Annotated in this window: 100 protein-coding genes and 5 pseudogenes (1 of these 105 cut by a window edge); 61 read left to right on the forward strand and 44 right to left on the reverse strand. The window is 73.5% G+C overall.

The window, feature by feature from the left end:
• From ACIOJE_RS19620 to ACIOJE_RS19630, 3 genes and pseudogenes are all read left to right on the forward strand, one after another.
• Positions 1-300, forward strand: a pseudogene (locus ACIOJE_RS19620) (hypothetical protein); the annotation flags it as partial.
• A gap of 1066 nt (positions 301-1366) precedes the next feature.
• A pseudogene (locus ACIOJE_RS19625) lies at positions 1367-2440 on the forward strand (DUF2332 domain-containing protein).
• 106 nt (positions 2441-2546) lie between these two features.
• Entirely contained in the window at positions 2547-3314 is a 768-nt protein-coding gene (locus ACIOJE_RS19630) for a MerR family transcriptional regulator (RefSeq protein WP_400777534.1), read from the forward strand.
• Between the two features lie 271 nt (positions 3315-3585).
• Here the strand turns inward: ACIOJE_RS19630 and ACIOJE_RS19635 are convergent, their stop codons facing one another.
• Both ACIOJE_RS19635 and ACIOJE_RS19640 read right to left on the reverse strand, forming a co-directional pair.
• Positions 3586-5979 (reverse strand): FtsX-like permease family protein, encoded by a 2394-nt coding sequence (locus tag ACIOJE_RS19635; RefSeq protein WP_280674179.1) that lies wholly within the window; start codon positions 5977-5979, stop codon positions 3586-3588.
• A 121-nt stretch (positions 5980-6100) separates the two neighbouring features.
• Positions 6101-6814 (reverse strand): ABC transporter ATP-binding protein, encoded by a 714-nt coding sequence (locus tag ACIOJE_RS19640; RefSeq protein ID WP_400777536.1) that lies wholly within the window; start codon positions 6812-6814, stop codon positions 6101-6103.
• A 237-nt stretch (positions 6815-7051) separates the two neighbouring features.
• Here ACIOJE_RS19640 and ACIOJE_RS19645 point away from each other — a divergent pair, with 237 nt between their 5' ends.
• The 4 genes from ACIOJE_RS19645 to ACIOJE_RS19660 all read left to right on the forward strand — a co-directional run bounded on the left by ACIOJE_RS19645 (position 7052) and on the right by ACIOJE_RS19660 (position 11476).
• A complete protein-coding gene (locus ACIOJE_RS19645) occupies positions 7052-8503 on the forward strand; it encodes a histidine kinase (protein ID WP_400777537.1) in 1452 nt (483 codons plus the stop codon).
• Entirely contained in the window at positions 8455-9102 is a 648-nt protein-coding gene (locus tag ACIOJE_RS19650) for a response regulator transcription factor (protein ID WP_280674182.1), read from the forward strand. Before ACIOJE_RS19645 ends, ACIOJE_RS19650 begins: the two co-directional genes overlap by 49 nt.
• Before the next feature lie 356 nt (positions 9103-9458).
• Positions 9459-10490: an isopenicillin N synthase family dioxygenase gene (locus ACIOJE_RS19655; RefSeq protein WP_400777540.1), complete on the forward strand. Its 1032-nt coding sequence runs from the start codon at positions 9459-9461 to the stop codon at positions 10488-10490.
• 227 nt (positions 10491-10717) lie between these two features.
• Positions 10718-11476 carry a MerR family transcriptional regulator gene (locus tag ACIOJE_RS19660; RefSeq protein ID WP_280674184.1) on the forward strand — a complete coding sequence of 253 codons (759 nt, stop codon included), beginning with the start codon at positions 10718-10720 and terminating at the stop codon, positions 11474-11476.
• A gap of 3 nt (positions 11477-11479) precedes the next feature.
• Here ACIOJE_RS19660 and ACIOJE_RS19665 read toward each other — a convergent pair whose 3' ends face one another.
• From ACIOJE_RS19665 to ACIOJE_RS19680, 4 genes are read right to left on the reverse strand one after another with little or no spacing between them, the layout of a single operon-like run.
• On the reverse strand, positions 11480-13732 hold the full coding sequence (locus tag ACIOJE_RS19665) for a 3-hydroxyacyl-CoA dehydrogenase NAD-binding domain-containing protein (protein WP_400777542.1): 2253 nt from the start codon (positions 13730-13732) through the stop codon (positions 11480-11482).
• A 39-nt stretch (positions 13733-13771) separates the two neighbouring features.
• Positions 13772-14986 (reverse strand): acetyl-CoA C-acetyltransferase, encoded by a 1215-nt coding sequence (locus tag ACIOJE_RS19670; RefSeq protein WP_280674186.1) that lies wholly within the window; start codon positions 14984-14986, stop codon positions 13772-13774.
• 41 nt (positions 14987-15027) lie between these two features.
• Positions 15028-16170: an acyl-CoA dehydrogenase family protein gene (locus tag ACIOJE_RS19675; RefSeq protein WP_400777545.1), complete on the reverse strand. Its 1143-nt coding sequence runs from the start codon at positions 16168-16170 to the stop codon at positions 15028-15030.
• Positions 16171-16172: 2 nt separating this feature from the next.
• The gene (locus tag ACIOJE_RS19680) at positions 16173-17456 is read right to left on the reverse strand and encodes a CaiB/BaiF CoA transferase family protein (protein ID WP_400777547.1); all 1284 of its coding nucleotides are present in this window, start codon (positions 17454-17456) and stop codon (positions 16173-16175) included.
• Between the two features lie 185 nt (positions 17457-17641).
• Between ACIOJE_RS19680 and ACIOJE_RS19685 the strand changes: the two genes are divergently transcribed.
• Entirely contained in the window at positions 17642-18175 is a 534-nt protein-coding gene (locus tag ACIOJE_RS19685; protein WP_280674189.1) for a GNAT family N-acetyltransferase, read from the forward strand.
• Between the two features lie 31 nt (positions 18176-18206).
• Here ACIOJE_RS19685 and ACIOJE_RS19690 read toward each other — a convergent pair whose 3' ends face one another.
• Positions 18207-18650 carry a hypothetical protein gene (locus ACIOJE_RS19690; protein ID WP_400777549.1) on the reverse strand — a complete coding sequence of 148 codons (444 nt, stop codon included), beginning with the start codon at positions 18648-18650 and terminating at the stop codon, positions 18207-18209.
• Between the two features lie 21 nt (positions 18651-18671).
• Positions 18672-20435, reverse strand: coding sequence for a hypothetical protein (locus ACIOJE_RS19695; protein ID WP_400777551.1), 1764 nt, complete (start codon positions 20433-20435; stop codon positions 18672-18674).
• 247 nt (positions 20436-20682) lie between these two features.
• Between ACIOJE_RS19695 and ACIOJE_RS19700 the strand changes: the two genes are divergently transcribed.
• The 4 genes from ACIOJE_RS19700 (at position 20683) to ACIOJE_RS19715 (ending at position 24477) form a co-directional block, all read left to right on the forward strand.
• Complete coding sequence (locus ACIOJE_RS19700) at positions 20683-21711, forward strand: hypothetical protein (protein WP_400777552.1); 1029 nt, start codon at positions 20683-20685, stop codon at positions 21709-21711.
• Positions 21711-22979, forward strand: coding sequence for a sensor histidine kinase (locus ACIOJE_RS19705; protein ID WP_280674193.1), 1269 nt, complete (start codon positions 21711-21713; stop codon positions 22977-22979). The genes ACIOJE_RS19700 and ACIOJE_RS19705 overlap by 1 nt, the downstream gene beginning before the upstream one ends.
• On the forward strand, positions 22976-23704 hold the full coding sequence (locus ACIOJE_RS19710) for a response regulator (RefSeq protein WP_400777554.1): 729 nt from the start codon (positions 22976-22978) through the stop codon (positions 23702-23704). The genes ACIOJE_RS19705 and ACIOJE_RS19710 overlap by 4 nt, the downstream gene beginning before the upstream one ends.
• 125 nt (positions 23705-23829) lie before the next feature.
• The gene (locus ACIOJE_RS19715; RefSeq protein ID WP_400777556.1) at positions 23830-24477 is read left to right on the forward strand and encodes a Pr6Pr family membrane protein; all 648 of its coding nucleotides are present in this window, start codon (positions 23830-23832) and stop codon (positions 24475-24477) included.
• Between the two features lie 69 nt (positions 24478-24546).
• Here the strand turns inward: ACIOJE_RS19715 and ACIOJE_RS19720 are convergent, their stop codons facing one another.
• A complete protein-coding gene (locus ACIOJE_RS19720; RefSeq protein ID WP_280674196.1) occupies positions 24547-24918 on the reverse strand; it encodes a toxin Doc in 372 nt (123 codons plus the stop codon).
• Between the two features lie 25 nt (positions 24919-24943).
• Positions 24944-25156: a hypothetical protein gene (locus ACIOJE_RS19725; RefSeq protein WP_280674197.1), complete on the reverse strand. Its 213-nt coding sequence runs from the start codon at positions 25154-25156 to the stop codon at positions 24944-24946.
• 229 nt (positions 25157-25385) lie between these two features.
• Here ACIOJE_RS19725 and ACIOJE_RS19730 point away from each other — a divergent pair, with 229 nt between their 5' ends.
• A complete protein-coding gene (locus tag ACIOJE_RS19730) occupies positions 25386-25550 on the forward strand; it encodes a hypothetical protein (protein ID WP_400777558.1) in 165 nt (54 codons plus the stop codon).
• A gap of 110 nt (positions 25551-25660) precedes the next feature.
• On the opposite strand, the gene ACIOJE_RS19735 is transcribed toward ACIOJE_RS19730, so the two are convergent.
• Positions 25661-27271: an ABC-F family ATP-binding cassette domain-containing protein gene (locus tag ACIOJE_RS19735; protein WP_280674198.1), complete on the reverse strand. Its 1611-nt coding sequence runs from the start codon at positions 27269-27271 to the stop codon at positions 25661-25663.
• Between the two features lie 469 nt (positions 27272-27740).
• Here ACIOJE_RS19735 and ACIOJE_RS19740 point away from each other — a divergent pair, with 469 nt between their 5' ends.
• The 4 genes from ACIOJE_RS19740 to ACIOJE_RS19755 all read left to right on the forward strand — a co-directional run bounded on the left by ACIOJE_RS19740 (position 27741) and on the right by ACIOJE_RS19755 (position 32276).
• Positions 27741-28976 (forward strand): trypsin-like serine peptidase, encoded by a 1236-nt coding sequence (locus tag ACIOJE_RS19740; protein WP_400777561.1) that lies wholly within the window; start codon positions 27741-27743, stop codon positions 28974-28976.
• 105 nt (positions 28977-29081) lie between these two features.
• Positions 29082-30719 carry an ABC-F family ATP-binding cassette domain-containing protein gene (locus ACIOJE_RS19745; RefSeq protein WP_400777562.1) on the forward strand — a complete coding sequence of 546 codons (1638 nt, stop codon included), beginning with the start codon at positions 29082-29084 and terminating at the stop codon, positions 30717-30719.
• A gap of 50 nt (positions 30720-30769) precedes the next feature.
• Positions 30770-31459, forward strand: a complete 690-nt coding sequence (locus ACIOJE_RS19750; protein WP_280674201.1) for a nitroreductase family protein — start codon at positions 30770-30772, stop codon at positions 31457-31459.
• Between the two features lie 130 nt (positions 31460-31589).
• Positions 31590-32276 carry a GNAT family N-acetyltransferase gene (locus ACIOJE_RS19755; protein WP_400777565.1) on the forward strand — a complete coding sequence of 229 codons (687 nt, stop codon included), beginning with the start codon at positions 31590-31592 and terminating at the stop codon, positions 32274-32276.
• A 70-nt stretch (positions 32277-32346) separates the two neighbouring features.
• Here the strand turns inward: ACIOJE_RS19755 and ACIOJE_RS19760 are convergent, their stop codons facing one another.
• Positions 32347-33303 (reverse strand): aldo/keto reductase, encoded by a 957-nt coding sequence (locus ACIOJE_RS19760; protein ID WP_280674203.1) that lies wholly within the window; start codon positions 33301-33303, stop codon positions 32347-32349.
• A gap of 135 nt (positions 33304-33438) precedes the next feature.
• On the reverse strand, positions 33439-34164 hold the full coding sequence (locus ACIOJE_RS19765; RefSeq protein ID WP_400777567.1) for a GDSL-type esterase/lipase family protein: 726 nt from the start codon (positions 34162-34164) through the stop codon (positions 33439-33441).
• 291 nt (positions 34165-34455) lie between these two features.
• Between ACIOJE_RS19765 and ACIOJE_RS19770 the strand changes: the two genes are divergently transcribed.
• The 3 genes from ACIOJE_RS19770 (at position 34456) to ACIOJE_RS19780 (ending at position 38560) form a co-directional block, all read left to right on the forward strand.
• Positions 34456-35052, forward strand: coding sequence for a choice-of-anchor C family protein (locus ACIOJE_RS19770; RefSeq protein ID WP_280674205.1), 597 nt, complete (start codon positions 34456-34458; stop codon positions 35050-35052).
• A gap of 380 nt (positions 35053-35432) precedes the next feature.
• Complete coding sequence (locus tag ACIOJE_RS19775; RefSeq protein WP_400777570.1) at positions 35433-36935, forward strand: carbohydrate binding domain-containing protein; 1503 nt, start codon at positions 35433-35435, stop codon at positions 36933-36935.
• 176 nt (positions 36936-37111) lie between these two features.
• Positions 37112-38560, forward strand: a complete 1449-nt coding sequence (locus ACIOJE_RS19780; RefSeq protein WP_400777571.1) for an SDR family oxidoreductase — start codon at positions 37112-37114, stop codon at positions 38558-38560.
• Positions 38561-38579: 19 nt separating this feature from the next.
• Here the strand turns inward: ACIOJE_RS19780 and ACIOJE_RS19785 are convergent, their stop codons facing one another.
• Together ACIOJE_RS19785 and ACIOJE_RS19790 are read right to left on the reverse strand one after the other, a co-directional pair.
• Positions 38580-38729: a hypothetical protein gene (locus ACIOJE_RS19785; RefSeq protein WP_400777573.1), complete on the reverse strand. Its 150-nt coding sequence runs from the start codon at positions 38727-38729 to the stop codon at positions 38580-38582.
• 131 nt (positions 38730-38860) lie between these two features.
• On the reverse strand, positions 38861-39604 hold the full coding sequence (locus ACIOJE_RS19790; protein WP_280674208.1) for an SDR family oxidoreductase: 744 nt from the start codon (positions 39602-39604) through the stop codon (positions 38861-38863).
• A 109-nt stretch (positions 39605-39713) separates the two neighbouring features.
• On the opposite strand from ACIOJE_RS19790, the gene ACIOJE_RS19795 reads away from it, so the two are divergent.
• Together ACIOJE_RS19795 and ACIOJE_RS19800 are read left to right on the forward strand one after the other, a co-directional pair.
• A complete protein-coding gene (locus ACIOJE_RS19795; RefSeq protein WP_400777574.1) occupies positions 39714-40328 on the forward strand; it encodes a TetR/AcrR family transcriptional regulator in 615 nt (204 codons plus the stop codon).
• Positions 40329-40519: 191 nt separating this feature from the next.
• Entirely contained in the window at positions 40520-41173 is a 654-nt protein-coding gene (locus ACIOJE_RS19800) for a DUF1707 domain-containing protein (RefSeq protein WP_400777575.1), read from the forward strand.
• 189 nt (positions 41174-41362) lie between these two features.
• Here ACIOJE_RS19800 and ACIOJE_RS19805 read toward each other — a convergent pair whose 3' ends face one another.
• Positions 41363-41968 (reverse strand): TetR/AcrR family transcriptional regulator, encoded by a 606-nt coding sequence (locus tag ACIOJE_RS19805; protein ID WP_400777576.1) that lies wholly within the window; start codon positions 41966-41968, stop codon positions 41363-41365.
• 131 nt (positions 41969-42099) lie between these two features.
• On the opposite strand from ACIOJE_RS19805, the gene ACIOJE_RS19810 reads away from it, so the two are divergent.
• Positions 42100-43122, forward strand: a complete 1023-nt coding sequence (locus ACIOJE_RS19810; protein WP_400777578.1) for a hypothetical protein — start codon at positions 42100-42102, stop codon at positions 43120-43122.
• 503 nt (positions 43123-43625) lie between these two features.
• Positions 43626-44498, forward strand: a complete 873-nt coding sequence (locus ACIOJE_RS19815) for an aminoglycoside phosphotransferase family protein (RefSeq protein ID WP_400777580.1) — start codon at positions 43626-43628, stop codon at positions 44496-44498.
• Positions 44499-44522: 24 nt separating this feature from the next.
• On the opposite strand, the gene ACIOJE_RS19820 is transcribed toward ACIOJE_RS19815, so the two are convergent.
• The 4 genes from ACIOJE_RS19820 to def form a co-directional block, all read right to left on the reverse strand.
• Entirely contained in the window at positions 44523-46928 is a 2406-nt protein-coding gene (locus ACIOJE_RS19820) for an SAM-dependent methyltransferase (protein ID WP_400777581.1), read from the reverse strand.
• 25 nt (positions 46929-46953) lie between these two features.
• Positions 46954-47187, reverse strand: a complete 234-nt coding sequence (locus ACIOJE_RS19825; RefSeq protein ID WP_400777583.1) for a hypothetical protein — start codon at positions 47185-47187, stop codon at positions 46954-46956.
• Between the two features lie 85 nt (positions 47188-47272).
• Positions 47273-47959 (reverse strand): class I SAM-dependent methyltransferase, encoded by a 687-nt coding sequence (locus tag ACIOJE_RS19830; RefSeq protein WP_400777585.1) that lies wholly within the window; start codon positions 47957-47959, stop codon positions 47273-47275.
• Positions 47960-47986: 27 nt separating this feature from the next.
• Complete coding sequence (def, locus tag ACIOJE_RS19835; protein ID WP_400777587.1) at positions 47987-48574, reverse strand: peptide deformylase; 588 nt, start codon at positions 48572-48574, stop codon at positions 47987-47989.
• Between the two features lie 76 nt (positions 48575-48650).
• Between def and ACIOJE_RS19840 the strand changes: the two genes are divergently transcribed.
• The 3 genes from ACIOJE_RS19840 (at position 48651) to ACIOJE_RS19850 (ending at position 51524) form a co-directional block, all read left to right on the forward strand.
• On the forward strand, positions 48651-49211 hold the full coding sequence (locus ACIOJE_RS19840) for a winged helix-turn-helix domain-containing protein (RefSeq protein ID WP_400777589.1): 561 nt from the start codon (positions 48651-48653) through the stop codon (positions 49209-49211).
• Between the two features lie 176 nt (positions 49212-49387).
• A complete protein-coding gene (locus tag ACIOJE_RS19845; RefSeq protein WP_400777590.1) occupies positions 49388-50197 on the forward strand; it encodes an aminoglycoside N(3)-acetyltransferase in 810 nt (269 codons plus the stop codon).
• 463 nt (positions 50198-50660) lie between these two features.
• Positions 50661-51524, forward strand: coding sequence for an LLM class flavin-dependent oxidoreductase (locus ACIOJE_RS19850; RefSeq protein ID WP_400777591.1), 864 nt, complete (start codon positions 50661-50663; stop codon positions 51522-51524).
• A 29-nt stretch (positions 51525-51553) separates the two neighbouring features.
• Here ACIOJE_RS19850 and hemC read toward each other — a convergent pair whose 3' ends face one another.
• From hemC to ACIOJE_RS19865, 3 genes are all read right to left on the reverse strand, one after another.
• The gene (hemC, locus tag ACIOJE_RS19855; protein ID WP_400777592.1) at positions 51554-52489 is read right to left on the reverse strand and encodes a hydroxymethylbilane synthase; all 936 of its coding nucleotides are present in this window, start codon (positions 52487-52489) and stop codon (positions 51554-51556) included.
• A gap of 103 nt (positions 52490-52592) precedes the next feature.
• Positions 52593-54902, reverse strand: coding sequence for an ABC transporter permease (locus tag ACIOJE_RS19860; protein WP_400777594.1), 2310 nt, complete (start codon positions 54900-54902; stop codon positions 52593-52595).
• A complete protein-coding gene (locus ACIOJE_RS19865) occupies positions 54899-55624 on the reverse strand; it encodes an ABC transporter ATP-binding protein (protein WP_280674220.1) in 726 nt (241 codons plus the stop codon). The genes ACIOJE_RS19860 and ACIOJE_RS19865 overlap by 4 nt, the downstream gene beginning before the upstream one ends.
• 154 nt (positions 55625-55778) lie before the next feature.
• Here ACIOJE_RS19865 and ACIOJE_RS19870 point away from each other — a divergent pair, with 154 nt between their 5' ends.
• The 6 genes from ACIOJE_RS19870 to ACIOJE_RS19895 all read left to right on the forward strand — a co-directional run bounded on the left by ACIOJE_RS19870 (position 55779) and on the right by ACIOJE_RS19895 (position 61115).
• On the forward strand, positions 55779-56594 hold the full coding sequence (locus ACIOJE_RS19870) for a sensor histidine kinase (protein ID WP_400777595.1): 816 nt from the start codon (positions 55779-55781) through the stop codon (positions 56592-56594).
• A gap of 11 nt (positions 56595-56605) precedes the next feature.
• Positions 56606-57322 (forward strand): response regulator, encoded by a 717-nt coding sequence (locus tag ACIOJE_RS19875; RefSeq protein WP_400777597.1) that lies wholly within the window; start codon positions 56606-56608, stop codon positions 57320-57322.
• Between the two features lie 192 nt (positions 57323-57514).
• On the forward strand, positions 57515-58720 hold the full coding sequence (locus ACIOJE_RS19880; protein ID WP_400777599.1) for a cytochrome P450: 1206 nt from the start codon (positions 57515-57517) through the stop codon (positions 58718-58720).
• A gap of 109 nt (positions 58721-58829) precedes the next feature.
• Complete coding sequence (locus ACIOJE_RS19885) at positions 58830-59987, forward strand: type III polyketide synthase (protein WP_400777601.1); 1158 nt, start codon at positions 58830-58832, stop codon at positions 59985-59987.
• Complete coding sequence (locus ACIOJE_RS19890; protein ID WP_280674225.1) at positions 59984-60595, forward strand: NUDIX hydrolase; 612 nt, start codon at positions 59984-59986, stop codon at positions 60593-60595. Before ACIOJE_RS19885 ends, ACIOJE_RS19890 begins: the two co-directional genes overlap by 4 nt.
• A gap of 97 nt (positions 60596-60692) precedes the next feature.
• On the forward strand, positions 60693-61115 hold the full coding sequence (locus ACIOJE_RS19895; RefSeq protein WP_280674226.1) for an SHOCT domain-containing protein: 423 nt from the start codon (positions 60693-60695) through the stop codon (positions 61113-61115).
• Positions 61116-61215: 100 nt separating this feature from the next.
• Here the strand turns inward: ACIOJE_RS19895 and ACIOJE_RS19900 are convergent, their stop codons facing one another.
• Positions 61216-63690 carry a Tex family protein gene (locus ACIOJE_RS19900; protein ID WP_280674227.1) on the reverse strand — a complete coding sequence of 825 codons (2475 nt, stop codon included), beginning with the start codon at positions 63688-63690 and terminating at the stop codon, positions 61216-61218.
• 167 nt (positions 63691-63857) lie between these two features.
• Between ACIOJE_RS19900 and ACIOJE_RS19905 the strand changes: the two genes are divergently transcribed.
• Both ACIOJE_RS19905 and ACIOJE_RS19910 read left to right on the forward strand, forming a co-directional pair.
• A complete protein-coding gene (locus ACIOJE_RS19905; protein WP_280674228.1) occupies positions 63858-64295 on the forward strand; it encodes a PPOX class F420-dependent oxidoreductase in 438 nt (145 codons plus the stop codon).
• Positions 64296-64455: 160 nt separating this feature from the next.
• Complete coding sequence (locus ACIOJE_RS19910) at positions 64456-65355, forward strand: aminoglycoside phosphotransferase family protein (RefSeq protein ID WP_400777603.1); 900 nt, start codon at positions 64456-64458, stop codon at positions 65353-65355.
• 51 nt (positions 65356-65406) lie between these two features.
• Here the strand turns inward: ACIOJE_RS19910 and ACIOJE_RS19915 are convergent, their stop codons facing one another.
• A complete protein-coding gene (locus ACIOJE_RS19915) occupies positions 65407-66120 on the reverse strand; it encodes a TetR/AcrR family transcriptional regulator (RefSeq protein ID WP_400777605.1) in 714 nt (237 codons plus the stop codon).
• Between the two features lie 114 nt (positions 66121-66234).
• Between ACIOJE_RS19915 and ACIOJE_RS19920 the strand changes: the two genes are divergently transcribed.
• From ACIOJE_RS19920 to ACIOJE_RS19940, 5 genes are all read left to right on the forward strand, one after another.
• Entirely contained in the window at positions 66235-66936 is a 702-nt protein-coding gene (locus ACIOJE_RS19920) for an NAD(P)-dependent oxidoreductase (protein ID WP_280674231.1), read from the forward strand.
• 126 nt (positions 66937-67062) lie between these two features.
• A complete protein-coding gene (locus ACIOJE_RS19925; RefSeq protein WP_280674232.1) occupies positions 67063-67563 on the forward strand; it encodes a DUF6232 family protein in 501 nt (166 codons plus the stop codon).
• Positions 67560-67883, forward strand: coding sequence for a hypothetical protein (locus ACIOJE_RS19930; RefSeq protein WP_400777607.1), 324 nt, complete (start codon positions 67560-67562; stop codon positions 67881-67883). The genes ACIOJE_RS19925 and ACIOJE_RS19930 overlap by 4 nt, the downstream gene beginning before the upstream one ends.
• 85 nt (positions 67884-67968) lie before the next feature.
• Complete coding sequence (locus ACIOJE_RS19935) at positions 67969-68622, forward strand: TetR family transcriptional regulator (protein WP_400777608.1); 654 nt, start codon at positions 67969-67971, stop codon at positions 68620-68622.
• Between the two features lie 10 nt (positions 68623-68632).
• Entirely contained in the window at positions 68633-69367 is a 735-nt protein-coding gene (locus ACIOJE_RS19940) for a tyrosine-protein phosphatase (RefSeq protein ID WP_400777609.1), read from the forward strand.
• Positions 69368-69400: 33 nt separating this feature from the next.
• Here ACIOJE_RS19940 and ACIOJE_RS19945 read toward each other — a convergent pair whose 3' ends face one another.
• Both ACIOJE_RS19945 and ACIOJE_RS19950 read right to left on the reverse strand, forming a co-directional pair.
• Positions 69401-69868, reverse strand: a complete 468-nt coding sequence (locus ACIOJE_RS19945) for a nuclear transport factor 2 family protein (protein ID WP_400777611.1) — start codon at positions 69866-69868, stop codon at positions 69401-69403.
• A gap of 65 nt (positions 69869-69933) precedes the next feature.
• Positions 69934-70893, reverse strand: a complete 960-nt coding sequence (locus tag ACIOJE_RS19950) for a pentapeptide repeat-containing protein (protein WP_400777613.1) — start codon at positions 70891-70893, stop codon at positions 69934-69936.
• 142 nt (positions 70894-71035) lie between these two features.
• Here ACIOJE_RS19950 and ACIOJE_RS19955 point away from each other — a divergent pair, with 142 nt between their 5' ends.
• A complete protein-coding gene (locus ACIOJE_RS19955; RefSeq protein ID WP_400777615.1) occupies positions 71036-71764 on the forward strand; it encodes a GNAT family N-acetyltransferase in 729 nt (242 codons plus the stop codon).
• On the opposite strand, the gene ACIOJE_RS19960 is transcribed toward ACIOJE_RS19955, so the two are convergent.
• Both ACIOJE_RS19960 and ACIOJE_RS19965 read right to left on the reverse strand, forming a co-directional pair.
• A complete protein-coding gene (locus ACIOJE_RS19960; protein WP_400777617.1) occupies positions 71755-72552 on the reverse strand; it encodes an SGNH/GDSL hydrolase family protein in 798 nt (265 codons plus the stop codon). The genes ACIOJE_RS19955 and ACIOJE_RS19960 overlap by 10 nt on opposite strands.
• 127 nt (positions 72553-72679) lie before the next feature.
• Positions 72680-73033: pseudogene (locus tag ACIOJE_RS19965) on the reverse strand (winged helix-turn-helix transcriptional regulator); the annotation flags it as partial.
• Between the two features lie 98 nt (positions 73034-73131).
• On the opposite strand from ACIOJE_RS19965, the gene ACIOJE_RS19970 reads away from it, so the two are divergent.
• Positions 73132-74346, forward strand: coding sequence for a pyridoxal phosphate-dependent aminotransferase (locus tag ACIOJE_RS19970; protein ID WP_280674240.1), 1215 nt, complete (start codon positions 73132-73134; stop codon positions 74344-74346).
• Positions 74347-74398: 52 nt separating this feature from the next.
• Complete coding sequence (locus tag ACIOJE_RS19975; protein WP_400663052.1) at positions 74399-74731, forward strand: YnfA family protein; 333 nt, start codon at positions 74399-74401, stop codon at positions 74729-74731.
• A 66-nt stretch (positions 74732-74797) separates the two neighbouring features.
• Here ACIOJE_RS19975 and ACIOJE_RS19980 read toward each other — a convergent pair whose 3' ends face one another.
• The 3 genes from ACIOJE_RS19980 to ACIOJE_RS19990 all read right to left on the reverse strand — a co-directional run bounded on the left by ACIOJE_RS19980 (position 74798) and on the right by ACIOJE_RS19990 (position 77523).
• Positions 74798-76465 (reverse strand): purple acid phosphatase family protein, encoded by a 1668-nt coding sequence (locus tag ACIOJE_RS19980; protein ID WP_400777620.1) that lies wholly within the window; start codon positions 76463-76465, stop codon positions 74798-74800.
• 193 nt (positions 76466-76658) lie between these two features.
• A complete protein-coding gene (locus ACIOJE_RS19985) occupies positions 76659-76913 on the reverse strand; it encodes a hypothetical protein (protein ID WP_280674243.1) in 255 nt (84 codons plus the stop codon).
• Positions 76914-77118: 205 nt separating this feature from the next.
• Positions 77119-77523, reverse strand: coding sequence for a (2Fe-2S) ferredoxin domain-containing protein (locus ACIOJE_RS19990; RefSeq protein WP_280674244.1), 405 nt, complete (start codon positions 77521-77523; stop codon positions 77119-77121).
• A gap of 112 nt (positions 77524-77635) precedes the next feature.
• On the opposite strand from ACIOJE_RS19990, the gene ACIOJE_RS19995 reads away from it, so the two are divergent.
• A complete protein-coding gene (locus tag ACIOJE_RS19995) occupies positions 77636-77986 on the forward strand; it encodes a metalloregulator ArsR/SmtB family transcription factor (protein ID WP_280674245.1) in 351 nt (116 codons plus the stop codon).
• 43 nt (positions 77987-78029) lie between these two features.
• Here ACIOJE_RS19995 and ACIOJE_RS20000 read toward each other — a convergent pair whose 3' ends face one another.
• A complete protein-coding gene (locus ACIOJE_RS20000; protein ID WP_280674246.1) occupies positions 78030-79685 on the reverse strand; it encodes an FAD-binding dehydrogenase in 1656 nt (551 codons plus the stop codon).
• A gap of 341 nt (positions 79686-80026) precedes the next feature.
• Here ACIOJE_RS20000 and ACIOJE_RS20005 point away from each other — a divergent pair, with 341 nt between their 5' ends.
• Complete coding sequence (locus tag ACIOJE_RS20005) at positions 80027-80935, forward strand: SGNH/GDSL hydrolase family protein (RefSeq protein ID WP_400777622.1); 909 nt, start codon at positions 80027-80029, stop codon at positions 80933-80935.
• A gap of 71 nt (positions 80936-81006) precedes the next feature.
• Here ACIOJE_RS20005 and ACIOJE_RS20010 read toward each other — a convergent pair whose 3' ends face one another.
• Entirely contained in the window at positions 81007-82140 is a 1134-nt protein-coding gene (locus tag ACIOJE_RS20010) for a HoxN/HupN/NixA family nickel/cobalt transporter (RefSeq protein ID WP_280674248.1), read from the reverse strand.
• 367 nt (positions 82141-82507) lie between these two features.
• Here ACIOJE_RS20010 and ACIOJE_RS20015 point away from each other — a divergent pair, with 367 nt between their 5' ends.
• The 4 genes from ACIOJE_RS20015 to ACIOJE_RS20030 all read left to right on the forward strand — a co-directional run bounded on the left by ACIOJE_RS20015 (position 82508) and on the right by ACIOJE_RS20030 (position 87047).
• The gene (locus tag ACIOJE_RS20015) at positions 82508-83452 is read left to right on the forward strand and encodes a hydrolase (RefSeq protein WP_400777625.1); all 945 of its coding nucleotides are present in this window, start codon (positions 82508-82510) and stop codon (positions 83450-83452) included.
• A 196-nt stretch (positions 83453-83648) separates the two neighbouring features.
• On the forward strand, positions 83649-85499 hold the full coding sequence (locus ACIOJE_RS20020; protein ID WP_400777627.1) for a CocE/NonD family hydrolase: 1851 nt from the start codon (positions 83649-83651) through the stop codon (positions 85497-85499).
• Between the two features lie 64 nt (positions 85500-85563).
• Positions 85564-86256: an aspartate/glutamate racemase family protein gene (locus tag ACIOJE_RS20025; protein ID WP_280674250.1), complete on the forward strand. Its 693-nt coding sequence runs from the start codon at positions 85564-85566 to the stop codon at positions 86254-86256.
• A 173-nt stretch (positions 86257-86429) separates the two neighbouring features.
• Complete coding sequence (locus ACIOJE_RS20030) at positions 86430-87047, forward strand: hypothetical protein (RefSeq protein WP_280674251.1); 618 nt, start codon at positions 86430-86432, stop codon at positions 87045-87047.
• A gap of 295 nt (positions 87048-87342) precedes the next feature.
• Here ACIOJE_RS20030 and ACIOJE_RS20035 read toward each other — a convergent pair whose 3' ends face one another.
• Both ACIOJE_RS20035 and ACIOJE_RS20040 read right to left on the reverse strand, forming a co-directional pair.
• Positions 87343-88233 carry an aminoglycoside phosphotransferase family protein gene (locus ACIOJE_RS20035; RefSeq protein WP_400777629.1) on the reverse strand — a complete coding sequence of 297 codons (891 nt, stop codon included), beginning with the start codon at positions 88231-88233 and terminating at the stop codon, positions 87343-87345.
• Between the two features lie 136 nt (positions 88234-88369).
• Positions 88370-89224: a helix-turn-helix transcriptional regulator gene (locus ACIOJE_RS20040; RefSeq protein WP_400777631.1), complete on the reverse strand. Its 855-nt coding sequence runs from the start codon at positions 89222-89224 to the stop codon at positions 88370-88372.
• A gap of 102 nt (positions 89225-89326) precedes the next feature.
• Between ACIOJE_RS20040 and ACIOJE_RS20045 the strand changes: the two genes are divergently transcribed.
• Entirely contained in the window at positions 89327-90073 is a 747-nt protein-coding gene (locus ACIOJE_RS20045; RefSeq protein WP_400777633.1) for an SDR family oxidoreductase, read from the forward strand.
• A 162-nt stretch (positions 90074-90235) separates the two neighbouring features.
• Here ACIOJE_RS20045 and ACIOJE_RS20050 read toward each other — a convergent pair.
• The 3 genes and pseudogenes from ACIOJE_RS20050 to ACIOJE_RS20060 form a co-directional block, all read right to left on the reverse strand.
• Positions 90236-90967 (reverse strand): annotated as a pseudogene (locus ACIOJE_RS20050) (putative Ig domain-containing protein); the annotation flags it as partial.
• Between the two features lie 213 nt (positions 90968-91180).
• Positions 91181-91867: pseudogene (locus tag ACIOJE_RS20055) on the reverse strand (serine protease); the annotation flags it as partial.
• A 156-nt stretch (positions 91868-92023) separates the two neighbouring features.
• The gene (locus ACIOJE_RS20060) at positions 92024-92974 is read right to left on the reverse strand and encodes a hypothetical protein (protein WP_280674255.1); all 951 of its coding nucleotides are present in this window, start codon (positions 92972-92974) and stop codon (positions 92024-92026) included.
• Between the two features lie 167 nt (positions 92975-93141).
• Between ACIOJE_RS20060 and ACIOJE_RS20065 the strand changes: the two genes are divergently transcribed.
• Together ACIOJE_RS20065 and ACIOJE_RS20070 are read left to right on the forward strand one after the other, a co-directional pair.
• On the forward strand, positions 93142-94260 hold the full coding sequence (locus tag ACIOJE_RS20065) for an esterase family protein (protein ID WP_280674256.1): 1119 nt from the start codon (positions 93142-93144) through the stop codon (positions 94258-94260).
• Between the two features lie 70 nt (positions 94261-94330).
• A complete protein-coding gene (locus ACIOJE_RS20070; RefSeq protein ID WP_400777636.1) occupies positions 94331-96799 on the forward strand; it encodes an ArnT family glycosyltransferase in 2469 nt (822 codons plus the stop codon).
• A gap of 89 nt (positions 96800-96888) precedes the next feature.
• On the opposite strand, the gene ACIOJE_RS20075 is transcribed toward ACIOJE_RS20070, so the two are convergent.
• The 3 genes from ACIOJE_RS20075 to moaA all read right to left on the reverse strand — a co-directional run bounded on the left by ACIOJE_RS20075 (position 96889) and on the right by moaA (position 100427).
• Complete coding sequence (locus ACIOJE_RS20075; RefSeq protein WP_400777638.1) at positions 96889-98457, reverse strand: alpha/beta hydrolase; 1569 nt, start codon at positions 98455-98457, stop codon at positions 96889-96891.
• 84 nt (positions 98458-98541) lie between these two features.
• Positions 98542-99300, reverse strand: coding sequence for an HNH endonuclease family protein (locus ACIOJE_RS20080; protein ID WP_400777640.1), 759 nt, complete (start codon positions 99298-99300; stop codon positions 98542-98544).
• 131 nt (positions 99301-99431) lie between these two features.
• Positions 99432-100427, reverse strand: coding sequence for a GTP 3',8-cyclase MoaA (moaA, locus tag ACIOJE_RS20085; protein ID WP_280674259.1), 996 nt, complete (start codon positions 100425-100427; stop codon positions 99432-99434).
• 146 nt (positions 100428-100573) lie between these two features.
• On the opposite strand from moaA, the gene ACIOJE_RS20090 reads away from it, so the two are divergent.
• From ACIOJE_RS20090 to ACIOJE_RS20110, 5 genes are all read left to right on the forward strand, one after another.
• Positions 100574-101185 (forward strand): NTP transferase domain-containing protein, encoded by a 612-nt coding sequence (locus ACIOJE_RS20090; protein WP_400777643.1) that lies wholly within the window; start codon positions 100574-100576, stop codon positions 101183-101185.
• Positions 101186-101349: 164 nt separating this feature from the next.
• A complete protein-coding gene (locus tag ACIOJE_RS20095) occupies positions 101350-102201 on the forward strand; it encodes a hypothetical protein (RefSeq protein WP_280674261.1) in 852 nt (283 codons plus the stop codon).
• 205 nt (positions 102202-102406) lie between these two features.
• Positions 102407-103249 (forward strand): hypothetical protein, encoded by an 843-nt coding sequence (locus ACIOJE_RS20100; protein ID WP_400777645.1) that lies wholly within the window; start codon positions 102407-102409, stop codon positions 103247-103249.
• Positions 103250-103416: 167 nt separating this feature from the next.
• A complete protein-coding gene (locus ACIOJE_RS20105) occupies positions 103417-104352 on the forward strand; it encodes a (2Fe-2S)-binding protein (RefSeq protein WP_400777647.1) in 936 nt (311 codons plus the stop codon).
• Between the two features lie 214 nt (positions 104353-104566).
• Positions 104567-105604 (forward strand): DUF2637 domain-containing protein, encoded by a 1038-nt coding sequence (locus ACIOJE_RS20110; RefSeq protein ID WP_280674263.1) that lies wholly within the window; start codon positions 104567-104569, stop codon positions 105602-105604.
• Between the two features lie 133 nt (positions 105605-105737).
• Here ACIOJE_RS20110 and ACIOJE_RS20115 read toward each other — a convergent pair whose 3' ends face one another.
• Positions 105738-108137 (reverse strand): SpoIIE family protein phosphatase, encoded by a 2400-nt coding sequence (locus ACIOJE_RS20115; RefSeq protein WP_400777649.1) that lies wholly within the window; start codon positions 108135-108137, stop codon positions 105738-105740.
• A 334-nt stretch (positions 108138-108471) separates the two neighbouring features.
• Positions 108472-108888, reverse strand: coding sequence for an ATP-binding protein (locus ACIOJE_RS20120; protein ID WP_280674265.1), 417 nt, complete (start codon positions 108886-108888; stop codon positions 108472-108474).
• Positions 108889-109595: 707 nt separating this feature from the next.
• Here ACIOJE_RS20120 and ACIOJE_RS20125 point away from each other — a divergent pair.
• From ACIOJE_RS20125 to ACIOJE_RS20140, 4 genes are all read left to right on the forward strand, one after another.
• A complete protein-coding gene (locus ACIOJE_RS20125) occupies positions 109596-110306 on the forward strand; it encodes an urease subunit gamma (RefSeq protein WP_400777652.1) in 711 nt (236 codons plus the stop codon).
• Entirely contained in the window at positions 110303-112018 is a 1716-nt protein-coding gene (locus tag ACIOJE_RS20130; protein ID WP_400777654.1) for an urease subunit alpha, read from the forward strand. The genes ACIOJE_RS20125 and ACIOJE_RS20130 overlap by 4 nt, the downstream gene beginning before the upstream one ends.
• Positions 112019-112060: 42 nt before the next feature.
• Complete coding sequence (locus ACIOJE_RS20135; RefSeq protein ID WP_400777656.1) at positions 112061-113107, forward strand: agmatine/peptidylarginine deiminase; 1047 nt, start codon at positions 112061-112063, stop codon at positions 113105-113107.
• A 76-nt stretch (positions 113108-113183) separates the two neighbouring features.
• On the forward strand, positions 113184-113532 hold the 5' portion of the coding sequence (locus ACIOJE_RS20140; RefSeq protein WP_280674269.1) for a TetR/AcrR family transcriptional regulator. It continues 251 nt past the right edge of the window; the window shows 349 of its 600 coding nt (coding positions 1-349); it begins with the start codon at positions 113184-113186; its stop codon lies off the right edge, out of view.

The raw sequence follows: 113532 nt of genomic DNA on the forward strand, positions 1-113532 counted from the left end.
GACGGCTCGGAAGGCGCGATCGACGGTGCCGACGGCCCAGAGGGCGTGGTCGACGGCGTCGACGGCTCGGAAGGCGCGATCGACGGTGCCGACGGCCCAGAGGGCGTGGTCGACGGCGTCGACGGCTCGGAAGGCGCGATCGACGGTGCCGACGGCCCGGAAGGCGTGGTCGACGGCGTCGACGGCTCGGAAGGCATCCTGGCGTGCGTGGACGGCACCGAAGTGGTGCCCTGCGAAGGCTCCGCCGAATTCTGGCATTCAGCTATCGAGGCGGTCCATCCTTTACCGAAGTTCACCTGATAATCTTTCGCCCTATTATTTGCATCTTGCCGCTCCTGGCTATTGGGCGGCGCCTTATTTATCGCATCAGCGAGATCGGATGGGAGCCCTGATTCGCTGGCAGGCGGCGGCCCTGACGTGAGCTTTTCGCCCGATGCGCAGAAACGTGAGCCGGCAGCATACCCTGCCGTATAGCCGTAGCCGCCCTGATCACTACCTTGTGACGGGGCTGCTGCGACTACAGAATTCGGCAGGGAAAGAGCGGGCCTCGCCAGGGCTGTACTGGCGCCACCGAGGAGCGTACTGATCGCCATTATGGCGGCCGCCGTGAGCCCACTGGCTCGCTTTACTCGCTTGACCCTATACCCTTCAATAGACATTTCAACGTTCGCTCTCACTAATATTTTTCGCCCTATTCCCTTTTTGATCACACTACATCGCGGCGCGTGATGACGAAAGGGTCGGGCAGTCTGCCACCTGCCGCACGCCGCACGCCGACCGAAGGGAAGGCGACCACCCATCCGCTGAACCGTGGACTCCTGGCCGGTTGGCACATGGTCGGCCGTCACATCACTGCGCGCGGGGCCACCTTCCACCGACGTCCGACCGCGCGGCGCCGACAGCGGTCGTGCTCACGACGGGGCCCAGCAGGACGGCAAGGAGGGAGAACGAATATGAACAAATCAGAATGAATTGGCCACCCATCGGGTGTGTGAACTATTTCCGCGACCACGGGTATCGCGACGCCAATTCGCGGCAGAGATGCGCGGGTCACTCAAAGGGCCTGGTCGCAGGCTTGCTCGGCACCGGTCGGCGCTGCGTTCCGGGGCCGCCATGGCACGCGGGAAGTCCACTCTAGCGGTGGTTTGTCAAACCCGTGATGAGAGATTGAGCACCCGCCCGCCGGCCGATGAAGCAGCCCTCGCCCTCGCGGCCGACATCGCCTCGTCCGCCACCTCGCCGAGCACCTGTGGAATCCCGATCAAATACAAGAATCGGGTTGGCTGGGCTAGGGTCCGTACAGCTGATGGCAAAGGGCACGGCCGAGGCTGCGACAAAATCGGTTGGGAGAAAGGAAGTACGGGACGTGAACAGCACCACGGGGGGCCTCTACCAAGCGTTCGCGGAGCGGGAGGCTCGCGGGAACTCGGCGAGCTACCAGGAGCTGGCCGAACGCGTCGCCGAGGATGCCGGGTTGCGCGCGCTGCTGGACGGGTTGCCGGCCGCGAAGCGGCAGCCGAACCTGCTGTTCAGCGCGGTCCGTCACCTCGGTGGGCCGGTGAAGGACGGCTATCCGGCCTTCCGCGACTGGACGGTGGCGCACTGGGACGAAGTCGCGGCGACGACGCTGGAGCGGCGGACGCAGACCAACGAGGCCGGCCGGTGCGCCACCCTGCTGCCGCTGCTGGCGGCGCTGCCGCAGCCGCTCGCGCTGATCGAGGTGGGGGCCTCGGCGGGGCTCTGCCTGTACCCGGACCGGTATCGGTACCAGTATGTGGGTGAAGTGGAAGGCTCCGCAGAGGAGTTCGGCGCCGAGGGGAGCCCGGTGACGCTGGAGTGCGCGGTGCGCGGGCCGGTGCCGCTGTGGGATCGACTACCCGAGGTGGTCTGACGCGCCGGGATCGACCTCAACCCGCTGGACGTCCGGGACGAGGAGGACATGCGCTGGCTGGAGTCGCTGGTCTGGCCCGAGCAGACCCACCGGCTGGAGCGGCTGCGCGGCGCCGTCCGGGTTGCCCGGGCCGAGCCGCCGTACCTGGTGCGCGGCGACCTCAACACGACGGTACGGGAGTTGGTGGCGCAGGTGCCCGCGGGGGCGACGCCGGTGGTGTTCCACAGTGCGGTGCTCGCCTACCTGTCCCCGGAGGCCCGGGAGGAGTTCGCGGCGACCATGCGCGGTCTGCCCGGGCACTGGATCTCCAACGAGGCGCTCTCCGTGCTGCCGGTCGTCGAGCGGCGTCTCCCCCGCCCGGCGCCCGCCGGCTCCGGGTTGTTCGCGCTCGCCCTGGACGAACGGCCGGTGGCCTTCACCGGACCGCACGGGCAGTCCCTGGACTGGTTCGAGCCCCTGGACGAGTTCAGGCCGCACGACGGGTTCGAGCCCCTGGACGGGTTCGGGCCGCGCGACGGATTCGGGCCGCTGGAGCGGTCCGGCGCATAGGGCCCGTCCAGGACTTGAAACTGCCGCAGCGGCAGCTTCTACCGTCGTGACCAGGGCCGGAGGAACCGGCCCTGGTCCACGCGAACGTGAGCGAGGGAGACGACACATGGCATCGGCCTGGCCCATCGCGGAGGTTGCCCGGATGTCGGGCGTGACCGCCCGAACCTTGCGGCACTACGACGAGATCGGGCTGCTGCCTCCGGCCCGGATCGGCTCCAACGGCCACCGCTACTACGAGGAGCGGCAGTTGCTGCAGCTGCAACAGGTCCTCGTGCTGCGGGCGCTCGGAGTCGGTCTGACCGAGATCGCCCGGATCCTGGGCGATCAGGTGGACGAGCTGGAGGCCCTGCGGGACCACCAGCACCGGCTGCTCGCCGAGCGCGACCGGCTGGACACCCTGGCCGCCACCGTCTCCCGCACGATCGCCGACCTGGAACGCTCCCGGAAGGACGGCACCCCCATGACCAGCATCAACCGCCCGGAGAACCTGTTCGAGGGCATCCAGCCCGCCGACGTCGAGGAGAGCCTGCGCGACTTCCCCGAGCACGCCGAAGCGGCCCGGCGCGCGACCGCCGCGATGAGCCAGGCCGAGATCGAGGCCGGGCAACGCGAACGGACCGCGCGGATGGTCCGCCTGGCGGAGCTGATGGCGGCCGGCCACCCGGCGGACGCCGAGCCCGTGCAGAGCCACATCGACGCCGAGTACCAGGCGCTCACCGCGCTCCGCACGGTCTCGGTCGAGGAGTACCGCGCGATCGCCCGCTCCTGCACGGAGAACCCGCAGTGGAGCGCCGCGTACGAGGCCATCGCCCCGGGCCTGGCCGCGTACCAGCGGGCCGCCATGGAGGCGTACGCGGCGGCGCGGCCGGCCTGAGCCAGGCGGGCCGCTGGCTGAGGCCCGTGAGCGGGACCTGAGCCGGCGGGCCGCAGGCGGGGCCCGTCAGCGGGCGGCCGGGCCGGCGGCGGCCGTTCGGGGGACGGACGCCGCCGGGCCCTGGTCGTCCTCGGACCGGGCCGCTTCCGTAGGGGGACGGGCCCCACGGAAGCGGCCCTTCACGCCGTCCGGAACCCCTGACCGCCCTACCGAACTTGCCCCGGCCTACCGGGGTCGGCCTGCCCGACTCGCCCAATCCGCCCGGCCGCCGCTACTCGGTGCGCAGCGCCGTGGCCGTCCGGGTGCGGGCCGCCCAGGTGGCCGGGGGGAGGGCGCCGAGCAGCGCCAGCACCAGGCCGCCGAGTATCAGCGGCCCCACCACCGACGGGTCGAACACGGTGAGGTCCGCCTCGGGCACCCCGACCCCGGCGGCGCGAGCCATCGCCGGCATCACCTGGTGGTGCAGCACGATCCCGATCGGGACCCCGATCAGCCCGGCCACCAGCCCGCTGCCGCAGACCGAGGTGACCACCATGCCGACCGTCTGCCGGGGCGACATCCCCAGCGCCTTGAGCACCCCGAGGTCGTGCACCCGCTCCCGGGTGTCCAGCAGCACCGTGTTGAGCACGCCCAGGCCGGCCACCACGGCCAGCAGCAGGGTGAGCGTCCCGGCCAGGGTGTTCATGGCGAGCATCACGATGTTGATCTGCTGCCCGCCCGTTTCGGCGCTCAGGCCCAGCGGCCGGACCGCGTCGTCGAGTCCGTCCGCGTACGCCTTCGCGTCCGTCCCCGGGGTCAGGTCGATGTGGAAGCCGACCGCATCGGTCTGGACGGCGGTGCCGAGTGGGGCCAGCGTGGCCCGGTCGACGAACACCAGGTCGTTGGTGGTCAGGACCTCGCCGCTGATCCGCACCGGGATGCTGCGCCCGTTGTCGGTGAGGGTGACGGTGTCGCCGACGCGCACCTGGTTGGTCCGCAGGAAGGAGGTCGCGACGACCGCCTCGCCGGGGCCCTGGAACCATCGGCCGGAGATCATCTGGTAGCCGCTCCAGGAGGCGTCCCCGGTGAAGGCGATCACCGCCGAACGCCCGGTGTTCCCGGCCACGGCGACCGGTGTCGGCGCGCTGCTGTACCAGGCCCGGGTGCCGGGGCGGGTGGTGATCGCCTTGGCCACCGCGGCCTCGTCCACGTGGTCGACGGCCTTCGTGGAGCTCTCGATCGGGATCTGGACGACGACCTTGCTCGAACGCTCGGCCTGCAGGCCGTCCTGGAAGGCGCCGAGCGAGAGTGTCAGGCCCACGCAGAGGGCGACCCCGGCCGTGCCGAGCACCACTGCGGCGGCCGTGGTCGCCGAACGGGCCGGGCGGGTGAGCGGGGTCGCCAGCCCGAGGCTCAGTGCGCGCGGCACCGGCAGCCGGCCGATCAGGTGCTGGAGCCTGACGATCGGGCCCGGCGCCCCGGCCCGGACCGGACCGCCGCGGGCGGCCGCTCGCCGGGCGCCCGGTGCCGTCCGGCCGACCGCGAGCGCCTCCACCGTGCGCAGCCGGCCGGCCCGCAGCGCGGGCACCAGCGCGGTGCCCGTCACGGCGGCCAGGGCCACGGCCGGGACGACGACGTCCACCCAGAGCGGGATACCGAGCAGGCCGCCGCGCAGGGCCTTGTGCGCCACCCCGAGGACGGGCACGGAGAGCAGGTTGCCCCCGAGCACGCCGAGCGCCGTACCGACCCCGGCGGGGATCAGCGCCTGGCCGACGTAGGCGCGCGCCACCTGGGCCGGGGTGAAGCCGAGCGATTTGAGGATGCCGATCCGCCGGGTGGCGGCGCTGACGGCGCCGCTGACCACGACGCCGATGATCAGCACCGACATGGCCAGGCCGAGCACCCCGAAGGCCGTCACGAACGGGACGAAGGTCGCGGCCGTCCGGTTGGCCTCCGCCTGGGCCGGCCGGTGCGAGGTGGCCTTGGCGAGGGCGCCGCCCGGCACCGCGGCGGCGAGCGCGGCGCGGTCGGCCTCCACCTCGGTGTCGTTGTCGGCGTGGGCGAAGCGGTAGAGGTACTGGGCGGCGGGCTTCGTACCGGGCGCGGTGAGCGCGGCGACCTGCTCGGGGGCGATCCAGCCGTCCGCGCTCCAGGAGACGGAGGTGGCGAGGCCGACGACCTTGAGGGTCGGATGCCCGGGGAGGTCCGGGAACTGCAGGCTGTCGCCGACGGCCAGCGGCGAGTGGCCGTCCAGGAACACCACCTCGCCGGGGCCGGCGACCCAGCGGCCCATGGTGATCCGCAGGCCGTCCATCGGGCCGTCCTTGGCCCGACCGACCAGTGTCATCGGCGGGAGCGGGCTGCCGGGCGGCGGGATCCGGACGTCGGCACCGGCGCGCGGCTGGACGGAGAGCGCCGGGTAGGGGCCGGCCGAAGCCGTCACGCCGGGGGTGTGCGCGGTCGCGGCGAGCTGGGCGGGGCTCGCCTTGGTCGGGTCGTACAGCACGTTGAGGTGCGCGCCGTGCTGGTCGGCGAAGGAACGCTGGTAGGGGCCCTGGGAGGCGACCAGCAGGCCCGTCGCGAGGATGCACGCCGTCACGGCCGCCATCGTGGTGAGCACCATGACCAGGGTCTGCACCCGCTTGCGGCCGACCCCCGCCCGGACCACCTTGCCGAGCGCGCTCATGCGCCCACCCCGCTTCGCCCGGCCGGGGCACCCGCCCACGCGCGCCGTCCCGTCGTCCGCCCGGCGTGCCTCGCCCGAGCAGGGCACCCGCCCACGCACGTCCTTTCCACGGCTCGCCCGGTCATCGCACACCGCCGGAGGTCGGCACGGCCGCGGTGTCCCGGACCAGCCGGCCGTCGAGCAGCTCGATGGTCCGGTCGGCGCAGGCCTCGGCGAGCGCGGTGTCGTGGGTGACCAGCAGAATCGTCTGGCCCTCCGCGTTGAGCCCCCGCAGCAGGTCGCGGACGTCGGCGGCCGAGGCGGTGTCCAGCGCCCCGGTCGGCTCGTCGGCGAGCAGCAGCGGCGGGCGGTTCATCAACGCCCGGGCCACCGCGACGCGTTGACGCTCGCCACCGGAGAGCCGGCCGGGGAAGTCCTGGGCGTGCCGGGCCACCCCGAGCCGCTCCAGCAGCTCGCCGGCCCGGGCTCGGGCCTGCTCCCGCCGCATCCCGGCGAGCTGGGCCGGGAGCAGCACGTTGTCCTCGACGTTCAGGTCCTCCAACAGGTTGAAGAACTGGAACACCATGCCGATCCGCTTCCGCCGGTACTCGGCCAGGGCGGCCTCGCCGAGCTCGTGGACGGCCACGCCGTCCACCTCGACGGCGCCCTCGCTGGGGCGGTCGAGGCCGGCGATCAGGTTCAGCAGGGTGGACTTGCCGCTGCCCGAGCGGCCGAGCACGGCCAGCGCCTCGCCGGCCCGGACCTCCAGGTCGAGCCCGGCCAGCGCGGGGCGGGCGGCGTCGGATCGGTCGTACGTCTTGCTGACGCCGCGGATCCGGATGATCGGCGCGTTCACGGGCCCTCCACGGTTCGAGGTCCGGCACCGGAAACCCGGGCCGGCTGACGGGACATGACGCTACGAATCCGGGGCGGGGTCCGGACAGCCGTCTGGACGGCCTCTCCGAGGTGTATCCAGATACACCTCGGATTGGGGGCGCAGGCCTAGAGCGCTGGACCGGTTCGGCGGGGCAGACTGACCGCCGAATGATCAACCCGGGGCCCGTGTGGCCACCGACCGGAGAGGAGGCGCGCAATGACGACGACCGTGCTGTCCAGGGCAACCGCGCAGGTGGAGGGCGCCCTCGCGGCCTGCGTGCGGGCGCTCTACATGGTGACGCTGGCCGTCACGGGGCTGCTGGCGCTGCTGGCCGGGCCGGTCCTGCTGACCGCCGCCCTGCTCGGCCCCGACGACGCCGAGCCGTTCGAACATGGTCTGGGCGGGCCACTGATGCTGCTGGTGCCACTGGCACCGGTCGCCCTCTGGGCGCTCTGCTGGGCCACCGGAGGCGCCGGCCGGGCGGTCGGGGCCGCCCTGTTCGCGCCGGGCACGCTCGCGCTGATGGCCGCCGACCTCTACGGCGGCGCCCCGCCCGGCGGCCGGTCCGGCTCGCTGTGGTTGGCCCCGGCGATGCTGGTGCTCGGCCTGCTCGGGACGCGCTGGATCGCGACGGAGAACCGGCGGGTCGTCGGCCGGTGGAGCGGGCGGCCGATCCCGGTGCCGTACCGCCGTGCCGACACCGGGCCGTGGCGGCGGCTGCGCTCCGGTGGCTGGCTGGGCGACCTGGCGACCTGGCGGGACGTCCTGTGGGTGTTCCTCTCCGGCTGCGCCGTCCTGCTCGCCGCCGCGATCGTCGCGCTGACCCCGATCGCCCTCCAGGTGCTCGGCCGGAACGGCCCCTTCCTCCCGCTGGGCCCCGTCTACGGAATGGGGGTCGTGATCGCCCCGCTGGCTACCCTGTGGGCCGCACCGCCTGTCCTGCGGATGCACGAACGGGCCGCCCGCGCCCTGCTCGGCCCGTCCCGACAGACCGAACTCGCCCGCCAGGTGAGCCATCTGGCCCGGACCAGGGCGGACACCATCGACGCCGGGGCGGCCGAGCTGCGCCGGATCGAGCGGGACCTGCACGACGGGGCGCAGGCCCGGCTGGTGGCCCTGGGCATGCTGCTGACCGTCGCCGAGCAGTTGAAGGACGACCCGGAGGCCCTGCAGCCCCTGTTGGCCGAGGCCCGGATGTCCTCGGTGAGGGCCCTGGGCGAGTTGCGCGACCTGGTCCGGGGCATCCACCCGCCGGTGCTCGCCGACCGCGGCCTGGCCGACGCGATCGAGGCGACGGCGCTGGACCTCCCGCTGCCGGTCACCTTCGCCGGCGGGCTGCCCGGGCGGGCACCCGCCCCGGTGGAGTCCGCCGCCTACTTCGCGGTGAGCGAGCTGCTGGCCAACGTGGTGAAACACGCCGGTGCCTCGCACGTGTGGATCGAGATAGGGCACAGTGACGGGCTGCTGCGGATATCGGTCACCGACGACGGGCGCGGCAACGCCGACCCGTCCCGGGGAACCGGCCTCAGCGGAACCGAACGACGACTGGCCGCCTTCGACGGGGTGCTCGCGATCAGCAGCCCACCCGGTGGCCCGACCATTGTGAACCTGGAGATCCCGTGCGCGTTGTCATCGCCGAAGACCTCTTCCTTCTCCGGGACGGCCTGACCCGGCTGCTGGAGGCCAACGGCATGAAGGTCACCGCGGCGGTCGAGACCGGCGACGAACTGCTCTCCGCGGTGGCCGCCGACCGGCCGGACATCGCCGTGGTCGACGTCCGGCTGCCGCCCAGCTTCACCGACGAGGGGCTGCGGGCGGCGCTGGCGGCCCGTCAGGCGCACCCCGGCCTGCCCGTCCTGGTGCTGTCGCAGTTCGTGGAGCAGCTGTACGCGCGCGAGCTGCTGGCCGGCAGCACCGGCGGGATCGGCTACCTACTGAAGGACCGGGTGCTGGACGGCACCCAGTTCATCGACGCGGTGCAACGGGTCGCCCAGGGCGGCACCGCGATGGACCCGGAGGTGATCACCCGCCTGCTCACCCACAACTCCTCGGCCGGCCCGGTGTCGACCCTCTCCCCGCGCGAGCGGCAGGTGCTGGGGCTGATGGCCGAGGGCCGTTCCAACGCGGCGATCGCCCAGCAGCTGGTGATCACCGAACGGGCCGTCGCCAAGCACACCGCGTCGATCTTCGTCAGGCTCGACCTCCAGCCCTCCGACGACGACAACCGCCGCGTCCTGGCCGTGCTCGCCTACCTCAACAACGGCTGAAAGGAGCCGCACACGAAGGGTTCCCCATCCGAGGGTCCGGGGATTCCCAACCTGAGGATCCACCGACAACTGAGAGATATCCCTCCACCGCAGGGGGCTCGCCCGCCACGGAGAAGGTCATCTAGGCTGGTGACGTGCTCATCCTTGTTCGCCGCCGCCACGTGGACCTGCTCCGCGTGACGAGCATGTCCTGTCGACGCTCCAGCTGAACCTCGCGCCCCCTCAACCAGGCGGCCCCCACCCGGCCGCCTCCACCTCCCGGCTCCCGGAGCACCCGCCGCACCAGGCGATTGCTCCGGCCGCCTCCCCGGTCGATCACCGGGGTCGGCCGGGACGAGACCCAGCGGATGTCACACATGTCGCAGCAGCACACCCCTATACCCGGCTCCCTCCCGGTGATCGACCTCTCGCTCGCCGTCGGCGGCCCGGACGACCGCCGCCGACTGCACGACGAGCTTCGCGCCGCAGCCACCGACGTCGGGTTCTTCCAGCTCGTCGGCCACGGCGTCACGCCGCAGGAGACGGCCGCGCTCACCGACGCGATGCGCGCCTTCTTCGCCCTCCCCGAGGCCGACCGGCTCGCCGTGAGCAACCTCAACTCCCCGCACTACCGCGGCTACACCCGCACCGGCGACGAGCGCACCGGCGGCAGCCAGGACTGGCGCGACCAGCTGGACATCGGCGCCGAGCTGCCCCCGCACGTCCCCGGTGGCGACGAGCCCCCGTACTGGTGGCTGGAGGGCCCCAACCAGTGGCCCGCGGCGCTCCCGGAGCTGCGCACCGCCGCGCTCGGCTGGATCGACCACCTCAGCGAGATCGCCCGCCGACTGCTGCACGAGCTCCTCACCGCGATCGGCGCCCGCCCCGACTTCTACGACGAGGCCTTCGCCGGCCACCCCCACCTGCGGCTCAAGCTGGTCCGCTACCCCGGCACCGCCCCGGACGGCGCCGGCCAGGGCGTCGGCGCCCACAAGGACTACGGCTTCATCACGCTGCTGCTCCAGGACACCGTCGGCGGACTCCAGGTCGAGCGTCCGGACGGCACCTTCCTGGAGGTCCCGCCGATGCCGGGCGCCTTCGTGGTCAACCTCGGCGAACTGCTGGAGGTGGCAACGGACGGCTACCTCAAGGCCACCAACCACCGCGTGGTCAGCCCGGTCGGCGCCCGCGAGCGCTTCTCCGTCCCGTTCTTCTACAACCCCCGCCTCGACGCCCACATCGAGCCACTGGACTTCCCGCTCGCCCACCACGCCCCCGGCGCCACCGAGGACCCGGCCAATCCGCTGTTCGCCGAGTTCGGCCTCAACGAGTGGAAGGGCTACACCAGGGCCCACCCCGAGGTCACCCGCCGCCACCACGCCGACCTCACCGAGGCCGCCTCCCGCTAGGGCCTGGGACCGCAGGTCACAAGCACCGCCGCCCGAGTCCGCCCCCGCCGCCACCCGCGCGGCGGGGGCGGACTCGCGTCTGCGGCGGCCCCGGCCCGTACGGCGGACCTGCCCCGTGTGCTCCGACCGGCCGACGGGGCACGGCGCCGCACGCGGTGGACCAGCGGGGCGGGCACTGTCACACTGCTGCTGTCACAGTGGAAGTGTGCCAGCGCGGGAGGCGACGGATGGGGGAGCACGGGGCCGTGGAGGACGGGGTGGTCCGGCTCACGGTGGACGAGTTGGCGGCGCGGGCCGGGGTGACGGTGCGGACGGTGCGGTTCTACGGGACGAAGGGGCTGCTGCCGCCGCCGGAGCTGGGGCCGCGCCGGGTCGGGCGGTACGGGGCGGCGCACCTGGACCGGCTGGAGCTGATCGAGGAGTTGCAGCGCCAGGGCCTGACCCTGGCGGCGATCGAGCGCTATCTGGCCCGGCTGCCGGAGGACAGCACACCGCTGGACCTGGCGATCCACCGGGCGCTGGTGGCGTCCTGGACGCCCGGGGCGGCGGAGGAGCTGGGCCGGGCGCAGTTGGAGCGGCGGGCCGGGCGGGGGCTGTCGGAGGAGCAGGTGGAACGCCTGGTCGCGATGGGGGCGTTGGAGCGGACGGCCGATCCGGAGCTGTTCCGGGTGGATCCGGGCCTGCTGCCGCTCGGGGTGCGGATCCTGGACGTGCCGATCCCGTTGGAGACGCTGCTGGCCGCGCGGGCGGTGCTGCTGGAGCACAGCCGGGCGACGGCCCGGGAGTTGCAGCGGCTGTTCCGGGAGACGGTGTGGAAGCCGTACCGGGAGAGCGAGCCCGCGCCGGACGAGGTGGCCCGGATGAAGGCCCTGACCGACCACATCCAGCCGATGGTGGCGCAGGCCCTGGTCACGGCGTTCCAGCGCTCCCTGCGGGAGGAGCTGGGTGAGGCCGTACGGGGCACGGCCTCACCCGCCCAGGATTGACGGTCAGTCAGTGAAGGTGCGCCCCTCCGCCGCGATCCGCTCCAGCAGCGCGGGCGGCGCGAACCGTTCGCCGTAGGCGGCGGCGAGTTCGCGGGCGCGGGCCGCGAAGCCGGCCGGGCCGCCCTCGTACCCGTTGATGTACTGGAAGACGCCGCCCGTCCAGGCCGGGAAGCCGATGCCGAGGATGGAGCCCACGTTGGCGTCGGCGACCGAGGTCAGCACGCCCTCCTCCAGGCAGCGCACCGAGTCCAGCGCCTCGCTGAACAGCATCCGCTCCTTGAGATCCGCCAGCGGGATCGCGACGCCCTCGGACCCAGAGCCCTCAGGCCCAGCGCCCTCGCGCCCAGAACCCTCGCGCCCAGAACCCTCAGGCCCAGAGCCCTCCCCTCCGAAGTGCTCGCGCAGCCCCGGCCAGAGCCGCCCGCGCCGGCCGTCCTCGCCGTACTCGTAGAAGCCCGCGCCGCCGCTGCGCCCGGGGCGGCCGAACTCGTCGACCATCCGGTCGACCACCGCGTCCGCCGGGTGGGGCGTCCAGGTGCCGCCCGCGGCCTCGACCGCGCGCCGGTACTCGTCGCGGATCTTGCGCGGCAGGGTGAGGGTGAGCTCGTCCATCAGCGACAGCACCTTGGCGGGGTAGCCGGCCTGGGCGGCGGCCTGCTCGATGCTGGCCGGGTGGACGCCCTCGCCGACCATGGCGACGCCCTCGTTGAGGAACTGGCCGATGACCCGCGAGGTGAAGAAGCCGCGCGAGTCGTTGACCACGATCGGGGTCCTGTCGATCTGCCGGACCAGGTCGAAGGCGCGGGCGAGCGCCTCGTCGCCGGTCTGCGGACCGCGGATGATCTCGACCAGGCGCATCTTGTCGACCGGGGAGAAGAAGTGCAGGCCGATGAAGTCGGCGGTGCGCTCGACGCCTTCGGCGAGCAGCCCGATCGGCAGGGTGGAGGTGTTGGAGCAGAGCAGCGCGTCGGGGGCGAGGACGCCCTCGACCTCCTGGAACACCTTGTGCTTGAGCTCGGTGTTCTCGAAGACGGCCTCGATCACCGCGTCGCAGCCGGCCAGGTCGGCGGGTTCGGCGGTGGGGGTGATCAGGGCGAGCAGCGCGTCCCGCTCGGCCTCGGTGGAGCGGCCGCGGGCGATCGCCTTGTCCAGCAGTCCGGCGGAGTAGGCCTTGCCGCGCTCGGCGGCCTCGACACTCACGTCCTTGAGCACGACCTCGATGCCGGCCTTGGCGCAGGCGTAGGCGATGCCCGCGCCCATCATCCCGGCGCCGAGCACGGCGACCTTGCGGACCGGCCGCTTCTCGATGCCCTTGGGGCGTCCGGCGCCGGAGTTGACCGCCTGCATGTCGAAGAACAGCGACTGGATCATGTTCTTGCTGGTCTGCCCGCAGGCGAGCTCGGTGAAGTAGCGGGCCTCGATCGCCATCGCGGTGTCGACGTCGACCTGGGCGCCCTCCACGGCGGCGGCCAGGATGTTGCGCGGCGCCGGGTAGGGCGCGCCGTTCAGCTGCTTGCGCAGGTTGGCCGGGAAGGCGGGCAGGTTGGCGGCGAACGCCGGGGTCGAGGGGGTGCCGCCGGGGATCTTGTAGCCCTTGACGTCCCAGGGCTGGACGGCGGTCGGGTTGGCCTCGATCCAGGACCGCGCCCGGACGGTCAGCTCCTCGGGGGCGGTGACGAGTTCGTGCACCAGCCCGTGCTCCAGCGCTTGCGCCGGGCGGTACTGGCGGCCCTGCAGGAGGAACTTCAGCAGCGCGTCGGTGATGCCGAACAGCCGGACCGTACGGACCACTCCGCCGCCGCCCGGCAGCAGGCCGAGGGTGACCTCGGGCAGGCCGATCCGGCTGGCGGGGGTGTCCAGGGCGATCCGGTGGTGGCAGGCGAGGGCGATCTCCAGACCGCCGCCGAGCGCGCTGCCGTTGACCGCGGCGACGACCGGCTTGCCGAGGGTCTCCAGCTTGCGCAGCGCCCGCTTGATCCGCAGGGACTTCTCGAAGACGGCGGCGGCGTCCTCGGGGCGGGCGGCGGAGAGCATCCGGAGGTCTCCCCCGGCGAAGAAGGTCTTCTTCCCGGAGGTGACGATCACGCCGCGCAGCTCGTCGGAGGCGGCGAGGCCGGCCAGCCGGTCGACGACGGCGTCGAAGTCGGCGGTGAAGGCCTCGTTCATGGTGTTGACGGACTGGGTGGGGTCGTCGAGGACGAGGGTGACCACGCCGTCCTGGTCCTGCTGCCAGCGGATGGTGGTGGTGTCGCTCATGAGTTCAGGGTCTCCAGGTCTACCAGGTCTACCAGCGGGTCAGACGCGCTCGACGATGGTGGCGACGCCCATACCGCCGCCCACGCAGAGGGTGATCAGGCCGTAGCGCAGGTCGCGCCGCTCCAACTCGTCGATCACGGTGCCGAGCAGCATCGCGCCGGTGGCGCCGAGCGGGTGGCCGAGGGCGATCGCACCGCCGTTGACGTTCACCTGGTCGTGCCGGAAGCCCAGTTCGCGGATGAAGCGCAGCGCGACCGCCGCGAAGGCCTCGTTGATCTCGACCAGGTCGATGTCGGCGGCGGTGAGCCCGGCCTTGGCGAGCGCCTTGCGGGTGGCCGGGGCGGGGCCGGTGAGCATGATGGTGGGCTCAGAGCCGGAGACGGCGGCGGAGACGATCCGGGCGCGCGGGCGCAGCCCGTACCGCTCGCCGACCTCGCGGCTGCCGATGGCGACGAGCGCGGCGCCGTCGACGATGCCGGAGGAGTTGCCGGCGTGGTGGACGTGGTCGATGGCCTCCACCCAGTGGTACTTCTGCAGGGCGACGGCGTCGAAGCCGCCGGCCTCGCCGATGCCGGCGAAGGAGGGCTTGAGGCCGGCCAGGGTCTCGACGGTGGTGCCGGGGCGGATGAACTCGTCGCGTTCCAGCACGACCAGGCCGTTGCGGTCGCGGACCGGGACCACCGAGCGGTCGAACAGGCCGTCCGCCTGGGCCTTGGCGGCGCGGGCCTGGGACTCGGCGGCGAAGGCGTCCACGTCGGTGCGGGAGAGGCCCTCGATGGTGGCGATCAGGTCGGCGCCGACGCCCTGCGGGACGAAGTTGGTCTCGTACGAGGTCATCGGGTCCATCGCCCAGGCGCCGCCGTCGGAGCCCATCTTGACGCGGGACATCGACTCCACGCCGCCGGCCAGGACGAGGTCCTCCCAGCCCGAACGGACCTTGGCGGCGGCCAGGTTGACGGCCTCCAGGCCGGAGGCGCAGAAGCGGTTCTCCTGGACGCCGGCCACGGTGTCGGGCAGGCCGGCCGCGATGGCCGCGATCCGGGCGATGTCGGAGCCCTGGTCGCCGATCGGGCTGACCACGCCGAGCACGATGTCGTCGATCGCGGCGGGGTCCAAGTCCGGGAACCGGCGGCGCAGTTCGTGGATCAGACCGACGACGAGATCGATCGGCTTGGTGCCGTGCAAGGAGCCGGTGGCCTTGCCCCGGCCGCGCGGGGTGCGGATCGCGTCGTAGACGTACGCTTCGGTGGTCACGGTGGAAACGCCTTTCGGGGCAGGGGGTTTCGCAGGAGGTCTCAGCCGAGGATGGAGCGGCCGACGATCTCCTTCATGATCTCGGTGGTGCCGCCGTAGATGGTCTGGATGCGGCCGTCGGTGAACGCCCGGGCGACCGGGAACTCGCTCATGTATCCGTACCCGCCGTGCAGTTGGAGGCAGCGGTCGGCGGTGCGCTTCTGCAGCTCGGTGGCCCACCACTTGGCCATCGAGGCGTCCGCCGGGGTGAGCGCGTAGCGGTTGTGCTCGGTGATGCAGCGGTCGACGAAGGCCCGGGTGACGGCGCACTCGGTGGCGAGTTCGGCGATCTCGAAGCGCACGTGCTGGAGCTTGGCCAGCGGGCGGCCGAAGGCCTCGCGCTGCTTGACGTAGGCGGTGGTGATCTCGACCAGGTACTCGGCGCCGGCGATCGCCGCGGCCGCGATGGTCAGCCGCTCCTGGGCGAGGTTCTGCATCAGGTGGACGAAGCCGCCGTGGAGCTCGCCGAGCAGGTTCTCCTTCGGCACCCGGACGTCCTCGAAGAACAACTCGGCCGTGTCCTGGGCCTTCTGGCCGATCTTGTCGAGGTTGCGGCCGCGCTCGAAGCCGGGCATGCCGCGCTCGACCACCAGCAGGCTCAGCCCGTGCGCGCCGCCCTCGGGGGTGGTGCGGGCGACCACGATCACCAGGTCGGCGAGGATGCCGTTGGAGATGAAGGTCTTGGCGCCGTTGAGCAGGTAGTGGTCACCCTGGTCGACCGCCTGGGTACGGATGCCCTGCAGGTCGGATCCGGTGCCGGGCTCGGTCATCGCGATCGCGGTGATCAGCTCGCCACTGCAGAAGCCGGGCAGCCAGCGGCACTTCTGCTCCTCGGTGGCGAGCGCGGTGAGGTAGGGGCCGATGATGTCGTTGTGCAGGCCGATCGCCAGGCCGGCGGCCCCGGCCCGGGCGAACTCCTCGGCCAGCACGGCGGCGTAGCGGAAGTCCGGGGCGCCGCCACCGCCGTGCTCCTCGGGGACGGCCATCCCGAGCAGGCCCTGGCGTCCGGCCGCCAGCCAGGCGGAGCGGTCGACGATGCCGGCCTTCTCCCAGCGGTCGTAGTGCGGCAGCACCTCCTTGGCGAGGAAGGCCCGCACGGTGGCCCGGAAGTCCTCGTGCTGCTCGGTGAAGATCTCGCGCTGCAACGCTACGCTCCTTGTCCTGCTTCGGATTGTCCCGCTTCGGATCGCCCTGCATCGGTCTGTCCTGCATCGAGCCGCCCTGCGTCGGATCGCCCTGCGTCGGTCCGTCCTGCTTGGGGCAGCCCCGCTTCGACGGGCCCCGCATCGGAGCCGAGGGACGGGACGGCCCAGTCGCGGGCCACCTCGGCGGTGTCCGCACCGGGCCGGGCCGGCGGCCGGCGCAGCGTCCCGGGGGTGGCGGAGAAGCGCGGGGCAGGGGCCGGCTGGGTGACACCGTCCGCCTCGACGTAGGTGCCGCGCGCCACCAGGTGTACGTCGGCAGCGGCCTGACGCATCGTCAACACCGGCTCCACGCAGGCGTCCGAGCCCGCGAAGACGGCCTCCCACTCGGCCCTGGTCCGGGTGGCGAAGCGCTCGGCGATCAGGGACCGCAGTTCGGCCCAGCGGGCCAGGTCGTACTGTCCGGGCGCGTCGGGGCCGAGGCCCAGCAGCCGGACGAACTCGGCGTAGAACTGCGGCTCCAGCGTACCGACGGCCAGGTGCCCGCCGTCGGCCGCCCGGTAGATCGCGTAGAACGGCGCGCCGCCGTCCAGCAGGTTGGCACCCCGGCGGTCCTGCCAGTGGCCGGCCGCGAGCAATCCCCACAGCATGCTGGACAGGTGCGCCGCGCCGTCCACGATCGCGGCGTCGACGACCTGGCCGGTGCCGGTGCTCCTGGCGTGGTGCAGCCCGGCGAGCAGGCCGACGACCAGGTAGAGCGAGCCGCCCGCGTAGTCGCCCAGCAGGTTGGCCGGGATGCCGGGCGCCTCCTCGGGCCCGCCGGGGCCGGCGACCATGCCGAGCACCCCCGCCACCGCCGCGTACCCGAGGTCGTGCCCGGCACTGGCGGCGCGCGGCCCCTGCTGGCCCCACCCGGTCATCCGCCCGTAGACCAGCGCCGGGTTGCGGGCCAGGCAGTCCTGCGGCCCGACCCCGAGCCGCTCGGCGACACCGGGCCGGTAGCCCTCGATCAGCAGGTCCGCCCGCTCGACCAGGTCCAGCACCCGGGCGGGCCCCTGCGGGGACTTGAGGTCGATCAGCACCGACCGCTTGTTGCGGTTGGTGACGTCGTACGCCGGGTCGACGCCCAGCGGCGACGGGTCGGGCCGGTCCACCCGCACCACGTCGGCGCCCAGGTCGGCCAGCACCATCGCCGCGAACGGCCCCGGCCCGATCCCCGCGAGTTCGACCACCCGGACCCCCGCCAGCGGCCCGGAGGCGGCGGCCGGCGAACTGCCTTCGTCACGCACTGGCTGCGGAACCCTTCTGGGTTTGACAGTAAAGCTGTAACACTCGCGATGATAGAGAAGCGACCCGCCGGTAACAAGACCCCCGGACCACACCCGCCGGGCGGCCCCGACAACTCCCGGGCAGTTGTCGGAGTAATGGTCTATGGTGCATAGCAGCCATTACGAGAGCACGGGGGAAACCACCCATGACCGTCACCGAGCGCACGGCCCGCACGATCGTCGCGACCACCGAGCGGCTGCTGCTCACCCAGCCCCGACAGGGCGACGCCGAGGCCGTGTTCGCCGTCCACGGGGATCCGGAGACCAACCGCTACAACCCGAACGGGCCGCACCGGGACCTGGCACAGAGCCAGGAGATGCTGGACGGGTTCGTCGCCGACTGGGAGCGGGACGGCGTCGGGTACTGCACCGTCGCGACCCGGGAGGAACCGGACACGGTCATCGGCTTCGCCGGACTCTACCTCCACACGCTCGACGGCGAGCAGGTGTTCAACCTCTACTACCGCTTCCGCCCGTCGGCCTGGGGCCGGGGCTATGCCGCCGAGGCCGCCCGGGGGGCGATGGCCGAGGCGCTCCCCCGCTTCCCCGGCGTCCCGGTCGTCGCGCTGATCCACGCCGACAACCTGCCCTCCCGCCGGCTCGCCGAGCGCCTCGGGCTGGTGGCCGACCCGGACGGCCGGGTCGACCAGGAGGACCGGCTGATCCACCGAGCCGCCTGAGCCCGGCGGCCGGGGCTTGGGCCGAGGCCGGTCAGAACCAGGGAGCGGCGGCCCCGGTCAGGGCCTGGAGGGCCTCGGTCAGGGCCGTAGCGGCTCCCAGGGCGCCCGTGAGCGTGAACACGGCGCGCCTGACCCGGCCGCCGCCCTGGCCGCCCTGGCCGCCCTGGCCACCTTGGCCGTCCCGGCCGTCCTCGCCCGTGTCCGGTCGGCGCTCTTCGGCGGCGGCCTGCGCCACCTCGTCGAGCGCCTGCCCGGCCACCTCCGCGGCGGCGGGCGGCAGTTCACCCGGGGCGAGCACCCGCAACTGCGCGCGCAGCGCGTCCACCGCCGCGAGCAGGGCGCGCAGTTCGGGTGCCTCGCCCGGGGCGGGGGCAGGCTGGTGGTGGGTGTACTCGGCGCGGGCGTGGCTGCCGCTCTGCACGATGCCGGTGACGTTCCCGGTGATGCTGATCCCGTGGCCGCCGTCGTTCGTCATGTCCGTCAACTCCTGTTCCGATCAGTCCTGTCGGGTACTACCGACGCGCGGCGCCGGGCTGGCGAGCGGCCAGTACGACGCGCTGGCCGCGTCTCCGCTCTGCACGACGCCGTGGACGTCGCCCTGCACCTGCACGCCGTGGTTGATCACCACGCTCTGCAGCGTCCTCGCCCCGTCCGTCCGCAGCCCGTGGTCCCGCAGGCAGTCGTGGACGGCGGACACGATCCGGGCCCGGACGCTCTTCAGGAACCGCTGGACGTCCATCTCCTGGAACAGCTGCTGGTACGCGGGTTCCGCACCCAACTCCCGGACGGACAGCGTGGGCCCGTGCTCGACCAGGCGGTTCTCCCGGCACATCCGGGCGTACCGGAGGGCGTTCCGGCCGACCGCCCGTCGGCTGCGCGCGGCGCGGCGCAGCACGCCGACCGAGCCCGCCACCAGGGCGGGCAGCGACGCCAGCGACGCCAGGCAGAGGCCGAGCCAGTCACCCAGGTCGGCGGGCGGGGCGGCGGTGTCGATCGCGTGGTAGGCGCGGGCGATCGGCGGCAGCACGAAGGCCCTGCTCTCCAGGAAGAGCTGCCCGCCCTGGAGTTGGGCGCGCACGAACACGGTGACGACGATCTCCCCCTGCCAGCCCGCCACCCGTACCGCCAGATAGTGCCGGAGCCGTTCCTCGGCGGCGAGGTCGACACTGTCCACCCACCAGCGCGCCGGGTCGTGCACTCCCCCGTTCAGGGCGGCGGCGCAGCGGGCCGCGTACGGGGCGAGGGCGGCGAAGGCGGTGCCCGGGCCGTGGCCGCACCAGTCGGCGGCGGGACCGAGGCGCTTGCCGCTCTTGAACACCAGGTCGTGCACGGCGATCCCGTGCAGACGGTCGCCCGGGTAGGCGGGTGCGCCGACCGCGCCGAGGCGGGCCAGCTCGGTGCGCAGCCGGGCGTGCACGACCGGGACGGTCAACACCTGCTCCTGGGACGCCGGTTGGGCCGACGGGTCGGGCCGCAGGTCGTCGGCGAAGGACCAGTGGTCGACCTCGATCCCGGCGCCGACGAACGGCGCGTAGTCGCTGTAGACGACGTCGGGGTCGGCCTGCTGATGTGCGAGCCGCCGGTACAGCTCCTGATGGTGGTGGTCCTCGGGGACGGCCGCGCGGCCGGTGCCGAGGTCGTACAAGGTCTGTTCGAGCCGTCGACGGCCGGCGAGGGCCACCGCGAACCAGACGGCCGTCAGGGCGGCGACCCACTGCCACCCGAGCGCCGGGATCGCGAGCAGTAGGCAGCCGAGGGCCAGCCAGTTGCCGGTCCGTCGACGCCCGGGCCGGTCGGACCGGATCAGCCAGGCCGCCACGAACACCAGCGGGACGGCCAGTTCCAGCAACCAGACCCGCACCAGCAGGTCGAACGCCTGCGATCCGTCGACGTTCCCTGACATCAGCACGGCGAGGATCACGCAGACCGCGAACGCTGCCGCGGCCAGCAGGACCAGCACCGCCCGCCCCACCGCCTGCCGCCGGGCGGCGTAGCACTCCTTGAGCACCGCCACCAGGTCGACCCCGGGGCTCGGCGGCGGTACCCGGTACGGGTGCTCGGCGAGCTCCTCGATCACCGCGTCCCGGAAGGCCGGGTCGAGGTGCGCCCCCGCCCGCAGGTAGGCGGTGGCGTCGCCGCGCGGCGCCCCGCTCTGGGCCTGGATGAGCTGCTGCAGCGGGTCGGACGCCGGCGGGCCGGCGGGCCTCGGGGGCAAGTGCGGCCGCCGGGGCGGCGGTAGCGGTACGGACGGCTCGGTCATGGCGGTGTCCCCTCCCGTCGAGTGCACGCCTCGTGGGGTGTCCGTCCCGTGCGGGGTGCGCCCCGCCAGGACGGTGTCCCGTGCGGACGGTGTCCCGTGCGGCGTGTCTCCCGTGAGGTGTGTGCCCGAATCAACGAGGCTCCCCGCGCCGGGATGAGGGCCGCGGATCGAGATCCCCCCGGAGGGGGAGGGTGACCGTTCACGGGGTTGACGCGCCGACCCCGGATCCGGGGCGACCGTGGAGGGCATGAGGATCAAGGAAAACGCGGTGCGGGCCACGGCCGCCTGGATCGCCGTGGCGGCGACGGTGCCGTATCTGACGCTCAAGTCACTGTGGTTGACCGGCCACCCGGTGGGGTCCGACGATCCGGGCGCCATGGACGAGCTGTGGCTGGTGAACCTGCTCACCTTCGGGATGGACGCGATCGCCGTGGCCCTCGCGCTGGCCTTCACACGCCCCTGGGGGCGACGGGCGCCGGCCGGGCTGGTGGCGTTCCCGATGTGGGTGGCCACCGGGCTGCTCGGGACGATCCTGGTGGCGCTGCCGCTGTACCTGATCAGCGTGCTGCTGTCCGGGCCGGAGCCGCGAAGCGGCGAGGACGGCCCCGGCGGAACCGGCGCCTGGGTCTTCCCCGTGGTGTACGGCGGGTTCGCCGTCCAGGGCGTCGCGCTGATCACCGCCTTCGCGCTGTACGCCCGGCGGCGCTGGCCCGGCCTGCTGCGGGACCGGATCGGCGACCTGCCCGCCTCCCCCACGCTGACCGTGCAGCGCTGCCTCGCCTGCGTCGCCGCCCTGCTCGGCCTGGGCGTCGCGGCGGCCCGGGCGTACTGGGCGGCGGGCGGCACCGCCGGACTGCCGCCGGCCCTGGTGGCGGACCACAACCCGGGAGTGGCGGTGATGGACGGGGTCTCCGCGGTGATGGCGGTGGCCGCGGCGGCGGCGCTGCTGACGCTGGTGTTCCGGATCCGGCCGCGGCGGCGGCTGCGCACTCCGCTGCTGGTGGCCTGGACGGCGGCCGGTTCGCTGTTCGGCTGGGGCTGCTGGCAGCTGGTGGCCCTCGGCGCGACGACGACCACCGTGACGGACCTGCGGAAGGCGGTGCCCGGGCTGATGCCGCTGGTGCAGACCGCCCAGGTGGTCACCGGGCTGCTGGTCCTGGTCGTCGGCGCGGTGGCGCTGACCGAGCGGGCCGCGGCGGGCCCGGGGGCGCGGCGGGCGGAACCCGGCGAGATCCGCAGGCCCCGCCCCGGCACCGCTGACGTAGAGTCGCACTGATGGACACGGGGGCGGGCGGCCGGACACGGCGTGTGGCGGGGGCGCTGCTGGGCCGGCGGGCCCGGCTGCGCTGGGTGCACCTGGTGCTCGGCGGCGCGCTGCTGATGCCGTACTGGCTCCTCTCGGTGGTGATGCTCGGGGCACTCAACGCCGACCAGGGGCAGCCGCGCCAGCTGCTCCTGCAGTTCGCCGCGCTGTTCACGTCACTGCCGATGGCCGCCGTCACCGCACTGCTGCCGACCGTACGGGCGTTGGAGGGGACGGCGGCGCGGGCGCTCTGCGCGGCGGAGCGGCCCGAGGAACTGGCCGCCGGACCGGCCCGCTCATGGGCGGCGCGCCGGCGCACCGCGCTCTGGTACGTGCTGCACCTCTTCTTCGGCGGCGTGGTGGCCGGGATGACGCTCGGCGGGGTGCCGTTCGCGGTGGTGCTGCTGTTCTCCTTCGGCGCCGCCGATGACCTCACGAAGTACTGGGAGGACCGGTTCCCCGGCTGGATGCTCACCGGCCCCGCCTTGGGCTTCGCCCTCCTGGTGCTGATCGTCGCCACCAGCGCCGGCTTCGGCGCGCTGCTGGCCCGCTGGGCGCCGGCCCTGCTCGGCCCGACCCCGGAGGAGCGGCTGGCCGCCGCCGAACGCCGGGCCGCCGTGCTCGCCCAGCGCAACCGGCTGGCCCGCGAACTGCACGACTCGGTCGGGCACGCGCTCAGCGCGGTCGGCATCCAGGCCACGGCGGCCGCCCGGGTGCTGCGCACCGACCCGGACTTCGCCGCCGAGGCGCTGCAGGCGATCGAGGAGACCGCGCGGGCGGCCGTCGCCGAACTGGACGCCGTGCTCGGGCTGTTGCGCGAGGAGGATGCCCGCGCCACCGGGCCCGCCGGACCCACCCTCAGCGGGCTGGACGACCTGCTGCGCCAACTCGCCCGCACCGGCGTGACGGTGGACGCCGAACTGGCCCCGGGCCTGGCCCGGCTGCCCGCCGAGGTCTCCCGCGAGGCGTACCGGATCGTCCAGGAGGGCCTGACCAACGTGCTGCGGCACGCCGGGCCCGCGCCCGCCCGGCTGCGGGTCGCGCTGGCCGGGGGCCGGCTGGAGATCGAACTGACCAACCCGCTGGGCCCCGCCCGGCCGAGCCGCCCCGGCGGCGGGCGCGGGCTGCGCGGGATCGGGGAACGCGCGACGGCCCTGCTCGGCGGGAGCACGGCGGGGCCGAGCGAGGACGGAACGACGTGGCGGCTGGCCGTCTGGCTGCCGGCGGGAGGGACACGATGAACGAGCACAACGGTGCCGAGCACGACGGCGACCACGGCGACCACGGCGAGCGCAAGAACGACGAGAGCATCCGCGTGGTGATCGCGGACGACGAGCGGCTGGTCCGGACGGGCCTGCGGGTGGTGATCGACGCCGAGCCCGACCTCACGGTGGTCGGCGAGGCCTCGGACGGCGCCGAGGTCGTCCCGCTGGTGCGCCAACTGCGCCCGGACGTGGTGCTGATGGACGTCCGGATGCCCGGCATCGACGGGATCCGGGCCACCGAGCAGCTGGTCGGCGGGATGGCCGAGCCGCCGCGGATCCTGGTGGTCACCACCTTCGAGCACGACGACCACGTGTACGACGCACTGCGCGCGGGCGCGGCCGGGTTCCTGCTGAAGCGGGCGCGGGCGGAGGAGATGGTCCAGGCGGTGCGGCTGGTCGCGCGCGGGGACTCGCTGCTCTTCCCGGCGGCCGTCCGCGAACTCGCCCTGCGGCACGGCGCGGACCCCCGCAGGGCCGCCGCCCCGGACCGGCGGCCGATCGGGCGGCTGACCGAGCGGGAGGGGCAGGTGCTGCGGCTGATGGCCACCGGGCTCAACAACGGCGAGATCGCCCGGGAGCTGGTGGTCAGCCAGGAGACGGTGAAGACGCACGTCGGCAGCGTGCTCGCCAAGTTGGGCGCCCGCGACCGCACCCAGGCGGTGATCGCGGCCTACGAGTCGGGCTTCGTCCTGCCGGGCTGAGGGCCTGCCGGGGCCCGTGCGTCGGACCGTTCCTTTCGTCCGCCCGCTCCCTGCGAGTAGAGTGCGACGTTCCCCCTCAACCCGTCCGATACCTCCCGTATCGCCTGAACCGAACTGGTGGCCGCATGACCGTCCGGACCCGCCCAGCGCTGTGGTGGCGCATAGGCATCGTGCTCTCGGCGGGCCTCGGCCTGACCCTCGGGACCGCGCCGCTGGTGTACTTCACCGTACAGAGCAACGTCATCGTGCTCGGCTACTTCATCGGCGCGGTGTACTGGATGACCAAGCGCGGCACCGTGGACGCGCCCGCGCCCCGCCTGCGCGGCGCCGCCACCCTGTACATACTGATCACCGGGCTGGTCTCGCACATCCTGCTCCAGCACGGCGCCAACCCGCTGCCCGGGCTGGTCAGCGGGCCGGACCAGCTCGCGCACTGGTCGTCGTTCTTCCTGCACTACGTGACGCCGGTGATGGTGATCGCCGACTGGCTGGTGCTGAAGCCGCGCAACGCGGCGGTCTGGAAGGACGTCCCGCTCTGGCTGGGCTTCCCGCTCGGCTACGCGGCGATCGTGCTCGCCCGGAACGCGCTGTTCAGCGACTACCCGATGCCCTACCCGTACTTCTTCTTCGACCCCACCACCAAGGGCTACGGCTACGTCTGGGGCCAGATCGCCCTGTTGACCGTCGAGTTCGTCGTGCTCGCCGCCGTCGTGGTCGGGCTGGACCGGCTGGGAACGCTGGCCGCGAACAGGCTGAAGCCCGCCAAGTCCTGAACGCCCGGCCGCTCGAACGCCTCAACGCCTGGACGCCTCAACGCTTGGACACCTGACCGTCGGCCGGCCTCAGATCCGCCAGGAGCGGATCCGGTCGGCCGCCGCGAACACGTCCGCCCGGCCCTCGGCGATGTCCCGGGCCAGCTCGACCAACGCCCCGTACGGCGGGTCGACGCCCTCCTCGGCCGCGTGCATGTACGCGGCCGTCGTCATGCAGGCGTACAGGTTGTTGCGCACCGGCAGCGGGCGCAGCAACACGATCGTGTGCATCAGGGTGGCCGCGCACCAGGCGGCGTCGGCGTCGTGGCCGAGTTGCGCGGTGTTCACCCGGTGCCGGGCGACGGCGGCCTGCAGCGCGGAGTAGTCCCGCACGCTGAGGTCCTCCGGCGAGGCCAGCTCCTGCACGTCGAGCAGCCAGCGCAGGTCGACGTGGAGCAGCATCACCTCCGCACCCCCACCCCGCCGGTCACGCCGCCGGTGCGTCCTCCGGGAACGCGGCGTCGAACTCCGCCCGGTGCGACCTCCAGAACGCCACCGCGTGATCCACGAACACCCGCCGCTGCTGCTCCCGCACGCTCAGGTCGTGGATGTACGCCTTGATGCTCTTCCCGTCCGCGGCCGCGGCCTCGCGGATCGCGGCGAGCTCGTGCTCCGTGTACTCGATGTTGAGCGCAGGCATGGCGCCGATGCTACTGGAGCACACCGGAGTTGGGACCACCACCGGCGGATTTTCACCCGCCGTCAAAAGGGTTTGCTGTCGATACCCCCTCGGAGCGGTTTCGGCGAGGCCGCGGGTAACCCCGAAGTCGGGCGGGGGTTGAGCGCGCGGGATGACGTCGGGGCGGTGGGGGCGACCGTAGCGTCGGAGCCAGGGCGACGGAATCAAGCCCCTCTCGCCGGACCTCCTGGTGGTGCTGCCGAACGAGAAGTACCTCACCCCCGACGGCAGCACCTTCGACGGCCCCGGCATCCCGCCGGACATCCGCACGCCGGTGTTCACCGACGAGGAGTTGGCCGCGCTCAGGGACTCGGCCCTGAGCACGGCCCGGCGCGTCCTCACCGAGGACCGGTGACCGGCAACCAGCGACCAGCGACCAGCGACCAGCGACCAGCGACCAGCGACCAGCGACCAGCGACCAGCGAAGCGTGGCCGGTGACCGACGGGCTGCGGTGACGGAGCCCGCTACATCGGATCCACCGCCCGCAGTTCGCCGTCCAGCTCCAGCCACCGGGTGAGGCCCAGGCCGCGCAGGAACGGCAGGTCGTGGCTGGCCACGATCAGCGCGCCCTGGTAGGCGGCGAGCGCCTGGGTGAGCTGGCGGACGCTGGCGAGGTCCAGGTTGTTGGTCGGCTCGTCGAGCAGCAGCAGCTGCGGCGGCGGGTCGGCCAGCAGCAGGGCCGCCAGGGTGGCCCGGAACCGCTCGCCGCCGGAGAGGGTGGCGGAGAGCTGATCGGCCCGGCCGCCGCGGAACAGGAAGCGGGCCAGCCGGGCGCGGATCGCGTTGTCCCCGGCGGCGGGGGCGAACAGCTTGACGTTCTCCGCGACGGTCAGCTCGTCGGCCAGCAGGTCGAGCCGCTGCGGCAGGTGGCGCAGCGGCACCGGTGTGGTGATCTCGCCCTCCAGCGGCGGGAGTTCGCCCGCGATGGTACGCAGCAGGGTGGTCTTGCCGGAGCCGTTGCGGCCGACCAGGGCGATCCGCTCGGGGCCGCGCAGGTCGAGGTCGGCGGTGCTGCCGTAGGGCAGCCGGACCTTCTGCAGGGTGAGCACGGTGCGCCCGACCGGGACGGCCGTGCGCGGCAGGTCGATCCGGATCTCGGCGTCGTCGCGGACCGCCTCCTCGGCCGCGGTGAGCCGCTGCCTGGCCTCCTCCAGCCGCTCGGTGTGCATGCCCTGGAGCCGCCCGGCCGTCTCCTGGCCCTGGCGTTTGAGCTTGCCCGCGAAGATGTGCGGGTCGTTGCGGGTGACCGAGCGCTTCTTGCCGTAACTCGCGCTGCGCTCCAGCCGGGTGCGGGCCTCGGTCAAGTCCCGCTTCTGGCGCTGGACGTCGGCCTCGGCGTTGCGCAGCAGCCGCTCGGCGGTCTCCTGCTGGGCGGCGAGGGTGCGCTCGTACTCGGCGAAGTTGCCGCCGTACCAGGTGACCGCGCCGTCCCGCAGGTCGGCGATCTGGTCGACGTGCTGGAGCAGTTCGCGGTCGTGGCTGACGACCAGCAGGACGCCGTGCCAGCCGGCCACCGTCTCGTAGAGCCGCTCGCGGGCGGCCCGGTCGAGGTTGTTGGTGGGCTCGTCGAGCAGCAGGACGTCGGGGCGGCGCAGCAGCAGGGCGGCGAGGCGCAGCAGCACGGCCTCGCCCCCGGAGAGCTCACCGGTGGTGCGGTCGAGGCCGAGGCGGCGCAGGCCGAGCCGGTCGAGGGTGGCGCGGGCGCGCTCCTCGACGTCCCAGTCGTCGCCGACGGCGTCGAAGTGGCGCTGGTCGGTGTCGCCGGACTCGATGGCGTGCAGGGCCTCGCGGGTGGCGCGGATGCCCAGCGCCTCGTCCACCCGCAGAGCGGTGTCCAGTGTCAACCCCTGTGGCAGGTAGCCGAGTTCGCCGTCGACCCGGACGGTGCCGCCGGTGGGTGTCAGCTCGCCGGCGATCAGCCGCAGCAGGGTGGACTTGCCGGCTCCGTTGAGCCCGATCAGGCCGGTGCGGCCGGGGCCGACGGCGAGGTGGAAGCCGTCCAGGACGGGCTTGCCGTCGGGCCACTCGAAGGACAGGTCGGTGCAGAGGACGGCGGTGGTGGTGGGTTGTGCCATGGAGGGCCTCCCGGGTGGTTGCCGAAGGGAAGGAGGAGCAACACGGGGAGACACCGCGGGTGCGGGCCGGCACGGCCGAAGGGGGGTGGCGCGGATCCGGGCCAGACGGATCGGACTCGCCAGGGGGCCGTGGCTGAGGTCGCACACTCGCACACCGCGCGGCGGAAGGCCTGCGCGGCGGGGGCGGTGTCCCGGGACCTCAGTAGAGCAACGGCCTTCTCCTTGTCTGGCTGGTGAGGTCGTTCACGCTACGTACGGCGCCCGACGTCCGCAACCGGTTTTCCGAGTGCCGGAGGGGGGCGGGTGCCGATCCGGTGCCGATCCGGTGACGGCCTCGTACCGGCCGGGGGTGTGCGTGAGGACGTCTTTATCCGCATGGCAGACTTCCTCACCGCCATACCTGCGGCTCCGCCGAGCCGTACCCGCGGAACGGGCCGTATGGCGGTTATTCACAGGGGGATTTGAACTCATGTCACCGATATCCCGGCCGAACCGTGCCGTCCTGGGCGCCTCCGTCGCCGCGTTGACCATGCTGGCCGCAACCGCGTGCGGCCCGGACAACAGCGACCCGGCCGTGGCCCAGACCACGGCTCCGACGGTCGCGGCCAGTGCCACCGGCAAGCCGGGTGCGGCGCCGATCAAGCTGCCGACCGTCGAAGAGTTGAAGACCTGGAAGTTCGAGGACTGGGACAAGTGGGCCCAGCAGAACGTCGTCGCTCCGGCGGTCAAGGGCTACTGGACCCTCCAGAAGATCCTGAACGCCAAGCCCAAGCCGATGCCGCAGCCGCAGCCCGACCCGACGCAGCCGCCGGCCCAGCCGACCGGCGCGGCCCCGGCGCAGCCGACCTCGAAGCCGGCCACCCCGGCCCCGGCGCAGCCCACCACCGCCCAGCCCCCGAGCGGCGGCGGCGACCCGCTGCCCAGTGTCGTCGAGGCCAAGCCGACGCAGCACCCGTACGCGAAGAACCTGCACGTCAACGGCAAGATCTTCTTCAAGGACGGGAACGAGGACTACGTGTGCTCCGGCACCGTCGTCTCCGACCCGGCCAACCCCGGCAAGAGCAACCTGGTGTGGACGGCCAGCCACTGCCTGCACGGCGGAAAGGGCGGCGCCTACTACACCAACATCTCCTTCGCCCCGGCCTACAACAGCAACGGCCTGCTGAGCGGCGGCAAGCAGGCCAGCGAGGCCGACGCCGAGCCGTACGGCGAGTGGGGCGCGACCGCGGGCATGGTCTCGCCGCAGTGGTCGGCCGAGGCCGACCCGGAGCACGGCGGCCCGTGGAGTCAGTACGACTTCGGCATCATCAAGGTCGCCAACCCGAGCGGCAACGGCAAGTCGCTGGAGGAGACCGTCGGCGGCTCCGTGCCGATCTGGTTCAACGCCCCGCGTGAGCAGCTCACCAGCGTCAGCGCCTACGGCTACCCGGCCGGCAAGCCGTTCGACGGCGTCGAGCTGGACCACTGCGACAGCGGCAAGCCGGCCAAGAAGGCCGGCGACCCGAGCCGCCCGGCGATGCTGATGATCGGCTGCAACATGACCGGCGGCAGCAGCGGGGGCGGCTGGGTCGCCCCCAAGGACGGCAAGCCGGCCCTGGTCAGCGACACCTCGATCGGCAACGGCGCCAGCACCTGGGAGGCCGGTCCGTACCTGGACGACGTGGCGGCCCGGATGTTCGACTACTTCTCGAAGAAGTCCAAGTGACCCGCTGATCGACCGGCCCAGGGGGCCCGCGGCCGAAGCGGCCGGGGTCCCCTGGGCCTTTCGCTTTCCGCCTCCCGGCCCGCTCCTCCTACAATCGGGCTCATCATGAGCGCCACACTCGTAGTCAAGGACCTCGCCGCCGGCCACGGCGAGCGCACCCTCTTCTCCGGCCTGGACCTGGTCGTCGCCCCCGGCGACGTGATCGGCCTGGTCGGCGTGAACGGCGCCGGAAAGTCGACGCTGCTGCGGCTGCTGGCCGGGCTGGACACTCCCGAGGGCGGCTCGCTGCGGCTCAGCCCGGCGTCCGCCAACATCGGCCACCTGCCGCAGGAGCCGGAGCGGCGCGAGGGCGAGTCGGTACGCGACTTCCTGGCCCGCCGCACGGGCGTGACCGCCGCGCAGACCGCGCTGGACGAGGCCACCGAGGGCCTGGTCGAGGGCCGCCCGGGCGCCGACGACGCGTACGCGGCGAGCCTGGACCGCTGGCTGGACCTCGGCGGCGCCGACCTGGAGGAGCGCGCCGAGGAGGTCGCCGACTCGCTCGGCCTGAAGGTCTCGCTCGACCTGCCGATGACGGCGCTGTCCGGCGGCCAGGCCGCCCGGGCCGGCCTCGCCTCGCTGCTGCTCTCCCGCTACGACGTCTTCCTGCTCGACGAGCCCACCAACGACCTCGACCTGGACGGCCTGGAGCGGCTGGAGGCCTTCGTCAAGGGCCTGCGCGCGGGCACCGTGCTGATCAGCCACGACCGCGAGTTCCTGGCCCGCACCGTCACCAAGGTGGTGGAGCTGGACCTGCACCAGCAGCAGGTCAACCTGTACGGCGGCGGCTACGAGGCGTACCTGGAGGAGCGCGCGGTGGCCCGTCGGCACGCCCGCGAGGAGTACGACGAGTACGCCGACACCAAGGCCGGGCTGGAGGCCCGGGCCCGGATGCAGCGCGGCTGGATGGAGCACGGCGTGCGCAACGCCCGCCGCAAGTCCTCCGACAACGACAAGATCGGCCGCGCCATGCGCTCCGAGTCCACCGAGAAGCAGGCTTCCAAGGCCCGGCAGACCCAGCGGATGATCGAGCGGCTGGACGTGGTCGAGGAGCCGCGCAAGGAGTGGGAGCTGCGGATGGAGATCGCCACCGCGCCGCGCTCCGGCTCGGTCGTCGCCACCCTGCGCGGGGCCGTCGCCCGCCGTGGCGACTTCTCCTTCGGCCCGGTGGACCTGCAGATCGACTGGGCGGACCGGATCGCCATCACCGGCACCAACGGCGCGGGCAAGTCCACGCTGCTGGCCGCCCTGCTCGGCCGACTCGAACTCGACGGCGGCAGCGCCGCGCTGGGCTCCGGCGTGGTGGTCGGCGAGGTGGACCAGGCGCGCGGGCTGTTCCTCGGCGGCGAGCCGCTGTCGGACGCCTTCGCCGCCGCCGTACCGGAACTCACGCCGGAGGAGGTGCGCACCCTGCTGGCCAAGTTCGGCCTCAAGGCGGTGCACGTGATGCGCCCGGCCGGCACCCTCTCCCCCGGCGAGCGCACCCGGGCCGCGCTGGCGCTGCTGCAGGCGCGCGGGGTCAACCTGCTGGTGCTGGACGAGCCCACCAACCACCTGGACCTGCCCGCGATCGAGCAGCTGGAGTCGGCGCTCGGCTCGTACACCGGCACCCTGCTGCTGGTCACCCACGACCGGCGGATGCTGGACACCGTCGCGGTGAACCGGCGGATCGAGGTCCGGGACGGGCGGGTGCACGAGCGGTAAGTGGTCTTGACCTCTTCCCGGCGCAGGCGTCATGTGCTGTGCTGTCGGCCATGGTTGAGAACCGTACGGTCGACGGTACGGCGGACGGCAGCTCCTACCCGAGCGTCCCGCTCCGCCCGATGACGGTGCCGGCCCACGAGGCCGAGGCCCGCAGCAGGTCCTTTCACGACGTGATGGCGCAGCGCCGGACCGTCCGCGACTACGCGACCCGTCCGATCCCGGACGGGGTGGTCGAGTGGGCGATCCGGACCGCCAACACCGCGCCCAGCGGCGCACACGTCCAGCCCTGGCGCTTCGTGGTGATCACCGACCCGGAGCGCAAGCGGCGGCTGCGCGAGGCCGCCGAGGCCGAGGAGCGCGAGTTCTACGCGCACCGGGCGTCGGAGGAGTGGCTGGCCGCGTTGGCGCCGATCGGCACCGACTGGCGCAAGCCGTTCCTGGAGGACGCGCCGGCGGTGATCGTGGTGTTCGAGGTGCACAAGGGACCCGCCTCGCCGCGCCCGTACTACACCAAGGAGTCGGTGGGGATCGCGGTCGGGCTGCTGCTGGCCTCCCTGCACCAGGCCGGGTTGGCCACGCTGACCCACACGCCGAGCCCGATGAAGTTCCTCAACGAGGTCTGTGAGCGCCCGGTGGAGGAGCGCGCCGCGTACGTCATCCCGGTCGGCTACCCGGCCGAGGGGGCGCGCGTGCCGGACCTGCGGCGCAAGGAACTCGACGAGGTGCTGATCCGGCTCTGACCCGCCGGGCGCGCACACCCGGGTGCGCCGGGGCGGGGCAGGATCGTGCACCGAATCGTGCACCGAGGAGTGCGCCGGCGGCGGGGAAATCCGTTGGTGACAGGTTCCGGCCAAGGACATAATCGCGGTCATGAGCCACCCGCGACAACGGTCCTGCGAGTACCCGCCCACTCCGCGCCACACCCCCGGCTCCGACGAGGTCGCCACCGGGCGGCGCCCCGGTGCTGCGGGCACCGACGAACGGCGTCCCTGCGGGGAGGTCACCACCGGGCGGCCGCCCGAGTCGCTGCGGTTGCCCGGTGGGATCTCGCTGCTGCGCCGCCGCAGCAGCCACGCGGTGGCGCTCAACAAGGCCGTCCGCGCCAACCTGGACCACCTGCGGCCCTGGATGGAGTGGGCGGCCGAGGCCCCCACCCGGGCGCAGACCGCCGAGCTGGCCCGGGCCGGCTCCCTCGCCTGGGAGGCCGGCACCGACTTCATGTACCTGGTCGGTCTGGACAGCGAGCCCGGCGGCGTGGTCGGCGCCTTCGGCCTGCACGGCCGGATCGGCCCCGGCGCGCTGGAGATCGGCTACTGGGTCGCCGCCCGGCACGCCGGCCGCGGCATCGCCACCACCGCGGCCGGGGCGCTGACCGAGGCCGCGCTGGCCCTGCCCGGCATCGCGCGGGTGGAGATCCACTGCGACGAGGCGAACGGCGCCAGCGCGGCCATCCCGCGCAAGCTCGGCTACCGGCTCGACCGGGTCGCCGAGGCCGCCGTCCGGGCTCCTGCCGAGACCGGGCGGCAGCTGATCTGGATCAGGGGGTCCGGACGGTGACCCGGGGCGGGGCGCCCTGGACGGCCCGCTCCGCCCGCCTCGTTCGCTCCGGCCGCTCCGCCCGCTCGGCTCAGTAGCGCTCGCCGGTCGGCGTCGGCAGCGTGTCCAGCTCGGCCAGGTCGGCCGCCGAGAGCACGACCTCGGCCGCGCCCGCGTTGTCCACCAGGTAGCGCGGCGTCTTGGTGCCCGGGATCGGGAAGACGTACCGGCCCTGCGCCAGCACCCAGGCCAGCGCCACCTGGGCGGGCGTCGCACCGACCCGCTCGGCGACCTCCTTGACCTTCCCCACCAACGCCAGGTTCGCCTTCAGCGCGTCCTGCTGGAAACGCGGCAGCCGGCGGCGGAAGTCGTCCGCGGGCAGTTCCTCGAAGGAGGAGATGCTGCCGGTCAGGAAGCCCCGGCCGAGCGGCGAGAACGGCAGGAAGGCGATGCCCTGCTCCTCGGTGTACGGCAGCACCTCGGCCAGCACGTCCCGGGTCCAGAGCGAGAGTTCGGACTGCACGGACGCCACCGGGTGCACCGACTGGGCCCGCTTGATCTCCTCGACGGTCACCTCGGAGAGCCCGATCCGGCGGGCCTTGCCGGCCGCGACGGTCTCGGCGAGGGCGCCCCAGGTCTCCTCGATCGGGACGGCCGGGTCGACCCGGTGCAGCTGGTAGAGGTCGACGTGGTCGGTGCCGAGGCGGCGCAGGCTCTCGTCGATCGAGCGGCGCACGTGCTCGGGGCTGCCGTCGCGGGCCCCCGACTGGCCGACCTCGCCCGGGACGATGCCGACCTTGGTGGCGAGGAACGCGCGCTCCCGGTACGGGCCGGCCAGGGCGGCGCCGACCACCTCCTCGTTGGTGTACGGGCCGTACATGTCGGCGGTGTCGATCAGGGTGACGCCGAGGTCCAGCGCCTGCCGGATCACCCGGACGGAGTTCTCGTCGTCCCGGCTCTGGACGTCGTAGGCCCAGGTCATCCCCATGCAGCCGAGGCCGAGGACGCCGATCTCCGGGCCGTTGGTGCCGAACGTGGCCTTGCGCATGACGGTGCTCCGATCGTGGTGTGCGGGTCTGCGGTGGTGGTGCGGTGGATCAACGCGTCCAGCTTTCACCTTGGAGTGCACTCAAGGTCAAGCCCGTACCGACCACTGGGGTCAGGCCCGTACCGGCACCGGAGGTCAGGCCCGCCCGGGCTCCGACCGGATCCAGTCGCCGAACCCGCCGCCGAGCACCAGCTCCGCCAGCCGTCCGTACCCGCCCGCGCCCGGGTGCGCGCCGTCCGCGGCACCGGCCTCCGCCACCCAGACCGGATCCTCGGCCAGCGCCCGGGTGACGTCGATGAACGGCACGCCGGCCCCGGCGCAGAGCGCGGCCAGCGCGGGGGCGAGCCTCAGCAGCCGTGCCAGGTGCTCCGCTCCCCCGCAGACCACCGGCGGCGGGCCGACCACCAGGACGCCGATCCCGCGCTCGCGGGCACCGTCCAGCAGGGCGGCGAGGTTGGCCAGGGTGCGGTCGGGCGCGACGCGCGGCGCGCTGCCCCGGGGCGGCCGGTCGTCCTGCTGGACGGCACCCTGCGTCGGCGCGGTGCCCGGGGCCGGCTCGGCGGAGCACGCCATCGCCCCGTCCTGCGCCATCGCGTCGTTGGCGCCGACGGAGACCACCAGCCGGTTGTCGGCCCCGGGCCGGGTGCGGGCCTCGACCTCGGCCCAGCAGCGGTTCAGGACGTCCGCCGAGCTGTCGCGCCGGACGCCGAGGTTGAACGCGGTGGCGTCCGGTGCGGCGGTCTGGAGGACGCGGCCGACCCAGCCACGGAACTCCGGGTCGCCGAGGCCCTGGACGAAGGAGTCGCCGATGAAGCAGATCCGCGGGCCACCAAAGGGGTCGTTGATCATATGAGTCGTCATCGGCTCACCCTAGGGTGGGATGCGCCCGAGGCACCCATGGAGCGCGTACGTCGGTTCTCACCACCGTGCCCGGTGGCCCGACTGTCGGACCTGTGCGTTCCCACCACGGCCCGGCGCCGGGCGGGCACAGGCGACCACCCGTCAAACCGGCGCGCAAGAGTCCGTCGGCGGGCTCTCCGCACCACCGAGCGCCACCTCTCCGGCCTTGGCAGGGTTCACCGCGGCGGCGGACGCTCTGTGCGCAGCCGATCATCGGCTCATCCATCCGGTAGACCAGTTGGGGAGAAACCCATGTCGTTCTCGCGTGCCCGCCTCGCCACCGTCGCCCTGCTCGTGGCCGGTGCCACCGCGGTGGCCGTCCCGGCGCAGGCCGCCGGCGGCCACCGCGCCCTCAGCCGCTTCGACGACGGAAGCTTCGAGTCGCCCAAGGTCCCGGCGAACAGCTTCACCGAGTTGACCGCCGGTCAGAGCATCGGCCCGTGGAGGGTCACCAGCGGCAGCGTCGACCTGATCGGCGCCGGCTTCTGGCAGGCCGCCGAGGGCGACCAGTCGGTGGACCTCAACGGCTCCAACACCGGCGCCGTCGCCCAGACCTTCACCACCGTCCCGGGCGCCACGTACTCCGTGACGTACGCGCTGGCCGGCAACCCCTCAGCCGCGCCGGCCGTGAAGACCGGCCGGGTGCTCGTCGACGGCCAGGACTTCCAGGACTTCTCCTTCGACATCACCGGCAAGACACTGGCCGCCATGGGTTACGTGGGCCGCCAGTTGAGCTTCGTCGCGCAGAGCGCCTCCACCACGCTGACCTTCGCCAGCACCACCACCGGCGCGGCCGGCCCGGTCGTGGACGACGTCCAGGTCAAGGAGTGCAAGCCGTGTTGCGGGTGATCAGTTGATCTGCTGATCCGGTGAATGCCGGGCCCGGTGGGCCGGCGGCCCAGGCCGCCGGCCCACCGGCGTTCCTCCCGCCGTCCCGCACGGCCGGGATTTCGGCGGAGCTTCGGCCGGGCGTTCCGACGGAGCTTCGGCCGGGGTGTCCGGCGGAGCTTCGGCCGGGCGCTCGGCGCGGCGCCTTAAACCGTTCCTAAAACCTTCCCACGGCGGGCCTTCGATGCCCCGGAAGTGCTTGACGTGCACAGCTGGTCTAGTCCAGTTTGATGCTCAGCACCGCGCTCCGCCCCCGCACCGGACCAGCCCCCAAGCTGCCGCCCGCCCCGCGTCTCCCCCTCTCGCGGCGCGGGCGGCCCCACGTCCCGAGAGGCACCCCCATGCCCAGCGCGCCCCAGCCCGCCCCCACACACCGCCGCCCCGCCGGCCGCACCAAGCTGCTGAGCCTCGCCGCCGCCACCGCACTCGCCGCCGGCGGCCTCGCCGCGCTCGCCGGGAACGCCGGCGCCGCCGACGGCAACCTGCTCGCCAACCCCGGCCTGGAAAGCGGCACGCTCAGCCCCTGGAGCTGTTCCGCCGGAACCGGCAGCGTCGTCAACTCCGGCGCGCACAGCGGCAGCTACGCGCTCATGGGGTCGGTGAGCGCGAGCGACACCGCGCAGTGCGGCCAGACCGTCAGCGTCCAGCCCAACACCACGTACAACCTCAGCGCCTGGGTGCAGGGCCAGTACGTCTACCTCGGCGCCACCGGCAGCGGCGTCACCGACCCGGCCACCTGGACCCCGGGCGGCGCCAACTGGCAACAGCTGTCCACCAGTTTCACCACCGGACCGGCCACCACCAGCGTCACCGTCTACCTGCACGGCTGGTACGGGCAGGGCGCCTACCTCGCCGACGACATCACGCTCACCGGCCCCGGCGGCGGCCCCAGCACCCCGCCGCCCACCTCGGGCACGCCGACCGGCACGCCCACCGGCGGCCCGACCACCCCGCCGCCGAACGTCGCCGTCCCCGTCGCGCCGTACATCGACATGGGCGCCTGGCCCACCCCGTCCATGCCCGACATGGCCAAGTCCGGCAACCTCAAGGCCTACACCATGGGCTTCGTCACCGGCGTCGGCTGCAAGGCCAGCTGGTTCAACGCCTATGACCCGCGCACCGGCTGGGCCAAGGACCAGATCGACGCGCTGCGCGCGGCCGGCGGCGACGTCAAGCTCTCCTTCGGCGGCGCCAGCGGCACCGAACTCGCCGCCGCCTGCACCACCGTGGACGCGCTGTTCGCCGAGTACGACGCCGTGGTCAACGCCTACAACCTGCGCTACGTCGACTTCGACATCGAGGGCGCGGCCATCGCCGACACCGCCTCCAACGACCGCCGCTCCGCCGCGCTCGCCAAGCTCCAGCAGGCCCACCCCGGCCTCAAGGTGTCGTTCACGCTGCCCGTCCTGCCCGAGGGCCTGACCGCCGACGGCGTCGCCATCGTCAAGTCCGCCCGCGACGCCGGGGTGAACGTCGACCTGGTGAACATCATGGCGATGGACTACTACCGGGCCGGCACCGACTACGGCAACGCCGCCGTGCAGGCCGCCCAGGCCCTGTTCGGCCAGCTCAAGGCGCTCTACCCGGCGAAGACCGACGCCCAGCTGTGGGCCATGGTCGGCGTCACCCCGATGCTCGGCGAGAACGACGACCACCAGATCTACAACCAGGCCGCCGCCCAGCAGCTGGTGACCTTCGCCAGGCAGAACCACCTCGGCCTGCTCGCCTTCTGGGACGCCACCCGCGACGCCAACGCCTGCACCGGCGGTTCGCTCTCCAAGTGCACCAACATCCCGCAGCAGCCGTACGAGTTCGCGAAGATCTTCGCCCAGTACGCGGGCTGACCCGCGTCGGCGGTCACTGACCCGCGTCGACGGTCGGGGTGCCGGTGGGCCGGGGGGCCGCCGACACCCCGGCGTCCCGGCGTCCCGGCGCGCCGGCGGCCGCCGTAAATTGGCATCTCATCGTCCCGGACCGTCCACTACAGTCCCGCCCACCTGCACGGCACGAGGGGGCGGACATGACCGGCACGACGGTCCGGGACGACGAGAACCAGCGCATCACCATCACGGCGGCCACCGAGGCCGCCGGCGCCGCCGGACTCAGCCCCGAGGAACTCGCCGCGTTCAGCCGCACCCTCGGCCGCCTGCGCGCCCTCCCCGCGCACGACCGCACCCGCCTGCACGCCGAGCGGCAGCTCAGCTCCTTCGTCATGGAGAGCCGCAAGCGCCGCCGCCAGGAAGCCAAGCAGGCCGTCCGGCAGGCCGACGACGAGCTCCTCGCCACCACCGCCACCGGCGCCCGCAACCGCCGCGAGGACACCCCGCTCGCCCCCGCCGGCCGACCCGTCGGCGAGCTGCGGACACCGCGCAAGTGCTACGTCTGCAAGCAGCCCTACCGCCAGGTCGACGGCTTCTACCACATGCTCTGCCCCGGCTGCGCCGCCGACAACACCACCCGCCGCGCCCTCAGCACCGACCTGCGCGGCCGCCGCGCCCTGCTCACCGGCGGGCGGGTGAAGATCGGCTTCCAACTCGCCCTGATGATGCTCCGCGACGGCGCCGACCTCACCGTCACCAGCCGCTTCCCGCACGACACCGTCCGCCGCTTCCGCGCCGCCGCCGGCAGCGCACAGTGGTGGGACCGCCTCACCGTCGTCGGCATCGACCTCCGCGACCCGCGCCAAGTCCTCGGCCTCACCGAGCAGTTGCGTGCCGACGGCCGCCCACTCGACATCCTCGTCAACAACGCCGCCCAGACCCTGCGCCGCCCGCCCGAGTCCTACGCCCGGCTGGCCGCCGGCGAGCGCACCGCCCTGCCCGCCCCCGACCGCCGGGCCGTCACCCACGCCCCCGGCTTCCGGCCCCTGGCCGAGCCTGCCCGACTTCCGTCCGGCGCCGCGCCCTTGCTCGACCTCCCGGCCTTCCCCGGCCTCCCCGGCCTTTCCGACGTCCCGGACGAGGCCGGGCTGCTGCCCGACCTCTCCCCCGCCAACTCCTGGTCCGTCCGCCTCGGCGCCCTGGACCCGGCGGAGGTGCTGGAGACCCAACTCGTCAACGCCCTCGCCCCCGCCCTCCTCTGCGACCGCCTCCTCCCCCTGCTCCTCGCCTCCTCCCGCCCCGCGCGCTACATCGTCAACGTGACGGCCGTGGAGGGCCGTTTCGCCGTCCGGAACAAGACCGCGCGCCACCCGCACACCAACATGGCCAAGGCCGCCCTCAACATGCTCACCCGCACCAGCGCCGCCGAACTCGCCCCCCAGGGCGTCCACATGTGCGCCGTCGACACCGGCTGGATCACCGACGAGAACCCGGCCCCCAAGAAGACCCACCTCGCCGCCCAGGGTTTCCGCACCCCGCTCGACATCGTGGACGGGGCGGCGCGGGTCTACGACCCCATCGTCCGGGGCGAGGCGGGCCACCCGGTGTCGGGGGTGTTCCTCAAGGACTACCGCGAGGCCGAGTGGTGAGCGGGGCGGCCCGGCCGGCTCAGGTGTCGTAGCAGCCGTCCCACGGGGCGTGGAAGCCGAGGCCGTCGGGGTAGAGCTCGGCCCAGACACCGTCCCCGTCCCCGTCCTCGTCTTCGTCCCCGTCCTCATCTTCGTCCTCGTCGTCCTCCTCGATGACCAGGCCGAACAACGCCCCGTCGACCCGTACGGCGAACGGCGCGATGGCGATGTCCCCGTACGCGCGAGCTGTGACAACGTGGCCGGTCCGGAGCCGCCCCCGGACCGGCCACGCTCGACTCCGCTACCTCAACTCCGCCTGGTTCAACGCCCGGTGGGGAGGTTGGCCCCGCCCGTGCAGTCGAACACCACGCCCGTCACGAAGGTGTTGGCGGCGAGCAGGTGGATCACCCGCGCGACGTCCTCGGCCCGGCCGACCCGGCCGACCGGGGTGGTGGCGGCGAGGCCCTCGAACAGCGCCGTCCGCTGCTCCACCGGGACGCGGTCCCACCACGGGGTGTCGATGACGCCGGGCGAGACGGCGTTGATCCGCAGCGGGGCGAGTTCGACGGCCAGCGGCGGGACCATCGCCTCCAGCGCACCGTTGATGGCGGCCAGTCCGGCGGTGCCGGGGATGGCGGCGCGGGCGGAGGCGGCGGTGATCAGCGTGACGGATCCGTCCGACCGCAGGTGCGGCAGGGCCGCCTGCAGGACGCGGACCTGCGGCCAGAACTTGGCGTCGAACCCGGTCGCGAGGTCGGCCAGGTCGAGCTGGGCGAACGGGCCGCTGCCGGCCGCGCCGCTGACGGCGACGACCAGGTGGTCGACGGTGCCGGCCTGAGCGAAGAAGGCGGCGACGGCCTCGGGGTCGGCGGCGTCCAACCGGTAGCCGCTGGTCCTGCCGCCGATCCGGGCGACGGCGGCGTCCAGCCGGTCCCGGTCGCGGCCGGTGACCACGACCTCGGCGCCGTCCGCGGCGAAGGCGGCGGCCGCGGCCTCGCCGATGCCCGAGCTGCCGCCCATCACGACGACGTGCCGGCCGGTGAAGAGGTTTGACGTAGTGCTCATGGTGGCGCGTCCTTCATATTGTCGAGACCGCTAGTTCCGGTAATGATGTTTATCGAGACTGCTAGTCTTGTCAAGTGGGGACAGCGAAAGCGCAGACGAAGGGAACGTCATGACGGCGAACGACCACCCCCAGGGCTCTCCGGACAGCCCGACCCGCCCGCACACCGGACGCCGCCGCAACGAGGCCGCCCACCAGGCGATCCTCGACGCCGCCCTGCACCTGCTCGCCGAGTCGGACGGCACGCCCGTCACCATCGACGCCATCGCCCGCACCGCCGGCGTCGGCAAGCAGACCGTCTACCGCTGGTGGCCCTCCAAGGGCGCCGTCCTGCTCGACGCCCTCACCGACCGCGCCGACCAGGACGTCCCCGGCCCCGACACCGGCGCCCTGCGCACCGACCTCCGCGCCTTCATCACCACCACCTTCGACGGCGCCCAACGCGGCGCCACCGCCCCGGCCCTGCGCACCCTCGTCCGCGAAGCCGCCCGCGACCCCCACCTCGCCGACCTCATGCAGACCTTCACCGCCGCCCGCCGCACCACCCTGCGCGACCTGCTCACCCGCGGCCGCGAACGCGGCGAACTCGCCGAGGACACCGACCTCGACCTGATCGTGGACCAGATCTACGGCGTCTTCTGGTACCGCTTCCTCCTCGGCCACGCCCCCCTGGACGCCACCGTGGCCGACCGACTCACCGAATCCCTGGTCGCCGGGAACGACTGACGCCGTGACCGGCGACGTTCGCCGGGTGGCGCAACGACGACCCGGCGAACGTGCGCGGCCACGGTTCCGGCCACAGCCATCCACTCTCCGGCCAGGCCTGGCGGGAACGTATATCGCGATATAGCGTTAGTTCCCATCCGCGCCGCTGACCCCATCGCGCGAAGACCTTCGTCAAGCTCAGGACGGGAAGTATGTCGGGAGAGCTCTCGCCCGCCGGAAAGCGCACTGGCCGCAGCTCGCAGCCCGAGCTGCGGGCCTCTCATGCGGACCGGGATCGGGTGGCCGACCTGCTGTGTGTCGCGGCGGGCGACGGCCGACTGACCGCGGACGAACTGGACCAGCGCCTGGAGGCCGCCCTGTCGGCGCGGACGGTCCGCGAGCTGACCGAACTCACCGCCGACCTGCCGCCCGCGTCGGCCTTGGCCGGTGGGGTCGTGGCGGAGGCCAAGGACGTCCTGCGGATCGACCGCAAGTTCAGTGCGGTCGAGCGGGTGGGGCACTGGGTGGTGCCGCGACGGCTGGAGCTCTCCGTGGAGTGGTGCGAGGTGACACTCGATTTCACGCAGGCGGTGATCACACACGACACCTTGCAGATCGACCTGGACATGCGCGGCAAGAACCTGACGCTGATCGTCAAACCGGGCATCGTGGTCGATCCCGACGCCCTGAATCTGGAGTTCAGCAAGGTCAAGAACCACCAGGCCCCGACCCCCGGTACGCCGATCGCACTGCGAGTGGAACTGGTCGGCAAGAAGAGCTTCGGTCGCGTCGTCGTGCGGCAGCCGCGGAGGACGGCCGGCCAGTGGCTGCTGAGGAAGCGCACGGCCCTGCCCGCCGGCGACTGACCTGCCCTGTCCAACCGCATCCGGCGGGCGAACGGGCGCAGCGGCGGGCTTGCCCGATCCAGGCCGTCCGCCGGAAAAAGCCGTGCGAAGGCGGGGCGGCGGGCCTCGCCCTTGTCGCGTCGGCGCGAAGTACCGCTCGCCCGTCACCGTGGTCTCCCGCCCCGGCGCGGAGCCGCCCCGCGCCGGGCGTCACTCCAGGGTTTGGCCGGCATCCTCCCCGCGGCGTCGGACCAGCGGGAGGTAGACCTCGTCGACGATCTCGACGAGGACGTCGTCGGGCGCGCTCGGCACGCCGCGCACCACGAACTCGTTGCGCAGCAGCACCACCGCCACCGTCGCGACCCTCGGGTGGAGCACCTCGGGGGCGGCCTCCCCCCGGGCGACCGCGCGGCCCAGAACGGTGAGCCAGGGCGCGGCCGCGGCATCGCCGGACTGGTCCTGGAGCTGTGCCAGGAACTCCGTCGCGCCGCCGGCCGCGACCAGGAGGTCACGCAGGATCGCGCCGAGCGGGGAGCTCCAGTGCCGGTTCGCCTGACGCAGCAACTCCAGGGCGTCGCCGCGTAGTTCGCCGGTGTCGGGGAGCGGGACGGCGGTGGCCAGCTGCTTGTAGGCGGCGATGCCGAGGGCCAGGCGGTTCGGCCAGCGGCGGTAGATCGCGTTCTTGTTGGTGCCGGCGCGGGCGGCGACCTTGTCCATGGTCAGCCCGGCGAATCCGGACTCGGTGAGCTCCGCCACCGCCGCCTGCAGGATCGCCTCCTCCAGTGCCGCCCCGCGTCGCCGTGTCTGCCCGGCCATGGACCTCGCCCCGTCCCGTCCCGCCCATCGATACCGCCCGTACCCTCCCATCCTTCTTGCCATACGCGATCCACGGCAACTAGGGTACTTCTCGTACCGTATTCGCCAGCCCCACAGGAAGGCAGGAGACCGTGCGCGCCAAAGGCATCAGTTACGACACCGGATTCGTGAGGAACGGGTCGTACTCTCGTACGCGGTTTGACCCGAAGGAGGTCGAACGCGAACTGCGCATCATCCGCGACGACCTGCACTGCAACGCGGTCCGCATCATGGGCGGCGATCCCGACCGGATCGAGCGCGCCGCCGGATACGCCGCCGACCTCGGCCTGGAGGTCTGGTTCTCCCCCTACCCGCTGGAGCTCGCCGCCGAGGAGATGCTGGCGCTGTTCGCCGACTGCGCAGAGCGGGCGGAACGGCTGCGGCGGCGCGGGGCCGAGGTGGTGTTCGTCGCGGGGGCCGAACTCAGCCTGATGAACCCGGGGTTCCTGCCCGGCGACAGCACGGAGGAACGCGTCGCCCTGCTCGGCCGGCCCGAGCTCGTGCGCGAACACGTCGGCGCGGTCAGCGGCCGGGTCAACGAGTTCCTCGGCAAGGCCGTGGCAACCGTCCGCGAACACTTCGGTGGGCGCGTCACCTACGCCGCCGTGCCGCTGGAGCGCGTCGACTGGGCGCCGTTCGACCTCGTCTCCCTCGACCTCTACCGCTCCGCCGAGATCGCCGACCGCTTCGCCGACGGCGTCCGCGACCTGACCGCGCAGGGAAAGCCGGTCGCCATCACCGAGTTCGGCTCCGCCGGCTACCGCGGCGCGGGCGACCGGGGCGCGCTCGGCCTGGACATCGTCGAATACGCCCCCGAGGGCCCCGTCCGCCTGAACGGCAACTACGAGCGCGACGAGGCCGGCCAGGCCGACTACCTGCGCGAGCTCCTGGAGGCCTTCGACGCCGGCGGCATCGACGCCACCTTCGTCTTCACCTTCGCCCTCCACGACCACGTGCACCGCCCCGACGGCGACCCCCGCGACGACCTCGACCTCGCCAGCTACGGCATCGTCAAGGTCTACGAGGACCGCCGCCCCGGATCGGTCTACCCTGACCTCCCCTGGGACCCCAAGCAGGCCTTCACCACCCTCGCCGACTACCACCACAACCACTGACCCGCCCGCGCGGCCCGTGCCTCGGGCCACAATATGCAGACCGGTCTACCGATTCGTCTGAGTTCGTGCCGGCTGCTGCCCCCTCGTGCGCCCGTGCGCAGGAAGTCGGCCGGCCCGACTTCCTGCGCAGGACAGGCCATCGCGCGAGCTTGAGGGCTCCCAGCACCGCCACCGGCAGGCAGAGCGATGGTGCGCCAATCATCGTGATCGGTACGGTGACCGCCTGCCGACCGAGAAATCGAGGGTTGCTCATGAGCTCCGCGGAACATGCCGACACGACACCCGGCAGGATCTTCGGGGAGACGGCGGAGCTGTCCGACGCCGGGCGCGAACTGTCCGGACCGGCAAGGATGTCCGGTGCGTAGGATCTTCCATCCGCTGAACCGCCTAACCGGCCGTACCCCGCCGATCGGAGAGGAACGGGCCGACTACGAGGCCTGAGATCAGGTCGTCACGGAGATGCTGTGACTCCTGGGAACCCGCAACAACGCAAGCTGGTAGAGGTGCCCGAGTCCCTTCGGGCCTTCGGCCGCTGGCAGCACGAGGGCAGGGCGGGCAGCCGGTGGCTGGCGGCCCTGCCGGACACCGTCGCCACATGGTGCGACCGGTGGGACCTGAAGGTCGACGGGCCGCCCATGCACGGCTACAACAGCCTCGTCGTACCGGTCCGCCGGGACGGCGAGCCGCTGGCGCTGAAGGTGACATGGCCCGACCGGCAGATGGAAGAGCAGGTGCTCGCGCTGCGCCTGTGGGACGGCCACGGCGCGGTCCGGCTCGACGACGCCGACACCACGGCGGGCGTCATGCTGATGCAACGGCTGGACCACACCCGTCCGTTGCGGGAAATGCCGCTGGAGGAAGCGGTCCCCGTGATCGGGTCGCTGCTGCGAAGGCTGGCCGTCGAACCACCCCACGGTCTCCGCACGACCGGCGGCATCGCCGCAGGCCACCGGCGGGAGTTCGTCGGCCAGTGGGAGGAGCTCGGCCGTCCGATGCCCCGGCGCACACTCGACCGCGGACTGGACCTGGCCGAGGAGTTGTCCAACGACGACTACACGGTCCTGGTCAACAACGACCTGCACTACGACCAGGTGCTGCGCACCCGGAACGGGGGCTGGGCAGTCGTCGACCCGCTGATCGTTCGGGGCGTCCTCGAATTCCAGGTGGCACCTCTGCTCTGGAGCCGATTCGACGAACTCGGCTCCTCGCGCGTCGAGTGGTGTGTCGACGCGCTGGCCGACGCCGCGGACCTCGACCGCGACCGCGCCCGCAAGTGGGCACTGCTCCGGGCCATCGAGTACTGGATGTGGGGTCTTCGAGCCGGCTTCACCGAGGACCCGGTGCGCTGCTCCCACATCGTGGAAGCGCTCACCTGACGTGAACCGCCGACCGTCCGGGCCCTACAGCCCCGCCTCCCAGAGCGCGCGCCGCAGCGTGTGCAGGGCGGTGGCCGACTGCTCCCAGCCGTGCCACCAGAACAGGCCGCCGCTGCGGCTCGCCTCGGCGGCGAGCGCCGTCAGGTGGGACCACGGCCCGGACGGGATGCCGAACTGTGGACGGGTGGCCAGGCGTTGGGCATCGGCGGAGCCGACCGGCACCATGCCGACCACCGGCAGCGGTGAGCCGTCGGGCGCGCGGCCGGTGCCGTGGAACATCGGGTGCAGGGTGATCGGGTCGAGCAGCAGGGACAGTTCGGCGCTCGGCAGCAGCGCGGGGCCGTCGCGCCAGGTGAGGCGCTTGCCGGTGAACGAGGCGTTCGGGAGCGGCTGTTCGTCGAGCGTGACGCCGTCCTCGGCCAGCCGCAGGTCGGCGCCGCGTCCACCCGGCAGCTGCACTCGGTAGGAGCCGTACAGATACGACGGCACCGACGACGCCGGCACGGCCTGGGCGAAGGGCACGACGACGCCGTCCACTTCGAAGCCCGCCGGGCCGACCACGACCGCGGCCGTGGCGGTCACGCCGTCGACCGCGACGCGGACCCGCAGGGCCCGCTCGCCCTCGCCCGGCCCGACGGAGACGAGCACCTCGCGCCGCGCCTCGTCGAGCGCCCGGTAGCCACCGACGAGGTCCGCCAGCGGCGGTACGTCCGGCAGGGCGTACTCGGCCAGTTGCACCGAGAACTCCGCTGCCGCCACCCGTCCGGCGGGCCACACGGTGCCGACGAGCCGGCGCCGTCCGTCCCGGCCGACCTCCGTCCGCAGTTCGCCGCCGCAGTCGTTGCCGTCCTCGGCCCGCCAGCGCAGTACTCCGTGGTCGTAGCGCGGGCCGACGATCCGCCGCCCGTCGACGTGGATCCGGTGCCGGGGCGGGTCGGTGGCGCGGCCCAGGACGTAGACGTCGAGGTCGCCGTCGGGCGTGCCGTACAGGCCCGTCCACGGGTACAGCGCCTCGGCGAGGACGGCGTCCAGGTCCCGCCGGATGGTCTTCGCGTCGACGGCGTCGCCCAACCCCCCGTCGCGGACCGCCCGGAGCAGCCCCCGCGCCTCGGACTTGCGGGTCAGCAGGGTACGCAGCCGCCGCGCCGCCTCCGGGGTGGGCCGCCGGTAGGCGCCCTTGGCGGCGGCCTGCATGCCCGCGTCCTCGCGCCGGGCCAGCAGCGCACGATCGGTGTCGGCGAGGTCCGACGGCGCCCAGGCCGCCACCGCTGCCTCGGGTTCCTGGACGAAGCGCTCGCGCAGGGCGCCGTCCTCCCCCAGGGCGAGGACGAAGCGGGCGGCGGGCGTGTCCTCCTGCCAGTGGTAGCCGCCGGGGATGTGGAAGTCGGCGAAGCCGTCGAGGGCGGCCAGTTCGCGCGGCCCGTAGTCGTCGATCGTCCGGACCGGGCCGGTGGGCGGCCGCACGGTCTGGCCCGGTCGGAGCAGGCCGAGCCGTTCCAGCATCCGCGGGTCGGCCGGGGCGGCGAGGGCCGGCGGGACGTACCAGGTGGCGGCGCTGGTGACGGTCCGCCGCACGGCCGGGTCGCGGAGCCCGGCGACCGTGTGCCGGTCGGCGACGGGCGCGGTGCCCCGGTAGCGGGCGCCGATGTAGTTGACCACCGGGTGGTCCGGGCCGTAGACCTCCTCCAGCCGGTCCACCAGGACGGGCAGGTGGTGGTTGAAGAACCCGGTGCGCTGGTAGCCGAGTTCACCGACGAGCCCGACCTGCCAGAGCACCAGGTGCAGGCCCGGATCGATCCGCCGGTTGCGGACCAGCAGGTCGGAGGCCTCGAAGGTCTGCATGCCGGGGCTGCTCGGGTCCACGCCCAGGTCGGCGCAGAGGACGTCCAGCGCGCTGATCCCCGGACGCATCACGGCGGTGTGGCCCTCGCGGCGGGCGATCCGGACGGCACGGTGGCTGGAGAGGACGAAGACACCCGGGTGACCGTAGAAGACCGCCGCCACCCGCCGCCCGGCGCGGACGAAGTGCAGGATCGCCTCGGACATCTGCACGTACGTGAGGTACCGCTCCTTGGCGTCGTCGTAGAGGACGCCGAGGTCGTACGCGTCGGGCCGCCAGGCCTTGATCCGCACCACCGTCACGGGGTCGGCGACGCAGTGGAAGACGTGGTCGGCCTCACGGAGCAGCCGTTCGTCGGCGCGAGTGAACCCGGCCGCCTCGATGCCGGAGCCCAGGACGATCAACTCGCCCTTGCGTGAACCCGGTTCGGCGGGAGTGGTGTCCCGGACCGGGCGACGCGCGGCGGCGATGGCCTGAGCCAGCTCCGTCCAGCGGTCCTCGTGCTCACGGCGAGTGGGGAAGCGCTCGAACGGGCGGCCGTAGGTCCGGTCCGGGTTGCGGTTCAGGTCGAGGCTCGAATCCGGCTGCATCAGGCGGCGGCGACAGGCAGCGACGTCAGGCGATGTCGGTGTCGAAGTCCATCTGGGTGGACTGCGGCGGGGGATCCATCAGCGCCGGGGCACCCACCTCGAAGTCCAGCTGGACGACCTGCGGGGCGGCCCCCGACCGGCCCACGGCGTCCGCGGCCACCGGGAGAACGGGCAGGTCCGCGGCGGGGTCGGCGTCCAGGGCGAGATCGATGTCCACGTCGATGTCGATAACGTCGAAGGCCAGGGTGCTTGTGGTCACGATTGTCACACGTCCCCTCGGAGCCACGGGCAGCAGCGAGTTCATGCTACTGAACGCCCGTTCGCATCGACAGCCCTCGGACGCGCTACGAGTTCGTCGCATCCGGAGACGGGGGCAGGGTGGCGCTTTGCCTCCGCTGCGCGAGCAGGCAGAGATGGGAGCGGTCCGCCCGTTGCGGGTGCGGCTGCTCCAGGCGGGTCGTGACGGCGAAGCCGGCCCCGGTCAGCAACTCGGCCAGGCGGTCCGCCGGGACCAGGTGCGAGGCGTACGACACCGGGTGGCCGTACGCCTCGGCGGGGTACAGGCACGCGTCGCCGGCATGGCCGCCGAGCAGCAGGTGACCGCCGGGGGCCAGGACGCGGTGGAACCCGGCGAACAGCTGCGGCAGCAGTGCGGGCGGCGTGTGGTGGACGGAGTACCAGGCCAGGATGCCGCCGAGGCTGCGGTCGGCGAGGTCGAGATCCGCCATCGAGCTGTGCAGGAAAAGCAGTTGGGGGTAGCAGTGGCGGGCGAGCGCGACCATCTCGCCCGACACGTCGACGCCGAAGGCCGACAGCCCCAGGCTGTCCAGGTACGCCGTCACTCGGCCCGGCCCGCACCCGAGATCGGCGACCGGCCCGCCGCCCGCGCCCCGGACCAGCTCGGCGAAGGCGGCGAGCATCGCGCGCGACACCGGGTCCATCCCCTCCGGCGGGACGACGAGCCGGAGGTAGTCGGCGGCGACGGTGTCGTAGGACTCCCGGACGGCGGCCAGGTGGGCGTGCTCGGTCACGGTGCCACCCTAGGGCCTGCCGTCCGGCTACCGCACCGACGCCCGAGTGGCCCGGGTGGCCCGCTGGGCGAGGACGCGTTCCCGGCGCTCGGCGGTCTGCCGCAGGACGTCCTTGCGGTCCCGGCCGGACAGCCGGTCGAGGTACAGCCGGCCGCCCAGGTGGTCGGTCTCGTGCTGGAGGCAGCGGGCGAAGTACCCGGCCCCCTCGATGGTGACGGCGGTGCCGTGCTGGTCGAAGCCGTGCACCACCGTCCGGTCCGGGCGGGCCAGTTCGGTGCTGGCGCCGGGCACGGAGAGGCAGCCCTCGGTGTCCTCGATCAGCCGGCGGCCGGGCTTTCGCGGCTCGACGACCGGGTTGAGCACGTGACCGACATGCCGGACGCCCCGGTCGTCGCGGCAGTCGTAGACGAAGAGGCTCAGGTCCACGTCCACCTGGTTGGCCGCGAGCCCGCAGCCGTCGGCGACGTGCATGGTGGCGACCATGTCCTCGATGAGGCAGGCCAGTTGCCCGCTGCCGAAGTCCGCCTCGGTCGCCGGGCGGCAGGTGCGGCGGAGGATCTCCTCCCCCACCTCGGTGATCCGCAGGATGGTCGGGCGTTCACGCGGCTCGGACATCGGCGCTCCCTCGTCGACTGGATGACGTCCTGTCATCTCCTTGTCATCGACTTTGCAAAGTAGCAGACTTTGCAAAGTGACCGAAGACCTCACCGAACCCGCCACCGGCGCCCTCCCCCGGCACCCGGTGCGCACCGCCCTCCTCGGTCTCCTCACCGAGACCGCCGCGCTCACCTCCACCGAGGCCGCCGCCCGGCTCGGCTACAGCTCGGGCCTGTGCTCCTTCCACCTCCGGCAGCTGGCCCGCCACGGCCTGATCGAGGAGGCCCCGGCCACCGACGCCCGCGCCCGCCCCTGGCGGCTGCCGCAGGCGCCGCAGCAGTCGCAGCAGTCGCAGCTGCCCCACCAGGCCACCGGGGAGGACGAGTTCGGCGAACTCGCACGCGGCCTGGAGGACCAGAGCTATCAGCGCTGGCTCGCCCACCGCGACCAGGCCCCGGCGGACTGGCGACAGGACGAGGCGTTCAGCACCGTCCTCTACCTGACGCCCGCCGAACTGGCCGCCGTCGGCGAGGCCGTCCGCCAGGTGCTCGCCCGCTACCGCGACCGCGAGACCGACCCGGCCCACCGCCCCGCCGACGCGCGCCCGGTCGCCGCCGTGGCCCGCCTCTTCCCGCTCCTCCCGGACGAGCGGTAGCAGGCGGCGCCCGTCGGCCGATGGGGCCGGCGGGAGTCGACAGGAGCCGGTGGGAGCCGACTCGCACGGCCGGCGGCAGACGGCCGGCACCCCGATCCACCATGGGGTGGGCCCCCGCACCGGGTGCCGGGAATAACCGCTGGCGCCCCGGGCCCTCGACCGGCAGGCTGGCCCGCATGCACGTCACAGGCCCGCTCTGCACCCGCCAGTCCCTCGCCGCCGAGTTGCGCGCCGCCGGGGTCGAGCCCGGCGGCACGCTGCTCGTGCACTCCTCGCTCAGCGCCCTCGGCTGGGTCTCCGGCGGGGCGGTCGCCGTCGTCCAGGCCCTGCTGGACGTCCTCGGGCCGACCGGGACCCTCGCCGTACCGACGCACACCGGGGACAACTCCGACCCCGCCGAGTGGAGCAACCCGCCGGTGCCGCCCGAGTGGTGGCCCGACATCCGGGCGTCCTGGCCCGGGTTCGACCCCCGGGTGAGCCCCTCGCTCGGGATGGGCGCCGTCCCCGAGACCGCCCGAACCTGGCCCGGCGCCCTGCGCAGCACGCACCCCCAGACGTCCTTCGCCGCGCTCGGCCCGGGCGCCGTCGAGATCACCGACGGGCACGCCCTGGACTGCCGGCTGGGCGAGGCCAGCCCGCTCGCCCGGCTGGAGGACCGCGACGCCCACGTCCTGCTGCTGGGCGTCGACTTCGGCTCCTGCACCTGCTTCCACCTGGCCGAGTACCGGGTGCCGGGCCCGAGCGAGGAGTGCGCGTTCGCCGCCGTGACGCCCGAAGGCCGGCAACGGCTCACGGTCGAGGACCGGACCATCGACGCGGGCGACTTCACCGAGCTCGGCGCCGCGTTCGAGGCCGACCGGCCGGAGGCCGTCCGGCACGGCACGGTCGGCGCCGCCGCCACCCGGCTGTTCCGCCTCCGGGACGCCGTCGCGTACGCGCAGCGCTGGCTGCCCGAGCACCGGACCCAAGGGCTGTCCCGTACGTGACGGCGCATGCGCTGCCTGCCTGCCTGACCGCCTGACTGCCTGACTGCCTGACTGCCACCGAGGGTGCCGACGACGGAGGCACGACGCTGGCGGGGTGATGGAGGACGGCGCCACCCGTTCGGAACGCGAGGTTCTGCTGGGCGTCATGAGCGATTGAGGGCCACCCCCAACCCGCTGCCGGTCACGGGGCAGTGGGTCTCGACGCCTCCGGGTCCACCCCCGACGCCCCACCCGAGCTGACCAACCGTCAACTTCCTTCGCACTTCCCGCACCTCATTCCCGGCACGGGCCCGACGGAAGAGGCGTTGAACTCATGGCACACCTCGCGCTACCGTCGCCGCACTCTGCCGAGCACGCTCCCTTGAACGAAGAGCCGCAGAACGGGAGCAGGGCCGCGCACGACACGTGAGCCCGTGGAGGGGCGGCGCCCGTATTCGGCCTGCCCTCCGGAGGAGGATCCCCCATGCAACCCGTCAAGATCGGCCTCGGCCTCCCCGTCCACGACCCCGCCCTGCTGTTCGACTGGGCCCGACGGGCCGACGCCGGCCCGTTCAGCACGCTCGGCCTGCTGGACCGGCTGGTGTTCGACAGCCCCGAGCCCCTGGTGACCCTGGCCGCCCTGGCCGGCGCCACGTCCCGCATCCGTTTGCAGACCGAGGTGCTGATCGCGCCGCACCACGGCACCGCGCTGCTCGCCAAGCAGACCGCCACCCTGGACCGGCTCTCCGGCGGGCGGTTCACGCTCGGCATCGGCGTCGGCGGCCGGGAGGACGACTGCCTGGCCGCCGGCATCGACCCGCGCCGCCGGGGCCGGCGCCTCGACGAGCAGCTGCCGGTGCTGCGCCGCCTGTGGGCCGGCGAGCCGTACGGCGAGGGGGTCGGCCCGATCGGGCCCGCGCCGGTGACGCCCGGCGGCCCTGAGGTGCTGTTCGGCGGCTTCGCCCCGGCCGCGCTGGACCGGGTCGGCCGGTTCGGGGACGGCTTCCTCGGCGCGTCGCTGCCGCCGGAGTCGATGGCCGGGCTGTTCCAGGACGTCGAGAAGTCCTGGCAGCGGCACGGCCGCGACGGCAGGCCCCGGCTGGTGGCCCAGGTGAACGCCGCGCTCGGCTCGGAGCAGACGGTCGAGGAGGCCCGGCGCAACATCCACGCGTACTCCTCGTTCAGCGAGTTCGCCGACCAGACGGCGGACCGCCTGCTCACCACACCGCAGGCGGTCCGGGCCGCCGTGGCCGGCTACACGGCCATCGGCGCGGACGAGGTGATGCTGTACTGCTGGTCCCCCGAGGTCGACCAGGTGGACCGCTTCGCCGAGGCGCTGTTCCGGTAACGGACGGCAGCCCGCAGCCGACGGGGACGTCAGTGCGGGATGCCCGCGATCAGGTCCTGCGCGCCCTGCCGCTTGAGCGCCAGGGCCGTGGAGGTGCCGAGGTCCTCGGGGTCGAGGGCGCCGGCCCACTCGTGGGCGTCCAGCACCTGCTTGCCGTCCGGGCTGAAGACCCGGCCGCGCATCGAGAGCCGACCGTCCGCTTCGGCCTTGGCGTAGCCGGCGATCGGGCTGTTGCAGTGGCCCTGCAGGACGTGCAGGAACATCCGCTCGGCCGCCGCCTCGCGCCAGGTGTCGCGGTGGCCGAGCGCGGCGACGGCGTCGATGGTGACGACGTCGTCCTCGCGGCACTGCAGGACGAGGATGCCGGCCCCGATCGGCGGGCACATCGTCTCGACGTCCAGGATCTCGGTGATCCGCGCCTGCTCGCCGATCCGCTCCAGCCCGGACACGGCGAGCAGCAGCGCGTCGACGTCCCCGGCCGCCAGCTTGGCCAGCCGGCTGTTGGCGTTGCCGCGGATCGGCAGGCACACCAGGTGCGGGTGGGAGGCGGCGAGTTGGGCGACGCGGCGGACGGAGGAGGTGCCGATCCGGGTGCCGGGCGGCAGTTCGGCCAGGGTCAGGCCGCCGGGGTGGACGAGGGCGTCGCGGATGTCGTCGCGGCGCAGGTAGGCGGCGAAGACGGTGCCGGCGGGCAGCGGGCGGTCGGCGGGCACGTCCTTGAGGCAGTGCACGGCGACGTCGGCCTCCCCGGCGAGCAGCGCGGCGTCGACCTCCTTGGTGAACGCACCCTTGCCGCCGAGCCGGGCGAGGTCGCCCGTCCAGCGGTCGCCCGAGGTGGTGACCGGCACCACCTCGGTGCGCAGCCCCGGGTGCAGGGCGGCGAGTTCGGCGCGGACGCGCTCCACCTGGGCGAGCGCCATGGGTGAGGAGCGGGAGACGATGCGGATCAGCTCAGCGGTGGCCATGGCGCGATGATAGGCGCTCGAACACCATTCCTTGACGTGGTGTCAGCCATGCGGCGGACGGCCGGGCGGCTTCTCCGCCCGGCCGTCCGTGTGCCACCCGCGCTCACTCGTTGTGCAGCACCTCGGCGATCGGCAGCCGGGCCGCCGAGCGGGCCGGGACGAGGGCGCCGAGGACGGCGATCACGACGCCCGCCAGCGCGAGGCCGGTCAGCAGCGGGGCGCCCCAGACGTCCTTCGTCGCCTCCGGGAAGTGGATGATCCGGACGTTCTCGACGATCAGCCGGTGCGCCATCATCCCGACCGGGATGCCGATGATCCCGCTGACCACGCCCTGCCAGGCCACCGAGGTGACCGTCATCGCGACGACCTGCCGGGGCGTCATCCCGATCGACTTCAGCATGCCGAGGTCCCGGCGACGCTCGCGGATGGTGAGCAGCAGGGTGTTGAAGACGCCGAGCGCGGCGACCACCGACAGCAGGACGCTGAAGGTCGTGCTGAAGGTCTTGATCGCGACGACGGGCCCTGCCGAACTCGCCGTGACGATCGAGGGCGAGAGGCTCGGGTCAGCGGCCGTGACCGCCTTCTGGTACGCCTGCGCGTCGGTGCCGTCGGCGAGCCGCACGTCGTACTCGACCACGTGCGGGTCGGGGGTGAGCAGGGCCCTGGTGGCGTCGTTGGAGGAGATCGAGTTGGCGTTGCCCTGGACCTCCTCGCCGACGACGGTGACGGTGGTCTGCCGGCCGTCCAGGACCAGGGTGATCCGGTCACCGAGCTTGACCCCGTGCTGGTCGAGGAAAGCCGGCCCGGCCTCGACCTCGTTCAGTCCGGTTGCCGGGCGGCCCTCCACCACGTCGAGCCGCCGGTGGTCGACCATGGCGTCGCCGCCGTAGAAGTTGGCGAAGACGGGCTGGGGCTGTCCCACGATGCCGATCCGGACCAGCCCGCGGACGGAGACCCGCTCGGCGCCGGGGGTGGCGTGCAGCATCGCCTCGGTCTGCTCCGGGGTCAGCCGGGGCGCGATCTTGTTGTCCGAGAAGACACTGGTCTGCACGTCGATGTGGGTCCTGCCGTCGGGCGCGGGCATGGTCTTGGCCAGGGTGCTGCTCACCCCGGTGGTCACGGTCACGGTGACCACCCCGAGCACGATCGCCGCCATGGTCAGCGCGGTGCGGGCCGGGCGGGCGAAGGGCTGGCCGAGACCGAGGCTGACGGCGCGCGGCAGCCGGGTGCCGCTCAGCCAGCGCTGGACCTTCAGTCCGCGTCCGGTGCGCGGCGCGCTGCCGGCCGAGATGGCCTGGGCGGCGGAGAGCCGGTGGGCCCGCGAGGCGGGGACGAGCGCGGCGAGGGCGACCAGCAGCGGGACGCTGAGCAGGGTGGCGGCGGGCAGCCAGCCGGCCGGCTCGATCACGGCGGCGCCGGTCGAGATCCCGGAGAACGCGGTCTCGAGGATCGGGTACGCCGCCGCCCAGCCGGCCGCCGTCCCGAGGACGGTGCCGACGACCGCGGGCACCGAGACCATGGTCAGGTAGACCATGACCACCTGGCGCGGGGTGAAGCCGATCGACTTCAGCACGCCGATGTGCCGGTAGCCGGAGACCACCGCGCCGCTCACCACGTTGCCGACGATCAGCGCGGCGACGATGAGGCCGAGCACGCCGAAGACCGTCATCAGCGGCAGGTAGGCGTCGGCGCCCGCAGAGAAGGCCTGCTTGAGCACCAGGTACGACTGCGCGCTGGCGACGGCGTCCTTGGGCAGGCCCTCGGTGGCGGTGCCGAGCGAGGCGGTGAGCTGCTGCTCGGTGGCCGCGTCGGTGAAGCGGTAGAGCATCTGCCGGGCGGTGGGGTGCAGGGCGGCCGCCTGCGCGGGGGTGACCCAACCGCCGGAGGACTGGCTCATGTCGGTCGCGAAGCCGACGACCGTGAGCTTCAGCCCCGTGCTGGTGATGAGCTGATAGCCGAGGTTCCACGCCCCGGCGCCCCCGCCCGGGTTGTTGACGACCACCTCGCCGGGCGCGGTGGCCCAGCGGCCGGCCAGCAGTCGCACCCGGTCCACCGGACCGCCCTGGTCGGCCCGGCCGACCAGGGTCAGCGGTCCGGGCGGGCGGCCGACCCAGTCGGTGGGGATCTCCACCACGGCCTGGTCGAACGGTCCGGCGGCCGCCTCGACGCCCGGCCGGTGGGCGGTGGCGGCCAGTTGCTCCGCCGAGGCCTTGGCCGGGTCGAAGGCAGCGGCGACGTGCGCGCCGCGCTCGGCGTCGAAGGCGTCGTCGAAGGGGGCCCGGGCGGCGCTGATCACCGCGAGGGCGAGCAGCACCGTCGCGGTGGAGCAGAAGACGACCAGGCCGATCACGATGGTCTGCACCCGGCGGCGCTTCACGGCCGCCCGGGAGGCCCGCCACACGGCGCCGGTCACGACTGCGCCTCCAGCATCCGCTCGCGCGCCACCCGGCCGTCCGCGACCTCGACCAGCCGGCTGGCGCAGCGGGTGGCCAGGTTGGGGTCGTGGGTGACGATCAGCAGGGTCTGCCCGATCTGGTTGAGGTCGATCAGCAGGTCCATCACCTGCTCCCCCGAGCGGCTGTCCAGCGCGCCGGTCGGCTCGTCCGCGAGCAGCAGCGCCGGGCGGTTCATCAGGGCCCGGGCCACCGCGACGCGCTGGCGCTCGCCGCCGCTGAGCGAGGCCGGGTAGACGTCCTTGCGGTGCGCGACGCCGAGTTCGTCCAGCAGCTCAAGTGCCCGGCGACGCGCCTGGCGGGCGGTGGTGCCGGTCAGCTGGGCGGCCAGGGCGACGTTGTCGAGGGCCGGGAGGTCGTCGATCAGGTTGAAGAACTGGAAGATCATGCCGACGTGGCGGCGGCGGAACAGGGCCAGCCCGGTCTCGTTCAGCTGCCCGAGGTCCTGGCCCTGCACCCGGACGGTGCCGGAGGTGGGGCGGTCCAGCCCGGCCACCATGTTCAGCAGGGTGGACTTGCCGCAGCCCGAGGGGCCCATCACGGCGACCGCCTCGCCCGCCCTGATCCGCAGGTCGAGTCCGTCGAGCGCCTTGGCGTCGCCGAACTCCTTGTGCACCCCGGACAGCTCGACGACGACCTGCGCGTCGTCCGGCCGGGTGGTCCCGTCGTGGTCGTTGCTCATGGTGGACGACGGTAGGCGCGGCCGCCCGGGCCGGGCGTCCCACCCCGGGTGTAACCGCAGGTGGCCGTAGTCCCCGGGATGTACCCGGGCGGCACCCCCGGATGATGTGGATCACTCGCTGAGCTGGGAAGCTGTCGGCGTGTGGGGAACGGGGTTGGAGTGGGCCACCGTCGCGGTGGCGGGTACGGCGGGCACGGCGGCCGGCTGGCTGGGCATCGCGCTCGCCCGGGCGCGCCGGCAGCACCGGGCGGCCATCGGCGAGCGCGGTTGGCTGCTGGAACGGGAGCGGGAGAGCGCCGCCCGTACCGCCGTGGACGCCGAACGGGCGCGCATCGCGGCCGAGTTGCACGACATCGTCAGCCACAACGTGAGCCTGATGGTGGTCCAGGCCGGGGCCGCGCGCGAGGTGCTCGCCACCATGCCCGAGGAGGCGACGGCGGCGATGAGCGCCGTCGAGGCCGCCGGGCGCGACACGATGACCGAGCTGCGGCACCTGCTCGGGCTGCTCGCCCCCGCCGCGGACGGCCGCGAGGAGCCGGATGCGGACGGCTTCGCGCCGCAGCCCAGCCTGAGCCGGCTCAGCCCGCTGATCGACCGGTTCGCCTTCGCCGGACTGCCGGTGGAGGTGCGGATCTCGGGCGAGCCGAGACCGCTGCCCGGCGGCGTCGACGTGACGGCGTACCGGATCGTCCAGGAGGCGCTGACCAACGCGCTCAAGCACGGGGACGGGGTGACGGCCGAGGTGACGGTGCGGTACGCGGACCACTACCTGCGGGTGGAGGTGCTGAACAGCGGGCCGAGCGTGCTGGCCGGCGCCCCGGCCGCGCCCGACCGCAAGCCCGACGGCGCCGGGCGCGGGCTGCTCGGCCTGCGCGAGCGGGTCGCCGTGTACGGCGGCGACCTCGACGCCCGGCGCCGCCTCGGCGGCGGCTACCGGGTCCGCGCCCGCATCCCGCTGGACCGGCCGTGACGGAGGAGACCGTGGAAGACGCGACGAGGGAACCCGACGAGCGGCGGCGCCCGAGGGTGGTGATCGCCGACGACCAGGAACTGGTCCGCACCGGGTTCCGGATGATCCTCACCGCGCGCGGCATCGACGTGGTCGCCGAGGCCGGCGACGGTGCCGAGGCGGTGGCCGCGGCGGTCGCGCACCGGCCCGACGTCGCGCTGCTGGACATCCGGATGCCCGGCATGGACGGCCTGGAGGCTGCCCGCCGGATCCTCGCCCGGGTGCCCGGCTGCCGGGTGATCATGCTGACCACCTTCGACCTCGACCACTACGTCTACGCCGCGCTCGCCGCCGGGGCCAGCGGCTTCCTGCTCAAGGACGTCACCTCCGCCCACCTCGCCGCCGCCGTCCGCCTGGTCGACACCGGGGACGCCCTGCTCGCCCCCTCGATCACCCGGCGCCTGGTCGAGCGCTTCGCCGCCGGCGCCCCGCGTCCCGCCCCCGGCACCGACGGCCCGGCGCTGCACCGCGACCTCGCCCCGCTCACGCCACGCGAGGCGGAGGTGCTGGCACTGCTCGGACGCGGGCTGTCCAACGCCGAGTTGGCGGCCGAACTGACCCTCAGCGAGTCGACGGTGAAGACGCACGTCGCCCGGATCTTCGCCAAGCTCGACCTGCGCGACCGGGCGCAGGCGGTCGTCCTCGCGTACGAGACCGGGTTGGTCGCGCCCGGGGGCCGGCAGCCGTGACGCAACCCCACAGCCGCTCCCTGAGCCCTGAATCAACTCCCGTGATTCGCACGACAATCATCTATCTAACTCGTTAGAGCTAACTCCCCATCCGATTCACATTTTTGCCAGCCCATGGGGGAACATCTTTATGTCCGAGCCCGAACGAAAGAAACCATTCGGGCGGCATTACCACGACATCTGGATAGGCCCGTGACTTCCTCCGCCCCCGTGTGGGACTGCCCCTTCAACCACACCGACGGTCTGGAGTTCGATCCGCTTCTCAAGCGGCTGCTCACCGAGGCCCCGATCGCCAGGATCCGCCTGCCGCACGGCGAGGGCGAGGCCTGGCTGGCCACCCGCTACGAGGACGTCCGCGTGGTCACCACCGACCGGCGGTTCAGTCGCGCCGCCGGCATCGGGCGCGACCTGCCCCGGATGACGCCCGCCCCGATCGCCCAGGCCGAGGCGATCAACCTGATGGACCCGCCGGCCCACAACCGGCTGCGCCGCCTCGTCGCCCAGGGCTTCACCAACCGCCAGGTCGAGCGGATGCGCCCGACCACCCAGCGGATCGTCGACAGCTACCTCGACGAGATGGCCGAACACGGCTCCCCCGCCGACCTGGTGCACTTCCTCTCCAGCCGGCTCCCGCTCACCACCATCTGCGAGCTGCTGGACATCCCCGAGCAGGACCGCGCCGAACTGCGCGGCCACGCCGTCGCCATGATGGCGATGGGCCCCGGCAGCCGGGCCGGCCAGGAGACCGCCAAGGCCGCGCTGCGCGGCTACTTCACCGAGCTGACCGCCGCCCGCCGCGCGCACCCGGGCGAGGACCTCGTCAGCGCCCTCGCCACCGCCCGCGACGGCGACGAACTGCTGGACGACCAGGAGTTGGCCGTCATGGCGATGGTCCTGCTGGTCACCGGCCACGACACCAGCACCTACCAGCTCAGCAACATCACCTACACCCTGCTCACCCACCCCGAGCAGCTCGCCAAACTCCGCGCCCAGCCCGAACTGCTGCCGCGCGGACTGGAGGAGCTGCTGCGCTTCATCCCGTTCCGCCAGGGCGTCGGCATCGCCCGGGTCGCCACCGAGGACGTCGAGCTGGGCGGCGTGCCGATCCGGGCCGGCGAGGCCGTCCACGTCTCCTACCTCGCCGCCAACCGCGATCCGGCGATGTACGAGCGCCCCGACGAGCTGGACCTCGACCGCGGCGCCCCCACCCACATGACCTTCGGCTACGGCCAGCACCACTGCCTCGGCGCACACCTGGCCCGGATGGAGCTCCAGGTCGCCATCGGCACCCTGCTGCGACGCTTCCCCGGCCTGCGACTGGCCGTCCCGCCGTCCGAACTGGACTGGCACACCGGCTCGATCTGGCGCTACCCGCGCACCCTGCCGCTCGCCTGGTGACCTCCTCCCCGCGCCGCCCGCGCGGCGCCCGACCGACGCACCCGTAGACCGCCTGCCCAGGCCGCTCACCGGCCCGCCTGCCCGGGCCACCCAGGGGGAGACCCGCACCATGGCAACACTCTGCTGCCCTGCCATCGCCGTACCCGAACACGTCATCACCCTCGACCAGACCCTCGACCTGGCCCGCTCCGTGCACGCCGGCCACCCGCAACTCGGCCTCGCCCTACGGCTGATCGAGAACACCGGGGTGCGCACCAGGCACCTGGTCCAGCCGATCGAGCAGACGCTCACCCACCCGGGCTTCACGGTCCGCAACACGGTCTACGAGCGGGAGGCCAAGCTCCGCGTCCCCGAGGTGATCGAACGGGCCCTGGGCCACGCCGAGTTGGCCGCCCGGGACATCGACCTGATCATCTACGTGTCCTGCACGGGCTTCATGATGCCGTCGATGACCGCCTGGCTGATCAACGCCCTGGGCTTTCGCTCCGACACCCGCCAGATGCCGATCGCCCAGCTCGGCTGCGCGGCCGGCGGCGCCGCCGTCAACCGCGCGCACGACTTCTGCCGCGCCTACCCGGGCGCCAACGTGCTCATCGTGTCCTGCGAGTTCTGCTCGCTCTGCTACCAGCCGACCGACCTCGGCATCGGCTCGCTGCTCTCCAACGGCCTGTTCGGGGACGCCGTCGCCGCCGTGGTGGTGCGCGGACACGGCGGCACCGGCGTGCACCTCGAACGCAACGGCTCGCACCTCGTCCCGGACACCGAGAACTGGATCTCCTACGGGGTCAGGGACACCGGCTTCCACTTCCAGCTGGACAAGCGGGTGCCCGGCACCATGGAGATGCTCGCCCCGGCGCTGCGCGGCCTGACCGGCGAACACGGCTGGGACGTCTCCGGGTTGGGCTTCTACATCGTGCACGCCGGCGGCCCACGCATCCTCGACGACCTCTGCCACTTCCTCAACCTGGAGCCGGCCACCTTCCGGTACAGCCGCGCCACGCTCACCGAACGCGGCAACATCGCCAGCGCCGTCGTCTTCGACGCCCTCGCCCGGCTGTTCGCCGACGGCGGTGTGACCGACGGCACGCCCGGCCTGATCGCCGGTTTCGGACCGGGCATCACCGCCGAGATCGCACTGGGGAGTTGGGTGGGGGCGCCGATGGAGGCCGCCCGCCGCCGGCCCCGCGCCATCTCCACCTCGGACATCGCCCTCGTCCATCCGACCGCCCCCCGCCGTTTCCCGGCCGGCACTACGATCACCGAATGACCGACACCACACACCGGAGCGACGCCTCCGACACCGCCGACGGCTCCGACGCCTCTGGCAGAGCCGCCGAACTCGCCGCGCTCTTCCCGGCGTTGCACGCGCCGCAGTACTGGACCTGGGGCAGGTACGACGCACTGTTCTCGACCGTGCTGCCACCGGACGAGCTGGTGACCAACATCCACCTGGTGGGCTTCTCGGACGACCGGGTGGTCCTCTGCCGGGACGACCGGAACCACTGGTTCCTGCCCGGCGGCACCCGGGAGCGGGACGAGAGCATCGCCGCCTGCCTGGAGCGCGAGCTGCGCGAGGAGGCGGGCGCCCGGCTGCTCGCCGCGCCGGACTGGCTCGGCGCGCACCGCTGCCGCACGGACGACCCGACGCCGTACCGGCCGTGGCAGCCGCACCCGGAGAAGGCCTGGCTGTGGGGCTGGGCGGAGGTCGCGGTGGACTCGACACCGACCAACCCGGCGGACGGCGAGCAGGTGGTCGAGGTACGGGCGGTGCCGGCGGACGAGGCGCAGCGACTGCTGGTGGCCGGGCACGACGCCTGGTGGGGCGAGCTGATCGGACTGGCCGTGGAGCTCAGGCGGCGGGCCGGGCAGGGCTGAGACCTCCCCGTCCGAGATATTCCCGCCGGGCCCGAAGACCACTGGAACAGTCGAACAGCAGAGAGCAATGTCCGTTTTGCAGTGATATGACTCGGCCATGGATACCAAACTGCTGGCCGTGGACTACCCCGTGCTCAACATCTTCTGGACGATGCTGGAGCTGTTCCTCTGGATCCTCTGGTTCTTCCTGCTGTTCAAGATCATCACGGACATCTTCCGCAGCCATGACCTGGGCGGCTGGGCCAAGGCCGGCTGGATGATCCTGGTGATCCTGCTCCCGCTGATCGGCGTGCTCGCCTACGTCATCGCCCGCGGCAAGGGGATGAGCGAGCGGGACGTCGCGCAGGCCCGGCAGAGCGAGGCCGCGTTCAAGGCCTACATCCGGGACGCGGCCGCCGACACGCCGGAAGGCCGCCCGCGCAGCCACGTCGACGACCTGGCCAGGCTGGCGGACCTCAAGACCAACGGCTCCCTCTCCGAGGAGGAGTACCAGAAGGCCAAGGACAAGCTCCTGGCCTGAACACCGGAGCAGACGGGGCCGGCGGCAGCACCTGCCACCGGAGCAGACGGGGCCGGCGGCAGCACCTGCCACCGGCCCCGCCGTCCGCACGTCCCCGTGCTCAGCGCCGCCCGGAGCGCCGGTCCCCCGAACCGCCGTCGCCGCCGGTCAGGCCCGCCCGGCGCAGCGCGTCCGCCATGGCGCTGTTCGCCACCGGAGCGCCGCCGGCGGAACCGCCGCCGCCCTGGCCGCGCCGGTCCTGCCCGCCCCGGTCCTGGCCGCCCCGCCGGTCCTGGCGCGGCGGGCGGGCCTGGCGCTCGCCGCCCCGGCCCCGGTCGCCGCCCCGCTCGGCACCGCGGTCGCCCCGGTCACCGCCCCGCTCGCGGCCGGCCTCGTCGTCCAGCCGCAGGGTCAGCCCGATCCGCTTGCGCGGCACGTCCACCGAGACGACCCGGACCTTCACGATGTCGCCCGGCTTGACCACCTCGCGCGGGTCCTTGACGAAGGTCCGCGACAGCGCCGAGACGTGCACCAGCCCGTCCTGGTGGACGCCCACGTCGACGAAGGCGCCGAACGCGGCGACGTTGGTGACCACGCCCTCCAGTACCATGCCGACCTCCAGGTCGCCGATCTTGTCGACGCCCTCCTTGAAGGTCGCGGTGCGGAACGCCGGGCGCGGGTCGCGGCCCGGCTTGTCCAGCTCGCCGAGGATGTCGGTGACGGTCGGGATGCCGAAGACGTCGTCCGCGAAGTCGCCCGGGCGCAGGGCGCGCAGCCGTTCGCCGTTGCCGATCAGCTCGCGCAGCTCCCCGCCGGTCGAGGCGAGGATCCGGCGCACCACCGGGTACGCCTCGGGGTGCACGCTGGAGGCGTCCAGCGGGTCGTCGCCGCCGGGGATGCGCAGGAAGCCCGCGCACTGCTCGAAGGCCTTCGGGCCGAGCCGGGCGACGTCCTTGAGCTGCCTGCGGGTGCGGAACGGCCCGTTGGCGTCGCGGTGGGACACGATGTTGTCGGCGAGCGTGCCGGTGATGCCGGAGACGCGGGTGAGCAGCGGCGCCGAAGCGGTGTTGACGTCCACGCCGACGGCGTTGACGCAGTCCTCGACCACCGCGTCCAGCGAGCGGGAGAGCTTCACCTCGCTCAGGTCGTGCTGGTACTGGCCGACCCCGATCGACTTCGGGTCGATCTTGACCAGTTCGGCCAGCGGGTCCTGCAGGCGGCGGGCGATGGAGACCGCGCCGCGGATCGACACGTCCAGCTCCGGCAGCTCCTGCGAGGCGAACGCGGAGGCCGAGTAGACCGAGGCGCCGGCCTCGCTGACCATCGCCTTGGTGAGCTTCAGCTCGGGGTGGCGCTGGAGCAGGTCCTCGGCGAGCTTGTCGGTCTCCCGGGAGGCGGTGCCGTTGCCGATCGCGACCAGGTCGACGTCGTGCTTCCTCGCCAGCGCCGCCAGGGTGGCGAGCGCGGCGTCCCACTTGTTGGCCGGCTGGTGCGGGTAGATCGTGTCGTACGCGACGACCTTGCCGGTGGCGTCCACCACCGCGACCTTCACGCCGGTCCGGAAGCCCGGGTCCAGGCCCATGGTGGCGCGGGTGCCCGCCGGGGCGGCCAGCAGCAGGTCGCGCAGGTTGGCGGCGAACACCCGCACCGCCTCGTCCTCGGCCTCGGCCCGCAGCCGGGCCCGCAGGTCGATGCCGAGCCGGACCAGGACCCGGGTGCGCCAGGCCCAACGGACGGTGTCGCCGAGCCACTTGTCGCCCGGGCGGCCGTGGTCGGCGATGCCGAAGCGGGCCGCGATCCGCCGCTCGTAGTCGTTCTCGCCGGGCAGGTCGCCCTCCTCGCCGTCGTAGGGCGAGAGGTCGAGGTCCAGCACCTCCTCCTTCTCGCCGCGCAGCATCGCCAGGATGCGGTGCGAGGGGAGCCGGGTGTACGGCTCGGCGAAGTCGAAGTAGTCGGCGAACTTGGTGCCGTCCTGCTCCTTGCCGTCGCGCACGGTGGCGACCAGGCGGCCGCGGGTCCACATCCGCTCGCGCAGCGAGCCGACCAGGTCGGCGTCCTCGCCGAAGCGCTCGACCAGGATCGCCCGGGCGCCCTCCAGGGCGGCGGCCTGGTCCGCGACCGACTCGTTCAGGTACCGGGCGGCGAGCGCGGCCGGGTCCTGGGAGGGGTCGGCGAGCAGGGTGTCGGCGAGCGGCTCCAGGCCGGCCTCGCGGGCGATCTGCGCCTTGGTGCGCCGCTTCGGCTTGAACGGCAGGTAGATGTCCTCCAGCCGGGCCTTGGAGTCGGCGGCCAGCACCTGCGCCCGCAGCGCGTCGTCCAGCTTGCCCTGGGCCGCGATCGACTCCAGGACGGCCGCCCGGCGCTCCTCCAACTCGCGCAGGTAGCGCAGCCGCTCCTCCAGGGCGCGCAGCTGGGCGTCGTCGAGGGAACCGGTGACCTCCTTGCGGTAGCGGGCCACGAAGGGGACGGTCGAGCCGCCGTCGAGCAGATCGACGGCCGCCTTCACCTGCCCCTCGCGGACACCCAGCTCCTCGGCGATCTTGCGCTCGATCGCCTGCTGGGCCTGCCGGGCCACCTGTTCGACTGGCGTGGTCACGAAGCCGGTCACCTTCTCCTTCAGTGCGTTCGCCGTACGCCCTGCATTCTGGCAGGTGCCGGGGACAGCTCCCGGCCGCACCCGGGGCACCCGGGCGTGGCGGCCGCGGCCCGCGGCCCCAACCAGACTCAAGCAGGCCCCCGTTGTGCCTTCCTACGCTGACGCGCATGGACACCTCCCGCCCGCTCGACGCCTCCCCCGCGCTGAACGCCCCCGGCTCACCGGACGTCTCCCCCCGGCTGGACGCGCTCGCCGCCGCCAAGTACCTGCTGTTCACCACCCACCGCAGAAACGGCACCCCGGTGCCCACCCCGGTCTGGGTGGCACGCGACGGCGACGCACTGGTCTTCACCACCGTCACCCGTACCGGCAAGGTCAAGCGGCTGCGCAACCGCTCCGACGTGCTGGTCGGGCCGAGCGACATCCGCGGCAACCTGCTCGGCGAGCAGGTCCCGGCCACCGCCGTCCTCGACCCCGACCGCGCGCCCGCCTACCGGAAGCTGCTGCGCCGCAAGTACGGGCCGCTCTGCGCGATCGCGCTCACCGCGAACGTGCTGCGCTTCGGCCGGGGCGGGACGATCGGCGTGCGGGTCACCCTGGGCTGAGCCTCCCGGCGGCACCCAACCGGCGCCCAACCGGCGCACCTCGGACGCGCGTCGAGCGCGCGTCGAGCGCGCGTCGAGCGCGCGTCGGGATCCGGGCCGCGGAAGGACGGGTTCGGGAAAGCTGCTGAAGGGCGGCGATCCGCGCTGTACGCTGCCGGGCATGTGCGCTGCCACCCGGATGCACCCCGACGAACTGGTCATCGACGCGGCCCTGGTGCGGCGGTTGATCTCCGCCCAGTTCCCGGACTGGGTCGGCCGCCCGGTCACACCGGTCGCCTCCACCGGGACGGACAACGCGATGTTCCGCCTCGGGCCCGACCTCGCCGTCCGCCTCCCCCGGGTGGAATGGGCGGCCGGGGACGTCCGCCGCGAGAAGCAGTGGCTGCCCCAGCTGGCGCCCCGGCTTCCGCTGCCGATACCCGCACCGCTCGCGGTCGGCCGGCCCGCCGCCGGCTACCCCTGGGAGTGGTCGGTGCTCCGCTGGTTCGACGGCGTCAACCCGACCGCCGGCGCAGTCGCCGCACCCGGCGCGCTCGCCCGCGACCTGGCCGCCTTCGTCAACGCCCTGCGCGCCGTCAACCCGGCCGGCGGCCCGGCCGCCCACCGCAGCGCCCCGCTCGCCTCCCGCGACGGCTCCACCCGCGCGGCCATCGCCCAACTCGCCGGGGCGATCGACGCCGAGGCCGCGACCGCCCTGTGGGACAAGGCGCTGCGCCTGCCCGAGTACGCCGGCCCGCCCACCTGGATGCACGGCGACCTCACCCCCGGCAACCTCCTGCTCAACCGGGCCGGACGGCTCGGCGCCGTCATCGACTTCGGCCTCATGGGCGTCGGCGACCCCACCGCCGACCTGATCGTCGCCTGGAACCTGCTGCCCGCCGCCGCCCGTCCCGCCTTCCGCGCCGCACTCGGCGCGGACGACGCCATGTGGGGCCGCGGCCGCGCCTGGGCGTTCTCCATCGCGCTGGTGACGATCCCCTACTACCGCCACACCAACCCGGGCCTCACCGCGAACGCCCGCCACGTCGTCCGCGAGGTGCTCGCCGACCGCAGCGTCTGATCAGGGCCTGCCCGGCGGATCTCGCCGGGCCCGCGACGCCGGACAGAACACCTAGCCCCCCGCGAGGCCCAAGGAGCGGACCAGCTGGGCCAGTTCGGCGCCGAAGAGCCGGTCCGGGCTGGTGGTCTGGGCCCGCAGGTGGCCGTAGACCTCCAGCGAGACCAGGCCGTGCAGACGGCCCCAGATCCGCAGGGCCAGCGCCACGCCGGCCGGGGGCAGCCCGGGGAAGGCCGGGCGGACCTTGCCGAGCAGGCCGGGATCGAAGTCCGCCCAGGTGAAGTCGTCGTCCGCGCCCGGTGATCCGGCCTGCGGCCAGGCCGCCGCCGCGAGGCCGGCGATGCCGACGCAGACCCGCTGGGCGGCGTCGGGCGCGGCGCCGCCCTCGGGGGCGCGGTAGCCCGGGACGGGGTCGCCGTAGATCAGCCGGAAGCCCTCGGAGTTGGCCAGCGCCCAGCCGCGGAAGGCGTGCGCCCAGGCCCGGATCCCGGCCGCCGGATCGTCTGCCGGGGCGGCGCTCCAGGCGGCCTCGACGGCGTCCGCGAGCGCGGTGTAGACGTCCGCGATCAGTGCGGTGACCAGGTCGTCCCGGGTGGCGAAGTAGCCGTAGATGGCGTTGGCCGTCATGCCCATCTCGCGGGCGATCGCCCGCAGGGTGATCGCGTCGGGCCCGCCCGAACCCATCAACTCCAGGGCGGTGCCCTTGATTTCGGCGGTCGTCTCGGCCCGCAGCCGCTCGCGTCGTCCAGTGCCTCGGGTGCCTGCCATGCGCTCACTCTACAGCGTCACCTTGCTGATTGCCGTTCAAAAACTTCACGCCGTATAGTTTTCGCACGGCGTGAGATTCTCAGGCCGTCCACCGGCATGACCAAGGGGAGAACCATGCACATCGGAGTCATCGGAGCCACCGGCACCATCGGCAGCCGGATCGTCACCGAAGCCCTCGGCCGCGGACACCGCGTCACCGGATTCAGCCGCGACGCCTCCGCCATCGACGACCAGCGGGAGAACCTCACCTGGGCGAGCCTCGACGCCCTCGATGCCGAGAGCATCGCCGCCGCCCTGCCCGGCCTCGACGTCCTCATCAGCGGCTTCCAGCCCGGCAACGGCGCCCGGGACATCATGGACACCATCGAACGCTCCATCGCCGACCCCACCGTCTACGCCACCGCCGCCCGCGCCCTGCTCAAGGCCCTGGACGGCCACCCCCGCACCCGGCTCATCGTCATCGGCGGCGCCGGCAGCCTCGAAATCTCCCCCGGCGTCGTCCGCGCCGACCACGACGACCTCCTCCACGAGGCGCTCGACGAACTCGGGCTCCCCCGCGGGTACGCCGCCGCCGTCCGCGGCCACCGCGACGCCCTGAACGTCCTGCGCACCTCCAACCGGCTCTGGACCTACTTCAGCCCCGCCGAGCAGATCGCCCCCGGGGAACGCACCGGCCGCTTCCGCATCGGCGGCGACCAGCCCGTCCTGGACGCCGACGGCCTCAGCCGGATCTCCGCCGAGGACGCCGCCGTCGCCCTCGTCGACGAGGCCGAACTCCCCCGGTTCGTCCAGCGCCGCTTCACCATCGGCTACTGAGCGACGGTCAGCGGCGACGGCCTCCGGCGGCGACGGCGGGAGTGCCGCCACCGCCGTCGGCGGCCGTTGCTATGGTTCTCCCCGCCACTACGGGTAGGGGGACGGAACTTGGCACGCAGAAGCAGTGTGATCGACGTCAGAGTCAGCCGACGAGTGCTGTGGGTGGGCGGCGACGCGTACCCGCTCCACAACATCGCCAGGGCCCGGCAGTTCCAGCTGTTGCCGCCCAAGCGCTCGCGGGTGATCATCCGGTTCATCCGGCAGGTGATCGGCCTGCTGGTGGCCACCGCCGTCCTCGGTTCGCTGCTCGGGAGCGGCGCGAACCAGGGCACGACCAAGAACGTGATCGGCGTGGTGATGCTCGCGCTCTTCGCGGTCAGCCTCCACCGACTGGTGAAGCGACTGCGGATGCGGACGGTGTACCAGCTGGTCATCGAGACCTCCAGCTCCTCGAACACGGCGGTGGTCAGCCACGACGCCCAGCAGGTCGGCAACCTGATCCAGCTGATCATGGAAGCGATCGACAACCCCCAGGCCGAGTTCGCGCTCCAGGTGGAGAACGTCCACATCGGCGACCAGATCAACCAGTACGGCGACCACAACATCGGAAAGAAGGTCGGCCTGTGAGCGGCGGCATCCACTTCGGGGACTCGGTCACCCAGCACGGGGACCACAACATCGGCATCATCAAGCACCAGGGCCCGGCCGACCCGCAGGCCGCGATGCGCGAACTCATCGCTGCCGTACGCCAGTTGCGCGACCAGGTGCCGGCCGAGGACCGTGAGGTGCTGGACGAGTCGCTGGCGGACATCGGCGACGGGCACACCACCCCGCCCTCGACCCTGCGGCGCGCCCTGCGCAACATCTCCGGCGTCGCCGCCCTGGCCGCCGCCGGCGCCCCGGTGGTGGAGTCGATCCGCCGCATCCTGGACTCGCTGAGCTCCTGAGCGGCGGCGCGGCGGGCGACCAGGGGCAAATGTCATACCAGGTCAGGAAACTGCCCAGGTCAAGTACTGCTGCTAGCCTGACCCCATGAGCGGACTGCGGGAACGGAAGAAGGAGCGGACGCGGCGGGCGATCTCCGAGGCCGCCATCGCGCTCTTCCTGGAACACGGCTTCGACAGGGTCTCGGTGGCGGACGTCGCGGCCGCCGCCGAGGTGTCGAAGCCGACCCTGTTCAGCTACTTCCCCACCAAGGAGGACCTGGTCGTCCACCGGTTCGCCGACCACCAGGAGCAGGCCGCCGACGTCGTCCGCGGCCGGGCGGCCGGCGAACCGGTGCTCGCCGCGCTGCACCGGGACTTCCTCGACGGGCTCGCCCGGCGCGACCCCATCACCGGGCTCAACGACCATCCGGAGGTCCTGGCCTTCGGCGCCCTGATCCACGCGACCCCCAGCCTGACCGCCCGGGGCGCCGAATACCTCGCCCGGGCCGAGGAGTCCCTCGCCCGGGCGCTGCGCGAGGCCCCCGACCTGGCCCCGCCCCGACACCTCACCGCCCCCCTGCTCGCCGCCCAGGTCACCGCCACCCAGCGCGTCCTCGCCGAACACAACTGGCACCGGATCCGGAACGACGGCCGGACCGCAGACGAACTCCACGCCGAGGCCGTCAGCAACGCCGACCGCGCCTTCCGCCTCCTCGGCGCCGGATACGGCGGCACCGGGCACGAAGGCGCCGCTGGCTAGAGTGCCACGCATGACAACGCGTCACCTCACGTTCGAACGGCTGCACAACTTCCGCGACCTGGGCGGCTATCCCGCCGCCGACGGCAGGTCCGTCCGCTGGGGCCTGCTCTACCGCTCCGACTCGCTCGGCAAGATCACCTCGCCCGCCGACCTCGACCGGCTCCAGGCCCTCGGCGTCCGCACCGTGATCGACCTCCGCTACCCCTGGGAGATCGCCGCCAAGGGCCGGGTGCCCGACTTCGACGGGCTGGCCTACCACAACCTCTCGATCGAGCACCGCCCGTACGACCAGGCCGAGATCGACCCGGACGTCGACCCCTGGCGCTACCTCGCCGACCGCTTCGCCGAGGTCGCCGAGGACGGGGTGAAGGAGATCCGCGAGGCCCTGGACGTGATCACCGCCGCCGAGGCGCCGCTGGCCTTCCACTGCGCCTCCGGCAAGGACCGCACCGGGCTCGTCGCCGCCCTCGTCCTCACCCTGCTCGGCGTCCACGAGGACGACATCGCCGCCGACTTCGCCCGCACCGAACTGGCCACCCCGCACTTCATCGCCGAGTGGCACGCCGCCCACCCCGGTCGCACCCTCCGCTGGCCCGGCTACGGACGCGCCCCGGAGACGGTCATCCGCCTCACCCTCGCCGACCTCGCCACCCGCTACGGCTCGGTCGAGGGCTACGTCACCGGCACCCTCGGCGTCGACCGCGGCCAGCTGGCCGCCCTCCGGGCCCGGCTGCTCACCGCCTGACCCCGCGCCGCGCGGGCCTGCGCCGGACAGGCCCTAGCCTGCGGCGGGGAGGCGCGCCGTGTCGGCGCCGAAGGGGAGGAAGACGGTGCGGGTCGCGAGGAGCCAGCTGCCGTCGACCACGCGGAAGGTGTCCTCGTAGTGGCCGACGTTGGCCGGGAGGCGGGGCTCGATCATCCCGCCTGCGTACCCGTCGACCCGGTACGTGGTCAGGTAGGAGACCGCGCGGGCCGTCGTCGCGGACTCCACCGTGACCAGGATGTTCGTCATCAGGCGACGGGAGAGCCGGTCCGCCGGCCGGGATGCGAAGTACGCCCGCAGGGCCTCCCGGCCCTCGACCCGGCGGTCGCCGTGCGGCCAGGACCAGACGCCGTCGGGCGTGAACAGCTCGGCCACCGAACCCGGCTCCCCGAGGTCGAGGCGGTGGATGAAGTCCACGACGATCCGCTCGCAGGCGCGTTCGGCGAGCATCCGGTCGATCGGGGTGAGGGTCTCGTCGTCCATGCCCCTTTGTATCAACCACGCCGCGCTGCCGGGCAAGCCCTTTTCCAGGGCGTGTCAGGCCCGCGCTAGCGCCGTCGGCCCTTGCCGCCGGTGCGCGGCTTGCCGGCCGCGTGCGGCTTGCGCGGGGCGCGGGCGCCGGTGGGGGCGGCCGTCGGGGTGGGGGCCGCGGCGGGCCAGTGGGTGGGGCGGGTGAGGGCGGCGGGCAGGCGGGTGGTGGCGTCGCCGCGGGCGGCGTTCAGCTGGGCCTGGGTGAGGAAGAGGGCCTCGGTGAGGTCGGCGCCGGCGAGGTTGGCATCGCGCAGGTCGGCGCCGACGAGGTCGGCGAGGCGCAGGTCGGCGCCGGCCAGGTCGGCGGCGACGAGGAGGGCGCCGCGCAGGTTGGCCCCGCGCAGGTCGGCGCCGCGCAGGCGGGCCCCGAAGAGGTCGGCGCCGCGGTGTTCGCGGCGGCGGGGGACGGCGGCGCGGACGAGTTCGCTGGCGCGCAGCAGCAGGTCGCTGACGCGCTGCCGGTGGGCGGGGACGTCGACGGCGAGGATCTCCTCGGGGGTGCCGCCGGCGAGCCGGTCGGCCTGCTCCAGGGCCTGCCGCAGTTCGGCGTGGACCGGGCGGGCGGGGGCGTAGCCGAGCGCCTCGGTGAGGTACCAGAGCAGTTCGTGGAGCTGCCGCACCACCGGGAAGACGTCGTACATGGGCTTGGCGTCGGCGGGTTCCTCGCGCCAGCTGCGGCCGCCGTAGGTGATCTGGGAGACGCGCTGCCCGGCGCCGAAGCAGTCGTAGACGGTGCAGCCCGGGAAGCCCTGGTCGCGGAGCCGTTCGTGGATGCCGCAGGTGAAGTCGGTCTGCAGGTTGCGGCACGGGCTGCCGGCGGCCTTGCCGACGGCGAAGTCGGCGCCGGCGGCGAACGGCAGGGCGACGCAGCAGAGGCCGAAGCAGCTGCCGCAGTCGGAGCGCAGTGCGGTCGGCTGAGCCGCCGTGGGGTGCTGCGGCGGCTCGGTCTCGCTCACGTCGCGTGGTCCTTCCACCATCGGGGCACCGTCCGGTCCGGTGCGTCGAACCCGGCAAGCCTACTGTGCCGGGCCGGTGCGTCCCGCCTTTCCTCTGGCCACCCCCGGCCCGCCACCGGTAAGGTGTCAATCGACAGTGGACCTATTACACACGGGGGCTGGAGTGCAGGACCCGAGCATCAACGAGCTCGTCCGGATGTGGATCGCCGGCTGGACCGTCTCGCGCGGCGCGGCCGAGCCGGTGGACGAGCCCTGGGGCTGGACGATCGACGTCGGCGCGGTCGGCCACGTCGCCCGGCACGTCCTGCCCGAACCGACCGAGGCGGACGTCCGCAAGATCGCCGAGACCACCACCGCGCCGGGCACCTGGCTGAAACTGTTCACCGAGGACGCCGTCGCCCGGTCCTGGCTGGGCCCGCAGTGGCGGCTGGACGCCCCGGGGCACCTGATGAGCGCCCCGCTGGCCGCCGAGCGGCCCAAGGTGCCGGCCGGCTACACCGTGACCACCTGGAGCCGGGGCGGGGTCGTCCGGACGCTGGTCCGCACCGGCGCCGGGCACCTGGCCGCGCGGGGCCAGGCGGGCCTGGCCGGCACCGTGGCCGTCCCGGACCAGATCCTGACCGCGCCCGGGCACCAGCGCCGGGGCCTGGGTTCCCTGGTGATGCGGACGCTGCAGCACGCCGGACGGGAGGCGGGCGCCGACACCGGCGTGCTGGTCGCCACCCCGGACGGCCAGGCGCTCTACACCTCGCTCGGCTGGGCCACCCGTTCCCCGATGGCGAGCCTGGCCTTCGAGCCGACGGCGGATCACCCCGAGACGGAGCACCCGGCGACGGACCGCCCGGAGAGCGACCGCCCGGAGAGCGACCACCCGGAGGCGGATCAGCGGTAGGGCAGCAGCTCGGCCCGCTTCGGCGGCCGGCCGTCACCGGAGGAGCGCCCGGTGAGCCGGCGGCCGATCCACGGGCCGAGGTGGCCACCCAGCCAGCGGGCGTCGGCGCGCAGCCGTTCGGCCCGGCCGCGCGGGGCGGCGGGCGGCAGCGGGGCGCGCCAGTCGAAGGCGGCGGGGCGGCCGAGCGCCTCCAGCACCCCTTCGGCGACCCGGCGGTGGCCCTCGGGCGACAGGTGCAGGCGGTCCTCGGCCCAGAGCCGGCGGTCGTCGAAGCAGGGGGCGGAGAACAGGTCGACGACGGCGACGCCCTCGTCCTGGCCGAGCTCGTGCACGAAGGCCTTCATCCGCAGGATGGCCGGCAGCAGCCGGGCGCTGCCCGCCATCCGCCGGGTGGGGTCGGTGCTGGTGAACAGCACGACGGTGGCGCCGGTGGCGCGCAGCCCGCCGGCGCAGCGGCCGAGCAGCCGCTCGACCCGGGCGATGTCGCAGCCGGGGCGCAGCACGTCGTTGAGGCCGCCGGCGAGGGTGACGAGGTCGGCGCCCATCGCGGTGGCGGCGGCGAGCTGCTCGTCGTGGATCTGGCCGATGAGCTTGCCGCGGACGGCGAGGTTGGCGTAGCGGAACCCGGGCGCCTCCCCGCCGTGGACCCGGCCCCGGACCTCCTCGGCGAGCACGTCGGCGACCCGGTCCGCCCAGCCGCGGTAGTGGCCGTCGGACAGCAGGTCGTCGCCCATGCCCTCGGTGAAGGAGTCCCCGACGGCGACGTAACTGCGGTAGGTGGTGGGCACGGGCGGTCTCCGCTCTCCTCCGATTGCTCCGTGGCCCGACGATGGTACGCGCGGCCGGTCCGGGCGCCGCCCGGGGCCCCGGCGCTCACCCCGCGACGGCCGCCTCGTCGTCCGTCTTCCGGGGGGTGAACCAGTGTTCGCGGACGGCGTCGGTGGGCCGCTGTTCGCCGAGGGCGGGCAGGCCCCACTCCCCCAGCGCCTCGATCACCGGGCGCAGTTCGCGGCCGCGTTCGGTGAGCTCGTAGACCGTGGCGTTGGCGGGCCGTTCGAGCCGGCGGCGCAGGGCCAGACCGTCGCCCTCCAGCTGCTTGAGCCGGGCGGCGAGGATGTCGGTGGAGACGCCGGGCAGGTCGGCGTGCAGGTCGGTGTAGCGGCGCGGGCCGCCGAGGAGTTCACGGACGATCAGGAGGCTCCAGCGCTCCCCCACCGCGTCCAGGGCGCGGGCGACGGCGCAGTACTGGTCGTAGCTTCGGCGTGACATGTGGATCAGCATAGCCAAAAGGTTGGACTTTCCAAGTGCCAACTTGGTAGAACAAAGCAACAGCAATGATGCGGGTGGTGACGGTCCGGAGGCCGCAGATGGAGTTTCGACAGTCCAGCAAGCTGAATGACGTGTGCTACGAGATCCGCGGCCCGGTGGTCGACCAGGCCAACGCGCTGGAGGAGGCCGGGCACAGCGTGCTGCGGCTGAACACCGGCAACCCGGCCCCGTTCGGCTTCGAGGCGCCGGAGGAGATCATCCAGGACATCATCCGCAACCTGCCCGGGGCGCACGGCTACAGCGACTCGCGCGGCATCCTGCCGGCCCGCCGCGCGGTGGTGCAGTACTACCAGCAGCGCGGCGTGAACGGGGTCGGCGTCAACGACGTCTACCTCGGCAACGGCGTCTCCGAGCTGATCCAGATGGCCGTCACCGCGCTCGTCGACGACGGCGACGAGGTGCTCGTCCCGATGCCGGACTACCCGCTGTGGACGGCCGTGGTCCGGCTGGCCGGCGGCAAGGCCGTGCACTACCTGTGCGACGAGCAGGCGGAGTGGTACCCGGACCTCGACGACATCGCCGCCAAGATCACCGCCCGCACCAAGGCCATCGTCGTCATCAACCCCAACAACCCCACCGGCGCGGTCTACCCCAGGGAACTGCTGGAGGGCATCCTCGACCTCGCCCGCCGCCACCACCTGATGGTCCTGGCCGACGAGATCTACGACAAGATCCTCTACGACGACACCGAGCACCACTGCCTCGCCGCCCTCGCCGACGACGTCCTCACCCTCACCTTCAACGGCCTGTCCAAGGCCTACCGGGTGGCCGGCTTCCGCAGCGGCTGGCTGGTCGTCTCCGGGCCCAAGCAGCACGCCACCGACTACCTGGAGGGCCTGACCATGCTCTCCGGCATGCGCCTGTGCCCCAACGTGCCCGCCCAGTTCGCCGTCCAGGCCGCACTCGGCGGCCACCAGTCCATCAACGACCTGGTGCTGCCCGGCGGCCGGCTCACCGAGCAGCGGGACGTCGCCTTCAAGGCCCTCAACGAGATCCCCGGCGTCAGCTGCGTGAAGCCCAAGGGCGCCCTGTACGTCTTCGCCAGGCTCGACCCGGCGGTCCACCGGATCGTCGACGACGAGCAGTTCGTCCTGGACCTGCTGCTCCGCGAGAAGATCCACGTCGTCCAGGGCACCGGCTTCAACTGGCCCCGCCCGGACCACTTCCGCTTCGTCACCCTCCCCCGCGCCGACGACCTGGAGACGGCCATCAACCGGATCGGCCGCTTCCTGGCCACCTACCGCCAGAGCTAGGGCCTGTCCGGCCGATCTTGCCGGACCTCGGCAACACCTAGGCTGACCGGTCATGACCGTCCTGCGTTCCGTCGCCCTGTTCGCGCTCGCCGCCCTCGCCGAGATCGGCGGCTGCTGGCTGATCTGGCAGAGCGTGCGCGAGCAGCGGCCGTGGTGGCTGGCCGGGGTGGGGGTGGTGGTGCTCGGCGGGTACGGCTTCGTGGCGGCGCTGCAGCCGGACAGCCACTTCGGCCGGGTGCTGGCCGCGTACGGCGGCGTGTTCGTGGCCGGGTCGCTGCTGTGGGGCGTGGTCGTGGACGGCTTCCGGCCGACCCGGTACGACGTGGTGGGCGCGCTGATCTGCCTGGCCGGGGTCGCGGTGATCATGTACGGACCCCGGCGCTGAGCAGCGGACCGCTCGACGCCGGGGCCTCGCACGCCGGTTCAGGCGCCACCGGGACCGGTGCGGGAACTACCAGCCCCAGCCGCCGCCCTGGCCGTCGTCGTCGTGGTCGGAGTCCCAACCCTCGCCGACCTTGCGCAGGATGGTGTAGTTGTCGATCTGCGTGCCGTCCTCGGCCAGCGCGGTGACCTTCATGGACGACTTCTGGCCCAGGTGGGCCGGGGTGACGTCGACCTTGATGAAGGAGTAGCCGGTGTAGCGCACCCGCGACCACTGGATGGTCTCGGGGACCTTCACCCTGCCCTTGCCCCAGTAGTAGGTGTTCACCTCGTCCTGGTGGTTCTCGTGCCCCTCGTAGGTGTCCGGCACGTCGAACTTGTACAGGCTGCGGCCGGCCGCGCCCGCGGTCACGTAGACCACGCCGTCCTTCGCCGGCTCGATGGTGGCGCCGCTCGGCACCTGCTTCGAGACCTTGTTGCCGAGGATCGCGTCGGTGCGCTCGTAGATGTGGTTGTGGCCGTTGATGACCAGGTCGACCCGGAACTTCTCGAACAGCGGCACCCAGGCCTCGCGGACACCGCCCTCGGAGGCGTGCGCGACGGTGGTGGAGAAGGCGCAGTGGTGGAAGAAGACCACGACGAAGTCGATGGTCTCGTCGTTGCGCAGGTCCTTGAGGGTGCGCTCCAGCCACGTGGTCTGCTTGTTCGCCGAGAGGCCCAGGTTGGCCGGGATCTCGTAGGAGACGTCGTTGGCGTCGAGGGAGATGACGCCGACGTTCTTGTAGCGGAAGGTGTAGACGCCGGGGACCTTGCGCGGGTCCGGGCCGTTGTCCGGGAGGAAGAAGCGGGTGTTCTCGCCGCCGTACCCGTTGGGCGAGTACCAGGCCTCGATGTCGTGGTTGCCGTAGGCGACCATCCACGGCACGGTGGCCGCGACCGTCTCGGTCTGGACCAGGAAGTCGTCCCAGGTCCGGGCGTTGTACACGGACTTGTCCGGGTCCGTGCCGGAGCCGGCCGGGTCGGCGTAGCAGATGTCGCCCGCGTGCAGGTGGAAGGACGGGTTCTGGGCCAGGATGACGTGGTCGTTGCCGGCCGCGTGCGAGCTGACGCCCTGGTCGCCGAAGGCGGTGAAGGTGAACGGCTCGTAGACCTTGCCCCAGCGGTGGTCGCGGGAGGGCGCGGTGCGGAAGGTGTGCAGGGTGGAGATCTGCTGCTGCGAGGCCGGGTCGAAGCCCTCGTGGCCGACACCGTAGTAGTACGTGGTGTCGGGGTGCAGGTCCTCCAGCGCCACGTGCAGGTAGTACTGGTCCACCGGCTGGCTGTTCGGGGTCAGCGCCGGGGTGTGCAGGGCGCGGACCTCGGCCTGGACCTTGTGGCTCAGCTCCCACGGAGTCTTGCCGAAGCGCAGGAACGGCTTCTTGACCGGGGCCGGGACCTGCCAGGAGACACGGAACTGGGTGTCCGGCTCGGGGCCGAACTGGAGGTGGCGCCCGATCGGCGCGACCATCGAACCGTCGACGCCGGCCGTCGTGGCACCGGTCAGCAGCTGCGGGCTCGCCGGCGCGGCGAAGGCCGTTCCACCGCCCAGCGCGCCGCCGACGGCGACGGCGCCCACGGTCACCGCGCCGGCGCGCAGCATCCGGCGGCGGGAGAAGCGCGCCCGCAGGTACTCGTGCTGCTCGGCCATGCTCATGCGGTCGGCGAGCTTGGCCGGCACGCCCATGTGAGGGATATCCATGCGCGGGACTCTTCCAGTGGCGCGTTGACCGCACACGGACGCGCGGTGAACGGGCCACAACGTGCCGTTCACTCGAACACCAACGTTCGACCATGATCAGGCAAAGACCGTGCTCACGCCGGACCGACCCCGGATCATGGCCCCGGCCCGGCGGGCGATCTGAACCCCCGTCGACTCCGGGGCGCCAGGGCGCTCAGCCGGACGGCTCGTCCCAGGTGGTGGCGGCCCGGTTGCCGGTGCCGTCGCAGGTGCGGCAGATCTCGTCCCGGTAGGCGTGCTTGGCGCCGGTCGCGTCCACCCGGTAGCGGACGTACACCCCGGTGCCGTCGCAGAGGAAGCAGTTGCCGCCCCCGCCGCCCACCTCGGTGGTGCCGGTGCCCTGGCAGGTCCGGCAGTTGAGACCGGCGGTCCGGCCGGTGCCCGCGCAGATACGGCAGACCGTCGTCATCGTCGTCCTTCCTGGGCGGAACCGCTGGCAGCCATCGGTCATGGTAGTGGGGCCGCCGAGGGCGGCGTCCACCGGATCTCCATCGGCCATCGATCCGACCAACCCGCTTGCGCGGAAGCGGCGATGAGGACGGATCAGCTCCGCTCGCGCGGCTGCTCCGCCGGCGGGCCCTCCGCTCCGGCGGGCCCGCTACCCGACGGACCCGCTACTCCGACAGGCCCTCGCGGACCCGGCGGGACACCGAGATCAGCTGGAGGTCGAGCAGACCGGGCGGGTCGGCGAGACCTGGACCGCCCGCGTGCACCCAGGCGGCTATCTCGTCGATCATGTCGTCCGCCAGCACGAAGCCCAGCCACACCGGACGGCCGCCCGCCGCCCGGCCCTCCCCGGACGGGCCGACCACCACCACGTTGGACTGGGTGCACACGTCCAGGCACTTGACCGCACGGACCCGGCCCGCCGTACCGACCGCCGCCCGCAGCCGCTCGTACTGCCCCGCGTGGTCCACCCCCGGATGCTTCGCCTCGGTGCCGCAACAGCAGCCGCGGCAGACGGTGACGGTCACCGGGGAGGCGGCGGCCTGCTTGCGGTCCCGGTCTCGGCGGCTCATCGGCTCTGGTACTCCCCCTGGTCACGGACGCTGGCTGCACGCGCAGCCTACCCGCCGGCCCACGGCCCCCCGCAGGGTGCCGGGGGCGAACACCGGTCCGTAGGATGCCCTCATGGGACATGCGACCACCGAGAAAGCCGTACCGCGGATGCGCCTGGACGCCTCCAACGCGGCCAAGGTCGCGACCACCCTCCAGGCCCTGGCCACCCCCTCCCGGCTGCTGATCCTGGCCGCACTGCGCGAGGGCCCGCGCGCCGCCACCGAACTCGCCGACGCCGTGGGCATGGAGCAGTCCGCCTGCTCCCACCAGCTGCGACTGCTGCGCAACCTCGGCCTGGTCGTCGGCGAACGCCGCGGCCGCTCGGTGGTCTACTCCCTGCACGACGACCACGTGGCCGCCCTCCTCGACCAGGCCGTCTACCACGTCGAACACCTGCGCCTGGGCCTCACCGACGAGCAGTGACCGGCGCCCCCTCGGGCGGCCGGTGCACCCCCCGACACCTCCTTTACGCCACCGCCTGCGCGGCCGCGCGCCCCGCCGTGCGGCCGGAGAAGAGGCAGCCGCCGAGGAAGGTGCCCTCCAGGGAGCGGTAGCCGTGGACGCCGCCGCCGCCGAAACCGGCTGCCTCGCCGGCGGCGTAGACGCCCGGGAGCGGCTCGCCGTCGGGGCGCAGGACGCGGGAGGAGAGGTCGGTCTCCAGACCGCCGAGGGACTTGCGGGTGAGGATGTTCAGCCGGACGGCGATCAGCGGGGCGGCGGCCGGATCGAGGATGCGGTGCGGCGGGGCCACCCGGATCAGCTTGTCGCCGAGGTAGCGGCGGGCGCCGTGGATGGCGGTGACCTGGAGGTCCTTGGAGAACGGGTTGGTCAGCTGCCGGTCGCGGTCCTCGACGGCGCGGCGCAGCCCGTCGGGGTCGATCAGCGCCTCGCGGGTCTTGGCGTTCATTCCGCGGGCGAGGTCGGCGAGGGTGCTCGCGACGACGAAGTCGGGCCCGTGCCGCAGGTGGCCCCGGACCGGACCGGGGGCGCCGGGCAGCGCGCGGCCGAGGACACCGCGGACGGACTTGCCGGTCAGGTCGGGGTTCTGCTCGGAGCCGGAGAGGGTGAACTCCTTCTCGATGATGCGCTGGTTGAGCACGAACCAGGTGTGCTCGTACCCGGTGGACATGATGTGGTCGAGCGTGCCGAGGGTGTCGAAGCCGGGGAACAGCGGGACGGGCAGGCGGTTGCCGCGTGCGTCCAGCCAGAGCGAGGACGGGCCGGGCAGGATGCGGATGCCGTGCCGGGCCCAGATCGGGTCCCAGTTCTCGATGCCCTCGGTGTAGTGCCACATCCGGTCGCCGTTGATCAGGCTGGCGCCGGCGTCGCCGGCTATGCCGAGCATCAGCCCGTCGACGTGCGCGGGGACGCCGGAGAGCAGCTTGGCGGGCGGGGTGCCGAGCCGGGCGGGCCAGGCCTTGCGGACCAGGTCGTGGTTGCCGCCGATGCCGCCGGAGGTCACGATCACGGCCTGGGCGCGCAGTTCGAACCGTCCGGCGCTCTCGCGTGAGCTGGCCTCGCCGCGGGCCGCCGGGCTGGGCACCAGGACCTCGCCGGTGACGGTGTCGGTGACGCCCGCGGTGGCGCCCAGGCCGGTGACCCGGTGGCGGAAGCGCAGGTCGACCAGCCCGCGGGCGGCGGCGGCCCGGACCCGGCGGACGAAGGGCTCCAGCAGTCCCGGCCCGGTGCCCCAGGTGATGTGGAAGCGGGGCACCGAGTTGCCGGGGCCGTCGGCGAGCAGGCCGCCGCGCTCGGCCCAGCCGACGACGGGGAAGAACCGCACGCCCATGCCGTACAGCCAGGAGCGCTTCTCGCCGGCCGCGAAGTCGACGTAGGCCTCGGCCCAGCGGCGGGGCCAGGCGTCCTCGGGCCGGTCGAAGCCGGCCGTGCCGAGCCAGTCCTGCCAGGCGAGGGCGTGCGAGTCACGGATCCGCATCCGGCGCTGCTCGGGCGAGTCGACGAGGAAGAGGCCGCCGAAGGACCAGTGCGCCTGGCCGCCGAGCGAGGCCGCGGGTTCCTGGTCGAGCAGGATCACCTTCCGTCCGGCATCGGCGAGTTCGGCGGTGGCGGCGAGTCCGGCGAGTCCTGCTCCGATGACGATGACGTCGGCGTCCAGGGCCATGCGCAGTCCTCCGTCGCGGCGGGCGGGACGACGCGCGGGGGTGGGCGCCGTCGCTGTGCGCCCGATACTGCGGCCTGCGGTGACGTCCGGTCAACCAGCGGGTAACAACCGACCGCGGCAATTCCGCTCCACGCCGTTTCGGAAATACCCGCGATACCCGGTGGAGCGAAATGCGAAATGCGATCTGACGGAATTTCGGAAATTTCCGCCCATGGCATGGACGTCCACGAAACCAACAAGTAACTTACCTGCGAGTAGCCGCGGCCGGCACGACCCCCCACCCGTCGTTTCTCTCCCCCCAAGGAGGAACCGTGCTCCGCCCTGCCCGGAAACCCCGGCGCGTGCGCACCACCACCGCGCTCACCGCCGTCGCGCTCGGCGCCGCCCTCGCGCTCACCTCCACCAGCGCCCAGGCCGCCGTCCCGGCACCGCGACACCTCGTGGCGCTCGGCGACTCCTACGCCGCCGGCGCGGGCGTGCCCGGCCAGTCGGCTGGCCTCTGCCTGCGCTCCGACCGCAACTACGGCCACGTGGTCGCCGCCGCCCTCAAGGCCGGCGCGTACACCGACGTCACCTGCGCCGCCGCCAAGGTCAAGGCCATGACGCAGCCGCAGTACGACGCCTTCCTCAAGGTCAACGACCCGCAGCTGGACGCCGTGACCCCCGACACCGACCTGGTCACCCTCGGGATCGGCGGCAACGACCTCGCGGCCAGTGACCTCGGCCTCGGCGAGCTCGTCGCCACCTGCATCGCCGGCGCGGTCGTCAACCCGCTCGGGACGCCCTGCAAGGACGTCTACCACCACGGCTACTGGGACTGGAGCAGCTGGTCCTGGCAGTACGGCAACGACGACCTGGCGGAGCGGATCACCACCACCATCGCGCCGCAGATCGCCGACACGCTGCGGCGCATCCACGCCAAGGCGCCGCAGGCCCGGGTGCTGCTGGTCGGCTACCCGTCCGTGCTGCCCGCCGACGGCGCGACGTGCGTCCTGCGCCAGCCGGTGACGCCGGGCGACGTGGAGTACATGCACGGCGTGCTGGACAAGCTGAACGCCGCGCTCAAGGCCACCGCGGCGGCGGGCGGCGCGACGTACGTCGACACCGCGACGCCCACCGTCGGGCACGACGTGTGCTCGGACGACCGCTGGATCGAGGGCGCGCTGCCCGGCTCGCCCGCCGTGCCGTTCCACCCGAACGCGACCGGCGAGAAGGTGATGGCGGACGCGGTGCTCGCCGCGCTGCGGTAGGCCTGGCCCGCCGGAAAGCCCCGAGGGGGCGGTGGCCAGACCCCGGTCACCGCCCCCTCGGCCCTGCGCTGCTACTCCGACTTGGCGGACGCGGAGGCGGAGGCGGCGGCCAGGCCGGCCGACCACTTCTCCTCGACCTTGCCGAACTTCCAGTAGGCGATCGCCGCGACCCAGGTCAGCACGAACAGGCCGACGATCGCGTAGCCGACGAAGTTGAGGTCCAGCCCGCCGACCCAGGCGATCGGGCCGCTGGTGATGTCCAGCTTCTCGCCGAGCAGGCCGATCAGCTCGATCAGGCCGATCACCAGCGCGACCAGCACCGACAGGCCGGTGACGGTCAGGTTGTAGTAGATCTTGCGGACCGGCTTGGAGAAGGCCCACTCGTAGGCGAAGTTCATGAACGAGCCGTCGATGGTGTCCAGCAGGCTCATCCCGGCCGCGAACAGGATCGGCAGCGTGAGCAGCGCGTACCAGGGCAGCGAGAACGCCGCCGCGCCGCCGGCCAGCACCAGCAGGGACACCTCGGTGGCGGTGTCGAAGCCGAGGCCGAACAGCAGGCCCACCGGGTACATGTGCCAGGGCTTGGTGACGGTCCTGGTCACCCGGCCGAGGATGCGGTTCATCAGCCCGCGCCGCTCCAACTGGCGCTCCAGCTCGGCCTCGTCGTACTCGCCCACGCGCATCCGGCGGAACACCTTGAGGATGCCGTTGAAGGCGCCCAGGTTGATCAGGCCGAGGAGCAGCAGGAACGTCCCGGAGACGGCGGTGCCGATCAGGCCGGTGGCCTGGTGCAGGGTCGAGTCGTCGGACTCCACCTGCCCGGCCAGCGAGCGGATGCCGAAGGCGAGCAGCGCGCAGAGGCCGAAGACGATCGAGGAGTGCCCGAGCGAGAACCAGAAGCCGACCGACAGCGGCCGCTTGCCCTGGCCCATCAGCTTGCGGGTGGTGTTGTCGATCGCGGCGATGTGGTCCGCGTCGAAGGCGTGCCGCATCCCGAGGGTGTAGGCGGTCAGGCCCATGCCCGCGCCGAACACCTGGCCGCCGACCGTGTAGTGCTCGGGCGCGACCAGCGCGAGCAGGGTGAACCAGCCGACCACGTGCAGCGCGAGGATGAAGCCGCCCATCCCGGCCAGGCGCATCCACTCCTCCCGGGTGAGCCGGTCACGCCATCTGACGGGCGAGGCACCTGCGGCGGGGCTGGACATCCTGTGGTCCTTTCGGGTGGTCCGGGCTCGGGTGGTCCGGGCGAAGCTGGGCCATCTTTCCCCCCTCGGGGAAGTAGTTGCAAGTCATGTGCAAATGCCGGACGGCGGCGAACGGAGGCGGGCGGCGCAGGAGGGGGGCGCGTGGCAGCGGCCGCGCTCCTCCCGGCGGGGGGATTCACCGCCTCCTCCGGCCGGGGTTTCACCGTGTCCCGGCGAGGGCTTCACCACCCACCCCCGTTCGTCATGGACCGTACAAATCCTGGTAACCCCCGGAGCCTTTCGGTCGCCGCTCTACGCGCGGATACTCCCGTTCTACGCGCGAAAACTCGGGCGCCGAACGCCTCAACCCCCCACGGAGGAACGGCACATGACGATCAGTATCCGAACCGTCGCCGCACTCGCCGGCACCGCCCTGCTCACGGCCGGCCTCACCGCCACCGCCCCCACCGCCACCGCCCGGCCCGCGGCGACCAAGGCCGCCACCGCCGGGCACCGCGTGCTGTTCGACGACAGCAAGGCCGAGACCGCCGGCAACGCCGACTGGATCATCAGCACCAGCCAGCCCGACCCGCTCGCCCAGAACGCCAACCCCACCACCGAGAAGAGCTGGACCGGCGCGCTGTCCGCCTGGGGCGTCGCCCTCCAGAAGACCGGCCAGTACAGCCTCAAGACCCTCCCGGCCGGCTCCACCATCAGCTACGGCACCGGCGCCGCCCTCGACCTCGCCAACTTCGACACCTTCGTCCTGCCCGAGCCCAACATCCGGCTCAGCGCGGGCGAGAAGACCGCGATCATGAAGTTCGTCCAGAACGGCGGCGGGCTCTTCCTGGTCTCCGACCACACCAACAGCGACCGCAACAACGACGGCTGGGACTCCCCCGCGATCATCAACGACCTGATGACCTCCAACGGGGTCGACACCAAGGACCCCTTCGGCTTCTCCGTCGACCTGCTCAACATCACCACCGACAACCCGCGTGCCGTCAACGCCCCCACCGACCCCGTCCTGCACGGCCCGTTCGGCGCCGTCACCGGCTCCATCCTGCGCAACGGCACCACCTTCACCCTCAAGCCCGCCGACAACCCCACCGTCAAGGGCCTCGTCTACCGCACCGGCTACAGCGGCACCACCGGCGCGTTCTTCGTCACCAGCACCTACGGCAGCGGCCGGGTCGCCATCTGGGGCGACAGCTCCGCCATCGACGACGGCACCGGCGAGGCCGGAAAGAAGGTCTACAACGGCTGGGACGACCCCGCCGGCACCAACGCCGCCCTCGCCCTCAACGCCACCGCCTGGCTCTCCAAGGCGTAGCCACCGCGCGCGCCCTCCGCCGGGAGTGCGCGCCCTTCAACCGGGAACGCGCGCCCTTCACCGGGAGTGCGCGCCCTTCGTCAGGAAATCGGACGGTTCCTCCCCTAGGGTCGAGATGTCGACGCCCGCGGCGCGCTTCCCGTACGCGCCGCGGGCCCGCCGGCGCTCACCGGCCCGGGATCCGATGGGAGCGGCCATGCCGTCCTACCCCTTCCACACCACCCGCGAGGACGTCCGCATCCCGCTGCCCGACGGCACGCGGTTGGCCGCCCGGCTGTGGCGCCCGGTCCACGACGAACCCGTCCCCGCCGTCCTGGAGTACTCCTCCGGCCGGTTCACCGACCGGACCGCCGCCGAGGACGCCCGCCGCCACCCCTGGTACGCCGGCCACGGCTACGCCGCCGTCCGGGTGGACACCCGCGGCCACGGCAACTCCGACGGCCTGCCCGGCGAACCCGGCGGCGACCAGGAACTCGCCGACGGCGTCGCCGTCCTCGACTGGCTCGCCGACCGCCCCTGGAGCAGCGGCCGGGTCGGCCTGCTCGGCGTCGGCGCCGCCGGCACCACCGCCCTGCTGCTCGCGGCCCGCGCCCCCGACACCGTCGGCGCCGTGGTCACCGCCTGCCCCGAAGGCGGCCACCGCCTCGGCGGTGCCCTCCTCGCCGCCGGCCTGCACACCCGGCTCACCGCGCTGATCGCCGACGCCGCCCTGCCGCCCGACCCCCGACACGTCGGCGACGCCTGGCGGGCCGGCTGGCTGGCCCGCCTGGAGTCCCTGGACCCGCCCGTCGACGCCTGGCTCACCGCCGGCGAGGCCACCGTCCCTGTCCCCGTCCCCACCTTCGCCATCGCCGGCTGGGGCGACCCGTCCTGCTCCTTCGTGCTGCGCCTGCTCGCCACCTCGCCCACCGCCCGCGCCCTGCTCGGCCTCTGGCCGCACGGCCTGCCCGAGGACACCCTCCCCGAGACCCTGCGCTGGTGGGACCACTGGCTGCGCGACATCGACACCGGCGCCCTCGCCGAGCCCGCCCTGCGCAGCTGGACCGGCACCCGCTGGACCGGCGAGGAGGCCTGGCCCTCCCCCGACGTCCGGGAGATCCACTACCGCCTCGACGGCCCGCTGCGCACCGCCGGCACCGCCTCCGACGACCGCTACGTCCTCGTCCGCTCCCCGCAGCACACCGGCCTCAACGCCGGCGCGTACGTCCAGCTCGGCCGCCCCGCCGACCGGCCGCCCGACCAGCGGGAGGAGGACGGGCGCTCGGTCTGCTTCGACTCCCACCCGCTGCCCGAACCGGTCGAACTGCTCGGCATCCCGACCGTGCGGCTGCGACTGCGCGACGACGGCCCGTCTGCCCAGATCACCGCCCGGCTCTGCGCCGTCGGCCCGGACGGCACCTCCGCGCTGCTCACCCGGGGCGTCCTGGTCGCCACCGGTCCCGACGCGGTCGTCGAGCTCGCCGCCTGCGCCGCCACCGTCCCGGCCGGACACCGGCTGCGGCTCACCCTCTCCTCCGTCTACTGGCCGTGGGTGTGGCCCACCCCGGGCGCCGCCGGCTACGCCCTCGACCCGTCCCGCTCCGCCCTCAGCCTGCCCACCCGCCACCTCGCCGCCGACGTCGGCGCGGCCCCCGCCGCCTTCGCGGCCCCGGCCCTGCCCGAGCCGCTCGACATCCACCTCACCGACCCGCTCACCGCCCGGCCCGAACACGTCACCATCCACGACATCGGCCGCCACGAATGGCGCACCGAACTCTCCCCCGCCACCGACGGCACCCGCACCCACCCCGACGGCCTGGTCCGCGACGAGCACACCGTCACCGCCTACCGCGTCCTCAGCGACGCCCCGCTCAGCGCCCAGGCCCGCACCGACCACACCGTCCGCCTCGAACGCCCCGACGCCGGCTGGGACGTCACCGTCCAGACCCGCACCCAACTCCGCTGCGAGGCCGGGCACTTCCTCAGTCTCGTGCAGCTGCGCGCACTGGAGGCCGGCTCGGTGGTGTTCGCCAGGGAGTGGCGGCACCGCGTCCCGCGCGACGGCTGAGACCGCCTAAAAGTGCGCCTTATGCCTTTGCTTTCATTTCTTCCACTGCTTTATAAATAGCGCCATGAAGACCCTCGGCCTGATCGGCGGCATGAGCTGGGAATCCACCGCCGAGTACTACCGCCTCCTCAACGAGCTCACCCGCGACCGCCTCGGCGGCCTGCACTCCGCCCCACTCGTGCTGTACTCGGTCGACTTCGCCGCCGTCGAACGGCTCCAGTCCGAGGGCCGCTGGACCGAGGCCGGCGAACTCCTGGCCGACGCGGCACGGTCGCTGGAGGCGGCGGGCGCCGAACTGCTGCTGATCTGCACCAACACCATGCACAAGGTCGCCGACCAGGTCGCGGCAGCGGTCTCCACCCCCCTGCTGCACCTCGCCGACGCCACCGCACGCGCCGTCCGGGCGGCCGGGCTGCGCCGGGTCGGGCTGCTCGGCACGGCCTTCACGATGGAACAGGACTTCTACCGGGCCCGCCTGGCCGCCCACGACCTCGATGTCCTCGTCCCGGACCCCGACGGCCGCGCCCTGGTGCACCGGGTGATCTACCAGGAGCTGTGCCTCGGGGTCGTCCGCGAGGAATCCCGGGCGGCCTACCGCCGGGTGATCGACGACCTGGTCGCGGCGGGCGCGGAGGGGATCATCCTCGGCTGCACCGAGATCGAACTGCTCGTCCGCCCCGAGGACAGCCCCGTCCCCGTCTTCCCCACCACCCGGCTGCACGCCGAGGCCGCGATCGACGCCGCCCTGTCCGCGTAGCGCGTCCGGACCGGACCGGGCCGTCCGACGCCGGGTCAGCCTGCCGGGGTGGCGGAGCCGGGGCCCGCCCGGCCGGTCTCGCCGGGCCCACGCCGCCGCGGGTTCCCCGATGGGGGCGGTCGTCCGCGGGAGCCCGGCCGGGTGTGTCGGTGGCCGCCGCTACGGTCGTCCCCATGGAACCGGAATTCGCCAACCAGCACGAGCCGTTGCCCGGACGGGTCGGCCACGTCGCGGCCATCGAGTCGCTCACGCTCGACGGTCGCCGCTACTTCTTCGGCTTCGACCACCGCAGCGATCTGGTCGTCTCGCCCCTCATCGACGACCCGGACGCGATGGCCGCCTTCGCCGCCGAGCACCTGCGCCAGAGCGACGGCCCGCACGATCCGGCCTACTGGGCGGCCCTGGTCGCCGAGGCGGTCGACGGCTCCGCGCTGGTGGACCACGACGCAGAGCGGGAGTTCACCACCGAGGGCCTGCGCACCGAGCTGCCGGACCCGGACAGCCACCTGCTCTACCTCCTCGACGCGGTCACCGACCTCGACGAGGACACCGGCCTGCCGGCCGACCTCCCACCAGCCTGCGAGCGCCTGGGTCTCGCCGGGCCCGACGATGACGACTTCGCGGACAGCGTCGACGACTGCCTGGAGGCCGTCCTGGCCGAGGGGCCGCTCGGCCGCCCCGACGAGTGGACGGTCGTCCGCGGCTACCTCGGCTCCGCCATCGGCGCCCTGCCCGGGAACTGGGGCCTGCTGTTCGGCCCCCTCGCGGAGGGCCTCGGCCGGAGCCGGTGAGCACCGGCCGGACGGGGCGGAGGCGGCCGCCCGGTGCTCACGGCTCCGGGCGGGCCGAGGCGACGTTCGCGGCACTCCCCTGGGGTGATCGCGTCCATCACCCCGCCTCCGGCACCTCCACGATCAGCAACGTGCCCCGGCGGCCCGCCCGGCCCGGGTGGGCAGGCGTCCGCGCATCGCGATCAGTGGATGGCCTGGACGCTACCCGAGCCGGACCGCCCGTTGGTCGACCGTTCGGTAAAACCTGCCGGGACCGGGACCGGGACCGGGGCGGGCGCCGACGGCGGGCCGACGCTCAACCCTCCGCCAGCACCTCCCCGATCACGCGCCGGGCGATGCCCGCCATGACCGGGTTGGTCTCCCGGTAGTAGTCCAGCTCCCGCAGCGCGACCGACAGCGCCCAGCCCCGCCCGCGCGCCCAGGCCGCGTCGTCGGCGCCCACCGCCGTCCGGAAGGCGCCCCGGGCCGACGCCGGCAGCACGTACCAGGCCGGGATCAGGTCCACGGCCGGATCGCCCAGGCCCACGCAACCGAAGTCGATGACGGCGCTCAGCCGCCCGCTGTCGGACACCAGCAGGTTGCCCGGCTGAAGGTCCGAATGGATCCAGACCGCCGGGCCGCGGTGCCCGGGGGCCCACAGGGCGGCGCCCCAGGCGGCCGTCGCCGCCTCGGTGTCGACGACTCCGCGCAGCCCCGCGATCGCGGCCCTGGTCACGCCGTCCCGCTCCCCCAGCGGTTCGCTGCGGAAGGAGGCGGGACCGCCCGCCGGGTCCACCCGCCGCAGGGCTCGCACGAACGCGGCCAAGTCGGCTGCCAGGAGACCGGGTTCGGCGATCCGGTCGACCACCGGGTTCGCGCCGCCCAGCCAGCCGAGGACGGACCACGGCCACGGGTAGCCGTCGGCCGGCCCTCCCACGCCCAGCGGCACGGGAACGGCGACGGGCAGCGCCGGGGCCAGGTGCGGCAGCCAGGCGTGCTCCTTGGCGATGTCGTCCGCCACCCCCGCGATGCGGGGAAGGCGCACCACCAGGTCCCCGCCCAGGCGGTACATCGCGTTGCTGGTGCCAGCCGAGTCGACCGACTCCACCGGGAGGCCGGCCCATTGCGGGAACTGCCCGGCGATCAGCCGCCGCACCAGCGCGTCGTCGATGTCCAGCTCGTCGGCGTGCATCCTGCCCGCTGCCATGCCCTGCCCACCCTCTCGTGTACCGGCTCGGGTGCCGGCCGGTCCGGCCAGGAACGCCACGAACCGCTCCGCGCCCGGCGGCGGCACCCGACCCTGCCAGCGCGGCGACGGCCCCGCAACCGAAATACGGCGGGGCTCACTCCCGGACGGCGAGGTCCTGGCTGCCCACCACCTTCAGCAGCCGCAGCGCCTCGTGCGAGGGCGTGCCGGGCGCCGCGGTGTAGAAGATGATCCACTGGTCGCTGTGCGGGTCGTGCAACGCCTCGCAGTCGAGGTCGAGCGGGCCCACCACGGGGTGGAGGATGCGCTTGTGGGTCGAGCGGCGGACCTCGACGTCCTGTCGCGCCCACAGTTCCCGGAACTCGGCGCTCACGGCGGACAGTCGGTCGACCAGGCCGCGCACCCCGCGGTCGGCGGGGTAGCGGGCCGCCGCGACCCGCAGGTCGGCGACGGCCCGGAGGGCGATCTGCTCGACGTCGGCGGGGTGGTACCGGGCCCGGGCCCCGGGGTCGGTGAAGAGCTGCCGGATCGTGTTGCGTTCGCCGGGCGGCAGCGTCGAGAAGTCCCCGAGCAACGCGGCCGCCATGGCGTTCCAGGCGAGCACGTCGCGGGCGGCGCTGCAGACCATCGCCGGCGTGTCGCCGAGCCGGTCGAGCAGGTGCAGGACGCCCGGACGCACGTCGCGGGCGAGTCCGGGCGGCGGGCCGGGCGGCTCGCCGACGAGGTGGTGCAGGTGGGCGCGCTCGGCGTCGGACAGCCGCAGCGCCCGGCTGATCGCCCCGATCATCTGGCGGGACGGCCTCGGCCCCCGGCCCTGTTCGAGGCGGATGTAGTACTCCACGGACATGCCGGCGAGTTGGGCGACCTCCTGGCGGCGCAGGCCCGGGGTGCGGCGCCGCCCGCCGGTCGGCAGGCCGACATCGGCCGGCTGGATCCGCGCGCGCCAGCGCCGCAGGAAGGCGGCCAGCTCCGCCCGGTCGACATGTTCCACGCCCCCAGTCTGGCCCGGCCGCGCCGGTGCCACCATGGGACCGCCGATACCACCCTCGACAGTGCTCTCCCGGCCCCGGCGCCGGGCGGCCAGGGTGGCGCCATGACCACCACCGCAGCGGACCACCGCATCGTCCTGATCACCGGCGCCAACAAGGGAATCGGCCTCGCCACCGCCCGGGAACTCGCCGGGGCCGGGCACACCGTTCTGATCGGCGCCCGCGACCACCGGCGCGGCACCGAGGCCGCCGCCGAGCTCACCGCACAGGGCCTCGACGCCCGTTTCGTCCACCTCGACGTCACCGACACCGCGACGATCGCCGCCGCGGCGGAGCTGATCGACGCCGAGTACGGCCGGCTGGACACCCTGATCAACAACGCGGGCGTCGCCCGGGACCAGCAGCACACACCGGACCAACTGCCGGTCGAGGCAATGCGCGAGACGTACGAGACCAACGTGTTCGGCGTCGTCGCCGTCACCAACGCCATGCTCCCGCTGCTGCGCAGGTCGCCCGCGGGCTACGTCGGCAACGTCTCCAGCGGCCTGGCCAGCTTCTCCTTCCTCGCCGATCCGGACTCCCCGCTGTGGGAGCACGCGGCCCTGCTCGCCTACAACTCCTCGAAGGCCGCGCTCAACGCCGTCACCCTCGTCTATGCCCGCGTCCTGCGCGACACCGGCATCAGGGTCAACGCGCTGGAGCCGGGCTACTGCGCGACCGACCTGAACGGCCACGCCGGCCACCTCAGCGCCGAGCAGGGCGGACGCACCATCGCCGGACAGGTCACCGCGTCACAGGACGGTCCGACGGGCGCCTTCTTCAACCCGAGCGGCGGCACCTACCCCTGGTAGACCCCGCCGAGGGGCCGGGCGGCCGGCGCAGGTCGTCACAGACGACTGTCACCAGCGCGATCGGCGTGCTCGCCCCCACCGCACGGGAGGACCGCCGCCGGGCGCGGCAAGGGCCCGGCAGCCACCCGCTGCCGGGCCCTCAGGTCGTGCCGTCGACCGGTGTCAGCTGGTCTGGACGGAGGTGTCGTCGATCACGAAGCTCGTCTGCAGCGAGGTGTCCTCGGTGCCGGTGAACTTCACGGCGACGCTCTGGCCCGCGTAGGACGAGAGGTCGAAGGTGCGCTGCTGGTAGCCGGCCGCGGCGTCCACGTTGGAGTAGGTCTTCAGCGTGGTGCCGTTCACCGACACGGCCAGCTTGTCGTACGCGGTGGTGCCGGTCTCGGCGGTGTCGATGTGCAGCCAGAAGCTCAGCGTCGCCTTGCAGCCGGCCGGGATGGTCACCGTCTGCGAGAGCGAGTCGGTGTGCGAGGAGCCGTAGCCGTCCAGCCACGCCTTCCACGAACCGCCGTGGGCCGCCTGCGAGGAGCTGTTGTCCACCACGCCGGAGCTGGTCGTCCACGGCGCCGCCGTGCCGGTCTCGAAGCCCGCGTTGCCCAGCAGCTGCGCCGGGGTGCAGGAGCCGCCACCGCCACCGGCGACGGTCCAGGTGAAGCTCGCGGTCCCGGTCTTGCCGGCCGAGTCCTTCACCGTGACGGTCACCGGGTAGCTGCCCGCGGTGGTGGCGGTGCCGGTGATCGCGCCGGTGGAGGCGTTGATGACCAGGCCGGTGGGCAGGCCGGTGGGCAGGCCGGTGGCCGCGTAGGACAGCGGCGCGGTGCCGCCGGAGGCGTTGATCTGCAGGTTCACGGCGCCACCGACCGCGGTGGACTGGTCACCGGGGCTGCTCACGGAGACGGCGCCGCTGCCGGCCGGCTTGGTGAGCAGGCAGCCGGCCACGTTGAGGTCGATCACCCGGCCGGTGCCGAGGCAGGTGGTGAACCAGTAGGTCTCCTCACCGTAGCTCTGGCCCTTGGTGGCCGTGGTGGTGCCGTCGGCGGCGACCTCGCACGGGTTGTCGAGGGTGCACATCTCACCGTTGTCGTTACCGGTGTTGTTGATGCCGATGATCCGCCCGCTGGCGGAGTCGATGATCGGCGAGCCGGAGGTGCCGTGCGTGGTGTTGCAGCCGGAGCTGTAGCGCAGCGAGTCGTGCCAGGTCCACTGGTCCTCGCGCAGGGTGGGCACGAACCCGTTGACGGAGCAGTTCCACACCTGCTTCCAGTACGAGGAGGGTATGTACATCGCGGCGCCGTCGGCCGGGTGGGTGTCGTTGACGGTCAGCGCGGTGGCGCCGTACTTGGAGGTGATCGAGCCGTAGGTGTCGGTGAGTTGGTAGAGCGCGACGTCGGTGCCGGTCATCGTCGCGTAGAGCACCTTGTCGGCCTGGACGGTGCCGAGGCTGTTGCCGGCGCCGTCGAGCAGGGTGCCGCTGCGGCTCGCGCTGACGTTCTGGATGACCTGGCCGGCCGAGGGCATGGTCGGCAGGCAGTGGCCGTTGGTGAGCATCAGGGCCCGGTCGCCGGCCACCGAGGTGGGGTAACGCACCAGCGAGGCCGAGCAGTTGCTCAGGGCGATGGTGGACGTCAGGTCGCTGGCCTGGACGGCGTGCGCGGGAGCGGCGGCGAGGGTCAGCCCGCCCGCGACGACGGCGCCGACGCCGGCCATCGCGGCAAGTCTCTTGAACATGGCTCTCCTTGTGGGGGATCGCGGGGTGTACGACTGGTCGCCGAGGCCCGCGCCGCACGAAAGTGCCATGGTCACTTCAAACGGTCAACCGTATTGGCCGAACTCGCCACCGGCAATCGGCCGTTGTGCCCCGGGACGGCAACCATCCGCCCCGGTATGCCCGTTAAGGGCGGGCCCGGTGGCACCCCGGGGCGCCGACCGTGCCCGCCGCTGCGGAGGCGAAGGCTACGGCTGCGGGAAGGAGTTCGCGTCCACGTCGTCGGTCTTGGCGTTGCCGCCGACCGTCGGCTGGAGGGTGATCGACCAGGACGTCGCGGTACGGCCGGTCTCGAACGCCAGCGTGTCCTGGAACTTGGTGAACCGGCAGCTCTGCGTGAACGCCTTCGCGTCCGAGTCCCAGTCCACCCCGCCGGCGAAGTACACCTCGTACGTGCCGTCCTCGACGCCCTCGATGCTGGCCTTCTGCCCCTTGGCCACGTACACCGAGTGCACCGACTTGCCGTTCAGCGCGAGCGAGACGACCGCGTCCCCCTTGCCGCCGTTGTCGACCTTGAACACGCCCTCGCCGCGCAGCCGCCCCTCACGGACCAGGGTGCCGTTGTCCAGCGCGCGGGACTGCTGCTTCGGGGTCTGCGGGACGGCGAAGGTCGTCGGGTAGCCGGCCGCCGCCATCTTGGCGAGGGCCGCCGACACCGCGGCCAGGCTCGCGGAGGCGCCGAACTCCGCCTGCGCGGAGCCCACCGCGCAGACGCCCCTGCTCTTGATGTCGCTGCGGACCTTCGTCGCGTCGGTGGCGAGCGAGGTGAGCGCCGTCACCAGCTCGGCCCGCACCGTCGTGACCGCGGCCGGCTCGTCCGCCAGGCCCAGGCCCCGGCCGGCCGTCCGCGCGCTGGTGGCGATGCCGCCGAGCACGCCGTCGAGGTCGCTCAGGGTCTTGGCCCCGGCCACCTGGCCGAGCGCGGCGTTGACCGGGTCGATGTTCTGGCCGAGCACCGGGCCGTACGGCGGCACGGTCGGCGTGGGCGTGGGCGTCGGCGTGGGGGTCGGCGCCGGTACGGGCAGGGCGCCGGCCGCACCGGTGGACCGCCCGCCCGCAGCGCCTCCGCCGCCGCTGGAGCAGGCCGCGAGCAGCAGCGCGATACCGACGGCCAGACCGGCCCTGGTGATGGATTTCATGAACCCCGCCCCGGTGACGTCCCGTGCACACAGCGTGCACGTGCACGCCGCCATGGTGCCGAGCCCGGGCAACCGGGTCAACCGGATTCACGCGGCCCCGCAGGAGGAGGTACAGGGGGTGCAGGGGGCGCCCGGAGGCGCCGAAGGGGGTCAACTACGATCGGGGCGTGCTCAGCCTCACCGGACTCCCCCTCCAGATCGTCACCTCGGCCGTCGCGATCCTCGTCTTCGCCGCCACCATGTGGCTCTGGCCGCGCTTCGGCGGGAAGGGCTGGAAGTCCTGGGCGGGCCGGATCGGCGCCTTCCTCGCCACCCAGGTCGCCGTGCTGGTCGCGATGGGCCTGATCGCGAACGGCTACTTCGGCTTCTACAGCTCCTGGAGCGACCTGCTCGGCACCAACGGCAAGCTCGGCACGGTCGTCGACCACACGCCCAACGCCGCCCTGTCCATCACCGGTGAGCAGAGCTTCTACTCGGCGCAGGGGTCGGACCGCGAGCGCTCGGGGCTGATCCAGAAGGTCGCCGTCAAAGGAGCCGCCACCGGCCTGAGCGGCGAGGCCTACGTCTACCTGCCGCCGCAGTACTTCCAGCCGGCCTACGCCAAGCAGCAGTTCCCGATGGCCCTGGTGCTCACCGGCTACCCGGGCACCCCGGAGAAGCTGATCTCGCTGATGCAGTACCCGGCGTCCGCGCTCACCGCGATCGAGCAGAAGAAGCTCCCGCCGACCATCCTGGTGATGACGCGTCCCACGCTCGTCGGCAACCGGGACACCGAGTGCGTCGACGTCCCGAACGGCCCCCAGGCGGAGACCTACTTCACCAGCGACCTGCCCAAGGCCCTGGCCACCGCCTACCGGATCGGCTCCGCCCCGTCCAACCGCGCGGTGATCGGCAACTCCACGGGCGGCTACTGCGCGCTCAAGTTCGCGCTGCGCAAGCCCGACTCCTACCCCGCGGCGGCCGCCCTCTCCGGCTACTACAACGCGGCCCACGACGAGACCACCGGCGACCTGTTCGGTAGCGACGACCGGCTGAAGCAGGAGAACGACCTGCTGTGGCGGCTGAAGAACCAGCCCGCCGCCCCCGTCTCCCTGCTGCTCACCACCAGCTACGACGAGGACAACTACGGCGAGACCCAGGCCATGGTCAAGGCCTTCAAGGCCCCCACCAAGCTGTCCACCATCACCCTGGACAGCGGCGGCCACAACTTCCACACCTGGACCCGGGAGATCCCCCCGGCCATGGAGTGGCTGGGCAGCCACCTCACCATGCCGCCGTCCGCCTGAACCTCGGATCACACCCGCCTCACAGCCGCGTCTCACACTCCTCTCAGCCACGCCACGCACGGTATGGCGCATGACCACGACCAGCTACTCCCCTTCGGCCGGCGAACCGTGGCCGGAGGCCGCGAACTTCCCGCCGCCGGAGGTGCCGCAGCCGGACCCGGCCCGGCCGGCCCCGGCGCCGCTCTTCCCCGAGCAGCCCCTGCCGCCCATCGGCCCCAAGGGCCCCGCCTCCTGGTCCGGCCGGCTGCGCACCCTCCCCGCCCGCGCCTGGCGCGGGCGCGCGGACGACCCGCGCTGGGTGCGCCCGGCCCTGCTGGCGCTGCTGGCCGCGACCGTCGTCCTCTACCTGTGGGGCCTGAGCGCCTCCGGCTGGGCCAACGCCTTCTACTCGGCCGCCGTCCAGGCCGGCAGCCAGAGCTGGAAGGCCTTCTTCTTCGGCTCCTCCGACGCCGGGAACTTCATCACCGTCGACAAGCCCCCGATGTCGCTGTGGCCGATGGCCCTCTCGGTGCGGATCTTCGGCCTCTCCTCCTGGTCCCTCCTCGCCCCGCAGGCGCTGATGGGCGCCGCCACCGTCGGCGTCGTGTACGCGACGGTGCGCCGCCGCTTCTCCCCGCTCGGCGGCCTGCTGGCCGGGGGCGTGCTGGCGCTCACCCCGGTCGCGGCGCTGATGTTCCGCTTCAACAACCCGGACGCGCTGCTGGCGCTGCTGCTCACCCTGGCCGCGTACGGGCTGGTGCGAGCCATCGAGGCGGCGGGCACCCGCTGGCTGGTGTTCACCGGGGTGATGTTCGGACTGGCCTTCCTCACCAAGACCCTGCAGGCCTTCCTCGTGCTGCCGGCCTTCGCGCTGGTCTACCTGGTCGTCGCGCCCACCGGCCTGTGGCGGCGGGTGCGGCAGCTGCTGGTCGCGGGCGCGGCCATGGTGCTCGCCGGCGGCTGGTGGGTGGCCGTGGTCCAACTGCTGCCGGCCTCGGCCCGCCCGTACGTCGGCGGCTCGCAGGACAACAGCTTCCTCTCCCTCACCTTCGGCTACAACGGCCTCGGCCGGATCAACGGCGACGAGACCGGCAGCGTCGGCGGCGGCGGGCGGCTCCCGGCCGGGCTCGACCTGCCGGGCGGGGCGATGCGCGGCGGCCGCGGCTGGGGCCAGACCGGCCTCACCCGGCTGTTCGGCGGCGACATCGGCGGGCAGATCGCCTGGCTGCTGCCGGCCGCGCTGATCCTGCTGGTCGCCGCCCTCTGGGCGACCCGCCGCCACGCCCGCACCGACACCGCCCGCGCGGCGTTCCTGGTCTGGGGCGGCGCGCTGCTCTCCACCGCGCTGGTGTTCAGCTTCATGTCCGGGATCTTCCACCAGTACTACACGGTGGCGCTCGCCCCGGCCGTCGCGGCGCTGGTCGGCATGGGCGTGGACGGGCTGTGGCGGGCCCGGCACCGGCTGCCGTGGGCGCTGGTGCTGGCCGGGACCCTCGCGGTGACGGCGGTCTGGGCGTACGTCCTGCTCGGGCGCAGCGCTCAGTTCGTGCCCTGGCTGCGCTGGGTGGTGCTGGTCGGCGGGCTGGCGGCGGCGACCGCGCTGGTCGCCGGACAGCTCGTCGGGAAGGCCTCCGGACGGGTGGGCGCGCGGATCGCCTCCGTGGCGGGTCTGGTGGGCCTGGCGGCGGCGCTCGGCGGGCCGGCGGCGTACGCGGTGGACACCGTCAACACGGCGCACAGCGGCTCCATCGTGACGGCCGGGCCGGCCGTACGGGGCTCCTTCGGCCCGGGCGGCGGCGGCCGGCCCGGCGGGAAGGGCTTCGCGGGCGGCGGCCGGATGTTCCAGCCCGGCGGCGGGCAGAACGGCGGCGCTCCGGGCGTCCCCGGCGGGGGCAACGGCGGCGGCGCCGGCGGCTTCGGCGGTGGCGCCGGTGGGTTCGGCGGTGGCGGCAACGGCGGCGGCAACGGCGGCTGGCAGGGCTTCAACGGCGGCGGCAAGGGCGGCGGCACCGGTGGGTTCGGCGGTGGCGGCGGCAAGGGCGGGTTCAACGGCGGCACCGGCCACCGCGACCGCGGCACCGGTACCAACCCCGGCAGCGGGATCCCCGGCACCGGCGAGGACCCCGGCGGCATGGGCGGCCCCGGTGGCATGGGCGGCATGGGCGGCCTGCTCGGCGGCACCAAGGTGAGCGAGGAGGCCTCCGCCCTGCTCAAGGAGAACGCCGACCAGTACACCTGGGCGGCCGCCACCAACGGCTCGCAGAACGCCGCCAGCTACCAACTCGCCACCGGAAAGCCGGTGATGGCCCTCGGCGGCTTCAACGGTACGGACCCCTCGCTCAGCCTGGCCGGCTTCCAGAAGTACGTCCAGGAGGGCAAGGTGCACTGGTTCATCGCCGGCGGCTCCCACCGCGGCTTCGGCGGAGCCGAGAGCGGACGGGGCGACACCGGGGCGCAGGAGTCCGAGAGCGCCCAGATCGAGAGCTGGGTGACGAGCCACTTCACCGCGAAGACGGTCGGCTCCACCACCTTCTACGACCTGACGGCCCCGCTCTCCTGACCGTCCTCCAGGGGGCGCACCGCAGCCTGTGGTGCGCCCCCTTCGCGTTTCCCCCGCCCCCTGACGGTCGCCCCGGCCGCCGCGCCCCGTCAGTCCGACGGGCAGTGCGTCCCGGCCGCGGGCAGCGTGCCGTCCACCAGGAAGGCGGCCACCGCCTCCCGCACGCAGTCGCTCTTGTCGTACCCGGTGTGCCCGTCGCCGTCCCGGGTGAGCAGCACCCCGTGGGCGAAGCCGGAGGCCATCCGCTGCGCCCACACGTACGGCGTGACCGGGTCGCCGGTGGAGCCGATCACCAGGATCGGCGCGCTGCCCTCCGCCCGGATCCGGGACGGGCGTTCGGCGGTGCGGAAGGGCCAGGGGCGGCAGTCCGGGGAGAGCAGCGCCGCCCGGACGTCGTGCCGGCTCGTCAGCGGGGCGCGGGCGGCGAGTTCGGCGCGGGCGGTGCGCAGGTCCTCGTCGGTGGGGGCCATCAGGGCGTCCGCACAGGTGATGGCGGCGAAGGCGTCCGCCGCGGTGGCGTAACGGCCTTCCTCGTCACGGCCGTTGGCCCGGTCGGCGAGCGCGAGCAGGTCGGCGCCGTCGCCGCGGGTGATCGCCGGGTCGAGGGCCTGGCGCAGCCGCTCCCAGGAGCGCCGGCCGTCGTAGAGGACGTCGAGGGTGGCGTTCCAGGCCAGGGTGGCGGTGAGGCGGCGGCCGTCGCCGGTGCTCAGCGGATGCTCGCGCAGGCCGTCCAGGAAGTCGGCGAGCCGCTGCGGGGCGGTGGCGCGGTCCCGGCCGAGCGGGCAGCCGTCGAGGCCCGCGCAGTCGGCGGCGAAGTCCCGCAGGGCGGTCTCGGCGGCGGCGGCCGCCTCGCCGTTCAGCCGGACCGGGTCGAGGCTGCGCTCGACGGCGCCGTCCAGGACGAGGCGGCCGGTCCACTCGGGGAACTGCTCGGCGTAGAGGGCGCCGAGGTACGTGCCGTAGGAGCTGCCGAGGAAGTCGAGCCGCCGCTCGCCCAGGGCGCCGCGCAGCACGTCGAGGTCGCGGGCGGTGTCACGGGTGCCGAGGTGGGGCAGCAGCGTGGCGTGCCGGGCCCCGCAGGCGTCGGCGAGGACCCGGCCGCGGTCGTAGCCGGGGTCGTCGGTGCTGTTCCACCCGTCCCGGGTGCGGTCGTCGAGGCAGTGCACGGGGGTGGTGCGCCCGGCGCCGCGCGGGTCGAAGCCGACCAGGTCGAAGTGGTCCGACACGGTGCCGCGAAACGACCCCCAGTCCCAGAACACCTTGTCCACCCCGGAGTTGCCCGGCCCCCCGGGGTTGAGCACCAGCGTGCCGATCCGCCGGTCGGCCTTGCCGGTGCGGGCCCGGACGACGGCGATCTCGATCTTCTCGCCGCCCGGGTCGGCGTAGTCCAGCGGGACCTTGAGCCCGGTGCACCGCAGCTCCGGCTCACCGGGTTCGGCCTCCGGCCGGTCCGGGCACTGCTTCCAGTCCAGCGGCTGCCGGTACAGCGCCGCGAGCGCGGGAGGGGCCGTCCTGGGCACCAGGTCCTGGGGCTGCCGGGCGGACGCGCCGGCGGCCGGTCCGCGGCCCGGTACCGGCGGCGCGGTGCAGCCCGCCGCCGGCACGAGCAGGGCGGCGAGCAGGGCGGGCAGCAGACTCCTGGGGATCTTCGGGATCACCGCCCACCCATATCACCTGCCGCCCGCCCCGGTCGCATCCGCCCCCTCACCCGCACCGGCGGCCGCTCCCGCGGGAACGATTCGTCAGCCGCCGCACTGCTGGAGCATGCCCTGCTTGTCGGCGGCGGTGACGGGGAGCTGGTACTTGAGGGAGACCTGGGCGAAGCGGACGGCGTAGGAGCAGCGGACGGCCGTGTTGGCGGGGAGCCAGGAGGCCGGGCCGGAGTCGCCCTTGGAGGCGTTCTGGGAGCCGTCGGCGGGGATCAGGTTGAGCGGGTCGTTGGCGATCTGGACCCGCTTGGCCTTGTCCCACTTGGCGGCGCCCATCTGCCAGTCGTAGGAGAGCGGCATCACGTGGTCGATCTGGATCTTCGTGGCCTGCTGCTTGGTCCACTGCACGTTCTGGCCGGTGTACGGGTCGTGGATGGTCATCGCGGTGACGACGCAGTTCGAGCCGTCCTTGCGCTCGACGGCGGTGCCGTCGCGGGCGAGCAGGTCGTTGCGGGTGTCGCAGTTGTTGTGGCCGAGCGGGACGCCCTCGACGTTGTCCGTCCAGGCGGGGCCGAACTCGTTGCGGTCGTAGCCGTCCTTGGGCCCGGCGGCGGCGGTGGCGACCTTGGCGATGACGTCCCGGCCGGCCTTCCGCTCCTCGGGTGTGGTCAGCGGGGCCAGGCCGGGCTTGGTGCCGTCCGGGTTCTGCAGCGGGCTGGTGCCCAGGCCCCCGGCGGGGGCGGCGGAGTCGCCGGCCTTGTGGTCGCGGCCGCCGAGCAACCACCCGGCCAGGGCGAGGGCGCATATCAGGAACACGGTGGCGGCGGACAGGGTGGTGCGGCGGGCGGGCACGGAGAACTCCCGGGTGCTGGGGCGGGTTGACGGCGAACCAGCAGATCAGCCACCCCAAGAGCAGGTCAAGACGGCGCCACGCGAGCCCCGTCGACCATGTCGAAGCTCACACCGCGCGCACGCCGCGCCGCTCAGCCGCCGATGGCCGACATCGGGCGATCGGGCCGGACGAAGTCGGCGGAGTTGACGGCGTGTCCGGGCCCCTTGCCGGCGATGGCGGCGCGCCACGCGGCCTCGATCCGGTCGTCGTCCGCGCCGCCGCGCACCAGGGCGCGCAGGTCGGACTCCCCGGTGGCGAACAGGCAGTTGCGCAGCTGGCCGTCGGCGGTCAGGCGGACCCGGTCGCAGCCGCCGCAGAACGGCCGGGTGACGGAGGCGATCACCCCGATCACGGCGTCCGTGCCCGCGACCCGCCACTCCTGCGCCGGGGCGTTGCCGCGGCGCCCGACCGGGACGAGCGCGAAGCAGGCGCCGAGCGCGGCCAGGATCTCGTCCGCGCTGACCATCGTCGAGCGGTCCCAGGCGCCCTGCGCGTCCAACGGCATCGACTCGATGAACCGCATCGCATACCCGCGCTCGACCGCGAACTCGGCCAGCGGCACGATCTCGTCGTCGTTGACCCCGCGCACCGGCACCGCGTTCACCTTCACCGGTGCCAGCCCCGCCGCCCGGGCCGCGGCCAACCCCGCGAACACGTCCCCGATCCGGTCCCGCCGCGTGATCTCCGCGTACCGCTCGGGGCGCAGCGTGTCCAGGCTGACGTTCACCCGGTGCAGCCCCGCCTCGCGCAGCGCCACCGCCGTACGGGCCAGCCCGATCCCGTTGGTGGTCAGCGACACCTCCGGCCCCAGCGCCGCGATCCGCCCCACCAGCTCCGGCAGGCCCCGCCGCAGCAACGGCTCCCCACCGGTCAACCGCACCGAGGCGATCCCCAACCGCCCCACCGCGATCCGCACCAACCGCACCACCTCGTCGTCACTCAGCACCTCCGCCTTCGGCAGCCAGTCCAGCCCCTCGGCCGGCATGCAGTACGTGCAGCGCAGATTGCAGCGATCGGTCAACGAGACCCGCAGATCGGTGTGGACCCGGCCGAAGCGGTCCACCAGCGGGCGCGGTGCGGTGTTCATCGACCCAGTACAGGGGCTGGCGGGCCGCACGGCCAGCGGCCGAACCGCCGGGGACCGGCCGCGACCTGCGGGTTCTCCTTGTGGATTCGTACAACTGTGGGGTGATACGGCTGCGCGCCGGCAGGGCGGGCGGGCAGGCTTGGCCCATGCAGAACACCGAAGCTCACACCGGCCCCGTCGCCGCGCTGGTGCTCGCCGCCGGGGGCGGGCGGCGCCTCGGCGGGCGTCCCAAGGCGCTCATCCGGTACGCGGGCCGGCCGCTGGTCGAACACGCGGTGGCGGTGGTCCGGGCGGGCGGCTGCGCCGAGGTGACGGTGGTGCTCGGCGCGGACGGCGAGCGGGTCCGCTCGACGGCGCACCTGCCGGGCTGCCGGCTGGTGGCCAACCCGGACTGGGCGGGCGGCATGGGCTCCTCGCTGCGCGCCGGGCTGGCGGCCCTGCCGGCGGGGGTGTCGGCGGCCCTGGTGATGCTGGTGGACACCCCGGGCGTCACGGCGGCCGCGGTGTCCCGGCTGCTGGCCGCGCACCGGGCGGGCGCGGAGCTGGCCGCGGCGGCCTACGACGGGCGGCGCGGGCACCCGGTGCTGATCGGCGCCCGGTACTTCGCGGAGGCGGCGGCGGGCGCGTCCGGCGACGCGGGCGCCCGCGCCCTGCTGGCCTCGCACGCGGACCGGATCACGCTCGTCGAGTGCGCCGACGTCGCCGTTCCGGACGACCTGGACACCCCCGCCGACCTGGCCCGCTGGTCCGCCGGCTGACCGCCCCCGGCCGGGCCGGGTGCCCGAAGCACCCGCAGCGGGCACCGACCGGGCGCACACCCCTGATCCATCCCTGAGGATTGCCCCATTCCGCGCCAAGCGCCCACCGTTTCGGGGAGCATGGAAACCGTCCCACCACCCGATTCGAACGGACGGAGCCCGCGATGGCCGGACTGCCCGACGACTTCACCGGACACGACCCCGCCCGGCCAGGGCCCGGGGCAGGCGGTGGCGCCCGGGCGATCCGCTGCCCCGCCTGCCGCCGCGAGCACCTCTACGAACCACCGTCGCTGCCCTGTCCGTGCGGCGCCTCGCTGAAGGTGCCGCTGCTGCGCGGCGGGGTGCCGGTGCAGGTGCGGTTCCGGTCCTGGGAGGACTCCTGGCTGAGCATGCGCTGCCCCCATTGCGGCCGCTCCGACCAGTGGCCGCAGCCCGAGTTCACCTGCAACTGCGGCGCCACCGTCCGGCTGCCGGTGGACCGCACTACCCGGCTCGGCACCGGTACGGCCGGCCCGCTCGCCACCCCCGGCCCGCAGGCCTCCCGCCCGTACCCGGCCCACCCGATGGGCGCGCCGGTGCCCGCCCCGCCCGGCGGCTCCGGCGGGCAGCCCAAGCCGTTCCGCCACCGCACGCCGTTTCGCCCGCACCCGGTGCGCACCTCGCAGGACGCGGTGTTCACCGCCGCCCGCTACCTGGAGTGGCTCGGCTTCGACGACCTGGAACTGACCGAGGCCCAGGAACGCGACGGGGTCACCCTGCTGGGCAGCCGGATGGTCGCCCAGGTGGACACCTGGACCGAGCCGGCCGACGTGAAGTCGGTGGAGTGCCTGTGGCTGCAGACCCTGCACGCCGAGGAGATGGCCGCCGCGATGTTCACCCTGGCCGGCTACTCGCACCAGGCCACCGTACGCGGCGAGCAGTTGCTGGTCGCCCTGTTCAGCCTGGATCTGGCGGGGGTGCCGCAGCCCGCCAACGGCGCCGCCGAGGCCCTGATGGAGACCGGCTGGACGTCCTGACCGACGGACGTCCTCTAGATCAAGTCCGCCGCGAACGCAAGAACCTCCGCTCGTGATCTGGTGCACAAGCTCACCCCCGTGTTGAATTGCCGCCACAGCGCGGGCCTTTGCGTTGCCGTCACCGTCGCCATGCCGACGGGAGTCGACGGCGACGCGGGTGGGGCGGGCCCGTGCCCTGCTGGATGGCGCACACAAGGAGGTGGCGTTGTCAGAGCACGGATGGGGCCCGAACGGCCCGAACGGGCGGGGGCGGGCGGAAGCGGAGGAACCGGGCGACACCGTGTGGCGGCTGAGGTCCCGGGGGTGCTGGCAGGAGGCGGCCGAACTGTTGCGCCCGGCCGCCGAACAGGACCCGACGACGGCGTTGGCACGGGCCGAACTCCTCATCGAGCAATGCCTGTTCACCGCCGCGCAGTGGACCCAGGCGGAACAGGCGCTCCGCCTCGCGGAGGCCGTCGTGACCAGCACCGAGCAGCGCGCGGCCGCATCCTGCGCCCGCGGCTTCCTGGCGTACGTGGCCAGCGTGCTCGGTCCACGGGACCGGCTGGACGAGGCGCAGGCGGCACTCGGGCGCACCTCGGCCCTGCTGCCGCCGGACGCGCCGGGCCGCCCGCTGCTGGACTTCCGGCGCGGGCTGGTCGCCGAGAACCTGCTGCGCGACCGCAGTGCCGCCTGGATCGCCTACCGCCGGGCGCACGACGGCGCGGGCGAGCGCGGGGACGAACTGCTGCGCTCGTACACCTGGCGCCACCTGGCGGCGCTGGCGCTCGCCCGGGGGGACCGCGGCAACGCCCGCGAGGGCTTCGACGCCTCGCTGCGGCTGCGCGAGCAACTCGGCTTCACGGTGGGGGTGGCGCCGGCACTCGCGGCGCTCGCCGAGGTGTCCGAGCCGGCCGAGGCGGCCCGGTTGCGGGCCGAGGCGGCCCGGCTGGTGCACGCGCTGGGCGGGGTGCCGGTCTGGCTCGCGCGCCAGTTGGGCACCGCCCGCGCGCCGGGGCCTCCCCCGGACGGGCGCAGCACCCGCGAGCCCCGGGGGACAATCAGCTAAGGTGAGCCTAACCTGGCTGGGGCGAGCAGTGCCCCGGCCAGGTCGCCTTGCCGTTCCCCGGGCACCGCCATGCCCCGGTCCGGCCGGGCCCGGCGGCCACCACCACCCCGCCCGGGCACCGCCGGGCGGTCCATGAGCGGCCCCGGTCGACCCGATGGGGCCCGCCCATGACCGCGAGCAGCACCCGGCCCGGCCCCACGCCGCGCGCCCCCCGCAGCACCGAGGCGCACGCCCCCGCCCCCGCGCCGGCCGGCACCGCCCCCGGCGCGACCTCGTACCACCGGCTGACCGTGCTCGCCCCCGTCGTACGGGTGCGCTGCGCCCCGCCCCGCCGCGGCGACGGCTGGATCCCCGCCGCCGACCTGGCCGCCCGGCCCGAGGCGCTCCGCGAGCTGATCGCCCACGACGCCCGGCAGGGCCTCGACCGCTACGGGCGGCCGCTGCGCCCGGACGTGGCGGCCGGCTTCGGCCTGCACCGCGTGGTCTGGCCGGTCTCGCTGCTGTTCACCGCGCCGTGGTTCCTGGAGCGGCGCGTCCCGCTGCTCGACCCGGCGGACGTCTCGGTGCGCCGCGGCACCGGCACAGTGGAGCTGACGGTCCGCCCGGACGCCTTCGCCTGCCTGCCGGACGACCCGGCGGCCGGGGCGCCGCAGGCCCGTACGGTGCCGGACGAGAACGCGCTGGCCGCCGAACTGCGCGGCGCGCTGGGCGGGTTCCTGGAGCCGCTGCTGGCCGCCTTCCGCCCCGAGGTGCGGCGCGGGCCGCGGGTGCTGTGGGCGATGGCCACGGACGCCGCGGTGGAGGGGCTCTGGCACGTCGGCGGGCTACTCGGTGAGGAGGAGCGGGCGCGCGCCGAGCTGTCCGCGCTGCTGGAGCCCCCGCCGGCGGGCGACCGGGCGACGGCTCCGGAGTGCGCGCCCGGCGCGCCCGGCGCCCCCGCTCCGGTCCCGGCCCCCTTCACCCCGGGTGCCGGTTTCGCCGCGGCGGCAGCCGGGTGCGGCGATGCTTCGGGCACCGACCGGGCCCGGGCCAGTTGTTGCCTCGTCTACACCGCGCAACCGGAGGACATGTGCGGCGGCTGCCCCCGCGTCATGCGGGGTTGACGAATATCCGTGCGATATCAGATCCGGAAAGCCCGGAATTCCGGGAATAACCCGCTTCAAATTCATACGACAATGCGATTGCCGTGGGGTCAGAAATCCCTCTACTCAGCGCATTGACGGCGAATCAGCCATTCCCCTGCCGAGCATCCGCCATGATGGTCCCCGCCATCACGACGCAGGAACGCGACGCAGGAAAGCGAGGCTGGTTCCGGCGATGAAATTGTCCGACATACCGCTCGGCTGGGCCGTCACCGGAGGTGCGGGGCTGCTGGTCAGCGCGCTCCTGGTGGCCCTGGTCCGGAGCCGGGGATCCGCGCCCGCCAACGGGCCGGATTCCTGGGAGCGTTCCGAGGAGCGGCGCCGTCGCAAGGAATCCCTGTACGGCGGCGCCTCCTACACGTTGCTGTTCTGCTGCGCCGGTGTCGCGGCCGCGCTCTCGTTCCACGGGCTGGTCGGCTTCGGGGTGCAGAACCTGGGGCTGTCCGGCGGCTGGGAGTACCTCGTCCCGTTCGGTCTGGACGGCGCCGCGATGTTCTGCTCGGTGCTCGCCGTCCGCGAGGCCAGCCACGGCGACGCCGCACTCGGCTCCCGGCTGCTGGTCTGGCTGTTCGCCGGCGCCTCCGCCTGGTTCAACTGGGTGCACGCCCCGCGCGGCTTCGGCCACGCCGGCGCCCCGCAGTTCTTCTCCGGCATGTCCCTCTCGGCGGCCATCCTGTTCGACCGGGCGCTCAAGCAGACCCGCCGGGCCGCCCTGCGCGAGCAGGGGCTCGTCCCCCGCCCGCTGCCGCAGATCCGCATCGTCCGCTGGCTGCGCGCCCCGCGCGAGACCTACGCGGCCTGGTCGCTGATGCTGCTGGAAGGCGTCCGCAGCCTGGACGAGGCGGTCGACGAGGTCCGCGAGGACAAGCGGGAGAAGGCCGCGGAGCGGGAGCGCCGCAGGCTCGCCGGCCGCCGCGAGCGGGCGGAGATCCGGGCGATCAGCCGCAGCACCGGAACCTGGCGCCAACGCGGAGACGGCGCACGGCAGTTGGAGTCCGGCTCGGAGCCCGCCATAGCCGGCGGGCCCGGGGCGGACCAGCCCGCCGGCCCGCGTGAGGTCGAGGCCGCCGAGGGTGCGGTGGTGCAGCCGGGCCTGCCCGCCCGCCCGGAGCGCCGCACCATCGATCTGACGCTCGACGAGGACACCGTGACGCTGCCGCGGCTGGACTCGCTGGAGCGCAAACTGAAGGACCTGGAGCAGCAGTTCGGGTGATCGACGGCGGGGGCATCGGTGGACCCCGCCGCGCGCCCCCACCGCGCCCCTAGCGTGCCGCTCGGGCCGCGGCTGCGACCGCGGCGCGGAGCTCGGCTCGGGCCGCAGCGCGGGCCGCGGCCCGGAGTGCGGCTCAGGCCGCGGGGGTGGCGCTGAGCTCGAACCACATCCGCTTGCCGGACCCGCGCGGTTCCACCCCCCACGCGTCCGCCAGCGCCTCGACCAGCATCAGCCCGCGCCCGGAGGAGGCCTGCTCCCCCGGCGTCCGGCGGGTCGGCCACAGGTCCGACTCGTCCTCCACCTCGACCCGCAGCCGGGCCCGGCCGCCGTCCGAGGCCGGCTCCCGGTAGAGCCTGGCGGTGAACATGGCGTCCCGGTCGGTGTGCCGGATGGCGTTGGTGACCAGCTCGGACGAGAGCAGCTCGGCGGTGTCGATGAACTCGGCGACGCCCCAGCGCCGCAGCGCGTCCCGCAGCTCCGCCCGGACCTCGGAGATCCGCGCCAGGTCGGCCTGGCCGATCCGGCGGCGCAGCTGCTGGGCGGCCAGACCGCCGGCCGGGCCGTCCCAGCGCAGGAGCAGCAGCGCTATGTCGTCCTCGCGCTCGCTGGAGTCGGCGGCCTGGGAGGCGATCCGGTCGGCCAGGTCCTCCAGCGGGTCGCGGGCCGCCTCCGCGGCGGGCGCCAGCGGGCGGCCGAGCGCCCGGGTGAGCCGGGCGATGCCCTCGTCCAGGTCCATGCCGCGCGCCTCGACCAGGCCGTCGGTACAGAGCAGCACGGTCTCACCCGGGTCCAGGCTGAACCGGGTGACCCGGTACTCCTGGTCCGGATCGATGCCCAGCGGCAGCCCGCCGGCCACCGGCACCACGGCGGCGGTGCCGTCCGCGCGACGCACCACCGGGTCGAGGTGGCCGGCCCGGACCGCGTAGACCACGCCGTAGTCCACGTTGACCTCGGCGTAGGTGCAGGTCGCGAAGTGGTCGGTGTCCAGGTCGGCGAGGAAGCGGGAGGCGCGGGCCATCACCGCGGCCGGCGGGTGCCCCTCGGCCGCGTAGGCGCGCAGCGCGATCCGCAGCTGACCCATGATCCCGGCGGCGTGCACGTCGTGCCCCTGGACGTCCCCGATCACCAGGCCGACGTGCCCGCCCGGCAGCGGCACCACGTCGTACCAGTCGCCGCCGATCTGCAGGCCGGAACCGGCCGCCAGGTAGCGCACGGCCGTCGTCACGCCCGGGATGGACGGCACGGTGCGCGGCAGCATCACCCGCTGCAGACCGGCCGCCAACTCGTGCTCGGCGTCGTGCAGTCGGGCCCGGGCCAGGGACTGCGCGACCAGGCCGCCCAGGGTGGACAGCAGGGTGCGCTCGTCCGCGTCCAGCTCGCGCTCGTCGTCGAAGCTGACCACGCACACGCCGATCGCCCGGCCGCTAGCCACCAGCGGCAGGAACGCCCAGGAGCCGCGGCCGGTGCGGCTGGTCGGCTCCCACACCGCGGGGTAGCCCTCGCGGAACTCCTCGCGGGTCGGGATGAACACCGGCGCCCGGTGGCGCAGCGCCTCGGCCGCCGGGTGCCCGGCCGGCAGCACCGTGCGGTCCCAGACCGCCAGCGCCTCGGTCCGGTAACCGGAGGCGCCGAGGATCTGGGCCCGGCCGGCCTCGAAGGAGGCCAGCACCAGGCCGTCCGGTGGCAGGCCGGGCAGCGGCAGCCCGGTGAACACCCGGGCCACGTCACGGACGGTGACCGCCTCGGAGAGGGCGCGCGCCGCCTCCTTGATGAACCGGGAGCGCTCCTCGCGCAGCAGGGCCATCCGGTCGGCGCGGTCGCGCTTGTGCAGTTCGACGGTGGCGTCCCAGACGAAGCCCACCATCCGGGAGGCCCGGCCGAAGGCGTCCGCGAGCACCCGGCCGCGGAAGCGCACCGCGCGCATGGTGCCGTTCGGCCCGACGGTGCGGTAGTAGGCGCCGCACTGGCCCAGCTCAGCCACCGCGCGCTCGACCCGGCGGCGCACCACCGGCGCGTCCTCGGGGTGCAGCAGGGCCAGGAAGGAGCCGGCGGTGCGGTCGAAGCGGCCCTGGTCCATGGTGTCCAGGCCGATGATCGCGCAGGCGCGGTGGTCGCCCTCCAGGACGTCGCGGCGGATGTCCCAGTCGAAGGAGCCGATGCCGTTGGCGGCCATCGCGGGCTCCAGCCAGTCCGGCATGGTGTCGGCGGAGGCGGGCGGCAGCCCACCGGGGAGCACCGGCGCCAGCCGTCCGGCGACCCCGGGCGCCGTGCGCAGCGAGTGCCGGCGCACCGCCTGCGCGGGTGGCTTCGCCCGGGCTGTGCCGGTGGCGGTGGTGCGACCGGCCGTGGTGGGGTCTGCCGTGACGGGACCGGGTGTGGTGGGACCGGGTGCAGTGAGACCGGGTGTGGTGGGACCGGCGGGGCTGGGCTCGGCCGTACTGGGCTCGGCGTGGGTGGCGGCTGCCTGCTGCGGTTCGACGGTGGACGCACCGGGAGGGAGCGCCGGCCCCGGCGACTCGGGCTCAGTGGGCATGCTGCTCCTGCCGCTGCCGTGGCGGACCGCGCCGACCGTCCGGACGGGCCGCGTGGCGGTGTGGTGGGTGGTGCTGGATGGGACGGTGTCGACGGGCGGTGGTCAGTCGAGGTTCGGACTCCCCGCTGCTTCCCGCACGTGGACACACATTCCCACCATCCTGTCCAATGTTCGGCCGAGCGGCAATGGTAACGGGCCGGAAATCTTCCGCTCCGCCTTCTGTTCCGGGCATCCTTCGATGGCGAATGAATCGGCGCCGAACAATGCGGTGGACGGGTTCGGGTGGACCGGCTCAGATGGACGGGCTCCGGTGGACCGGCTCAGGTGAACCGGCTCAGGGCAGGGCGAGTTCGAACCAGGTGACCTTGCCGTCACCTCTCAACTGCACGCCCCATGCGTCCGCGAGCGCCTCCACCAGCAGCAGGCCGCGCCCCGAGGTCGCGTACTCGGCGTCCGGATCGCGGCGCCGACCGGGCAGCCGGGTCGTGCCGTCCTGCACCTCGATCCGCAGCCGGTGGTCCGACCCCAGCACCGCGTCGAACACCGCGCCCTTGCCGGTGTGCAGCAGTGCGTTGGTCACCAGCTCGGAGGAGAGCAGCTCGGCGGTGTCCGACAGCTCCGGCACCCCCCAGTGGCTGAGCGCCGTCCGCAGCCGCCGCCGGACCGAGCCGACCGCGACCAGGTCGGCCGGGTCGAGCGTCAGGTGCAACCGTCGGTGCAGGGCGCAGCCGGGGGCCGGAGTCCCCGGCAAGGTCGTCCCGGTGCCGCCGACCGGACCCTGGGCGGGCCCGGACCGGTAGGCGTCGCCCGAACCCGTCCGCTGCCGCGGGAATCGCGACTGACCGTCCATCAACACATGCCCCCGCCCTCAAATCCAGGCCCCCGCCTCCGGATCCCCCGCCGGCCGGGTGGCCCCCTCGTTCTGACCACTCATCCTCATGCCCAGTTGACGGCGTTTGCAACAGTGTGCGTCCGATCACGTGGGGTGAAAGGGGCACGGGGAGGTTCACGTGATCCAACTGCCCGCGCCGGACAGGTTTGCGAAGCGCAGAGCCTGTTTGCGCGCCCGCCCCCGCCCGATCCCGCGCACACCCGGCGCCCGGGCGCCGGTACCCGCCGTCCTCCCACTCCCCGCCGCGCCCCGCCGCGCCCCGCCGCGCGCCGGGCCCCAGCCGGGGCGCGGCGCCCGCTCCCGCCCCTCCGCGCGGGTGGCCTCCCCCGCCGCGCGGCCGGTCTCGCCCCCTCCGCGTGGCCAGCCCCAACCCGGCACACGGTCGGTCTCACCCCGGCACGCGGCCGGTCTCACCCCGGCGCCCGCCCGGCGAGCCGAACCCCACCGGACGGGCAACGCTGGACACGGCGGCCCGGTCCGGGTTCAATGGCTCGAGATGTTTGAACGACGTTCTAACATCGTTCCGAAGCCGACCCCCCTGCCCCGGCGACCGCGAGCGAGGAACCGTGCGACTGACCCCCACTGAGCGGGACCGGCTGCTGATCTTCACAGCAGCCGAGCTGGCCCGCGCCCGCCGCGCCCGGGGCGTACGCCTCAACATCCCCGAGGCGACCGCCCTGATCGCGGACACCGTCTGCGAGGCCGCCCGCGACGGCAGGCGACTGGCCGAGGCCATCGAGGCCGGCCGCAGCGTGCTGACCGCCGACGACGTACTGCCCGGCGTACCGGACGTCGTCACCGTCGTCCAGGTCGAGGCGGTCTTCGACGACGGCACCCGCCTGGCCGTCGTCAACGACCCCTTCAAGGGCGCCGGCTCGCTCGGCGACGAAGCCCCCGGCGGCGCGCTGATCGGCGACGGCGCCGGCTACGACCCGGTCGAGGAGACGGTGCTGCTCCCCGTCCACAACACCTCCGAGGTGCCGATCTCGGTCACCTCGCACTTCCACTTCTTCGAGGCCAACCCGCGCCTCGCCTTCGACCGCGCCGCCGCCTACGGCACCCACCTGGCCGTCCCGGCCGGCTCCTCGGTGCGCTTCGACCCGGGCGCCACCGTCCAGGTCGGCCTGGTGCCGATCGGCGGCAAGCGCGTCGCGATCGGCTTCGCCGGCCTCGTCGACGGCCCGCTGGACGCACCCGGCGCGAAGCAGGCCGCCCTGGCCAAGGCCCGCGCGACCGGCTACCTGACCACCTTCGACGACGCGGAGGTGCCGTCGTGACGTCCTTTTCCCCCCACGACTACATCTCGGTGCACGGCCCCCGTGCCGGTGACCGGATCCGGCTCGGCGACAGCGGACTGATCGTCCGGGTCGAGTCCGACTCCCAGGAGCCCGGCGAGGAGTTCCTGGCCGGCTTCGGCAAGACCGCCCGTGACGGCCTGCACCTCAAGGCCGCCGCCGTCCGCGACACCTGCGACGTCGTCATCAGCAACGTGCTGGTCATCGACGCCGTGCAGGGCATCCGCAAGACCTCGATCGGCCTGATCGACGGCCGCATCGCCGCCATCGGACGCGCCGGCAACCCCGACACCCTGGCGGGTGTGGACGTCGTGGTCGGCACCGGCACCACCATCGTCTCCGGCGAGAGCCTGATCGCCACCGCCGGCGCCGTCGACACCCACGTCCACCTGCTGTCGCCGCGGATCATGGAGGCCTCGCTGGCCTCCGGCGTCACCACCATCATCGGCCAGGAGTTCGGCCCCGTCTGGGGCGTCGGCGTCAACTCCCCCTGGGCCCTGCGGCACGCCTTCAACGCCTTCGACGCCTGGCCCGTCAACATCGGTTTCCTGGGCCGCGGTTCCTCCTCCGACGCGGCACCGCTCGTCGAGGCCCTGGTCGAGGGCGGCGCCTCCGGTTTCAAGGTCCACGAGGACATGGGCGCCCACACCCGCGCCCTGGACACCGCGCTGCGCGTCGCCGAGGAGTACGACGTCCAGGTCGCCCTGCACACCGACGGCCTGAACGAGTGCCTCTCCGTCGAGGACACGCTGAAGGTGCTGGAGGGCCGTACGATCCACGCCTTCCACATCGAGGGCTGCGGCGGCGGACACGTCCCCAACGTCCTCAAGATGGCCGGCGTGCCGAACGTCATCGGCTCCTCCACCAACCCCACCCTGCCCTTCGGCCGGGACGCCCTGGGCGAGCACTTCGGCATGATCGTCTCCGCCCACGACCTCAAGACCGACCTGCCCGGCGACGCCGCCATGGCCCGCGACCGCATCCGCGCCGGGACCATGGGCGCCGAGGACGTCCTGCACGACCTCGGCGTCATCGGCATCACCTCCTCCGACGCCCAGGGCATGGGCCGCGCCGGCGAGACCGTACGCCGCACCTTCGCCATGGCCGGCAAGATGAAGGCCGAACTCGGCCCCCTGGACGGTGGATACGGCACCACCGAGAGCGGCGACGACAACGAGCGCGTCCTGCGCTACATCGCCAAACTCACCATCAACCCCGCCATCGCCCACGGCCTCGCCCACGAGGTCGGCTCGATCGAGACCGGCAAACTCGCCGACATCGTCCTGTGGCGCCCCGACCACTTCGGCGCCAAACCCCAGCTCGTCCTCAAGGCCGGCTTCCCCGCCTACGGCGTGGTCGGCGACCCCAACGCCTCCACCGACCGCTGCGAACCCCTCGTCCTCGGCCCCCAGTTCGGCGCCCACGGCGCCACCGCCGCCGACATCTCCGTCGCCTTCGTCGCCCAGGCGGCCGCCGACGGCGCCTACCTCGACCGCCCCGCCGACGGCCTGCCCACCCGCCGCCGCCGCGTCGGCGTCCGGGGCACCCGCGGCATCGGCCCGCGCGACATGGTCCGCAACGCCCGGGTCGGCCAGGTCGACGTCACCGAGACCGGGCTGGTCTCGCTGGACGGCTCGCCGCTGCGCTCCGAACCCGCGGACAGCGTCTCGCTCAGCCGCCTCTACTTCCTCTGACCCTCCCCCACCTTCCCCCGCCTTCCCTCCAAGGACCGCCAGATGACCACACCCACGCCTGCCTCCCTCGGCTACCGGATGCCCGCCGAGTGGCACCCGCACGACCGCACCTGGATGGCCTTCCCGACCGCCAACCCCACCTTCGACAGCCCCGAGAACCTGCACGCGGGCCGCGAGGCCTGGGCTGCCGTCGCCAACACCATCGTCCGGTACGAGCCGGTCACGCTGATCGTCAACACCGGCGAGACGGCGGAGGCCCGCACGTACGTCTCCGAGCAGGTCGAGATCGTCGAGCGCCCGCTCGACGACGCCTGGATGCGCGACATCGGCCCGTCCTTCCTGATCGACGGCAAGGGCTCGCTGGCCGCCGCCGACTGGATCTTCAACGGCTGGGGCGCCCAGTCCTGGGCTCGCTGGGGCAAGGACCAGCACATCGCCGAGCACATCAGCGAACTGACGAAGGTTCAGCGCTTCGCCTCCCGGCTGATCAACGAGGGCGGCGGCATCCACGTCGACGGCGAGGGCACGGTGCTGGTCACCGAGACCGTCCAGCTCGGCGAGGGCCGCAACGCCGACTGGACCAAGGAGGAGGTCGAGGCCGAGCTGCACGCCTTCCTCGGCACCACCAAGGCGATCTGGCTGCCGCGCGGACTCACCCGCGACTACGACGAGTTCGGCACCCGCGGGCACATCGACATCGTCGCCTCCTTCGTGCGCCCCGGTGTCGTCGTCGCCCACGTCCAGCCGGACCCCTCCCACCCGGACCACGCGGTCTGCCAGGAGCTCGTCGCCATCCTGCGCGCCGCCACCGACGCCCAGGGGCGGCCGCTGGAGGTCATCGAACTGCCCGCCCCCACCGTCCTGCTGGACGAGGACGGCGAACCGGTCGACTACTCCTACATCAACCACTACGTGGCCAACGGCGCGGTGGTCCTGTGTGCCTTCGACGACCCGCGCGACCAGGAGGCCGCCGCCATCCTCGGCCGGGCCTACCCGGGGCGCACCGTCGAACTCGTCGACGCCCGCGAGATCTTCGCCAACGGCGGCGGGATCCACTGCATCACCCAGCAGCAGCCGCAGGCCGTCTGATCCCCGACCACCGGAGCGGGGGCGCCCCCCGCTCCGGTGGCGTACGGACCCGTTCCACCGAGGGAGAGCGACACACATGGCGGACGCCCGCCCGCGCCGACCGGCGCGCCCCCGCGAGGAGGTCTTCGCCACCGCCCGGGCCGCGATCGCCGAACACGGGCTCGCCAGACTCACCATGGCCGGGCTCGGCAAGCAGCTCCAGATGAGCGCCGGACACCTGCTCTACTACTTCGGCAGCAAGGACCAGCTGCTGCTGGAGACCCTCCGCTGGAGCGAGGACCAGCTCGGCGCCCGCCGCCGCGACGCCCTCGCCGACCGCTCCCGCGACCCCTGGCAGCGGCTCGACGCCTACCTGCGCCTCTACCTGCCCGAGGGGGCGGGCGATCCGCGCTGGATCCTCTGGGTCGAGGTGTGGGGGCGCTCGC

It is taken from the genome of Kitasatospora sp. NPDC087861 (assembly GCF_044742585.1).
Taxonomy (GTDB): domain Bacteria; phylum Actinomycetota; class Actinomycetes; order Streptomycetales; family Streptomycetaceae; genus Kitasatospora.

Bases quoted from the DNA above. Each gene is read 5' to 3' on its own strand.
- ACIOJE_RS19630 (WP_400777534.1), top strand. From the start codon at position 2,547: ATGGCATCGGCCTGGCCCATCGCGGAGGTTGCCCGGATGTCGGGCGTG.
- ACIOJE_RS19635 (WP_280674179.1), bottom strand. From the start codon at position 5,979: ATGAGCGCGCTCGGCAAGGTGGTCCGGGCGGGGGTCGGCCGCAAGCGG.
- ACIOJE_RS19645 (WP_400777537.1), top strand. From the start codon at position 7,052: ATGACGACGACCGTGCTGTCCAGGGCAACCGCGCAGGTGGAGGGCGCC.
- ACIOJE_RS19655 (WP_400777540.1), top strand. From the start codon at position 9,459: ATGTCGCAGCAGCACACCCCTATACCCGGCTCCCTCCCGGTGATCGAC.
- ACIOJE_RS19660 (WP_280674184.1), top strand. From the start codon at position 10,718: ATGGGGGAGCACGGGGCCGTGGAGGACGGGGTGGTCCGGCTCACGGTG.
- ACIOJE_RS19665 (WP_400777542.1), bottom strand. From the start codon at position 13,732: ATGAGCGACACCACCACCATCCGCTGGCAGCAGGACCAGGACGGCGTG.
- ACIOJE_RS19685 (WP_280674189.1), top strand. From the start codon at position 17,642: ATGACCGTCACCGAGCGCACGGCCCGCACGATCGTCGCGACCACCGAG.
- ACIOJE_RS19690 (WP_400777549.1), bottom strand. From the start codon at position 18,650: ATGACGAACGACGGCGGCCACGGGATCAGCATCACCGGGAACGTCACC.
- ACIOJE_RS19695 (WP_400777551.1), bottom strand. From the start codon at position 20,435: ATGACCGAGCCGTCCGTACCGCTACCGCCGCCCCGGCGGCCGCACTTG.
- ACIOJE_RS19700 (WP_400777552.1), top strand. From the start codon at position 20,683: ATGAGGATCAAGGAAAACGCGGTGCGGGCCACGGCCGCCTGGATCGCC.
- ACIOJE_RS19705 (WP_280674193.1), top strand. From the start codon at position 21,711: ATGGACACGGGGGCGGGCGGCCGGACACGGCGTGTGGCGGGGGCGCTG.
- ACIOJE_RS19710 (WP_400777554.1), top strand. From the start codon at position 22,976: ATGAACGAGCACAACGGTGCCGAGCACGACGGCGACCACGGCGACCAC.
- ACIOJE_RS19715 (WP_400777556.1), top strand. From the start codon at position 23,830: ATGACCGTCCGGACCCGCCCAGCGCTGTGGTGGCGCATAGGCATCGTG.
- ACIOJE_RS19720 (WP_280674196.1), bottom strand. From the start codon at position 24,918: ATGCTGCTCCACGTCGACCTGCGCTGGCTGCTCGACGTGCAGGAGCTG.
- ACIOJE_RS19725 (WP_280674197.1), bottom strand. From the start codon at position 25,156: ATGCCTGCGCTCAACATCGAGTACACGGAGCACGAGCTCGCCGCGATC.
- ACIOJE_RS19735 (WP_280674198.1), bottom strand. From the start codon at position 27,271: ATGGCACAACCCACCACCACCGCCGTCCTCTGCACCGACCTGTCCTTC.
- ACIOJE_RS19740 (WP_400777561.1), top strand. From the start codon at position 27,741: ATGTCACCGATATCCCGGCCGAACCGTGCCGTCCTGGGCGCCTCCGTC.
- ACIOJE_RS19745 (WP_400777562.1), top strand. From the start codon at position 29,082: ATGAGCGCCACACTCGTAGTCAAGGACCTCGCCGCCGGCCACGGCGAG.
- ACIOJE_RS19750 (WP_280674201.1), top strand. From the start codon at position 30,770: ATGGTTGAGAACCGTACGGTCGACGGTACGGCGGACGGCAGCTCCTAC.
- ACIOJE_RS19755 (WP_400777565.1), top strand. From the start codon at position 31,590: ATGAGCCACCCGCGACAACGGTCCTGCGAGTACCCGCCCACTCCGCGC.
- ACIOJE_RS19760 (WP_280674203.1), bottom strand. From the start codon at position 33,303: ATGCGCAAGGCCACGTTCGGCACCAACGGCCCGGAGATCGGCGTCCTC.
- ACIOJE_RS19765 (WP_400777567.1), bottom strand. From the start codon at position 34,164: ATGACGACTCATATGATCAACGACCCCTTTGGTGGCCCGCGGATCTGC.
- ACIOJE_RS19770 (WP_280674205.1), top strand. From the start codon at position 34,456: ATGTCGTTCTCGCGTGCCCGCCTCGCCACCGTCGCCCTGCTCGTGGCC.
- ACIOJE_RS19775 (WP_400777570.1), top strand. From the start codon at position 35,433: ATGCCCAGCGCGCCCCAGCCCGCCCCCACACACCGCCGCCCCGCCGGC.
- ACIOJE_RS19780 (WP_400777571.1), top strand. From the start codon at position 37,112: ATGACCGGCACGACGGTCCGGGACGACGAGAACCAGCGCATCACCATC.
- ACIOJE_RS19790 (WP_280674208.1), bottom strand. From the start codon at position 39,604: ATGAGCACTACGTCAAACCTCTTCACCGGCCGGCACGTCGTCGTGATG.
- ACIOJE_RS19795 (WP_400777574.1), top strand. From the start codon at position 39,714: ATGACGGCGAACGACCACCCCCAGGGCTCTCCGGACAGCCCGACCCGC.
- ACIOJE_RS19800 (WP_400777575.1), top strand. From the start codon at position 40,520: ATGTCGGGAGAGCTCTCGCCCGCCGGAAAGCGCACTGGCCGCAGCTCG.
- ACIOJE_RS19805 (WP_400777576.1), bottom strand. From the start codon at position 41,968: ATGGCCGGGCAGACACGGCGACGCGGGGCGGCACTGGAGGAGGCGATC.
- ACIOJE_RS19820 (WP_400777581.1), bottom strand. From the start codon at position 46,928: ATGCAGCCGGATTCGAGCCTCGACCTGAACCGCAACCCGGACCGGACC.
- def (WP_400777587.1), bottom strand. From the start codon at position 48,574: ATGTCCGAGCCGCGTGAACGCCCGACCATCCTGCGGATCACCGAGGTG.
- ACIOJE_RS19845 (WP_400777590.1), top strand. From the start codon at position 49,388: ATGCACGTCACAGGCCCGCTCTGCACCCGCCAGTCCCTCGCCGCCGAG.
- ACIOJE_RS19850 (WP_400777591.1), top strand. From the start codon at position 50,661: ATGCAACCCGTCAAGATCGGCCTCGGCCTCCCCGTCCACGACCCCGCC.
- hemC (WP_400777592.1), bottom strand. From the start codon at position 52,489: ATGGCCACCGCTGAGCTGATCCGCATCGTCTCCCGCTCCTCACCCATG.
- ACIOJE_RS19865 (WP_280674220.1), bottom strand. From the start codon at position 55,624: ATGAGCAACGACCACGACGGGACCACCCGGCCGGACGACGCGCAGGTC.
- ACIOJE_RS19885 (WP_400777601.1), top strand. From the start codon at position 58,830: ATGGCAACACTCTGCTGCCCTGCCATCGCCGTACCCGAACACGTCATC.
- ACIOJE_RS19890 (WP_280674225.1), top strand. From the start codon at position 59,984: ATGACCGACACCACACACCGGAGCGACGCCTCCGACACCGCCGACGGC.
- ACIOJE_RS19895 (WP_280674226.1), top strand. From the start codon at position 60,693: ATGGATACCAAACTGCTGGCCGTGGACTACCCCGTGCTCAACATCTTC.
- ACIOJE_RS19905 (WP_280674228.1), top strand. From the start codon at position 63,858: ATGGACACCTCCCGCCCGCTCGACGCCTCCCCCGCGCTGAACGCCCCC.
- ACIOJE_RS19910 (WP_400777603.1), top strand. From the start codon at position 64,456: ATGTGCGCTGCCACCCGGATGCACCCCGACGAACTGGTCATCGACGCG.
- ACIOJE_RS19915 (WP_400777605.1), bottom strand. From the start codon at position 66,120: ATGGCAGGCACCCGAGGCACTGGACGACGCGAGCGGCTGCGGGCCGAG.
- ACIOJE_RS19920 (WP_280674231.1), top strand. From the start codon at position 66,235: ATGCACATCGGAGTCATCGGAGCCACCGGCACCATCGGCAGCCGGATC.
- ACIOJE_RS19935 (WP_400777608.1), top strand. From the start codon at position 67,969: ATGAGCGGACTGCGGGAACGGAAGAAGGAGCGGACGCGGCGGGCGATC.
- ACIOJE_RS19940 (WP_400777609.1), top strand. From the start codon at position 68,633: ATGACAACGCGTCACCTCACGTTCGAACGGCTGCACAACTTCCGCGAC.
- ACIOJE_RS19945 (WP_400777611.1), bottom strand. From the start codon at position 69,868: ATGGACGACGAGACCCTCACCCCGATCGACCGGATGCTCGCCGAACGC.
- ACIOJE_RS19950 (WP_400777613.1), bottom strand. From the start codon at position 70,893: ATGGTGGAAGGACCACGCGACGTGAGCGAGACCGAGCCGCCGCAGCAC.
- ACIOJE_RS19970 (WP_280674240.1), top strand. From the start codon at position 73,132: ATGGAGTTTCGACAGTCCAGCAAGCTGAATGACGTGTGCTACGAGATC.
- ACIOJE_RS19975 (WP_400663052.1), top strand. From the start codon at position 74,399: ATGACCGTCCTGCGTTCCGTCGCCCTGTTCGCGCTCGCCGCCCTCGCC.
- ACIOJE_RS19980 (WP_400777620.1), bottom strand. From the start codon at position 76,465: ATGGATATCCCTCACATGGGCGTGCCGGCCAAGCTCGCCGACCGCATG.
- ACIOJE_RS19985 (WP_280674243.1), bottom strand. From the start codon at position 76,913: ATGACGACGGTCTGCCGTATCTGCGCGGGCACCGGCCGGACCGCCGGT.
- ACIOJE_RS19990 (WP_280674244.1), bottom strand. From the start codon at position 77,523: ATGAGCCGCCGAGACCGGGACCGCAAGCAGGCCGCCGCCTCCCCGGTG.
- ACIOJE_RS19995 (WP_280674245.1), top strand. From the start codon at position 77,636: ATGGGACATGCGACCACCGAGAAAGCCGTACCGCGGATGCGCCTGGAC.
- ACIOJE_RS20000 (WP_280674246.1), bottom strand. From the start codon at position 79,685: ATGGCCCTGGACGCCGACGTCATCGTCATCGGAGCAGGACTCGCCGGA.
- ACIOJE_RS20010 (WP_280674248.1), bottom strand. From the start codon at position 82,140: ATGTCCAGCCCCGCCGCAGGTGCCTCGCCCGTCAGATGGCGTGACCGG.
- ACIOJE_RS20015 (WP_400777625.1), top strand. From the start codon at position 82,508: ATGACGATCAGTATCCGAACCGTCGCCGCACTCGCCGGCACCGCCCTG.
- ACIOJE_RS20020 (WP_400777627.1), top strand. From the start codon at position 83,649: ATGCCGTCCTACCCCTTCCACACCACCCGCGAGGACGTCCGCATCCCG.
- ACIOJE_RS20025 (WP_280674250.1), top strand. From the start codon at position 85,564: ATGAAGACCCTCGGCCTGATCGGCGGCATGAGCTGGGAATCCACCGCC.
- ACIOJE_RS20030 (WP_280674251.1), top strand. From the start codon at position 86,430: ATGGAACCGGAATTCGCCAACCAGCACGAGCCGTTGCCCGGACGGGTC.
- ACIOJE_RS20035 (WP_400777629.1), bottom strand. From the start codon at position 88,233: ATGGCAGCGGGCAGGATGCACGCCGACGAGCTGGACATCGACGACGCG.
- ACIOJE_RS20045 (WP_400777633.1), top strand. From the start codon at position 89,327: ATGACCACCACCGCAGCGGACCACCGCATCGTCCTGATCACCGGCGCC.
- ACIOJE_RS20060 (WP_280674255.1), bottom strand. From the start codon at position 92,974: ATGAAATCCATCACCAGGGCCGGTCTGGCCGTCGGTATCGCGCTGCTG.
- ACIOJE_RS20070 (WP_400777636.1), top strand. From the start codon at position 94,331: ATGACCACGACCAGCTACTCCCCTTCGGCCGGCGAACCGTGGCCGGAG.
- moaA (WP_280674259.1), bottom strand. From the start codon at position 100,427: ATGAACACCGCACCGCGCCCGCTGGTGGACCGCTTCGGCCGGGTCCAC.
- ACIOJE_RS20090 (WP_400777643.1), top strand. From the start codon at position 100,574: ATGCAGAACACCGAAGCTCACACCGGCCCCGTCGCCGCGCTGGTGCTC.
- ACIOJE_RS20095 (WP_280674261.1), top strand. From the start codon at position 101,350: ATGGCCGGACTGCCCGACGACTTCACCGGACACGACCCCGCCCGGCCA.
- ACIOJE_RS20105 (WP_400777647.1), top strand. From the start codon at position 103,417: ATGACCGCGAGCAGCACCCGGCCCGGCCCCACGCCGCGCGCCCCCCGC.
- ACIOJE_RS20110 (WP_280674263.1), top strand. From the start codon at position 104,567: ATGAAATTGTCCGACATACCGCTCGGCTGGGCCGTCACCGGAGGTGCG.
- ACIOJE_RS20115 (WP_400777649.1), bottom strand. From the start codon at position 108,137: ATGCCCACTGAGCCCGAGTCGCCGGGGCCGGCGCTCCCTCCCGGTGCG.
- ACIOJE_RS20135 (WP_400777656.1), top strand. From the start codon at position 112,061: ATGACCACACCCACGCCTGCCTCCCTCGGCTACCGGATGCCCGCCGAG.